Consider the following 115343-nt stretch of genomic DNA (forward strand, 5'->3'; position numbering starts at 1 on the left):
TCGGAAACGTTCCTGAGACGGCATACCGACGTAGCACGGCCGATGGCACGGCCTGTGCGCCTCAAGTGGGACGACCACGACTGGTCAGAGTCACCACGCTCAGTTCCCAACGAGGAGCGCACGAACCCGCAAGTTGCCTCCGTGGGCCGGTAAGCAATACCCCAGCGCGAGGAAACCCCGGCGTTCACGCCGGGGAGGATGTCATTGGTAGTATTCTTCGCGTTCGACGACGGTGGCGAACCCGACGTTCTCGGTCACTTTCTCGATTTCGACGGTAACCCGCTCGTTCACCTCGGTGTCGGGGACGATGACGACGTATCCGCGTTCGACGCGGGCGATGCCGTCGCCTTGTTCGCCCAACCCCTCGATGTCGACGGTTCGCCGCTCGCCGACTTCGACCGGCGGGGACTGTGAGCCTCGCGTTGACGTCGAATCGGCCGGGCGCACCGAGCGTCCCGACGTCGACGCTCTCGCCCCGTCTGACGCGCTCGACTCGCGGCCCGCCTCAGGAGAGAGAACCGCCAGACTGTACACGTCTCCGGGCTCGATATCGCCGAGTTCGATCTCCCGTTCGGGGAGTTCAACGACGTACGACCCGTCTTGTTCTTCGATCGTTGCAGTGCACAGACACAACAGATTTCCAGATACGTCCATTTTCTGCTCGTTGCTGTACGTACGCATAGCACCATTGTTAAAATACTGATTATACAGTTTGGCACCATTCGTCGCGAATCGTCGCTTGTCGAATCGAGGAACGATACCTCGTCGACGTTCCCGTCGTCGCGCGTGTCGTCGGTCGTCGATCGGAGCGGTCTCCGCTTTCGTCCTTCGTTGTTTTCCGACGCAGGCGCGGCCGCCCCGTCTCCGAGCGAGGGCATTTATACTCGCCATTTCTTAACGGTAGACGTGGTATCCCCGTTCGACGTTTTAGAAGTCGATTCTGACGCGGACGACGCGGAAATCGAGCGCGCGTACCGCCAGCGGGTAAAGGAATCTCACCCCGACCACGGTGGCTCCGCGAGGGAGTTCCAGTTGGTGTACACGGCGTACCGACAGATTATCGCGGGCAACACCGACGCGGAACTCGAAGTCGCCTCGGAGGACGCCGGCGGGCGTCCAGCGGAGGCGTCCCAGCCGCGACCGGAGTCCGAGCGGCCCGACGCGGAGTCCGAAGCGGAGGACCCCGAAGAGACGGGGTCACAGGTTGAGTTTCTCAACTACGAGACGCTCGCCGACCACGGCTGGCAGATAGACGACGAAGACCTCTTCGAGAAAGCCTCTGAGGCCGACCTCGACCCCGCCGACCACGGGCGGTTCCTCGTTAAGCCGCGCGAGAATCTGCTCGAAGCGGCCGAGAGCCGCGGCTTCGCGTGGCCGTACTCCTGTCGAGGCGGTGCGTGCGCTAACTGTGCAATCGCCGTCGTCGACGGAGCAGTGCAGATGCCGTCAAATCACATCCTCCCGTCGTCGATGACCGACAACGGTATCCAACTGTCCTGTATCAGCGCGCCCGTCACCGACGAGATGAAAGTCGTCTACAACGTGAAGAACCTCCCCGGTCTCGACGAACTCCGGTTGCCCTCAGACCCGTTCGACAAGGCGCAATTGAACGACTGACTTACGGCTACATCGGGTTCTGTTCCAGTGTTTTACGTGTTTCTGAAAGCGGATATCCGGCTGATACTACTTCGATGCGCACTCGTCAGAACGCGCTGTCACTGCTGGCAGTGAGAACGAGAACGTGGCTCCCTCGCCAGGTGTCGACTCGACCCAGATATCACCACTGTGACGTTCAACGATTCGTTCACAGAGCGCAAGGCCAATCCCGGTACCAGCGTGCTTCCTCTCCCCGTGTGCCCGCTGAAAGATCTCGAAGATACGCTCTTGGTCACCCGCGGAGATCCCAATCCCTTCGTCAGCAACCGATACGATCCATTTTGATCCGTCCCGCTCGGCAGAGACGTTAACTCTCGGGGGTTCGTCACCGCTGTATTCGATCGCGTTCGAGAGCAAGTTCTGGAATACTTGACGTAACTGACTCTCGTCCCCCTCGACGCAAGGAAGCGATTCGCCGCGGATTTCGGCGTCGTGTTCCTCGAGTTTTACTTGGAGGATCTCGCGAACGTCCTCGAGAACGGCTTCTAATTCGATCGGCTCGAACTCGTTACCTTGGGTCTCGACCCTCGAATAGTGCAGGAGGCCCTCGATCATCGAGCGCATCCGATCAGCACCGTTAATCGCGAACTCGAGGAACTCCTCACCGTCCTCGTCGAGGAGGTCACGATAGCGGTGTTCGATGAGTTGGAGGTAGCTCGACACCATCCGTAACGGTTCCTGGAGGTCGTGGGAGGCAGCGTACGCAAACTGCTCTAAGCGCTCGTTCGACTCCTCCAGTTTGCGTTCGTACTCCCGACGCTCGGTAATATCCTGAGACATTCCTAACGCGGCGAAAACGTCGCCGTTATCGTCTCGTACCGGTACAAACTGGAACTGGTAGGTCTGACCGCCGAGGTCCATCTCTAACGTATCGGACTCACCATCGAGTGCGGCTTCGTAGCGTGGCACGAGTTCGTCGGCGATCTCTGGAGGCAAGATTTCCCTTACGGGGGCTCCGCTCAACTCCTCGATCGAAGCGTTCACCGCCTCGAGTGGTCTGCCACCGAGGGTCCGATACTCGAGGTTCCTGTCGACGAGAGCGACGGCTCCGTTCGGGAAGTGATTGACGAGAGTGCGGTAACGCTGTTCGGACTCCTCGAGTTTTCGTTCGCGCTCGATCCGTTCTGTGATGTCGTGGAAGTATATCGAGAGCCCTGACTCGGATGGATACACAGAGAACTCCAGCCACTCTCCGCGTTTTTCGGCGTACAGCTCGAAGCTGACGGACTCTTGGGTTTCCATTGCCGTGTGCAACTGCTCCCAGTAGATACTATCCTCCGCCTCGGGGAACAGTTCCCAGATGTTGCGATTTAACAGCTCATCCTTGGGTCGACCCATAACCGCAGCGGCTCGCTCGTTGAGGTGCGTAAATCGCCACTCCTCGTCGAGGGCGTAGAACGCATTGGAGATTCGACCGAGAATCTCGCTCAACTCCGTTTCGAGTTCGGCCTTTCGCTTTTTGAGCTGTCGTTCGTGCTCTTTCAGCTCCGTGATGTCTTCACCCGCCATTATCATGCGCTCGATTGTTCCATCGGCCCCGAACAGCGGGGCGGCGTTAACGTTCACGTGTAGCTGTCTGCCGCTCGGCGATTCGATGACGAGTTCTTCGTCGAGCACCGGTTCACCGGTCCGTAACACGCACGCCGACGGCATCTCGGGTGGTTCGAGGGGTTTGCCGCTTGGATCAAAAACGTGCCATTCTTCGATGTCTTCGGGTTCTTCGATGAACTCCTGTTCGGAGAGTCCAAGGAGCTCTTGGGCCCTCTCGTTGGCCATCACTGTATTACCTTCTGCGTCTTGGACGATGATTGCAATCGGTACAATCCGCAACAGTTTCTCGGTGAGGGTACACTCGCGACGAAGCTGACGTTCGTGCATCTTCTGGTCGGTGATATCGTCGATGGAGAACACGATCCGGTCATCGTCGTACTGACTGTGTTCGATCGGAGCGGCGTTGAGAGAAAGCCACCGACGACCGATATTCGGGAGGTGAATCTGACACTGGTAATCGTACACTGGTTCTCCCGTTTCGGTGACCTGCTTCCACGGCCACTCGTCGACCGGTATCGGTTCGTCCTCTTCGTCGAGAAGTATCCACGATTCGGCGCTGTACCCCTCGAGTTCCGACTGGTCCATACCCAACCGGTCGAGCAGTCGCTGGTTGACGCGAACGAACTCGCCGTCGGACGTGCTCACGAAGATACTGACCGGGACAGTCTGGAGAATCTGCTCGGTGAGATCACGCTCCTGATACAGTCGCTGCTCGTACTCTCGCCGTTCGGTCATGTCGCGAGTGACCTTCGTGAATCCCTGTAGCGAGCCGGTGTCGTCACGGATGGCGGTGATGGTGACGTTCGCCCAGAATCGCGAGCCGTCGTTGCGTACCCGCCAACCCTCGTCCTCGACGGCGCCCTCCGTCGCTGCGGTTTCGAGGTTCTGTTCGGGCACCCCTTCATCGACGTCTGTGTCGGTGTAGAACCGGGAGAAGTGTTCGCCGACGATTTCGCCTTCTTCGTAACCCTTGATCCGTTCGGCCCCCCTGTTCCAGTTGAGCACGACACCGTCGGCGTCGAGCATGAAGATGGCGTAGTCTTCGACCGCTTCGACGAAGGCGGTGAACTCCTCTCGAGTGGGCTGCTGGTCGACTGACGGGCTTTTCTCTGAGCGCCACCAAACTCGCGTTGATTCGTCTATTTGCTTGGTTTCCAGGTCGCCGTGTTCGGCCAGTTCTGTGAGGTTCTCCTGTATGAGTTCCCGAGGGTACTGTAGGTCCTCAGCAACCTCTGTGGCAGTTATTGGCGTATACAGGTGCTCTTGCCGCGTGAAAACTCCCCAGATGTCTTCCGAAGTAACAGTCGGGGGAGACCCAGGTGAGTCCATGGCTGATAGGGTAGGGACGAGTCGATAAACGTATGGCGTTCAGAAGAAGACAAATATCTGATATCAAGTGATCTGTTTACTCATGCCAAGGGGACGGATTTCTCGCTGATGTGCGGTGTCGCTCGCGCAGTGCGACTGCCTCCGCAGTCACCTCAACAGCTTTGGACGGACTAGTTTTAAAACAGGAGTTCACACCGAGTGTCGCTCGACGATTCGCCGACGCCGAGCGCATCCGAATTCGCATTTTCGACCGCGAGCAGGTCGTCGTCGATGATTTCGTCGGCGTCGAAACCGAGTCCGTCACCGATGTGGCGACCGACCGTCGGGTCGGTCTTGTAGAGGTGCCAAATCTGGTGCTTCTTGATCTCGTACGGCCACCGATCCGGCGGCTCTCGACTCAGATCACTCGAGGTCGAAACGGTCGAGGCTCATCACTTTGTCCCACGCGTCCACGAAGTCACGCACGAATTTCTCCTCCGCATCGTCGGAGGCGTAGACATCCGCGACGGCTCGAAGCCGGGCGTTCGACCCGAAGACGAGATCCACGCGGGTACCCGTCCACTCGACATCGCCTGTTTCACGGTCGCGCAACTCGTAAACGTCGTAGGCCTCCGAGGACGCTTCCTGCTCCATGATGTCTTTCGATTCCGAGGGCGCGTCCCACTCGTAGTCCATGTCGAGCAGGTTCACGAAGAAATCGTTGGTCAGCGTCTCGGGTCGGTCGGTGAAGACACCGAGGTCGGACTGCTTGTAGTTCGCGTTCAGCGCGCGCATGCCGCCGACTAGAACCGTCATCTCGGGAGGCGTTAGCGTCAGGAGGTCCGCTTTGTCGACCAGCAACTCCTCCGCCGAGCGGTCGTGCTCGCCACCGAGGTAGTTACGGAACCCGTCGGCTTCCGGTTCGAGCGCTTCGAAGGACTCGACGTCGGTCTGTTCCTGCGAGGCGTCTGTGCGTCCCGGTTCGAACGGAACCTCTACGTCGTATCCGGCGTCCGCCGCCGCCTGCTCGACTGCGGCGCAGCCGCCCAGAACGATCAGGTCAGCCAGCGAGACTCTCGTACCGTCGGACCGCGAGCTGTTGAACTCCTCCTGAATCTCTTCGAGGGTCCCCAGCACCGTCTCCAGCTGCTCTGGCTCGTTCACGTCCCAGCTCTTCTGTGGTTCGAGGCGAATGCGGGCCCCGTTCGCGCCGCCGCGCTTGTCGCTGTCGCGGTACGTCGACGCCGACGCCCAGGCGGTCTTGACCAGCTGGGAGACGGACAGGTCCGAAGCGAGAATCTCCTCTTTGAGTTCGGCGATCTCTTCGTCCCCGATCAGTTCGTAGTCGGCTTCGGGGATGGGATCCTGCCACAGCATCTCCTCGTCCGGAACCTCCGGGCCGAGGAACCGGATCGGCGGGCCCATGTCACGGTGGATCAGCTTGTACCACGCTTTCGCGAAGGCCTCCTGGAACTCGCGCGGGTTCTCCTGGAAGCGCTCGATGATCTCCCGGTAGTTCGGATCCCGCTTCAGGGCGACGTCCGTCGTCAACATCATTACGTCTTCCTTCTCTGACGGGTCCTCGGTGCCCGGTGCGACGCCGTCGAGCGCGTTGTCCTTCGTGGTCCACTGCCACGCACCGCCGGGACCCTGATCGGGCTCCCACTCGTGGTCGAGCAGGTTGTCGATGTAGCCCATATCCCACTGAGTCGGCGTGGCATTCCACGGACCCTCTATCCCGCTGGTGATCGTGTCGGCCCCTTTGCCGGAGCCGTGGCTGCTCTCCCAGCCGAGGCCCTGCTGATCGATGGGGGCCGCCTCGGGCTCGGGACCGACGTGCTCGTCGGGGTCGTCGGCGCCGTGGACTTTCCCGAACGAGTGTCCGCCGGCGATGAGCGCGGCCGTCTCCTCATCGTTCATCGCCATGCGGCCGAACGACTCTCGGATGTTCTCCGCCGACGCGAGCGGATCCGGCTGACCGTCCGGTCCCTCCGGATTCACGTAGATGAGCCCCATCACGGTGGCGGCGAGCGGCTCCTCAAGTTCGCCGTCGTCGTCGAAGCGCTCTGACGCTTCCCACTCGGTTTCGGGCCCCCAGTCGACGGCTTCGTCGGGCTCGAAAGCGTCCTCGCGCCCGCCGGCGAAGCCGAACGTCTCGAATCCCATCGACTCCAGAGCGACGTTCCCGGCCAGGACTATCAGGTCCGCCCACGAGAGTCTGCGGCCGTACTTCTGTTTGACCGGCCAGAGCAGCCGGCGCGCCTTGTCGAGGTTCGCGTTGTCGGGCCAGCTGTTGAGGGGCGCAAAGCGTTGTGTGCCGCCGGACGCGCCGCCGCGGCCGTCGCTGGTTCGGTACGTACCGGCGCTGTGCCACGCCATCCGGATGAAGAGCGGCCCGTAGTGGCCGTAGTCAGCCGGCCACCACTCCTGCGACGTCGTCATCACCGCTTCGATGTCCGCTTTCACGGCGTCGAGATCGAGCTTCTCGAACTCCTCGGCGTAGTCGAACTCCTCGCCCATCGGATCGGCCTGGCGAGCGTTCTGGTCGAGGATCTTCAAGTTTAACTGATTCGGCCACCAGTCCCGGTTGGACCTACTCATAGTCTGACACCTCCTCGTCAAAGTTAGTCGTTAGAGCGTCTCGGTCGGAGTCGTCGCCGAAGTCGGCGTGGTCGAGACCGTGTTTGGAGTTGTCTTCAGACATTGATTACCTTCTCGCAGTGGGAATAATGTTGAGGCTGTAAAAAATCTATTTATTGATACCGGAGCTGTGGTTCATCTTCCGGCAATTTCCGTCGCGGACACGCGGTCAGAAACGTCCGTAACCGTCGCACGTTTCGGGGCCCGTTTTCGCTATCAGTCGGCGTATCTCCACCCCGAACCGAGTTGCGGATCGACCGCTGTGCCGTCACTGGAACGTCGCGTTTCGGGAATTGAGGGACTCCCACGGGCGTTCGAATCGCCTCGAAGGACGGATCGGGGGACCGGGCTGAAGGTAAGGAACACAACTATTGAACACATCTACTGAACACAAACGGTGAACATCTACGCGGCGCAGCTGTTGGCTCTGCGCTCCAATCGTCGTTCACGACAGCACAAAGCCACCGCACGTACGCGACCGCGGTATTTTCTCACTCCGCGTGGTATCCGAACGTATGTCAGGAGAGCTTCTCGTGTACGGTTCGTACGGTTACATCGGCGCGTTAGTCGCTCGAACCGCCGTCGACGAGGGACTGTCGCCGGTGATAGCTGGACGCCGCGCCGATCGAGTCGAGGAACAGGCGCTGGAACTCGGCGTCGACCACCGCGTCTTCACGCTCGACCACCCGGACGTCGTCCGTCAACACGTCGCCGACTTCGACGCGGTGTTGAACTGTGCAGGACCGTTCTCGCGGACCGCAGCGCAGTTGCGAACGGCGTGCCTTCGCGAGGGGACTGATTATCTGGACCTCGCCGGCGAAATCGACGTGCTCGAAGCCGCCGCCGAGTTGGACCGGGAGGCCGAACAGGCCGACGTCGTTATCCTTCCAGGCGTCGGGTTCGACGTCGTTCCGACCGACTGTCTGGCTGCACACCTCGAATCGCGGCTTCCGTCGGCGACGTCGCTGACGCTGGCGATGGACGGTCTCGGTACGTTCTCGCCGGGGACGCTGAAGTCGATACTCGAGGAATTGCCGCAGTCGGGCGTCGTCCGCGAGAACGGCGAACTGCGGACGGTACCCGCGGCGTGGCGAACGCGGCGGTTCGACTTCGGGCGCGGCGAAAAGACGGGCGTGACGGTTCCGTGGGGGGACGTGTCGGCGGCGTACTACACGACCGGTATCAAGAACATCGAAGTGTACGCGACTGTCCCGGAGTTCGCAGTCAACGTGATGCGTCGCACGCGGCCGCTCGTCCCCGTACTAGCGACGAGACCAGGACAGCGACTGCTGACAGGAGCGGTCGACGCTCTCGTCTCCGGACCGACCGCACAGGAGCGCGCACAGAGCGCGAACCACATTTTGGGCGAGGTCGAAGACGACGAGGGCAATCGGGTCGCGACGCGACTCAAGACGCCCGATACGTACGACTTCGCAGCGCAGGCCTCCGTCGAGTCGACGCGACGGGTGCTCGACGGCGAGGTCTCCGCGGGGTTCCAGACGCCCGCGTCGGCGTTCGGCTCCGAGTTCGTCACGGAGTTCGACGGCATCGAGCGCGAAGACCTCGACACTGCATTACCCCTCGGGTCCAGTGTCGGCGCGACCGAAAGGGAGTGAGGAATCGACCGACCCGAGCGTACGGCGAGAAATTCCGGGTTTGAGAGAGGTGCTGACACTCTCTCGTCTTGGTGCTGGTCGGAGCGCCGAATTCGTCTGTCGTCGGTTCTCTCTTCGGACAGAGATAGTCAATGTCGGGGACAATATCCGGGTGTTTAGAAGGCTAAAACGACGTTCTAACACTGTTCTCGAATACCGTAGTAATAAAGGGATCCACCGGAGAGTGCCTCTCTGTAGTTTGGTTCGGAATAGGGCAAGATGGGACATTGCATCGTCGATATTCCAGCGCTACTAGACCGTATTCTGACACTATCTACAGATGATCCTCCCTAAAGAACATGATTGTAATCCATAACAATACACCCACTGTTCATTCGATGGCTCGTGGTGAACGGTTCCACCAACCAGAAATCGATGAAATCCGCCCTACTCGTGGTCGGTCTTGCAGTGGTGGTCGTCCTCTCGACGGCCGTCGCGTTCGTAGGACTACCGCTTGGCCAAGCGGCAACCGACGACGCGGCGTCGTCGGCGAATAACGACACGGTCGACGAGACCGGAACCACCTCGGACGCCGAGACCGACAGCAGCGAGACGAATACGGAATCGTCGAGCGATACGTCCGCAGACGACGCGGACGATACAGACGATAGAGAAGACGATTCGGACGACTCCGACGACTCGGACAGCGACGAATCGTCGAACACGAACAAGCAGTCGAACTCCAACGACGACGAGTCGTCGAACACGGGAGACACGCCCGCGGGCGACTCCGACGACTCGGACGACGGAGAACACTCTGACTCCGAGGACACCGACGAGCGCGAGTCCATCGAGTCCGTCACGCTCACCTCCGAGAACCCCCAGGAAGTCACGGTGACGAACCCCAACTCGTTCGCCGTGCGCCTGACTCTCGAGTTGGACGGTGAAGAGCGCGTCTACGTGCCCGCCGGGGAAACACACACCGTTCTCATCGCCGACGAGCACTTCGACGGTGAGTCGCTCGACCTCTACGCGAAGACACGACTCGCGGACGGCGACCGGACGGCCATCCCGCTGAACAACGTCACCGGTGAGGAACCGCGAGACGTCGACGTGCCTGTCGAGCGGAAAGGTACGAGCGTCGAATCTGTCGAACTCAGCTCCGACCGCCCGAACCAGTTCAGTGTCACCAACCCGAACGAGTTCGACGTCACGTTCAAATACGTCGTCAACGGCGACACCAGAGACGTCAACGTCTCCGCCGACGACACGACCGTCGTAGAGTTGTCTGAGAGAGATTACGAAGAGAATGCATCGGCCACGTCCATCGCCGCCGAGACGCGACGCACGGACGATATGGCCGTCGTCCCGCTGAACGACTACCTCGCGTCGACGCCGGAGGCGACCGACATGCTGGTGTACCGCGACGAGATGCCGACTGAGTCGTATGACGCAGTCGAGTTCTGGTCGGACGCGCCCGAGCAGGTCACCATCTACAACCCGAACGACGCGACGGTCAACGTCACGTACTTCGAGACCGCCAGAACAGTCGAAGTCGGTCCGAACGAGACGAAGACGATTGATATCGAACACCGTCACTTCGACGACGGGAATGCCGAAGAGCGGGGTCTCTACGAAGCCTCCGCAGCCGACGTATACACCGGCGTCGAGGTGCCGGCCGACGCGAACGACGTGACCATCTACCGCGACCACGTGACGGTCGACACGGACACACCCGGTCAGTTCACGGTCAACAACCCGACTGACAGTGCTGTCGACTTCAGCGCGTACTACATCCTCGACGGCGAGGGACGTGATCACGGGGATGTGCACGGTGGAAACTTCACGCTCGCACCGGGCGAGTCGCACACTGTCGACTTCACCGAACAACTCGGCAACGAGTCCCAGAGCTTCAAGGCGTACGCCTACCGCGACGGACACTCAGACGAAGACAACCAAATCGCCGTGAACGGTGATCTCCACGGCTACGACTCGTTCTACGTCGAAGGCGATAACTCGAACGACTCGGACAACTCCGAGGAGACGCCCGAGAACACGCTCATCGCGGAGTCGAACGAGTGTGGCCAGATCACGGTGACGAACTACTATGGCGAGAACGTGATGGTAGAGATTCAGTGGGCCGACACCCACGAGTTCTCGCTCGCCCCCGGCGAGACCAAGACGTACACGGTGCCAAACCCCGACGGCAGAGAGAACATGTCGTTGGCGGTCGCTGGTGTATATCCGGCCGACTCAGAGGACATGTACCGGTACACCAACAACCAGCACGGACCAGCAGACATCACGGTTGGGTTCTGTACTGACGACAACAACGACTCGCGCGAGTCTATCTACGCCTCTTCCGAGGAAGCAGGCAACGTCACGCTCAAAAACCCGACTGCCAAAGTCATCGAAGTCGAATTCGATTCGCTCGACGAATCCGTTGGAGAAGTCGGTACTGTTGAATTGGAGCCGTTCGAGCGGAAAACCGTCGCTGTCCCGGAGACGGACCACGAGGAAGACATCTTCCTCGGAGCGACCGCAGTTGAGACGGGGATGGTTCTCGACGTGAACGGAGAGCCCGGAGACACGCACGTTCCAGTCGTCACTGACGAGTACGAAACCGTCGAGTTCGAGTCGAACGCACCCGAACAGTTCACCGTCTACAATCCGAACAACGAGACGGTCGAGGTCTCGTACTTCGGCGAACTCGGTCTGACCGGCGTCGGTCCGGTCAAAGTCGGCCCCGACGAGACGAAGACGGTCGATATCGAACACCATCACTTCGACGACGGGAACGCAAACGAACGAGTGCTCTGGAAGACGGCCGCATACTCCACCGATACCGGTGCAAAGGTACCGACCAATGGAGACGATGTGACCGTCTACCGTGACCACGTGACTGTCGACACAGACACGCCTGGACAGTTCACGGTCGACAACCCAACCGATGGTGAGATCGACTTCAGCGCGTATTACGTCCGCGACGGCGTGGGTAACGGTTACGGCTCCGTAGATGGAGGAGAGTTCACGCTCGCACCGGGCGAGTCGCGTACCGTCGACTTCTCCGAACAGCTCGGAACCGGTCCGCAGAGTTTCAAGGCGTACGCCTACCGAACTGGCGACACTGACCAACTCAACCCGCTCGAAGTGAACAACGACCTCGACGGCTACAGTTCGTTCTACGTCGACGGAGCTGACGACTCTGACTCCGACGAGACAACCACGACGACAACGCCAACCAACGAAACAACCACGACGACCACTGACTCGAACAGTTTCTCCATCGTCGCGTAAAAAGAGACGCGAACCGGAATCGCCCGGTCCGGCCCCACCGCCGGACCGAACCGACTGACAGCGACAGTCGTCGCTCGACCGTTTTCTTGATCGAAACGGATGACCTGAGCACAAACACTGTCACTCACCGAGAGTCCTTTCCGCTGACCCCACACGAGAGACCGCGCCGATAACCAACTCAGTGTACTGTCGGAGACAGTACAATTATTGTCAATAGTTATACTTTATGGACGATGTCAGGTGCTCCGGCGTTGAGGCGATCGAACGCGACATAGGACCGCGTATGCGTCGCCGACGACGGCAGTTACCGAGACGAGGGGTGCCAGCGTTCGGCGTCGACGAGGTGGTCGACGCTCCCCGGTCCGCGTCCGACGTCGGCGGGTCGAGCGATTGCGGCGTGAGTGAACTCGATGCCTCGTTCGACCGCCTCGACCAGTTCGTCTCCGTGCGCGAGTCGGGATGCGATGGCGCTCGACAGCGTACATCCCGACCCGTGGGTTCGGTCGGTGCGGACGCGCGGGTTGGAGAACGTCACCGACCGATCGGGCGTGACGAGCGTATCCCGGACGGTATCGGCGTCGGTATCGACGTGGCCGCCTTTGAACAGGACGGCGTCGGCGCCCCAGTCGAAAAATGCCGTCGCGGCCTCGCCTCTCGATCGCTCGTCGCTCGGGTAGACGCCGGTGAGAGCCTCCGTCTCGTCGGCGTTGGGCGTCAGGAGCGTCGCGCGCGCGAAGAGGTCAACGTATGCGTCGACGGCGTCGTCGTCGAGCAGTCTGTCGCCCGAGGTAGCGACCATCACCGGATCGAGAACGACCGGACCGTCGGAGTCACGCAGACAGTCGTCGATGGTTTCGACGGCCGATGCGGCCGCGAGCATCCCCAGTTTGACGGCAGCGACATCGAAATCGCCGGTCACCGCCTCGAACTGCGCCCGAATCTCTTCGTCGGGCAGCACGTGGGTGGAGTCGACGCCGCGAGTGTGCTGCGCCGTCGCCGCCACAACGACGGAACCGCCGTAGACGCCCAGACGAGTCATCGTCTTCAGGTCGGCCTGGATCCCCGCGCCGCCGCCGGAGTCGCTGGAGGCGACGGTCAGCGCGTACGGCCGCGTCGTCGCTTGCTCCGGGACGGTCATCGGAACTGCATCCCTCCGTTGACGTTGAGAATCTCGCCGTGCGCGAAGGAACTGTCGAGAAGGTAGCGAACGGCCTTCGCAATCTCCGCCGGCGAGCACGCGTAGTCGGGCAGATGGGTGTCGAGGGTCTCGTGGCCCAGAAAGTCGGTTGACTCCAGATAGTCTACGATGACATCATTCATCGAGGTGTCGACCGGACCGGGGGCGATAGCGTTCACCCGTACGTCGTCCGGGCCGAGTTCCCTCGCCAACGCGCGAACCAGACCGTGCAACCCTGACTTGCTGGCAGCGTAACTCGTATCGACGGTCCCGGCGGTGCCGCCGATGCTGGAGAGGAAAACGAGCGACCCGGCGGACTCGCGTAGATGCGGAACAGCCGCCCGCGCAACTCGGAATGAGCCGACGAGGTTCGCCTCGACGACGCGGGACCACTGCGCGTCCGTCGACTCGTCTATCGTCGCCGGGTCGACGACGCCGACAGTGTGGACGACGGCGTCGACGCCGTCGAGTCGGTCGGCCGCGGCGTCGAAGAAACTCGCGACGGACGCCGAATCGGTGACATCCATGTGGAAGGCGCTTCGCTCGAAGCCGGCGGGAGCGCCGTCGACGAGCGCGTCGGCCGTCTCGCCTTCCGTCAGATATGAGAACGCGATGTCCGTCTCTGAGAGCGATTCGACGACGACGCTGCCGATGCCGCCGGTGCCGCCGGTGACGACGACCCCCGTCACGCCGACACCTCCCGAATCCGTTCCGAGAGGTCGGCGTCGAGGTCGTCTCCGGCGTCCATCCCGGCGACCGCGTCCAGAAACGCGACCTTGTAGCTCGCCGGTCCCTCGTAATCGCCGTACTCGCCCGCGGCGGCCCGTTCTCCGGCGAGACCGTACGCCGCGGTTCCGGCGAGAGCGGCGGAGAGTGAGTCCTCCAGCGCGGCCGCGAAGACGGCGAGCGTTGCGCCGAGCATGCAACCGGTTCCGACGACGGTGCCCATCATCGGATGCCCGACGTCGACTTCGTACGCCGCCTCCGCGTCGGCGACGACGTCCGTCTCGCCGGAGGCGACGACGACGGCCCCCGTCCGTCGGGCGCACGAGACGGCGGTCTCGGCGATGCCGGCGTACTCGCCGACCGACTCGACGCCGCGAACTTCGGCGTCCTCGCCCGCGAGCGCCGAGATCTCGGCGTGGTTACCGTTGACGACGGCGGCGTCGAGTTCGGTGACGAGGCGCGCGGCGACCGCGGAGCGCGTCGGCGTCGCGCCGACGCCGACCGGGTCGACGACGACCGGAACGTCCCGTTCGTTCGCGGCACGTCCGGCGGTCAGCATCGCCGTCTCGCCGCGCTCGCTCACGGTTCCCATGTTCAACAGGCAGCCGTCGGCGCTCTCGACCATGTCGGCGACCTCCCGAGTGTCGTCGGACATGACCGGCAGGCCGCCCCAGTGGAGCGTGACGTTCGCCACGTCGTTGACGGTAACCTCGTTCGTGAGCGCGTTGACGAGCGGAGTGTTCGCTTCGACGGCCGAGAGCGCTTCGGAGACGTCGAAGTCGGACGCGTCGGTCATCGTGCCCGCCTCCCGGTCTCGACGGCCGACGCGAGTCGACGCGTCGTCGCTGCAGGGTCAGACGCGCCCGCGATTTCGGAGACGACCGCGACTCCGTCGGCCCCGGCTTCGACGACGCGCCCGGCGTTCTCTGCCGTGATGCCGCCGATCGCGACGACAGGGATGTCGACGGCGTCCGCAATCGCCGCGACCGCCTCGACGCCGACGTTCGACTGGGCGTCGGACACGTCCTTCGAGGTGGTATCGAAGACCGCCCCGACGCCAAGGTAGTCCGCACCCGCGTCGACCGCCCGCCGAGCGCCCTCGACCGTCGAGACCGAACGACCGACGACCGCGCCGTCCGGGAGTTGCGCGCGTGCGACCGGAACCGGCAGGTCGTCGTCGCCGAGGTGGACGCCGTCGGCGTCGACCGCGACGGCGATGTCCACGCGGTCGTTGACGACGAGCGGGATTCCCGCCTCGGTTGTCAGTCGTCGGAGTGTGCGCGCGAGTCGATAGCGCTCCCGCGCAGTCGCGTGTTTCTCCCGCAGTTGTACGACGTCGACACCGCCGTCGATAGCCTCGCGCACTATGGTCTCGCTCGACCGGCCCTCAGAGAGGTCGGCCTGCGTGACTAGATACGTGTCCATCGGTGCATTCATCGGTGGTATTCATCAGTGATGGCCTTATCGACAAAACGCTTGCTATCGGTTACCGAGGGGAGGAGACGATCGTCGTATCACCGGCTTTCGGCGGATACAGAGCACTGCGACCGGAGGTTTACTGCACCCGGCAGTACGGTGCGGATTCAGACGAATCCGCTCAACAGCGTCACGACCGCGTACGCAACTGTCGCGGCTGCCCTCCCGACGAGAACATCTCGGACCTGTCGACGTCCCATCAGCGGTCGTCACGAAACGTCGACTTGCGCCGACGGCGAAGAACATGAGACCGGCGAGGGCGACTACTCGTCGAACAGTTCGTCGTGTCTGTCGACCAAGTTGCCGTACTCACCCGACGAGTACTTCGAGAAGATTTCCTCAGCGCTGACTCGTTCGTCCGACAGCGGCGTGACGCGGGCGGGGACGCCGCGGACGTACGATTCGGCGGGAATGTCGTACTGTTCGGGGACGACAGCACCCGGGGCGACGACGCTTCCCGCGCCGACTCGAACGCCGGTGTTCACCGTCGAGTTGAACCCGATGAGCGACCCCTCTTCGACCGTCGCCTCGTTGATGACCGCGCCGTGGCCCACCATCACTCGGTCGCCAACCGTCGCAGCGTGGACGACGGCGTTGTCGCCAACGTGGGACTGGCGGCCGATTCGGACCGGCCCGATGTCGCCGCGCAGGACAACGCCGGGCCAGACGCTGGCGTCCGCATCGACGACGACGTTGCCGACGAGCGTCGACTCGCGGCTTACGTTGGCGTCCGCGTGAATCTCCGGTTCGACTCCCTCGAAGCGGTAGTGGCGCTTGTCGGTCATAGGTGAGAGTAGGAAACCGACGAGCAAAATCGTTCACCCGCGAGCGGTCCACACTCGTGGAGAACCGACCGTCGTATCCGACCGCTTTGCTTTGACCGATTCAGTTCGCTTTGCCCACTTACTTCGCCTTGAGGTTGTGGACGACGTCCAACCGGTCGACGATCTCGGCGGTAGGTTCGAGGGCGTCGGCGATGGCCTCGGCGGGTTTGTACGCCATCGGCGCTTCGTCGAGCACCGACTCGACGACGGACTCCGAGTAGATGCCGTCCATCGCCTCGTCGAACGCGTTGAGCGAGAGCGACTCGAACGCGGCGGTCCGACTCATCACGCGACCCGCGCCGTGGGGGGCCGTCGAGTGGTACGCCTCGTTCCCCTTCCCGCGGGCGAGTATCGACCCGTCGGCCATGTTGAACGGGACGACCAGTCGCTGCCCCTCCCGCGCCGGCGTCGCACCCTTCCGAATCGTCAGGTCGCGAAAGTCGATGAAATTGTGCGTCGACTGGAACCGGTCGACCGGGTCGACGCCGAGCGCGTCGCAGACGGCGTCGCTCATCAGCTCTCGGTTCCAGCGGGCGTACTGCTGGGCGAACAGCATGTCGACGAAGTAGCCGTGAGCTTCCCTGCCTTCGAGCCAGTCGAGTTCGGACTGCTGTCGGTCTTCGTTGGTCGGCGGTCGGATGGCGGAGAGCCTGTCGAAGGCGTCTTCGATGTTGCTCCCGTCGAACGCTTCGCGGACGCGCTCTCTGCGGATGTGGGACTCGCCCTTACCGCCGGTGACCCACTCGAAGAGGTCCGCGTCGCCGACCGTCTCGGGATCGAACTTCAGGAACCGTTCGTCGCCCTCCCGAATCGACTCGCGAATCGCGTCGGCGGCGCGGTAGTCCGACGCTCGCCCCTGCCAGTACTGCGCGACTGCGAGTCCGAGGTACCGGGAGCCGCTGTGGATGACCAACCAGTAGTCGCCGGACTCGCGCGCGCGGGCGAACTCGACGAAGTGGTTGCCGCCGCCAAGCGTTCCAGCGCTCTGGATGATGTGTCCCATCGACGGACGACGGTCCGCGAGGACGCGCTGACAGAGCGACTCGAAGTACGCCCCGTCGTAGCCGTCGAACTCGAATTCGACAGGGTCGACGGGTTCGCCGAACTGGTCGCGGTAGGCGGCGTCGAACCGCTCGAACTGCTTGTTCGTCCGGTCGAACGGGAACTCGTCGACGAGATGCGGCGCGTCGTCGTAGTCGTGGACCTCCCGGCCCATCGGGACGGCGTCGCGGACGCGCCTCTCGCGCTCCGGGTCCGAAAGCGGAAGTTCATCGCCGAGGTTCGTCACGCACATCCCGCAACCGATGTCGACGCCGACGATGTTCGGGACCACTCGCTCGGCCAGCGGCATCGTGAATCCGATAGGCGCGCCGGACCCCCAGTGGGTGTCAGGCATGACGCGCACGGGTTCGGTGAACGCCGGGTGATCGACGAGCGTCCGTATCTGCTCCAAGCAGCCGTCTTCGACCAGGCTCTCGTCGTCAACCATCACGCGGGCGGTCGTGTACTCCCCGTTCACCTCTATCGGCATGGTATCTACCGATTCGTTGCACCGGTTGGTTATCAAACTGGCCTGTGAGTGTCACGCTGACACAGACCCGTCTGCGGACCGAACCGCTCCTGAAAGATTCGAATGGAGAATAGTAATCGCTGGAGAGATAATGTAAATACTGAAAGACACGGTATTCGACCGATAACGTGCGACCTATAACCCCGACCGCTCGTACCAACTTCATATGTCCAGAGTCGAACTGACGCTGCCCGACGACCTCTCGGACCGAATCGACATGCTCGTCGAACAGGGCGAGTTCCTGACCCGCCAGAAAGCCATGGAAGAACTGCTCTCGATGGGTATCTCGACGTACGACACTGTCGACGACGAGGACCCAAAGATGGAGGAAGGGCTGTTCAACCAGGCCGTTACCGACCAGCAGGACCCCGCAATACGCGACGAGGGCAGCGACGACTACGCGTTGTAAACTACCCCACCCTACTCCCTCGGCGCTACGCGCCTCGGTCCTTGAGGGTGGGGCTTTGATGTGGACTCCCGGCGATTAGTCTCCAGTAACAGGCTGGTGACTCTCGCCGTTCAACGTCCCACCATTCACACGCAGGTCTACTTCTGCGTCTCCGTCCCCCGGCTTGGGCGAGGAACGGAGTCTGTGTATCCGTTTTCGGGCGTAACGTAGCCCGATGTTCTTCGCGGCGTTGTAGTCCGCGTTCACTGTGTACCCGCACTTCACACAACAGAACTGTTCGCCGTGGCGATTATCGTCGTGCGTGAACCCACAGTCCGTCCGAGAACAGCGTTGGGACGTGTGGTTCGGCGCGACTTGCTCTACGGAAATACCCTGTTCGGGGGCCTTGTAGGAGACGTACTCGAACAGGCGTCGGAACGCCCATATGTGATGCCACTGCGCATGCGGAAGCCGTTCTCGAATATCGGTCAAGTCCTCGAACGCGATAACGTTGCAGTCGTGTTCGGCGGCTTCCGTGACGATTTCGTTGGCGACCGTGTGGATGTACTGTTTCCGCCACGCTTCATCGCGCTTGCCGAGTCGGAGCAGGGCGTTGTGAGCAGCTTGCGTGCCACGCTGTTGTATCTCGCCACGTCGCTTCTCGAACTCACGGCACCAGTGGTCGTAGTCGTCTCCCTGCCAGAAGCGCCCGGTGGAAGTGACGGCGAGACTGTTGACGCCGAGGTCGATACCGAGGACCGTTTGGTCGGGGTGCCAGGTATCTGCTGGAACCTCCGCGTTGTCACCGTTAATCCGCCGTGTCGAGATGTTGAGGTAGAACTCGTCTGTTGCCGTGTCGTACCGGAGCGTACTCTCGCGGAACTCGTAGTCCTCGGAGAGTACGTACCGCTCGTAGGGAGTCGGACTGTCTGCGGGGAGAACGAACGGACATTCGACTCGGCCCTCAACTGTCGCCAATGACGCTTTGCGTCGGTAGAAGGTCGCGCTTCGCGTGTCGTAGTCCATCGTTTCGGCGGTGAACGTCGGACAGGAGACGCGCCGTCCCTTCTTCCATCGTTCGACAACACCTTTGATAGCTTCGACGGCACGACGTATCGATGCTTGGACAAGTTGCGCCTGCAACTCCGTCTCGGCTCGAAGTTCGGCGTAGAGTGTGTCTCGAACCTGCCGTTTGTTGGTCTTACACTCAGCGTATGAGGTGTCGGACCAACAGTAGTTAGCGGTTCGGTTCGCACAGTACAGATATTGATCGGCAGTTCGGTGGAGTGCGTCGCGTTGCTCGTCAGAAACAGAGAGTTTCATGACGGCGGTTCGACGCACATCCATACTTCAGAGGAGTTCCGACGGTACTTGAACATTCGGGAGTCGGTCGGTCGCAGTATGCCGGTTAGCTCGTACCATGTCGGTTTCCTCTCCGGCCTACTCGCTCGCTACGCTCGTTCCTTGAGGCCGGAGGCTCCACCTTGAATCATGCTGAACCGCTTCAGTTTTCGCCTCGCGCGCTCGCTTCGGCGGCGGGCGGGGACGCCGTAACGATCGCCGACAACGCCTCGACGAACGTCGCACGGCCGCGGCTCACAACTCAGCCAGCGGGTCGTGCATCCGCCTCCGCGAACGAGTCGCAGCGTCAGTACGATGCACGGGGTCGAACTCCCACCGACGGTCACGGTGGTCAGTCGCAATTGGTTCCCCGAAGCGCTGCACACCGGCTGTTAGTCGATTCCTATGCTACGTGTTAGCAAGACTTAGATAGTACCGATGCTAACCAGTAACCGCAACCGAACGAAACGATGCCCTCGATTACCAACGACGCCCCGACGGTCGAACTGGAACTGAGCCTCGAAGAGCAGTGGGTACTCCACCACGTGCTCACCGACTACATCGACGTCGCCAGCGGAGAAGGCGCCGACCTCCCGAAACCGGTTGTCGAGATCGCCCTCGCCGAGAAAATCGAAGCGGGGACGTTCGCGTTCACCGCCTTCGAGCTCGACAAACTCCTGTTCAGATGCCGGTTCCACGCGCGAAACGACGCCGTGCCGGACGCGGACCGGACGGTGGCGCAAGCGTTGGCCGATCGAATAGACAGCGTCAACGGACAGCCGATTCTTCGCTAGCGCTCTTCGGCGGAAAAGCGACAGGTCGGGAGGCAGGTACAGCAAGCTTTCGGTGGTAAGCCTACGAACAGAGGTCTTCTCGTGTGTACAACGTGAGCCACCGAAGTTAGTATCGGTTGAGGGACTCACCGACAACTACCAAAAAATCAGTCACACGAGGTATTTGGCGAGATTACGACTCTTCGACGACGAGCGCGCCCTTCATTCCCAGTCCGCGGTGCGGCGTACAGAAGTACAAGTACGTCCCCGGTTCGTCGGCGGTGTACTCGAACGTCGCGTTGCCTCGCGAGTAGAGTTCACTCTCGAACGCTCCGCCTTCGTCGACGACGTTGTGCGCGCCGCTCGCGGCGACCCACTTCCAGACGACGGTCGTCCCCCGCGAGACGCGGACTGCCGCGGGGTCGTACGCGTACGGGCCGCTGGCGGCGTCCGCACCGACCGTGACGGTGACCTCGTCGGTTCCCGTCTCGTCGACGACGCCGTCGTAGTTGAGCGCGTCCGCCATCCACTCGTCGACGTCGGCGGCGGTCTCCAAGTCGCCGCCGTCCGAGGCGTTCGAACCAATCGAACCGGATGAGTCGTTCGAGCTGTCCGAACCGCCGGAACCGTTCGACGACTCCGTCGTCATCCCGAGACAACCCGAGAGCGTCACACCCGCCGTAGCCGTCGTGGTGAGTGCGAGAAATCTGCGGCGCGTCGACCGCGTCGCCGCGTCGTCAGGACGGGACCGCGGTGACTTCGGGTCCATACCTGCTTTAGGACGAAGCGCAGTGATAATGCTTCCTAAGCGACGACACGGCGGGACAGCTGACGAAACGGACGGGGCGACGTGGGAATTATAGCCAACTCAGTTTAGCGTTCAGCCAGAGGCGGTCAATCGTGACCGAAAGAGAACACCGATACATGAATTGTAGCGGGTCCAATTGACTTAATAGATATTCTGGTAGTTGCGTCTAAATTTACAGTATAGTGAATTGATTATTCCGTCGAACGACTGCGCGGTGGACACGCTGGAACCGAAATGCGAGCACGGAACACCATTTTTACGTCGGGGGTCGAACAAGGAACGTGAACGAGAACGGCCACCGGTCGGCACGCAGCCAGAACGGCGAGCCACCGCGGCTCATCGGGGAGGAAGGTCACCGGAGACTCGTGATGAATCCGACGAGCGGCGGCGGTGCCCACCGAGAGCGACTGCTGGAGTTGGCTGACGAGTACGGCTACGAGGTCGTCGAGACGGCCGAGACGGGACACGCGACCGAACTGGCGAAGACGGCCGTAGCCGACGATATCCGGCGACTCGCCGTCGCGGGCGGCGACGGAACGCTCCACGAAGTCGTCAAGGGACTCGTCGAGGCGGACGCGCTCGACGACGTGACGCTCGGAATCGTCCCCGTGGGAACGGCGAACATCTTCGCGAGAAACGTCGGCGTCGACGACGCCGAATCCGGGTTCAACCTGCTCGAGAACGGCGAGAGACGGCGAATCGACCTCGGAATGGCCGACGGCGAACCGTTCGTCGTCTCCGCTATTGCCGGATTGACCGCCGAGACCAGCGCGGCGACGGGCGCAGAGTTGAAGGAGCGCCTCGGGTCGCTTGCGTTTTTCTACACCGGCATCAAGAAGACGATGGAGTTCGAGAGCCTCCAGCTGGAAGTCAAGACGATCTCACAGGGCGAGGAGACGACGTGGAACGGAGAAGCGCTGTGCGTGCTCGTCGGCAACGTCCGACAGTTCGCCAAGAAAGGTGGACAGGCCAACGCCGAGGACGGACTGTTCGACATCGTCATCGTCGAGGAGATGCCGCCGCAGAGCGCCGTCACCGAGGCCGCCGCCCATCGGATGCTCGGTAAGGATACCGAACACGTCGTCCACCTTCAGGCGAGTCAGTTGACCGTCGAGGGGTTAAATAGCGAGACCATTGCGTTCAGTCTCGACGGCGAGGTGAGTAGCCACGACCGACTCGTTCTTCACACGGTGCCCCGGAGGCTGTCGGTCGCCGTCGGTCCGACCTACGAGGCAGACCCCGCCTGAGGGACCGTGGTAGAAGGGTGACGAAGCGGCGACGAGGCGATGAACTGACGGCGACAGAACGGCGATAAGACGCCTTAGTACCGGCACTTCGACGGGTCGTCCCTCCAAGGAGGCGCACGATACGACGCTGCGGACCGACGGGAGCCGGTCGCTGTCAATCGAGCGAGACGTACTGACCTTCCCACTCACGTCGCTCGCGGAGGCTCTCTCGTCCCTTCTCGGTGATAGCGTAGTAGTTCGTCCGGCGGTCTATCGGCCCTTTCTCCACGTAGGACTTGTTGACGAGCGTGTCGAGGTTCGGGTAGAGACGACCGTGGTTGATCTCGCCTTCGACGTACTCTTCCAACTCGTTTTTGACTTCCTGGCCGGACGGCTGTTCCTGACCAGCGATTACCCACAGCAGGTCGCGTTGAAAGCCGCTGAGGTCGTTCATACGCTACCGAACCAGATTCCTACGTAAAGTTGCTCGTAAAGTCATATTCAGTTATATGTCGTATGTTCTTATATGAAGGCGGCAGCGCCGGCGTCAACCGCCTGGAAGGAGCCGCTGACGAACGACGAGAACAGTCACCCGGTATTGACAAGCAGCACAGTCATTAGTTTCGTACAGTTCTCTCCGTGTGACTGTTGGAGAGTACCCGGTCTCGCCCGGTCCGGGTTCGGTGAGAAGCGAATTCGCGTCCACCATCTTCAGCAGTCACCCGACAGGAGTGGTGCTCAGTTCGGAACGCCGTAATGGGGGTACGGCGTCTCCGATCTCCGGTCACGCTCGGTGCACGGCATTCTCCCGAAACACCACGGAGAGACGCATCGAACGGCTCAGTCGCCCGAGACCGTCACCTCTCCGATGCCGTACTCGTCGCCCCACCGTGCGACGATAGCGACGATGAGACCGACGACGCCGAGGGCGACGACGGCGATAGAGGCGAACGCGACTCGGAAGTCGAACGTCTCGATGAGCACGCCGAAAAGCGGCGGCGCGACGGTGCTACCGACCATGATACCAATGGTGACGACGGCGAAGTTTCGTCCGAGGTCGGCGCGGGCCGAGAGGACGTCAGCCAGTTTGTCGCGGGCGGGTGTGCTCAGACTCCCGACGCTCCCGGCGACGACGGCGGTGACGATAGCCGCTGACGGCGGCAGAACGAACGACGCGAGCAGGAGGACGAACACGGCGACGAGCGCGTAACTGCCGACGATGAGCGGCGCTGGCGCGAACCGGTCCGAGAGGTCGCCGCCGACGAGCATGAACACCGCGCCGACGCCGAACATCACCGAGAGCGTGAGGCTCGCCGTCGACGACTCGACGCCGTACCCCTGTTCGAGGAGCGTGACGACGAACGAGGTAATGCCCCACATCGCCGTCGAGGCGACCAGCGCCAGCAGACCGAGCGCGAGAATCGTCGGCGAGTCGAGCAACGCCCGCGTGCCGGCGCGGAGTCGGCTCGAGAGCGACGGAGTCTGCGACCTCTCGTCGGGGCGCTCCGGCCCGTTCGGTCGACGAACCGACGCGGGGACGTATCGAAGCGAGACGACCACCGCGAGGACGGCGTACAGGAGACCGACTGCCCCGATGAGAGCGAACGCGTGGCGCCAGTTTAGCCCGTCGAGCGAGGAGACGGCGACGATGACGACGGGCGGCGCGGCGAACCCGATGTTTCCCGCGAAGCCGTGGACGCTGAACACCCGCCCGCGGTTCGCCTCGGTCGTCGCGTCCGAGAGAAGCGGGTAATGTGCCGGGTGGTGACCGGCGACGCCAACGCCGAGGAGTATCTGGCCGACGAGAAGCCACTCGAACGTCGGCGCGGCCGCGAGGACGAGTGCGCCGATGCCTCCGAGAACGAGGCAGAGACCGAGCGTGAGTGTCCGGTCGTACGTGTCGGAGAGATAGCCGAACGGGAGTTGGAACGCCGTGTTGATGAACGCCTGCGCTCCCATCGCGAAGCCGAGCGTCGCGATCGTCACGTCGAACTCCGTCGCCAACACGCCGAGAATCGGCGGGAAGAGAACAAGATGCATGTGGTTGACGACGTGCGACCCGCTCACGAGGCTCAGCACGACGAGTGCCTCTCGGGGGAGCGTCCGCAGCGAACTGAACGACACGCGGGAGTGATGACCGTCTCGGTAGTTAGTACTGCGTGAACCGGAAGGGACTGACTCGGTTAAATCGACTGCCGAGGCGGCGAAGCAGGTCGTGGACGCGGTCGAAAACGCGAGCACTAACGAGGGGATTCGCCTCCGCGTCACCCGAGAAAACGCGACGGTGAGATGCAGACGACGTCGAAGAGATCAGTTAGGGAGAAACCGTCGCCGCATTCGCTCGGAGAACCGCCGCGGAGGGCGGTACGGATTTCACGACCGGCGACGAGTGTCGGGACGGAACGTGAACGAGAGCCACCGAATCGACGTGAGCAGGGGAAGCCTCGAAGGGACGAACAGCGCGTACGTGCTCCCGAAACGCGGCGTCGTCGTCGACCCGGGACCGCCAGGCGACGACGCGTGGGACCGCCTCGTCTCCGGTATCGAAGAGACCGGACTCGAACTCCGCGACGTATCGTCGGTGCTCGTCACCCACTGGCACGTCGACCACGCGGGACTCGCGCCGCGACTCTGCGAGACGAGCGACGCGACGCTGTACCTGCACGAGAGCGACGCGGCGTTCGTCGCTGACTACGCGGCCGCGAGACGAGAGCGCGTTGACCGGGACGCCCGAAAACTGGCGGCGTGGGGCGTCCCCAATGAAACCGTCGAGTCGGTGGTCGCGGGCGATAGGCCGTCGCCGATGCCGGACGAGTATCCGGTCGAGTCGCTCGTGGACGGCGACACTGTCGTGGGCGTCGAGACGATTCACACACCCGGACACACGCTCGGTCACGCCGCGTTCGTCGCGCACGGTGACGAACGCAACGACGCTACGCTGTTCGTCGGCGACGCGGTGTTGCCCACCTACACCCCGAACGTCGGTGGCAGCGACACCCGCGTCGCCGACGCGTTAGAAACGTATCAGGGGACCCTGTCGAACCTCAGAGAACGCGCAGCGGCGTCGAGGCAAACGGAAACGGCACATCCGGGACACGGGGCAGAGCTGTCGCTCGGACCCCGCATCGACGAGATTCTGACGCACCACGAGATACGAACGGAGCGAGTGTACGACTGCGTCGAGAAGCGCGGCCCGCTCACCCCGTGGCAAGTCGCGACGCATCTGTTCGGCGAGATGTGCGGGATCCACGTCAAGATGGGCGCCGGCGAGGCGGCCGCGCATCTCTCGGCGCTGGCGGCGGCGGGACGCGTCGAACGGGTCGGTGACGAATCCGGCGACGACGAACCCGTCGTCTACGCGACCGATCCGTAGTGGGTCCAGTAAGCGGTAGCCGACGCTTCGCGCGCGAATCGTTCGAGCAGTCCCCGCGGACCACTCCTCTGAGTAGTGCGTCTGTACTCGGTCTTCGAGCCAATCGAGCTTGTCAAAGAGTACGTACAGATGGTGTTTGTCCTCGAGCGGCGTCGGTTCTACGGCCGAGTCAGCGTTCGGCGGCGGGTGGAGATGTCCAGCGGGAGCGTCCGGCTTTGGGTGTCGGTCCCAACGACACTCCCACCTCTCATCGCGTGCAACCTCCAGGTAGTGTACCGAGTACGCACCGCCTTCGAACCAGCGAACGTCGATGCGGACCTCGGTGACCGGGTCGAGTACTGCGCCTCGTCGATTCGCAGTTCGAGGACGCGCGGTGCGAGGGAGTCAGGTCTGAACCCCCAATCGACGACGAGGGGGTGGGTCGCGGCCCGCCGGGCGAGCAGTTCGAGCGTCGAGATATCGAGCGAGCCGGTCGGTCCTTCGGGGCGGTCGCTCACGTTACGCTCGCGCTCGGTCGTCGCGCATCGACTCGGCTCGCCGAACGGCCCGTTCGAGAACCGAGATGTCACGGCGGACGGTTCGCCACTCCGCGAGTTCGTCCCACCGTTCGTGCACGGATTCGGAGTCAGTGTCGGGGGTCTCGGACTCGATGACCGCGTCAGGACCGGGAACGCCGTACCGCTCTTGAAAACCGCGATCCTCGTCGATCAGTTCGTCGACCCGAGTTCGCAGTTCCGCAGGAGTGTGCTCGTGAGCCAACTGTTCGACCCACTTCCCCCGGAAGTACGGCGGATTTCGCCGGTAAGTCGCGGGCCCTGCGTCGCTTCGGTCTGCGATTCCCATCTCGGCGAGTTGCGAGAGCGCCTGGGGGGCACCGTTCTCGGAACAGTCCGCCCAGTCGGCGAACTGTCGGACGGAGGCGGGGGCGTGCGTCCCGACGAGGACGTCGTAGACGCGCTGGAATATCGTTCTCTCCTGTTTCCACCGCTCCCGCGCGTTTCCCTCCGGGGTCGGCGCTCGGTCATAACTGTGTCTCGGTTAACTAAATTCACATATATTTCTAGTAGCTCAGATATCTTCGCTACCGTCGGTCATCCACCGGGGCGAACTTCACGCCGTACCGCGGAACTCCTTCCTGTTCGTACAGTCTCCGAACGACCGCACGAACCTCGTCGTCGAGTTCGACGGTTCCAGCGTTGGCGTCGGTCAGTTGCACCGGGATCGTCACGGATTCCCCCTTGTGTTCCAGTTCCACGATGGCGACGTCGTACGCGCCGTCGCGTCGCTGCTGCTCGGCGAACTCCGGCGGCGCGCCGCCGTGACCGATGGAGGTGGCCGCGCGGACGGTTCCAGTTCGAGGGAGTTCGACGCGCTCGAACTCGATGCGACGGTGGCAGTTCCGACACGCGCCCTCCGGCGGGAACGTGAGCGCCTCGCACTCAGGGCACCGCCCGGCCGCGAGTCGGTAGCGTTGGTCGAGCGACCGCTGCCACGCCGGGAGGCTGACGTGCGCGCCGCCGCCGGCGACGTCGACGGTGCCGATATAGCCGCGTTCGCGGAGATATTCGGGGTAGGTGACCGAGATGCCGCCGTCGAGTTCGGCGTCAAACCCGCTGTCGACGCGGCCCTCGAACAGCATCGCCGTCGCCCCGCCGCCGCTGCCGAAGAAGACGGCGAGCGTTCGGTCGTCATCCTCGGCGGCATCGAGCGCGGCAGCCAGTCCGAGCGGGACGCCCGCCGCCCCCGCGTCGCCGATTCGGTCGACGACCGTCCCGCGAGCGAGCGTTTCGCGGGGTATCGAGAGGTCACCGGTCGCGCGCGAGGGCATCCGGGCGTCTGGTTGGAACACAGCCGCGCCGTCGACGTCTGTGATATCGACGTCGAGTCTATCGGCGGCGTCCGGGTCCGCACCGAGGCCCTCGACGGCGCTCGTCACGCTCTCTCGAATCGCGCGTCGCTCGTAGCTGGTGATGTCGAGTCCGGTCAGTTCGTCGCTGCCGCGTTCGCGGTAACTGATGCCCGCGAGTTCGTCGACGTGACTGGTCGAACCCAAACGTTCGACGGACCCACTCTCCGCGAGGAGAAACGCCGCGGCCCCGGCACCAAACGGGTGGTCGGCGCTCGCCGGGTCGCCGCGCGGGAGGTCGGCGGCGACGACGAGGGCGGGACCCTCGGCGTCGAACCCCGAGTCGAGGGCCTGTGCTCCCGCGAGCGTGCTTTGCGTGAATGTCCGTATCGAAGTCGACGTCGGAAGTCCGAGCGCGCGGACGAGACGCGGCGCGATCTCCTCGGCGTCGAGCGGCGGCGTCGTCGTCGCGAGACAGACCGTCGAAACGTCGTCAGGGTCGAGGCTGCTACGAGAGAGCGCGGACTCCGCCGCCGCGACCGCAAGCGTCAGCGCGTCCTCGTCGACCGTCGGGACGGTCTTCGACTCGATTCCAGCGCCCGAATAGCGACCCCACACGTCGGCGACCTCGTCTGCCGAGATTCGGAGTCGCGGGAGCGCGACGCCGACGGCGTCGATGGCGTTCATCGCTCCCCTCCGCTCGACCGCTCGAACAGATGGACCGTCGCGCCGCCGCCGCTCCCGCCGACGTTGTGTGCGAGACCGTATCTCGGACTCTCGACCTGCGTGTGCGCCTCGCCCCGGAGTTGCTCGAATAGTTCGACTATCTGGCCGGTCCCGGTCGCGCCGATGGGGTGGCCCTTCGATTTCAGCCCACCGGAGGTGTTGACTGGGAGTCGACCGTCGGGATCGGTGACGCCCTCGCGGAGCAACCGTCCGCTCTCGCCGGGGTCACAGAAGCCGAGATCCTCGTAGGCGACGAGTTCGGCGATGGCGAAGCAGTCGTGGACCTCCGCGATGTCGACGTCGGTCGGACCGATGCCGGCCTCGCCGTAAGCGCGTTCAGCGGCGCGGCGACTCGCGGGGATGCTCGTGAGCGTGTCGCGCTGGAAGAGACCGACGTGTCCGCTCGACGCGCCCATCCCAGCGACGCGAACCGGGTCGTCGCTGAGTTCGAAGGCCGCCTCCTCGCCGGCGACGATGACGGCGCTCGCGCCGTCGGTCGTCGGACAGCAGTGGTAGAGATTGAGCGGGTCGGCGACCGTCGGAGCGGCCATCGCGTCTTCGAGCGAGCACTCGAAGCCGAGGTGGGCGTTCGGGTTTCGCGCGCCGTTGGCGTGGTTCTTCACGGCCACACGCGAGAGATCCTCCGTCGTCGTCCCGTACTCGTTCGTGTGGGCGCTCGCCATCTGCGCGTAGACGCCCGAAAACGTCGTCCCCGAAAGTCGCTCCCACTCGGTTTCACCGCTCACGCCGAGCCACCACTTCGTGTGGTCCGAACTCGTGTCGGTCATCACCTCGTAGCCGCCGGCCAGCGCGATGTCGGCCAGTCCCGCTCGAACCGCCGCGACGGCGCTCCGAAACGCGTACCCGCTGGCGGCGCAGGCGTTCTCGATGCGAGTCGTCGGAACGCCATGGAGACCGACGTGTTCGGTCACCGCCGGGCCGCTCAATCCGAGTTGTCGGCCACCGACGCCGAGGGTGCCGACGAACGCCTCGTCGATTCGCTGCGGGTCGAGTTCCGCGTCGACGCTCGCCGTCGCGCGGTCGAACGCCGTCTCGAACAGGGACCGATAGCTCTCGTCCGGGAACGACCCGAACGGCGACTGCCCCGCCCCGACGACGTACACGTCTGTCATGCCCCGAGAAGGGAGCGAGAGCGAGAAAAAACCATAGGACGAGGCGCCGGTCGCTGGCGCCGGAATCTCCGACCGATGTTCCGGCAGCCACGTTTAACACCGACCGCTCGGTGCACTCTGCATGGTACGCACCGAAGTCGACGGTCGGACTTGGACGCTCACGTTCGACCGACCTGAGGCACGCAACGCGTTCACCGAGTCAACGGCACGGGAGTTGGTCGCCGCGCTCGGAGAGGCGGCGGACGACGACGCGCGGGCGGTCGTCCTCACCGGCGAGGGCAAGGCCTTCAGCGCGGGCGGCGACCTCGAAGCGATGCGCGACCGCGAGGAGACGCCCGCCGAGGCGTACGAACGGGTACAGGAGACACTCAACGCGGTCGTCGAGGCGATTTTAACGGCTCCGTTTCCAGTCGTCTCGAAGGTCAACGGCGACGCCGTCGGCGCGGGGACGAACGTCGCCGCAGCCTGTGACTTCGTCGTCGCCGACGAGGGGGCGCGGTTCGGAGAAGTGTTCGTCAACGTGGGGCTCATCCCCGACAGCGGTGGCACCGTGCTTTTGCCACAGTTGGTCGGCCTCCGGCGGGCGAAGGAGTTGACGATGACGGGGCGACTGTTCAATGCCAAGGAGGCGCGGGAGATGGGCCTCATCAACGAGGCCGTCGAGAGTGGAGAACTCGACGCGGCCGTTTCCGAGCTCCTGGAGACGCTCGCGTCGAAGCCGACCGAGACGCTCGCGCTGATAAAACAGGGACTGCACGAGAACGTCGGCCGACCGTTCCGCGACGGGTTGGAGCGGGAAGCACATCTGCAGGTACAAGCGTACGCGACTAACTCGCACGCGGAGGGAGTCGACGCGTTCTTGGAGGGTCGGTCGCCGGATTTCGAGTGAGGAGCGTACGAAGGGGCTAGTGGCCCGTATCCGTTCAGACGAACGACTCGAACTTCTTGTCGTTCCCCGTATCGGGGAGGTACTCGACGATACTGCGGTGCGCGCCGACCTCCTCGATGAGCGTCTGGAGCGCGTCGACGACGGTGGCGATATCCCGGTTCAGTTCGTGTTCGCGGTACGTTCCGCCGCTCTGTCCGCGGTGCTGCTTGTGCGAGACCGTGAGGTTGAGAATCTCGAAGTCGGAGAGGAATCCACGGATACGGCGCGCAGTTCGGGGTTCGCGCCGGGAGTGGTGACAGAACTCCTTGTAGCGCTGGTAGACGATGCGCGAACGCGCCGGCGACTCGCCTTTCGCGCTGAGCGTCGTCAGCGCGTACAGCGTCAACTGCTCGTGTTCGGTGAGATCGCGCATGATGTCCATGCTCTGCTGGGCCTCGAGTTTCTCCTGGGCGCGCCGGACGTGGTCTGTCGTCACCTTGGTCGCCTTCTCCGTTCGCGCCAAGTCCCCCGCTTTCCTGAGCAGCGTGATGGCGCGGCGCGCGTCGCCGCCGTCCTGTCGGCCGTGAGCGGCGCATAGTGAGAGCACGCCGTCGTCGAGCGCACCCTCGTAGAAGGCGATATCGGCGCGCTGTTCGAGCACTTTCCGGAGTTCGCCCGCGTCGTACGGCGGGAACGAGATTTCGGTCTCGCAGAGCGACGACTGCACCTTCGCGTCAAGGCGCTCGCGAAACGTCGAGTCGTTGGAGATGCCGATGAGACCGAGTTGGATGTTGTCGATGTACCCGTTGTTGTCCGCCCGCGTGATCTGATAGAGGAACGTGTCGTCGCGGATGTGATCTATCTCGTCGAGGACGAGGAGCACCGTCCCCGTGAGGTCGTTGAGTTCGTTCCACAGCAGGCGGTACACCTTCGACTGCGGATGACCGGTTTCGGCGATGTGGTGTTCGGGTTCGCGGAGCTCGTTGATGAGCCGAATCGCGGCCTGATAGCTGGTGCTTAACCCGTCGCAGTTCATGTCGACGACGGTGAGTTCGACGTCGTAGAACTCGGCTGACTCCGCGAGGTCGTTCAAAAGAAAGTTCGTGACGGCAGTCTTTCCAACACCCGTTTTCCCGTAGATGAAGATGTTGTCGGGGTACTCGCCGTTTATCACAGGTTGTAGCGCCGCCTCGTACGCCTCGGTTTCGTCGTCGCGGCCGACGATGTCGTCCGGAACGTACTCCACCTTCAGCGTGTTCCGCTGTTTGTACAGCGTGTCGTCCGGTTGGAATCGCGGGGTCATCTGAGTCGGCCTCCGGTGAGAGAAGCCGTGGTTCGAGACTTAGTTGTTTCGACCATCGTTTCCACTGTTTCCAGTATAGCTCCCCCTCGGCTCTCTTTCCGCTAATCGGTTTACACCCCTCCGTTTCCAGTAAACCCGGACAGAACGTTCGAAGAGCCGGTGAGAGCAGCGATATCAGTTCTCACGAGTAGGGTAGCTGCGCAGTTCGAATCGATTGGACGAACGCGGACAATCGGCGTTAGACGTAGATCGGCAAATACAGACAGTCGGCGATGAGGCGAACGCGATTGCCGTTGAGAAACAGCAAACGAATAGAAATTGTATTGAGACTGAATACTGTGGCTGAAAATCAGTCTGGCGGGTTTTAACTCCCACGCTGACCGTAAGACCCCGGTATTTCCAGTAAATCTGTCGCGTCACATTCTTTCGAGATGACCGCTCGAACACAACTGCCCGCTTCCAGTATTTCCAATAAAGTAACATTAATATAGTATGGCACCCCCAGAATTTCCAGTAAATGCGCAGGAAATTTCGAACCGCGAGACTAAAGCGAGGTCGATCTCGTAAGACGGACCTGACACCCTCCCCCCATCGTTTCCAGTAAAGGAGGTTCCGAGAGTGGGGGAGGGGTAAGACGGGTATCTATTCCTAGCGAAACATTGATTATCTTGTCTACTTAATTGGTCCGTAGGCTCGAAATCGAGTCGAAAGAAAAAGACAGTCGTTTTTCTTTGAGTTCACGAATTGCGTGAGAGTATCGTCCTTGCTTCCTCCCCCACCTTTTCAGCTCCGTTTTACTGGAAACGGTGGGGAGGGTGTGTCCGTCCACATCCACCGTCCAACAACTTGTTAGCGTATTAGTGGAAACGATGGGGGTCCCGTCTGTCAGAAGCACATCTCGACGGCAGAGCCAGCGCCGTACTGTCCGTGTGACAGCATACTCTCTGCAAAGAATAGCTTCGTGAACGTTGATTGGGCTATCTACTGTACCTTCTTTGATGAGTTCAACCGATCCGCAAGGACTGCAAGCGTTCCCCGACGAACTCTCCAGTCGTGAATCGTGGCTCGAACCGTTCGGGTGGTACCAAAAGATGCGAGACGAGGCGCCCGTTCGATACGATGCGTCCCGCGGGTCGTGGGACGTGTTTCGTTACGACGACGTGAAACGAATTCTCGACGACGACGAGACATTCTCGGCCGACCCCGAGCGGGCGAACGATTACATCGAACCCGAAACCGAGGGCGAGGGGCTGATTCTTCAGACGATGCTGTTCGAGGATCCGCCGAGACACGACGTTCTCCGGAGCGTCGTCGAAGAACCGTTTCGATCGCGCGCAATTCGACAACTCGAACCGCGAATACGGGAGTTGACCGCGAATCTGCTGGACGATGCACTCAGCAATTCCGACGGATCCAGCAATTCCAGCGGCCCCGACAAGGAGATGGACGTCGTCGGCGACATCGCTTACCCGCTCCCGGTGATGGTCATCGCCGAGCTGCTCGGCGTTCCGGTCGAGAAACGCGACCAGTTCAAAACGTGGTCGGACACGTTGGTCGAGGCCGCGAGCGACGACGTGGACACCAAAGCGTACATGGATGATCAGCGACAGGTCCAGATGGAGATGGCGTGGTACTTCCTCGAACTCATCGAGGAACGTCGCGAGAACCCGCGTGACGACCTTGTCTCGCGAATCGCCACCGCCGAACTTGACGACGGGTCCCAGCTCGCTCGCGAGGAAGTTCTCGGCACGTGTATCCTCCTACTCGTCGCGGGGAACATCACGACGACAAATCTCATCACGAACGCCGTCCGCTGCTTCGACGAGACGGACTCCTTCGAGACCGTCCGCGGCGACGACCGGGCGCTCGCGACGACCATCGAGGAGGTGCTCCGCTACCGTTCGCCCGTTCAGGCAATGACGCGCGTCGCCAAGTCGGACGTGACAGTTCACGACGCGACCATCGAGGAGGGCGACCGCATCGTCGTCTGGCTCGGATCGGGAAACCGCGACGAGCGCAAGTTCGACGACGCCGAAACGTTCCTCGCCGACCGAGCGCCGAACCAACATCTCGGCTTCGGCCACGGCACACACTACTGTCTCGGCGCGCCGTTGGCTCGTCTCGAAGCCAAAGTCGTCCTCTCGGAACTCCTCGACCGAGCGATGGACCTCCGAGTGACCGAAACGGAACTCTCGCCGACGCGGAGTTCGTTCATCTACGGCGTCGAGTCTCTCCCTGTCGCGTTCGAGACGCGCTAAAGCGCACGTAAAGGGGACGATGACCACACCGGTGGCGGTGAACGAGACGGCGAGTTCACTCCAGCGACAGCGAGAACCCCCACGTCGCCTGTTGCTGGGACTCCATCGACTCCGAGAGGACGTTGTACGTCGCCTCGAAGCGGAACTCGCCGACCGGAAGGCAGGCGTCCTCGCCAGGCGTCGCGTAGAGGTTGACCAGTTTTGCGGTCGACTCTCCGGGTTCGAGGGCGACCGTCCGGTACTCTTCGGTGACCGCAATCGATTCGGCGAGACGCCAACATCCCGCTTCGGCGTCGTACTCGCCGTCGGCGGGGAGGAGTATCAACTCGCCGTCCGTATCCGAGACGTACTGGAAGAACACGTCGCGACCTTCCCCGATTCCGACCGTGCGGTCGCTCTTGTTGGTCACCGTCACGCGGAGTTGCGGGGGGTGGTCGTCAGTCGCGACGGCCTCGGTCAGTTCGACGCTCGGGACGACGGGTAACTCCGGGGACTCGTCGGTGTTCGAGAGGACGGCTCCCGGACCGCCGGTTCCTTCGGGGCGCGTGCCGCCCGCGCCTCCAGAGTCGTTGCCGTCGGTCGGGAGACCAGAACCGTCACCGTCGCCTCCGGAATCCGAACCGTCACCGCCGTCCGGGGTGCCCGAGTCGTCGCCCCCCGGGTTCGCTGCGTTCGACGTACAACCGGCGATCGTCGAAATCGAGAGCACGCCGGCAGCCTTCAGCATCGTTCGTCGCGTCGGGGACATACAGACAGATTGTCTGACGAGGTGATAACAGCGTGGTAAGCACAAACGCTCGTTTGAGTGTTCGACTCTCCGGTAGGACGAATCTCCGTCGATCGCCGCCAGGGACATTTCGGGCACTAAAATTAGGAAAATTATAGTGTACATTTATTTTAACTATCCTATTCACCAACTTATTATCGAAATCATTGGGAGAAAAGAAACTATTTATATCGTGCTTTCAGATGAACGAACAGAATGAATTTCCAGCGCGACTTCGCCTCTCCCGCAGTGACGGTCGCGCTCGTTTTCGCCCTCCTCACCGTGGCGGGTGCGCCGGTCGCCGCGAGCGCAGTCCAGGACCGAGACGAGCGCGCCGTCCACACAGATGACCGCGGCGTCACCTCTCAGCAATCGACCGCACAGAACGCAACAACCACCGCCGACGCGAACGATGACGCCGACGAGTCGAGCAAATCGAACGAATCGAACACCACACAGACCGTCTCGTCGCCGACTACTACTCCTGCTCCGACGCCGACTACAACCCTCACTCCGAATCCGACCCCCGACGGAGGGATCGCAGGCGAGACGAGTTTCGAGATTTCGTCGCTCTCTGCGCCGACGACGGTTCGGCGCGGCGATCGAATCAGCGTAGGTGCTACAGTGACTAACGGTGGCGCGTCGAGCGGTGCGGAACGCGTCAACTACTCCTTCGGCGGGGCGGTCGTCGCTACCCAGCGAGTGACGCTCGACGCGGGCGAATCCACCCGCGTCACGTTCCGGTCCTCGCTCTCGGAAATCGAACAGCGCCGCGGGTCGGCCGTCCCCGGAAGCTACGTCCACGGCGTCCGGAACGAGACGGGCGACGGCGCCGCCGCGCGCGTTCGAGTGACCCCGAACGTCGACTTCACGGTCCAGACGTTCGACGCCCCCACGGAGCTCTCGCATGACGAACCGTATATCGTCCTCGCCACGGTCGAAAACCCCGGCGACACGACGATTACGAGGACCGTGGCCTACGAGTTCGACGGTTCCGAAATCGGCGAGAAGACCGTCACCGTTGACGGCGGGAAGCAGCGACAGGTCGCGTTCAAGATTGCGCTCGCCGACGTCGAGGCGGCGGTCGGTCCGGTCGCCGACGGGACGACGCACAACCACGGCGTCGTCACCGGCGAGTCGAGACGAGGCGGGGAGGTTCGCATCGTCGAAGGGCCGAGCGCCGACGCGTCGACGCTCGCAGTCGAGGACCTCCAGGCGGAAAATGACATCCGACCGGGCGAGATGGTGTCGGTAAACATGACCGTCCGCAACGTCGGGTTGAGCGACTTCGAGGGACAGCTTTCGTACCGACTCGACGACGCTATCGTTGCCACCGAGTGGGTCCACGTCCCCATCGGTCAGCAGCGGACGGTCCAGTTTCGGCTGAGTTACGCCGACGTCGAACGTGCCGCGGTCCCGCTGTCGTCGCGCGACACGACTCACGGCGTCTGGGTCGGCGACGAGTCGCTACGGACCCGTCCGGTCACGGTCCACGCATCCGTGGAGACGCCGACGGAGACGCCGCCGGCGGCGACGTTCACACCTGCCGGGAGTTCGACACCCGACTCGTCGGGTTCCGCGTCGTCGGGTGACGGCGAGTGCCGGCGCGGGTTCTTCAGCGAGTGCGGCGGGACGGCGATGGACGAGACGACGCTCACGCTCGTCGGTATCGCCACGTCGGTGCTCGGAATCGTCTACGAGATGCTCAAGAGTCGATAACCATGTCACGAGGACTTCCAGCCGCCTGGAGCGCACTGTTCGGTCTCCCGTTGGTCGTCGTCGGCGGCTACATCTACGGGTTTCAGTCACAGTACCCGCTCGTCGAGGGGCAGGCGACGGCACCGCCGATAGCCGGCGTTTTACTCGCGGCGTTCGGCCTGTTCGTCTGTGGACTCGGAACCTACGTCCAGTTCGTCGGCGCGCCGCCCGCGCCCACGATGCGGGCGAGCGAGACGTTCGTCGACGACAGAGACCCCGCCCAGCGAAACGCGCTGGCGCAGGCGTTCGCCTCCGTCCCCTTCCTCGCCAGCGGCATCGCCCTACTCTACTTCACCGCGTATCCGCTCGTCTATCCGACTCTCACGCTTGCGCTCGGTCTCTACCTCTTTTCGACCGGTATCCTCCGTTACTGGCGGAACACGCTTACAACGTATCTCGTCACTAACCAGCGCGTGATAGAGGAGTATCGTTTCCTCTCGCTCGTCAGAAACGAGCTGTCGTTGGAGAAAGTTCGCGCCGTCGAAGAACGTCGTTCGATGCGGGAGTCGATAGCCGGTCTCGGGAGCGTCCACGTTAGGGCGGGGGCTTCCGGCGGTCTCACCGTCACCATCAACGACGTTTACGACTCCACGAAGTTCGCGGACGTGATTCGCGCCCAACTCGGCACCGAGGAATCGTCGGAGAACGGCGATGTCCTCGTTACGAACGACAATGCGGAACACCCTAACACGGAACTCCACGATGGCACCCCCGAAACGATTCGATTCGACGGTACCGAGACGAACGATACTCGGGGGATGAACGACGAGTACGGCGCTATCGCTGACGCAAAGACGAACACGTCGGAAACCGAATCCGAAGACGTCCACGACTCACCTCCTGCCGATCGACGTTTCGATTTCGACGGTGACGTTCGAGAGACCCGACGCGAAGACCACGTCGTCGCCGAGCGTGCGAACCGAGTCGACACTACCGATGTTGGCGACGAGGTCGATAGCGTCGACGCCGACGACACGACGAAGCAGCCTCGAAATCAGTAGACAGTTTCGACTCGGAACGATTCGTTTCTCGCTCCTCGTTTGTGTTCGTGGTCGTCACGCTTCGATCGTCAATATCGCCAAATATGCGTTTAAAAGTGGGCGGGGAGTGTCAGTACAAGAATCTAACCAAAAACAATAACTAACGCCTAGCAAAATTTTAGTCGCACGATAGTCATCAACTTGTCGGCGCTTGTTCTTCGACGCTTTCCGTAGTTACGCCGTTCGGGGTCGAGTACGAGGTACGTCGGTATTCTTTGAGAAGCGATAATACGGTGCACTATTCACTCCCATCACTCTCAACGATTTATAAGTTTATAATTGAATAAACTTAACTTTCGTTGCTTCCGTTCTGGTTTACTTGCAGTGCAGCATCCTCGTCTGCTTCGTGTGTCTGTCGTACCGTCTGGTCTACGAACGGAGAACCGAGATCATTGTTAACATGTATCGTATACGCCTGCTCGAGATGCTCTCCGACTGGAACAGCAGTCCACGAATTTCGACGGCTTTTACCTACCGTTAACTCGACGCAACACTCCTGTGAAAAACGGCTATCTCCGAGTCGTGCTTCTCCCGGAGAAAGGCGGCGACATCGTCTCTCTACGCGACAAGCGGACCGACGTCGATGTTCTCTGGCACGCACCCCACAACTGGAGTGCGCCGATCGCGCGCTACGTCCCCTCGGAGCAAAACTCGACGTGGAAGGACCACTATCCAGACGGCTGGAAAACAAACCTACCGAACGCCGGAGACAGACACGAGATCGCCGGCAGTGCGTACGGACTTCACGGCGAGAGCGCGTTGCTTCCCCGGGACGCGTCAGTCATCCGCGCGGACGACGAAGCGGTAACGGTCCGACTCGAAGTCGAACTCGTTCGCTACCCGTTCACCGTCGAACGCGAACTCACGCTTCGCGCCAATGAGTCGCGGCTGCGTATCTCGGAAAGCGTAACAAACTACAATAGAGTTGAACTCAATTGCGATTGTCAGCAGTATATCGAGCTTTGTCCCCGCTTCTCACTCCCGGCGAGCGGTTGGACGTGCCCGCTCGTCGCGGCGTCGTCGAGGAGTACAACGACGAGTTCCCGAATCGTCGGCTGCAGAGCGGAGCTGAGTTCGAATGGCCGAACGCACCCAGTCACGACGGAGGCGACATCGACCTCGCGACCGATATTCCTTGCCAGAACGCCGAGATTCACGACCTCGCGTACGCCATCGACCTGACCGAGGGGTGGTACGCGCTCACCACTCCGGTACTCGACCTCGGGTTCGCGCTTCGGTTCCCGATCGACCCGTTCGAGTCTCTCTGGTACTGGCAACCGTTCGGCGGCTATACGCCGAGTCACCGTTTTGGAATCGAACCTACAACGTCGGCCTCGAACCGACGACGGCGTACCCGGGCGACACCGACGGTCGGCGTGCGACCGGCACGATGAAGACGCTCGTCCCCGGTGAAACCGTCGAAGCCGAATTCGTCGCCGCGACGTACGGGGGACTCTCCGCGGTCGATTCAGTCTCTTCCAACGCCATCGTAGAGGGAACCGAACGCTGATACCGCTCTCACTGTGTCGTTGTTCGCCTCCGAACCACTCGAGGCCGAGCGACTGCTCGTCTTCCAGCAGCACCTTTCATTACCGATGCCAATAGAGATGCTGGCGAAAGCCGAGCCATGGAGTACGAATCCACAATCTACGACGAGTTGGGCGTCCCGAACGTGGTCAACGCGGCGGGCACGAAGACACGTATCGGCGGAAGTCGAATCCGACCGGAAGCGGTCGAAGCGATGAGTCGGGCGGCGGAGGCGTTCGTCCGTCTCTCAGACCTCCAGGTTCGAGCGGGTGAACTCATCTCCGAGGTCACCGGAGCGGAGGCCGGCTACGTCGGCAGCGGCGCGGCCGCCTGCATGACGCTCGCCGCGGCGGCGGCTATCGCCGGCGACGACTTGGGCACGATGGCCAGACTCCCCGAAACTGAGGGAATCCCGAACGAAATAGTGATGCCGCGCACCCACCGAAACGGCTACGACCACGCGTTCCGTGCGGCGGGCGCACGAATTGTCGACGTCGGCAACAACGACAACTACCTCGGAACGGGGTCGAACAGCACCGAACCGTGGGAGATAGCTGACGCCATCACCGACCAGACGGTCGCCGTTGGCTACATGCAGAAGGTGTTCAGTACGCCGCCGCTGGAGGACGTCGTGGAGGTCGCCCACGCCCACGACATCCCGGTCATCGTCGACGCTGCCGCTGAAGTTCCGCCGCGGGAGAACCTCTCGGCGTTCATCGAGGCGGGCGCGGACATGGTCGTCTTCAGCGGCGGAAAGGCCATCCGCGGGCCGCAGACGACGGGTATCCTCGCGGGCAAGCGCGAGTACATCCGCTCGGCGGCGCTCCAGCATCTCGACATGCACGTTGCCGAGTCGGTCTGGGAACCGCCGACGGAGCTGTTCGACAAGGACGCGCTCGACGGGGTTCCTCGACAGGGAATCGGGCGACCTCTGAAGGTCGGCAAGGAGGAACTCGTCGGTCTCATCGCGGCACTGGAAGCGTTCATCGACGAAGACCAGGACGCGCTCTCCGCCGAGTGGAACAATCGACTTGACATCATCGACGCGGGACTTGCGGACCTCCCCGGCGTGACGACGACCAGAGCGCCCGGCGGAAAACTGATGGTCGCCCCCGAAGTGTACGTCGAAATCGACCCCGAGACGGCCGCGCTCGACGCGGTGGAACTCGTCGGTGCGCTCAGGAAAGAGAACCCCCGAATCTTCGTCGGCTCCGACGACCTCCTCGACGGCGGGTTCACTATCAACCCGATGTGTCTTTCCGACGACGGGGCGGATTATGTCGTCGAGCGGATTCGAGAGTACCTCGCGTAGTCGTTCGCTTGTCGGGACGTTCGACCGACGAGACGCTCTACTGCCGAATCACTCGACCGTCGCGACGACCTCGATTTCGACGCCGATGTCGATGGGGAGGTCGGCGACTTCGACGGCGCTTCGAGCGGGGTACGGGTCGCTCATGTACTCGCCGTACACCTCGTTGATGGCGTCGTAGTTCGCCATGTCCGTGACGAACACCGTCGCCTTCACAACGCTGTTGAGCGAACTCCCTCCGGCTTCGAGGACGGCGGCGACGTTGTCGAGCGTCTGTGCGGTCTGTTCGCAGATATCGTCGCTGACGACGTCTCCGGATGCTGGGTCGACGGGTCCCTGTCCCGAGACGAAGATGCGGTCGCCGTCTCTGATCGCCTGCGAGAACGGGCCGATGCTGGCGGGTGCTGCGTCCGTGCGTATCTCTTCCATGCGTCGTTCGTGAGGAACACCGCCGCACTCTTAGTGGTTTCTCCGGTGTCGCCCGTCGCGTGGGTTCCTCACGTCGCGTCCGCCGCGACAGTTAACACCCGTCCACCCGAACCGGTTTTCGAACCCACAGATGAACCTCATGCGTCTACTGGACGAATTACGCGTGCTGAGCCAGAACGGGCTGAAGTACGCCGACGACCCCTACGACGAGGAGCGGTACGAGCGGATACTCGAACTCACGTGTCAATACTACGGTGACGCGCTCGAACTGCCGGCTACGGACGTCCGCGAGCGCTTCGATGCCGAACTCGGCCACGTAACGCCGAAAGTCGGCGCGGAAGCGGCGGTGTTCGACTCCACAGGACGCATTCTGCTAATGCGCCGTACCGACGACAGCACGTGGTGTCTCCCCTGCGGATGGGTCGACCCGAACGAATCGCCCGCCGAGACGGCAGTCCGCGAGACGCGCGAGGAGACCGGACTCGACGTTTCGGTGACCGAACTAGTCGACGTGTACCACCACCCGCCCGACGACCGATTCGGTCCACACGGTCGTATCGACGTCCTCTATCGGTGTGTGGTCGACGACGGAGCGCTCGAACTCTCGCACGAAGGGGAGGCGCTCGATTACTGGGAGATAGACGACGTTCCAGTCTGGCACAAAGCGCACGAGACGTACGCTCGCGACGCCGCCTGTGCGTCTCCCGAGACGGCAACCGAGTCAACCGACCCGTAGCGAACTCTCCGAACCGAACGAGCAGCGCGGAGTGTATCGGGCAGAACGGCTATGTGGGTAGCTCTCAACCTCAATGGTAAGATGGTTCGACCGGCGATTCAGCTGTACACGCTCCGCGAGTTTGAGGAACCGCTGACCGAAACGCTCCACCGGCTCACCGACACAGTCTACGAGGGTGTCGAGTTCACCGGATTCGGCAATGAGTCGCCCGAAGCGATCGCCGACGCGCTCGACGATACGGGGCTCGAACCCGTCGGCGCGCACGTCGGTTTCGACGTGCTCGAAACCGACTACGAGGCGACTGTCGAGGCGTACCGAACGCTGGGATGCGACCAGATCGTCGTCCCCACCTACGGCGAGGAGGGGTTCACCTCCGCCGACGCAATCTCTGACACCGCCGAGGAACTGTCCGCGCTGGCCGACCGCCTCGCGGCTGACGGGTTCGAGGCGCACTACCACAACCACGCCTACGAGTTCGCGGCGCTCGAAGAGACGTTCGACACCGCCTACGACGCGTTTGCCGCGCGGACGGACGACCGGCTTGGATTGGAGTTTGATGTCGGACTCGCGCGTCACGGCGGTGTCGATCCGGTGCGGTACCTCGACCGCTACGCCGACCGAATCTCGCTCGTCCACCTGACGGACACGATTCCCGGCGGCGACGACACGCTCCACGTCGACCTCGACGGGGGCGTCGTGGACCTCGACGCCTGCGTCCGGGCTGCTGCCGCCGGAGAGGCCGATTGGCTCATCCACGAGAACGGGTTGACGACCGACCCCGCGGCGACACTCGAATCGAGTTCTCCCCGTCTCCGAGAACTCCTCGACGCGGCCTGAGCGCCCGCGCAGTCTTTCGGTCACAATACTTATCATCAGCGCAGCGGGACCTACGCGTATGCAACGCATCGTCGTGGTCGGCGCCGGGGCGGCGGTGCAAGCGCACGCCGAACGGTACGAGCGCTTCGACGACGCAGCCGTCTACGGCGTCGTTGGAGGCGCCGCCGAGTCGGGCGACGGCGGTTCTGATTTCGAGAGCGTCGACGCGCCGAGCTACGACTCGCTCTCGGGCGCGCTTCGAGACGACGACGTTGACGGCGTCGACATCTGCGGCCCGGGTTCGACTTTCGGCGACGCGCTCGAAACAGCGCTCAACGTGGGGATACCGACCCGCTGCGACCCACCGTTCGCCCTCGACGATGCGACGTACGACCGCGTCGTCTCGCTGGCAGCAGAGAGCAACGGCTGGATACTGTCGCACTCTCCGCACCGCTTCTCGCGGCTGTACGACCGCCTCCACTCGGCGATCGAGTCGGGCGGTATCGGTTCGATAGGCGTCGCGAGAATCGAACGAACCGCGCCGTTCTGCGGTCCCGGATGGAACGTCTCCTACGATGGCGTCTCCGCCATCGAGAGTCACGTGGACGCGCTCTGTGCCGTCCTCGCCCACGACGTGGACGTCCTCGAGTGGACGTTCGGGCCGATAGAGCGGGTGTTCGTCCGGATGCGGACGAGCGCGCGGTGCGATCATGCCCATGCCGTGTTCGCGTTTCGAGAGGGTGGGCGGGCGACCGTCGAGACGCGGTGGCATCGAAATGAGCCGCCCGACCCGCGCGTCAACGTTGAGTACAGCGGCAATCACGGGCGTCTCGACTTCGACGAGAGCGACGCATCGACAGCGCTTCGGGAAGACGGAGCGTCGCTCGCTGTCGACCCACCGGAGGACGACTGTCGCGGCCGCGCGCTCCGGTCGTTTCTCGACCATCTGCGGGACGCCGACCTGCCCCCGTCGGACGTCGCGCCGACGACTCCCTCTCGGGTCGTCGCCGCGGTCCGTCGGTCGGCCGACGAGGACATCCCGGTCACACTCGCGGAGGGGTCGCCGTGACCGTCCGCGTCGGCATCTGTTCGACCGCCCACGTCAACGCCGAGGTGTACGCGGCGCTGCTGTCGAAACTCCCGGCAGTCGACCTCGTCGGTATCTCGGGCCAGAACCCCGAGCGCGCGCAGCAACGGGCGAACGCCGTCGGAACGTCAGCGATGCCACACAGCGAATTGATGCGAACGGCCGACGGCGTCGTCGTCTGCTCACCGACGGCCGCCCACGAGGAATTGATAGAACTCGCGCTGCAACACGACGTCGCCGTGCTCTGCGAGAAACCCCTCGCGACGTCGTTGGCGGCGGCGAAGTCGATTCAGGACCGCTGCGAGGAGCGCGACGTCGTCACCGGAATGGCGATGCCCCTGCGCTACAGTCGCCCGATGCGGCGACTCAAGGAGCGTTACGAAGCGGGCGCCGTCGGCGAACTCCTCGCCGTCTCGGGCGTCAACCGCGGCCGGATGCCCGGCGGTTGGTTCGTCGACCCTGAACTGGCCGGTGGCGGTGCTATCGCCGACCACACCGATCACATCGTCGACGTGGTCCGGTGGATCACCGGCGAGGAGGTTCGCGAGGTGTACGCCGAGACTGACACGCGGTTCTACGATATCCCCGTCGAGGACGTGAACTTGCTGTCGATGACGCTTTCGAACGGCGCATCATTCTCTCTCGACGGGTCGTGGAGTACGCCGCAGAAGAACCCCTTCTGGGGCGACGCTAGCGTCGAACTCGTGGGGTCGGAGACGACGCTGTCGGCGGACTGCTTCGGCTACCGCTACAGCCACGTCCGAGACACCGGTCACGGCGGACACAACGAGTCGATTTACTGGGGCGCAGACCCGAACAACGCGCTCCTCCGCGATTTCGTCGCGTCGATACGCGGCGAGTCGACGGTCGCAACGTCGCTCGACGACGCCGTCCAGACGGCGGCCGTGATAGCCGCGGCATACGAATCGGTCGAGCGAGGGGAACCGGTCGAAGTCACGTACTGAGTCGTCTCCTCCGTCCTGTGATCGTCTTTCGTTGCTCCTCGCTTCGACCTCCGATTCGGCGCTCTCAGCTCGTCGGAGATGTGAGTTCGACGAGCTCGACGTCGACGGGTTTGGTCCGACGTGCGGACTCGTAGGCGGCCTCCACGACGGCCACGTCGTTGACCGCGTCCGCACCCGTCTTCAACGGGGGGCGGTCCTCGGCGACGGCCTCGACGAAGTCGGCGACGAGTCCCTCGTCGGGGTTCGACCCCCAGTACACCGACCGGATTCCGGGGTCGTCGGTGTCGCGCGTCTGCTTTATCTTCTGGTCGAAGCAGTCGATGGCGACCACGCCTTCCGTGCCGACGAGCCGCAGCGTCGCATCGCCCCAGAAGTCCCACTCGTCGGGCTTGCTCCACGAGCCGTCGAGGACGAACTCGGTCCCGTCGGTGAGCGTCATCGACAGCAGATTCACGTCCTCGACAGGGATGTCGTGGAAGCGCGTATCGGTCTCCGCGTACACCTCGCGGACGTCCTCGCCGGTGATCCATCGGACGATATCGACGATGTGCACCGAGTGGTCCATCACGGCCCCACCGCCGGACTCGTCGGCGTCAACGAACCAGCTACCAGGCATCTGCCCCCGGTTCGTCCCACTGAGGAACTGGACGTCCCCGAGTGCGCCGTTCTCGACGGCCGTCTTCGCGTTTCGAACCGGCTGATTGAACCGAAGCGGCATAGCAACACCGAGGTGGACGTCCGCGCGGTCACAGATTTCGACTATCTGTTGCGCCTCGTCGACGCTCGGCGCGAGTGGTTTCTCGCAGAGAACATCGACGCCGGCGGCGGCGGCGTGCCGAACCCACGCGAGGTGGTCCGCGTTCGTCGAGCAGACGACGACGCCATCTACCTCGGCGAGTAGCGCCTCAGTGTCGAGGTAGTCGACGCCGTACTCGTCGGCTTTTTTGCGGCCCTCCTCTTCCCGTCCGTCGGCTTCTGTCAGCCCGACGAACTCGGCGTCCGGCAGGTCGTTCAGACAGGCGGCGTAAGAGTCGGCGTGCAGGTGAGCGACCGAACAGAGACCGATGCAGACCGTCACGCTCCCACCTCCGTAGGCGACACCGGTTCGCCGTGCTCGCTGGACTCGATGGCCGCGAGCGCGATCCTGACCGCCTTTCGGGCATCGTCCGGCGAGATATCCGGGTCGTGGCCGTGTTCAACGCACTCAATGAAATGCTCGAGCTCGGCCGTGTACGGACTCTTCGCTAGCGGACTCTCGGGTGCGTTCGCGCCTTCTGCTCCGCCGGAGATACGGACGGCGTTCTCGTCGCGAGCGTCGAACTCCAACATCCCTTCGTCCCCAGCGAGTTCGTAGCTGGTAACGAACGGCGACCCCTCCGGGTATCCCCACGAGGCTTCGACGTGACCGACCGTCCCGTCCTCGAAGCGCAGCACGACCGACGAGTGTTGGTTGAGGTGGCCGTCATCCCACTCGGCCGTCCGAGCGAACACCCGTTCGACGTCGCCGACGACCCAGCGCAGGTAGTCGAAGTCATGGATGGCCATGTCGAGAAGGACGCCCCCGCTCTGCGCTTTGTCGCCGAACCACGAATTGCTGCCGTACCGTGGCGGTGACGACATCCGCTCGGTGCGGAACGTGCCCGGCGTTCCGATCTCGCCCGCGTCGATGCGCCGTTTCGCTTCGACGTACTCGGGGAAGTACCGCAACACGTGGCCGGTCATGAAGGTGATACCGGCTTTTTCTACCGCCTCGACGATGGCGTCTGCGTCCTCGACGGTGCGAGCGAGCGGTTTCTCGCAGAACGCGTCGAGTTCGCGTTCGGCGGCGGCCTCGACGAGCGGTCTGTGCGTCGGCGTCGGCGTACAGATATCGACGACGGTGACGTCGGCGTCGTCCATCATCTCTTCGGCGTCGGCGTACACGTCGGCCCCCGGGGCGTGCTCCGCCGCGAATTCCTCTCGGTTGTCGCCGAGCGACGCGACGGCGACGACTTCCGCGTCAGCCACCTCCTGGTAACTGTTAGCGTGAGTCGTGGCCATGAAGCCACTTCCCACTAAGCCAATTCGTTGCATCACCTCCAACGTGCGGAACTATCGATATTAAAACTTCTGTAGCGGCAACTAGCACTCAGATGTTCGACCAGGTAGTGTTCGTCTCGGAGGTGAAGCCCGCTCCGGCGAAGCGGTCGCTCTCGTCGAACACCGACCGGATGACCGAGGGGTCCTCCAGCAGTCGGTGGCGGAGATAGCTCCCGCGGGCGCGCCCGCCGCCGGTTCGCGTGATCTCGAGCACTTCGAGGTACTCCCACTCGCGCAACAGGTCGTGGACGCGCCGTTTCGAGAGCGCGTCTAAACTGACCTCTGCGCAGATGTCCTCGTAGGCGGCGTACACCTCCGAGGTCTCGAACGTCCGCGTCTTCTCGACGAGCGCCAGCGAGACGACCGCCAGCAGCGTCGCCTTCTGCTGGGTGGTCGCCCCCGCGAGTAACGCCTCGACTCGGTCGCGTTCGGCCAAGTTGTCGGCGCGCTGCACGTGGTCGACGGTGATGGCGTCGGCGTTGTCGCACGCGGCGAGTTCTCCGGCGTGACGGAGCAGATTGATCGCCTTCCGCGCGTCGCCGTGCTCCTCCGCGGCGAGGGAGGCGCACTCCGACACCGCGTCGTCGGAGAGCGTTCCGCTCTCGAAAGCGTCCGACCGACTCCGGATTATCTCGCGGAGCGCCCGGCGGTCGTACGGCGTGAAGACGATTTCGCGCTCCTGGAGGCTGCTTTTGACCCGCTCTTCGAGCCGATTTCGGTACTTTATCTTGTTGCTGATGCCGACGACACCCACCGAACACCGGTCGAGCTTCCCCGTCTCCGCCGCGCGCGACAGCTGCATGAGCAAGTCGTCTCCCTCCAGACGGTCGATCTCGTCGAGGATCACGAGCGCGACGTCGAAGCGAGCGTCGAGTACCCGCCAGAGCAAGCGATAGTACCGCGACCGGCCGAGGCCGGTCTCAGGGACGACCAACTCGGTCTTCTCGGGGTCGTTCAGCGCACGCACCGTCGCCCTGACCGCGCGCGTTTCGGTGTTCTCCTGCGAGCAGTCGACGATAGCGCGACCGACGGTGACGCCGTTCTCCGCCGCGGCTTCGACGATTCGCTCCGTCGCGTACCGTGCGCAAAGCGACTTTCCGGTGCCGGTCTTGCCGTACAGGAAGACGTTGCTCGGCGCTTCGCCCGTGACGGCGGGGTTGAGGGCGGTCGCCAGGCGGCGGATCTCCTCGTTTCGGGCGACGATGTTCGCGGGGTCGGGGACGTACCCGACCTCGAGCCATCCTTTCTTCGAGAAGATTCGGTCCCGAGGGCTAAACGCGTCCCCGAGGGCGCCCGCGTTCTCGACCGGTTCGTCGTACCGTGTCATACAGTCCCATTACTGGCACGTGGCTGATAAACGCATCGGGCGTCCACCTTCACTGCGAATCCGCTCCCCAGCGGTCCGAGTGCGAGTCCTCGACGCTCTCCGGTCGCGCTCGGCGTCCACCCCCTCCCCCCTCGTTTCACCTGTAAGACATTACAACCCTAAATCCGTAATGGGATGCAAGTCATTTACACCCGTGCACGTTTACTCGGCCCTCGGTGAATCTGTCGAGTCCGACGGCTCGCCGTGCGCAGCAGGCACCGTCGGAAAACGCTGCGGAAAAAGTCGGGCCGCGTCAGCCGAGATACGCGTCGGCGCTCTTGTGGAGCGCGACGAACCCTTCGGCGAACTCCGCACCTCTGGTCCGCCCGAGCACCCGCGCCTCGGCGCGAACGCCCTCGACGAGTCCGTCGAACTCCGCGTCGATGCCGCCGTGTTCCTCCAGCCACTCGACCTGCGACTCGTGCTGGAGTATCGCCTCCTCCTTCGTCGACTGGTAGTCGGCGATGTCGATGTACGTCTCCGGTTCGAACGAGGAGGTCGGCTTGCCGAAGTAGTAGACGTTCTGCGGCTCCCACGGTTCGTACTCCGTCTCCAACAGCGGAAGCGAACACATGTAGTAGGCGTCCGTCACCAGCCTCGACGTGGCCCGATGGTCGGGATGCATGTCGTCGCGGTAGTGGGTGAGCACGACGTCGGGGCGGTGTTCGCGCAGTACGTCGACGAGTTGGAGGCGGTTCTCCATCGAGTATCGCACGCGGCCGTCCTCGAAGTCGAGGAACGCCGCCTCCGCTCCGAGCGTCTCGGCGGCGGCCTCGGCCTCGCGTTCGCGCGTGGCCGCCACCTCGGCCTCAGTGGTGTCGAAACCGCCGTACTCGCCGCGGGTCATGTAGACGACGGTGACGTCGTCGCCGCGGTCAGCGTGCTTTGCGAGCGTGCCGCCGCAGAAAATGTCTGCGTCGTCTGGATGTGCGACTATCGCTGTGAGATGCATACACACATCAGTCATACAAGTCGATATTAAGCGTTGTGCTGCGGCCGGTTTCGAACGCAACCGTTGCCGGCCGGCACGCCGGAGTCCGCCGTCGCGCCGGAATCCGCCGTCGAGGAAGACGACCGAACCGGGCGTTCGCCTACGAGAAGAGGTGTTCGAGGTCGGCGCGGACGCGCGGCGGCATCCGCTCGGGTGCGGTTCGGTACGGCGGTACCTCCGCGGTTACCCACCCGTCGTAGCCGACCGCCGCGAGCGCGTCGTCGACGGCGTTCCAGTCGACGTCGCCCTCCAGCGGGTAAGTGAAGCCGTCGATGGTGTCGACGTCGGTCCGATAATCCTTCACGTGGACGCGCTCGATGCGCTCGCCGAGGATTCGGATCCACTGCTCGGGACGGCCGAACCGCCTGACGTTCCCGACGTCGAAGTACGCGCCGACCGGTCCGGCCGTCGACGCTTCGTCGACGAACTCGGCGAACTCTAGCGGCGAGAGCAGAAAGTCGTTCCAGACGTTTTCGACGCAGACCGTCACGCCGCGGTCTGCCCCGACCGAAGCGAGGGTTCGGACGGACTCCAGCGCCCTGTCGTACGCGTCGTCGTACGGCGTCTCGTCGTCGACCACGGCCGGAACGATCAGCACGGCACCGGCGTCGAACGCGTCCGCGAGCGCTATCATCCGCTCGCCCGCCTCGATACCGGCCGCTTGAGTCTCCTCGTCTGGACTCGACAACTGCCGCTCCCAGTGCAGCGTCGTCGAGACGGCGGGTACGTCGAGTCCAGCCTCCGCGATTCGGTCGACGAGTTCGTCGACCGCCCCGTCGTCCCACAACGGTCCGTCGGCGGTCAGGTTCGGTTCGATTCCGTCGTACCCGGCCTCCGCGAGTGGGTCGACGTTCGCTTCGAGGCGCTCTTCGGGAAACCCCATCTGGTTGAGTGCGAACCTCATGCACACCAGTTCCTGGTCGCGCCAATTTATAGGTTCGCGTGGCGGATCGGTGGCCGGCCGACGGTAGACCGATGTCGAATCAACGGCGAACTGGCGGCGAACTGGCGGTGAATCGACGGTAGACCGGCGACTGACCGCCGCCGACGAACCGGCGGGTAGCTTTAACTCCGAGTGTGCAATATGTGAATCCGTGACACTTTCAGCCGGATTCGTCGGTGCGGGAGGTATCGCCTCGGTTCACCTGGAGACGCTCGACGCTGCGAGAGACGGTAACCTGACCGGCTACGACGGAAACATTCTTGACGTGGAACTGGCCGCCGTCGCCGATGTCGACGAGGCGCAGGCGCGGGACGCCGCTGCCCCGCGCGACGCCGCAGTATACACCGACGGCGTCGAACTCGTCGAGTCGGAGTCGCTGGACGCGCTCGTCGTCGCCGTCCCGCCGTTCGCCCACGGGGAGTACGAGCGGGCGGCGACGGAGTACGGCGTCGATCTATTCGTCGAGAAACCGGTTGGTCTCGACGCCGACGCCGCACGCGAGACGGCGCGGCGCATCGCCGACTCCGGAATTCTCGCACAGGCTGGTTACGTCTGCCGGTACGGCGGGATAACTGAGCGCGCGTTAGAACTGCTCGACGGCCGCCGCATCGGCCACGTCGACAGCACCTACTGGGTTCCGCTTCCGGACACGTCGTGGTGGCGTCAGCGGGCGCAGTCAGGCGGCCAGATCGTCGAGCAGTCGACGCACGTCTACGACCTCCACCGCTATCTCGTCGGAGAGGTGACGGCCGTGACGGGGAGCGGAACCGACGGTCTGCTCGTCGACAGCGTCGACTTTCAGGACGCGACGTCGGTGACGCTCGACCACGAGTCGGGAGCCGTCTCGCACGTCTCGTCGACGTGCGGTTCGGTCGACTCCCGCTTCGAGGTGCACATCGCCGCCGAGGACGCGTTTCTCGAACTCGACTACTTCGGTCACACGCTGTCGGGCACCGTCGACGGCGAGGCCGTCCGGTTCGAAGCCGACGGCGACTGGTACCGCCGCGAGTTCGAGGCGTTCCTGCGCGCGGCGGCCGAATCCAGCGGTTCCCGAAGGGATTCCTCGGAGCGCGCCGACGTTCGGTCGACGTTCGACGACGCCGTGGAGACGCTCGAATTGACGCTCGCAGCCCGCGAAGCCGCCGAGTCCGGCGAGCGAGTTCCGCTCAGCTAACTGGGGTGACCGCCTCTGCAGCCAGTGAAGTTACCCTGCAGATTTATTACGGTCTGTTGCAATTCGCCATGTAGTGAGTTCCCATGGGTAAGCTAGACATCCGTAACCTCCGGAAAGAGTTCGCGGACGGAGACGGGTCGATCGTCGCGGTCGACGACCTGAATATCGACGTCAACGACGGCGAGTTCCTCATCTTCGTCGGTCCGTCCGGGTGCGGCAAATCGACGACGCTCCGCTGTATCGCCGGCCTGGAGACGACGACGGAGGGGAAGATACTCCTCAACGACGACGACATTACGCACCAACCGCCGACCGAGCGCGACATCGCGATGGTGTTTCAGAACTACGCGCTCTATCCGCACATGTCTGCCCGGAAGAACATCGGGTTCGGACTGAAGATGTCGACGGACATGTCGAAAGACGAGATAGACAAACGCGTCGAGCAGACGGCGGAGATGATGGGTATCGAGGAGCTACTCGAGAAGAAACCCGGCGAACTCTCCGGCGGGCAGCAGCAGCGCGTCGCGCTCGGCCGCGCCATCGTCCGCGAACCCGAGGTGTTCCTGATGGACGAACCGCTGTCGAATCTCGACGCCAAACTCCGGACGACGATGCGGACGGAGCTTCAGAATCTCCAACAGAATCTCGGCATCACTACCATCTACGTCACGCACGACCAGACAGAGGCGATGACGATGGGCGACCGAATCGCCATCCTCGACGGCGGCGAGCTCCAGCAGCTCGGCACGCCGCTGGAGTGTTACTACGAGCCGAACAACCAGTTCGTCGCGGGCTTCATCGGCTCGCCCTCGATGAACTTCTTCGACGTGGAGTACGCCGACGGCGCGCTAATTCACGACGCATTCCGGTACGAACTCTCGCAAGCGGCGCGCGAGGAACTCGCCGGCCACGAGGGACCGCTGACGCTCGGCGTCCGGCCCGAGAGCTTCGAGATCACCGACGAGAGCGACCCGAACTCGATTCCGGCCCCGGTTTCAGTGACGGAGCCGATGGGCGAGACGACGTACGTCTACGTCGACATCGGCGACAAGCGCTGCACGGTGACGCTCGACGGGGAGCGGGTGATCGAACCGGGAGCGACGCTCCACGTCGTCATCCCCGAGGAGAAGATGCACCTGTTCGACGCCGAAACGGGCGAGACGGTCAAAACCCGGAACGTCTCCGCCGCGACCAACGTCGACGTCAACGCTCGCGCCTGAGTTCGTCGCGCAAACACCGCCGCGACGCCGCGTTCGCTCTGCTTCGACCACTGGAGAGACTATTCTGTGACATGGTACAACACACCAAAGATTTATTGTATGCGGTCTGTTTGTTCCTCTGAGGCTAGTATGAGCAACAGAAATCTCAGTCGACGTAAGATCCTCGCACTGACCGGTTCGGTCGGTGCGGCGAGTTTAGCGGGCTGTTCGAGCGGCGGAACCGGCGGTGGAAATGACAGCGGCGGCTCCGGCGGCGGTAACGGCTCCGGATCCGACGGCGGTGGCGGTAACGGCGAGAGTTCGGCGACGTTCTGGGCGTGGAACGATCCCGGTCTCGCGCCGATCCGTGAGGAACAGGCCACCGAAATCGCAGAGCAGAGCGACAAGATTTCAGATGCCAGCTGGGAGTACTACCCCTTCGAGAACTACCTGGCGAAGGCGACGACGGCCATCCCGGCCGGGAACGCGCCGGACAGCCTGGCGCTGTCGGTGCTGTGGGTGCCGCGTTTCGCGGACCAGGGCGTCGCGTTGAACCTCGAAGAGAACGGGTTCAACCCCGACGACTACGTCTCGGCGGCGCGCCGCAACGCGAGCTACGACGGGACGCTGTGGGCGGTGCCGTGGTACGCGGACTGCCGTCTCCTCGCCATCAACACGGCGATGTTCGAGGAGGCGGGGTTGGAAGTTCCTGACCCCACGCACCGCCCCAGTTGGGAGGAGTTCGCGTCGTGGATCGACGCGCTCGGCAATTCGGGGACTGCCGCGTTCTCGATGTCTGCGGGCGAGGGGTTCGATTGTTTCGTACTCTCGAACGGAGGCGGTTACCTCAACGAGGACGGGACGGAAGCGATAATCAACAACGACGCCGCCCTCGAAGCGGCGAACTACCTGCAACCGAAAATCGTCGACGACAAGACGGTCCTCGCGCGCAACCCCGGCGGAACGGACGCCATCGAGGACCTCCTCGCTGGAGAGGCGGCGATGTGTTTCGCCGGGTCGTGGATGTATCCGCGCCTGCGCGACAGCGGTCTCGACTGGCAGTACCTCCCGTACCCGAGCGGTCCGCAGATAGACACGAGCCACACGTGGAGCGCGGGCGTCTTCTACACCATCCCAAGTCGCGGCGGCGCGAACCAGGAGATCGGGCTGGAGTGGCTGAACTACATCAACTCGATCGAGGTCCAGCGGAGCGTGACGAAATCGATGGGCGGCTTCCCCGGCCGCAAGGACGCCTACGAGACCGAAGAGTTCAAACAGTTCCTCGAGGACAACCCGAAACTGGAACCGGTCGCCCAGGAGATGGAGAACACGGTTCCGTTCCCGAGTCACCCAGAAGTGTCGAAGATGTGGGATAGCGTTCACACGCAGGCACAGTCGATGTGGCAGGGGGCGGACCCGAAACAGGCGCTCGACAAGGCAGCCCAAGATATCAACGCGCTGCTCTAACCATGGCGCAGTCACAAGGGCTACAGCGCATTCGTCGTCGCTTCGGCGGATACGTCTCCGACCTCGACGTCAGCAACTCCGACACGGACCTCTCGTGGTACGCCCTCGTCTTACCGAAGGCTATCCTCTTCGCGGCGATACTCCTGATTCCCTTCATCGGCGCGTTTTACATCAGCCTCCACGAGTGGGCGCCGTTGGCCCAGTCGCACCCGTTCGTCGGACTCGACAACTACGTGCGGCTGTTCAACGACCCCATCTTCTGGAACGCGATCATCAACACCGCCGGATACAGTTTCGCGCTGCTCGTCTTCGACGTCCCCATCGCGCTGGGGTTGGCGCTGCTGCTGAATATGAACCTCCGAGGGACGAAGTTCTACTCGGGGGCGATATTCCTCCCCGTCGTGACCTCCTGGGTCGTCGTCTCGCTCATCTGGACGTGGCTCTACAACCCCGAGTACGGGCTGTTGAACGCCATACTGGGTGGTATCGGACTGCCCCAGCTATCGTGGCTCCAGAGTTCGAGCACGGCATTGGCATCCATCGCGCTCATGAGCGTCTGGAAGCATATCGGATTCAACATGGTCATCTTCCTGGCCGGACTGAAAGGGATCCCGGACGACTACTATGAGGCGGCCATCGTCGACGGCGCGAACCGCTGGGAACGGTTCCGTTACATCACGCTGCCGCTGTTGAAGCCGACGACGTTCTTCGTGTTCGTCGTGACGCTCATCTTCTCGTTCCGCGTCTACACGCAGGTGTACGTGATGACGCAGGGCGGACCGGTGCGGTCGACGTACACTATCGTCTACTACTTCTGGCAGACTGGGTTCCAACAGTTCGAGATGGGGTACGCCAGCGCCATCGCCGTCGTGTTGTTCCTCATCGTCTTCGGACTGAGCATCATCCAACAGCGCACGTGGGGTGGTGACGTTGAGTACTGACGAACTCGAATTCGACGACGGACGGCCGAGCGTCGAACACGAAGGGTCGTGGTACGACACGCTCGCGAAGGGCGTCGCCCACCTCATCTTGCTCACCGCGAGCGCGGTCATGACGATTCCGTTCGTCTGGGCGTTCTTCACGTCGCTCAAGCCCGAGAACGAGATATTCACCACTATCAAGCGGATAATCCCGGCAGATCCGACGTTCGCCAACTACGTCAACGTCTGGATGCAGAATCCGCTCGACCGGTGGATATTCAACAGCCTCATACTGGCTGTTGGCGTCGTGTTCTTCACGCTCCTTCTGGACACGCTCGCGGGCTACGCTCTCGCGAAGGGTGACTTCAAGGGGAAGTCGCTCGTCTACACGCTCGTCATCGGGACGCTCGTCATCCCGCCGCAGGTGGTTCTGGTGCCGCTCTACCTGGAGATGAACGCGATCAACTGGTCGAACACGTACTGGGCCATCATGGTGCTGTACATCGCCAACCCGTTCGGGACGTTCATGATGCGACAGTTCTTCCTCGGCGTCCCCGACTCGCTCATCGAGGCGGCGCGGATGGACGGCTGTAGCACGTTCCAGATCTACACGCGCATCATGCTGCCGCTGGCGAAACCGGCACTGTCGTCGCTCGGCGTGTTCACGTTCATCTTCGTCTGGGGGGCGTTCCTCTGGCCGCTGGTCATCCTCAACGACTCGGCGATGTACCCCCTCCAGGTCGGCATCGGCCTGCTCACCGGGCGGTACGGTTCGCAGTGGGGGCAACTGCTTGCGGCGGTCATCCTGGCCGCCCTGCCCGTCCTCGCGGCGTACCTGCTCGCCCAGCGGACGTTCATGGAGGGCATCGCGCTCACGGGAGGGAAAGGGTAGATGTTACCTGACGTTCCCTCCGTCGTGTTGCGCCTCGGCTACTCCGGACAGAACGAGCCGATCGTCGGGGGTGCGCTCGTCTTCCTCGTCGCCGCAATCGGCGTTCTCTATCTGTCGTTCGTCCGCGACGAGATGGAGGCAGGTCCGGTGATGAAGATCGGCGGCATCCTCCTCCTGGGGATGGCGCTGCTCGCGTACTTCTGGCCGATGCGGCCGTGGCCGCACTGAGCGGGCCAGGATCCGCGTTTTCGCCTTCTTCTCGCGTTCTTCTCGCCTCCGTCGAGCGTTACGAGGGAATGACTCATAACGGCCCATCACACAGTACCACCCATGCGAATCGCAGTCGCCGCTGTGAGCCACGAAACCAACACGTTCGCCGAGGGGTCGACCGGCATCGAGACGTTCTCGACTGCCACCGGCACCGAACTCCTCGAGACCGACGCGGTCGGGCGCTCGCTCGGCGGTATCGTCGAGGCGCTCGAAGGAGCGGACGAAGACGTCGAGATACTGCCGACGGTCGGTGCGAGCGCGCTCCCGGCACCCACCGTCGAACGGGAGGCGTTCGAGTGGATGAGACGGGAGCTAACCGACCGGCTCGACGGTGAACCCGTCGACGGGGTCTGTCTCGACCTCCACGGCTCGATGTTCGTCGAGGGGGAGCCCGACCCCGAGGGCGCGCTCCTCGCGGCGGTCCGCGAGCGCGTCGGTCCCGAGGTGCCGATAACCGCGGCGCTCGACATGCACGCAACGATAACCGAGCGGATGGTCGATCTGCTCGACGGCGTCGCGGGCTATCGAACCGCCCCGCACACCGACGTGGCGGAGACAGGCGTCCGGGCGGCGAATCTGCTGCTCGACGCCGTTCGCGGCGAGAAGTCGCTCGTGCTCGGCTGGGAGCGACTCCCGATGCTGTTGGCCGGGGAACAGTCGGAGTCTGAGGCAGAACCGATGCGCACCCTCGTCGGCCTGCTCCGCGAGGCCGACCGAACCGACGGCGTCTACGACGCCAACTACTTTCTGGGCTTCCCGTGGGCCGACAACCCCCACGCGGGCTGTCACGCGCTGGTAACCGGTGACGCGTCGGCGGCGTCCGTCGTCGACGAGAGGGCGACCGAACTCGCGAGAGAGTTCTGGCGGCGGCGCGACGAGTTCGACTTCACGACGGAGGCGTACACACCGACGGCGGCGCTGAACGAGGCCGCCGAGACGAATAGGCGACCGGTTGTCGTCGCCGATACGGGCGACATCCCCGGCGCGGGCGCAGGTGAGAACGTGACGAACCTCCTCACGGCGATTATCGACCGGGACGACCTCGGGAGACCGCTTTTCGCCGTCGTCGCCGACGCCGACAGCTACGAAACCTGCCGCGCGGCGGGGGAGGGAGCGACCGTCTCGTTGGAACTCGGCCGCAACTATCCGGACGGAGCGCCGCTGGAACTCTCCGAGGGAGCCGTCGAGCGCCTCGCCGTCGAGAACGTCGACGACACCGGCGACACCGACGTCGGAACCGCGCTCGTGTCGCTCGACGGCGCGGACGTCGTCGTCGCCGACCGTCGAACGAACGTCCACCGCGACCCGGTGTTTCTGCGGCGACTCGGCGTCGACCCGACCGCGCGCAAACTGATCGTCCTGAAGAGCGGCTACCTGAGTCCGGCGTGGAAAACGGTCGCTGCGCGGCGGTTGTTCGCGCTGACGCCCGGCGAGACGAACCAGCGACTCGCCGAACTGCCGTACGAGCGGATTCCGCGCCCCATCTACCCGCTCGACGCGGACGCGACGTGGTCGGGCTGACGCTACGACGGGCGGCGTAACAGTCGAAAACCGTCGTTGTCGCCGGTGACTTTATTCGACGGGTAGTCGATACGTGGGCATGGAGATAGTCGGACTGAAAGCGTTCGCCGTAGACATCCCGCTTGTTCCGTTCGAGGAGGGCGGCGTCGCGCCGTACGTGACGAATCACAACTCGCTGGAGCGCATGACGCGCGTCCTCGTCCGCGTCGACACCGACGAGGGCGTCTCCGGGTGGGGCGAGATGCGCGTCTTCCTCACGCCGGAGGCGACAGTTTCGATGCTCGAAGATGGAATCGAACCGTTCGTCGTCGGTCGTTCGCCGTTCGAGGTCGAGACGTTCCGCCGGCAGGTGTTCATCGAGTACGCCAACGCCGACCTGTTCTTCGCGCCCGTCGAGGTCGCCTGCTGGGACATCGTCGGGAAGACGCTCGACAGACCCGTTTACGAACTGCTCGGGGGGTGGACCGCCCCCGGGCAGACGGAGACACGCCACCGGCAGCATCAGGACGAGTACACCGCCACCCGCGCCGAGCGCGCCGTCGACGTGGCGTACTGCCTCGGTATCCTCCCGCCCGAGGCGTCCGCCGAGCGCGCCGTCGAGGTCCTGAACGACGGATACTCGGTGCTGAAGACGAAGGCCGGGCGGGACTGGCGTTCCGACGTCGAGCGCGTTCGAGCGATGCACGACGCCGTTGACGGTGAACTCGATTTCCGTCTCGACCCGAATCAGGGATGGACCGTCGACGAAGCCGTCCGCGTCGCAGCGACGCTCGCCGACGCCGGAGTCTACCTCCAGTACCTCGAACAGCCGATTCGCGTCGACAACCACCGGTCGCTGGCGTCGTTGCGGGCGCGTACCCAGCAACCTATTGCACCGAACGAGGACACCTACGCACCGCACAACCTCCGTCGCCTCGTCGAAGCCGGGGCGATAGACGTCGCCGTCCTCGATCTGACGCCCGCCGGGGGACTCTCCGGACTCAGACAGCAGGTCGCCGTCGTCGAGGATGCCGGTCTCCCGGCGACGCACCACTGCGCGTTCGACCTCGGCGTCCGGACGGCCGCTATTCTCCACGCGGTGTACGGCCTGCCGGGACTCACGCTCCCGCCGGATTCGGTGTACTACGGCTGGGAGACCGACGTGATTCGAGAGCCGTTCGAGATAGCCGATGGCGCGCTGACCGTGCCGCAGTCGCCGGGACTGGGCGTCGACGTGGACGAAAGCCTCGTCGAGGAGTACCGCATCGCATGACGTTCGGACTGGGATCGTTCGACGGCGACGGCGACGCCGATGTCGACTGGACCGCAGAGGTCGCGTTCGCAGCGCGCACCGCCCCTGAGATTCGCGCTGTCGGTGAGAGTGGCGGGTCGGTGCTCGTCCTCCCGATCGGGAGCGTCGAACAGCACGGCGACCACCTCCCGGTCGCGACGGACTCGATTCTCGCCTCGGCGGTCGCCGCCGCGGGGGCGACGGCGGTGGTCGACGACGTGCCGGTGCTGGTCGCGCCAACGTTCTGGACCGGGTACTCGCCGCACCACCGCGCGTTCGGTGGGACGCTCACCGGCGAGTTCGACACGCTGCTTGACCTGCTCGGCACCGTCGCCGACGCCGCGCTGGACAACGGATTCGACGCGCTGTTGCTGCTCAACGGTCACGGCGGCAACCGAGCGCTCGTCGACGCCGCGGTTACCGTCGTCGGCCGCGCCCACCCCGCAGTGGAGTCACTCGGTCTCACGTACTTCGACCTCGCCGCACCGTTTGCCGACGAGATTCGCGAGAGCGACGCCGGCGGGATGGCCCACGGCGGCGAGTTCGAGACGTCATTGATGCAGTATCTCCGCCCCGAACTCGTCCGCGAGGACGCGCCCGCGACGTATTGGGTGGAGCCGTACGACCTCGCCGGTAACGATTTGCTCGACGGCGGCCCGCTGTCGGTGTACCGGCCGTTCGGGGCGTACTCGGACAGCGGCGCTATCGGCGATCCGTCGCTGGCCAGCGCCGACAAGGGCGAACGCTTCTTCGACGGCATACGGGCCGAACTCGCGGCGTTGCTCCTCGACGTTCACGAACAAAACGCGGACTGACGCCCCGTTCGGTCTTCGGGTGTCGAGTACCGTCGAACTCGACCAGTTTCACACTCACTCGTCGGACGGTAGCAGTCCGTCAGCGCCGAGCGAGCCGTCGAGGAGTCCGCTCGCGGTGATGACGAGGAGGCCGACGGCGGCCACGTACGCGTACATCGACTGGACTCCGACGAGGTCGAGGAGGTGTCCGGACGCGAGTTCGCCGACGCCCGACCCGGCGGCGAAGCCGAACCCGGTGAGAAATGTCTGCGCCGTCGACCCGATGGAGATGGGCGCGAGTTCGTGGGCGAGGTTCACCGCCGCAAGCATGAACGCGGCGTAGCCGACGCCGAGCAGTAGCTGTAGCGCGACGACGAGAGACGGCGCGGGTGCCGACGCGTAGAACGCGAACGTGACAACGTGACAACCCGCGCCCGCTATCAGGAGCCGACGGTACGACGCGGTGAAGCGCGCCGCACAGAGGAACACCGCCGCCTCGCCGAGCGTCTTAGCGGCGACGGAGAGACCGGTGAGCGCGTCGCTCGCGCCGAGACTCCTGACATACACCGACAGATACGCGCTCCCGGCGGGGAACATCGTTCCCATCAGAAACGCGGCGACCAACAGCACGGCGAAGTTGCGGTCCGTCACGAGCGACGCCGCGCGGAGGCCGACGCTCTCCGTTGGCGGTTTGCTCTCGACCGGAATCCGGAGGAGTACGAGCACGAGCATCGCCATGCCGAGGCCGAACACGTAGAAGACGACGACCGACCCAAGACGGGCGCTGACCACGCCGGCCCCCAGCGCGGCGACACCGAAGGCGATGCTCCCGTACGCGCGGACGTTCCCGTACGACAGCCCCGCCGAGAGCAGCATCGAGTTCGCGACCGGCCGTATCGGCGCTCGAAACGCCGCGAACGCGACGGTGACGAGCGCGACGAGCGGGAACACCGCGGCGGCACTCGGATACAGCAGTCCCAACGCTCCCGCGCCGGTGACGCTGACGAACAGAATCCGCTTCTGCGCGCCGAAACGGTCGCTCAACAACCCCCACGCGGGGAGTGCGGCGATACCGGCCGTCCGGAGCAGAAAGCCGATCGTCCCCATCTCGACGCCGGTCAGTCCGATCTCCTCGAAGTAGGCGTTACGGAACACGACGAAGCCGCTCCACGCCGCGAAGTAGAGGAAGTAGAACGACTTGAAGTAACTCCGCTCGTCCATCTCGGTAGCACTCTTCGACCGACCGGCTTAGTCGCTCGCCTCTCGGCGAGTCTCTCGGGGAATTCATGAAGCGATTTTCGAGGCGTCGACGACAGTCGGTCAGCGCGTGTCGAACTCGACGACGGTCTTGATGACGTCGTCACCCGTCTCGAAGGCCGCTTCGGCCTCCTCCGGTGAGTAAACGCCGGTGACGAAGGCGTCGGCGAACCAGTCGGGGAACTCCGCGAGTCGGTTCCTTGCGGTCTCGAACTGTCTCACGTTGGAGTTGACGCTGCCGAACAACGCCTTGTTCTCCAACACGAGTTCGCGGTGGAGACGGCCGCCGTCGACCTCGAACTCCCAGTCGTTCGGGATGCCGAGCAGCGCGCCGACACCGTTTGGCGCTAAGGCGTCGACGGTCTCGAAGGCGTGCTTCGCGTAACCGGTCGCTTCGTAGACGAAGTCGACCGCCTCGTGCGCGTCGGCCATCGCGTCGACCGGCGTCTCGCGGGAGTCGACGTACGTACCGCCGAGACGTTCGATGATGTCGATAGTCGGGTCAGGGCGGTCGCGTCGGCCGAGACAGTAGCTTCGCTCGAACGGCGACGAGGGCGTTTCCACGGTGGCGAGCGTGAGCAGACCGAGCGGCCCGTTACCCAAGACGAGCGCGCTTACGGGGTCCCACTCGAACGCCGACCGGGAGGCGAACGCGTGTTCGAGCGCTTTCTCCGTGTTCGATATCGGTTCGACGAGGAATCCGTGCTCGGCAAATTCATCGGGCACGGGGACGAGAAACTCCGGCGGACTCGTGAAGAACTCGGACATGTAGCCGTGCGCGCCGACGATGCCGCGTTCGACGTAAAAGCCATCCGGAGCCATGTCGGGTTCGCCCCGCTCGAAGTACTCGTTCGTCCCGTTCGGCGGGCGGCGAACCGTCGGCACGACGAGCCTCCCCTCCTCAAGTTCGGTATCGTTCGCGTCTTCGACGACGGCGACGGCCTCGTGGCCGAGAATCTGGTAGTCGTCGTTCTCGGGATAGCCACCGTGGTTGCCCCGTATCACCTCGTAGTCGGTGCCGTCGATGCCGACCCGAAGCGTTCGGAGGAGCGCCTCGCCCGAATCCGGGACCGGGTCGGGAACCTCGGTCAGTTTCGGCTGTGAGTCCCCGTGTTCGACGACGACAGCTCTCATTCAGCGGTCCCTCCGACCGACCTCGCCCCTCTATCCGTCGCTACCGGCCGGTTTCGGTCGTTGACACTGTCTAACATAGCTCGAGATTGCTCGTCACGGATGATAAACGCTCCGACGGGGAGTCTGCGAGTCCGGTCGAAGGGGTGACGTGCGCGACTCGTCATCGCCTCGAAGACGGAACTTTTTACCGGTGAACGGACTTACGTTTTCGTCATGACAGAGGAAGCGGGCGACACCGAGGGATGGCCGGACCGACGTCGGTCGTCTCGCCGGAGCAAAGTCGGTCGGGTGATCGAGACGTACGAACTCGATGGGTTGGGCGAGAAACTCGAAGCCCAGTGGACCGCCGACGGCGACGACCGGTCGAGTCTCCGCGAACTCGCGACCGAGTTCAACCAGCGCCTGCTCGAAACCGCGCTCGAAGAGGGCGGAGTTACCCTCCTCGACGGTGAGGTCGAAAACTACTACCGACTCCTGACCGACGACGCCGTCACAAGCGGGACGAGAGTGCAAACCGAACGAACGCTCGAACGGAACGACGTCGATGTCGAGAGACTGAAAAAGGACTTCGTCTCCCATCAGGCGATACACACCTACTTGGTGAAGTATCGTGGCGTCTCACGCGACGATTCGACAAACGAGAACCGCACCGAGAAAGTCGACACGAGCATCCGCCGCCTTCGGAGTCGGACGCAGACCGTGACGACGAACTCTTTACAGTCGCTGGTGGACGCAGGAGAACTCGAAGTCGGCGATATCGACGTTCTTGTCGATATCAACGTCCACTGTGACGTGTGCGGACAGACGCTGACTGTTGACCAGTTACTTGCAGACGGTGGCTGTGACTGTCGTAGCGAGTAGGCCATCTCCGGGAGGCCGCGGCGGCCGTAACCGACGACCGATCGATTAGTTTATAAATTCTGACGGAGTTTCGTAATGATGTACTCTGCCTTCAGAAGGATGATTGGAGAAACAGCTAAAATGCTTTTTTTTTCAGTCAGGAGGCTGTATAAGGGGTTTCGGATATCATCTAGGCGGCCGCCAGCTGTTTAGAAGTACTATTTTCACAATCGGCTACTAAACCGCCAGATAAGATCCGAGAAATCATCAATTCCCGATATATTAGTAGTTCATAGGTAATAGGCGGATTCACTTGATCGTATTTTGGCTTTCCCCAATGGATAATTTACAACTCTATAACTGTTTATCGATTTGCGCTCATAACATGGTCGCGACACATGGGTTTCGCTGCAGCGTGTCTCAACGTCGACCGTCGGCACCAGGCGAACGACGGTTTGTTCCGGCTCTCTCGCAGAATAAATATATGAACGCGTGAGCGTGCGTATCGAAAACTGTGTCGAAACCCCGTCGTTTGGGATGAGTGGAATCAGTGGAAGCTGTGCGGGCCGTGACCCCCGCACGCCCCGTGATTCTGTCTGACGAGTTGTCACCATCGCCACGTGACCAGTCGTGGTGGTGCTCGTGCAACGCCGCGTGACGCTGCGGCCTATCCATCTCACGCCTGTGTGTTAGGTATTCTCATTAGAACAAATGTAGTCGAAGGGGTGGGAACGATATCGCCGTCTTCGTCTTTTGGTACGAGACTCTTTCGGCGACTATCGCGAGAGCATCGTCGAACGCCGTTGACACGGTATCGTCGCTCTCGACAGCGTACTCTTTTCGCGGAGAGAGACGTTCCGAACTTGGTCGGACGAGTTCGAGTTCGGCGGAGTGTGGAGACAGCTACTCCGCCGACTGGTGGATACCAAACCCAGATACAGGTGCGTCGTTGGGGACGGACGCGATTCGAACGGCGGGTGGGACCGTTATCAACTTGTTGGCGGGCTTAGCGACCGTCGGGCGCCGAGAACCCAATGAGATTTGGCGGAACAGTTATGTCAGCGTGAATGAAAGAGCCGCGTATGGACATACTCCGCCACTTACTCGACAGTTCGGACCCTCCAGGAGAACCGCATCGCACGGGTAAGCAAGAGCAGTTCTACGACGAGACGACCAACGCCTCCGCCGTCACCGTCTTCTGGGAGGACGTCTCGGCGCTGAAGACGCTGCTCGACTCCGAGGCGACGACGCCGATACCCGACGGCGAAACGCTCGCGGTCGGCACAGTACCGACGGACGTGCCGACCGACGAACTCTCCCTGCGGATGGCGCACGAGCAACTACTCTCTGAACTGAACCGCCTCGCGACCCGATGGGAGGACCAACTCGACGCCTCGCCGTCTTCCGTCTGGCTCCCCGACGACTACAGCGTCCGTATGGAGACCTACCTCCGCCACTGTGAGGAACGGATCGACAACGACGCCGACCCCTTCTCCCCTCCGCGTTCGTTCGGCCGGGTGCGTTCGCTCGTCGGTCGCTGCTCCGCGGCCGACAACGACGACGCCGCGTCGGCCTTCGTCGGGAGAGAACACGTTCCCCTCACCGACTCCGAACGTCGCTAACTCGTCGTCAACCTGCCGGTGGCGGCGGTTCGACGCGTCGGTTTCTGCTCTCAGCCAACAAGTTGACGACGCCGCGACGCCGGACTCCGGACGCGTTCCTCGCCGACGACGCAGACCGGTCGAGGTCGGTATCCGCGCGACGACGGAGGCCCTCGACCCCCCGACGGCTCTCGGCCCTCTCCTCATTCGACGTCGGTGATTCTTCTCGGACGACCTGCTTGGCCGTAGCGTCCCTTGACTGCCGAACCGTACCATCTTCCAGCTTTTCCACCCGTCGAGCGACGCGTTTCTTCGAAGTCGCTCCGCGCCCGTCCGCCGGTGATACATCTCCTCTCCGAAAAATACTAGATTCGAGATAAGTAGACGTCCGATATATCTCTAATCATGAATTACCAACACAGACGATACTGCGAGGAGCTTTATTCACCAATGAAGAATTATATCACGTGCACGACTTGAGCGGCTTTCAGCGCGACCTATTGTACGTTATCTCGGGGATGGACCGTCCGTCGGGACAGGAGGCGAAGGAACGACTCGAGCAGTACGTCGACGGCGAGATCAACCACGGACGCCTCTACCCGAATCTCGATACGTTGGTGACGAAGGAGTACGTGGAGAAAGGACCGATAGACCGGCGGACGAACTACTACGCGATAACCGAACGCGGCGAGAATCTGATTCGCGAGCGCCGAGCGTGGGAAGATGCGCAGGTCTCCTCCGAGTTGTAGTCACCCCGCCGCTGTCGCAGTCGCCGTATCGTCTCGATAGGACAACCCTCGCGTCGCGCTCTCGACCGGTGCTCCCATACTCTTCGGGCGTCGAGTGCAGACCGTGACCGACGACCACCGAAACGCGGGTTACGAGCGACTGTTCGGCACCGATGCGCTCACGTTCGGCGTCGGCTTCCCGCTCACGGCCGCTCGGGAGTCCAGACCGGCGGTCTCCGAGGAGATGGAGCTCGCCGCGCACGCCGAGCGCGTCGGCTTTGACGCGCTGTGGGCCCGCGACGTGCCGCTGTACTGGCCGCGGTTCGGCGACGCGGGCCAGACGTTCGACCCGTGGACGTGGCTGAGCTACGCGGCCGCCCACACCTCGGATATCGCGCTCGGAACCGCCAGCGTCGTGCTTACGCTCCGGCACCCGCTCCACGTCGCCAAGAGCGCGGCTTCAGTCGACCGACTCTCAGACGGCCGCCTCGTCCTCGGCGTCGCGACGGGCGACCGCGACCCCGAGTTCCCGGCGTTCGACGTCGACGCCGACGAACGCAGCGAACTGTTCCGCGAGAGCGTCGACCTGCTTCGGACCGTCTGGCGCGAGGAGTTTCCGGAAATCGACTCCGTCTGGGGGTCGCTCGACGGCTCGCTCGACCTCGTCCCGAAACCGACGGCGGGGACGATTCCCTTGTTGCCAACCGGACACGCCCGGCAGTCCGTCGAGTGGATCGGCGAACACGGCGACGGCTGGTTCTTCTACCATCTGCCGCAGAACACGCTCGAATCGTATCTCGACGACTGGCGGACGGTCGGCGGCGAGAAGCCGTACGCGATGGCCGTTCGAACCGAGCTCGCCGACGACCCCCGGGCCGGACCCGAACCGCTCCACCTCGGCTACCGCGCCGGAAGCGACTGGTTCGCCGACTACTTCCGCACGCTGGACGAGATGGGCGTCGACCACGTGCTGATGTCGACGCCCGGCGACGATCCCGAAGCCGAACTGACGCAGTTCGCCGAGGACGTTATCGAACGCGTGCGCTGACTCGATTCGCTGTCTCGCATCCGCCGGTCACCTCGGTCTCCGGGCCGCTGCGGTCGTCACGGCGAATCGTCGCGGCCGACGGTCGAACCGGTAGAGAATCCGAAAGTGGTTTTACCCTTTAGGCGAGCCTAAAAACATGGACGGCGTTCCCGAGGGACGGAAGGCACCGACGCGACGCGACTACATCAAATACGGCGGAGCAATCGTCGGGGCGGGACTGCTCGCAGGCTGCGCGGCCAACGAACGTCCCGACTCGGGGGCGACTCCGGGAAGCAGCACACACGGAACGGACGAGGCGAGCGGTGGTGCGGAGTCGACGACGGCCGAATCTGGCGGCACCTACTCGGTGACGATGGCCCCGGCGGGCGAAGTCGCGTTCGAGAAGGTCCCCCGGAACGTGATGGTGTACAGCCTCCTGTACGCCGACATGGCCGTCGCGTACGGCCACGGCGACTCGGTGAACTCGCTCGGGTTCGACGCCGACGCCGGCGGGAACACGTTGGACGCGTACTACGAACGCCTCGACGGCGTCTCCTTCGACCGAAGCGGACTGGAGCAACTCAACACCGGTTCCGGCGAGGTCAACATCGACAAGGAACTGTTCTACGAGCTGAACTCGGACCTCCACCTGGTCGACCCGTGTCTCGTCCTCTCGTTCGACGGGTGGGAGCAGTCCGACATCGACGAAATCCGCGAGAACATCGCGCCGTGGTTCGGCAACATCTACAGTCGCGCGCACGGCCAACCGCCCGAGGAGTGCCGAGACGAGTACGAGTACTACACGCTGTGGGAACTCTCGGAGAAGATCGGAGCGGTCTTCCGAGAACGGGAGCGCTTCGAGGCGCTCCGGTCGGTCCACGACGATCTAATCGACCGGATTCGGACTGACCTCCCGCCCGCCGACCGACGACCCTCGGTCGGCGTAGCTATCTTCATGCAGGAGACGTTCTACCCGTCGAAACTCAACGCCCCCGGGTTCGCGGCTGCACACACCCGCCCGCTCGAAGCGACCGACGCATTCGCCGCCGATGACGTAACGTACGAGACGACGTACGATTACGAGACGATGCTCGAAATCGACCCGGATGTCATCCTCCACCCGTTCGGCATCGCCTCCTACTACGACGTCGCGCAGGTTCGTCGGACGCTCGAAAATCACCCCGTCGGGAGTCAGCTAACCGCTGTCCAGAACGGTCGCGTCTATCCGTCCGGCAATCCGGTTCAAGGACCGCTGATGAACCTGTTCCAGTTGGAGATGACGGCCAAGCAGCTGTACCCCGAGCAGTTCGGCCAGTGGCCCGGGTACGAAAACGGCGACCCGTACCCGGAGATTCCCGAATCGGAGCGGCTGTTCGACCGGCAGCGGATCGCCGACATCGTCGCCGGCGAGTACTGATTGGAAGCGAGCGCTCTGCGACGACTTACCCTACGAACTGGAGCACGACGAGAATCGTCCCGACTGACGCGACAGTCGTCGCGAAGACGTTCGCGGAGGCGAGGTTCGCGTCGCCGCCGAGCTCGGTCGCGTAGATGAACGTCGAGACGGCCGTCGGCATCGCGAGCATCAGCACGCCCGCCCGCGTCGTCGACACGTCCGCCGAGAGCAGCGAGAACGTCGCCAGCGCGATAGCGGGCATCACCAACATCTTCAGCGCTACGACCGACCCGACCGTCGAGAGGTCGACCGACGTTTCGTCCAGCGACAGCGACGCGCCGACGACTACGAGCGCGACCGGAAGCGCGAGTTGTGCCACCGCGTCGAGTCCCGTCCAGACGGCGCCGGGGACCGAGACGCCCAACGCCGAAAAGAACAGTCCAACGCAGAGCGCCGCGAGCACCGGGTTGGTGAAGAGACCGCCGAGTTCGTCGCGCAGGTCCGCGTCGGTGTTGTTGACGAACACGAGCACTGCGATGGTCAACGGCACCTGCGTCAGCGCGCCGATGCCGAGGAGGAGACTCGCTTTCGCGGTGGCAACGTCGCCGAACGTCGCCGCGACTATCGGGAGACCGAGAAACCCGAGGTTACAGTGGTACGACTGAACGACGGCGACGCTGCGAACCGACGGGGACGACCTCCGGCGGTGGACAACCCACCCGACCGCCGCGGCGGCGAGAAGCACCGTCCAGAAGCCGAGTACGAGACGCGGTTCGAGAACGTCTCCGAGCGACTGTGAGGCCGTCGACGTGAAGACGAGTGCGGGGAGTGCGACGTAGAAGGCGAACTGGGTGAGCCGGTCCGCGCGAGTTTCGTTCAGGAGGCCGACGTACCGTGCGAGAAATCCGACGCAGAGCACGACGAGGAGGTAAACGAGATTGGAGACCACGTCCATGCGGTCAAATCGGCCGTCGACGCACTTGGGCTTACGGCCTGTGGCAACCGAGGTGCGATTTCGTCGCGCTCGCTTCGTGGGGACTCGGTTTCGATTCTCCGGTCAACGTCTTCTCTGTCGACCAATTATTCTCGTCGAATCGGCTCGTACGGCGTCCCGAGCGAGAGGTGATGCAGGTGTTCTGTCCTCTTACTCATTCGCTTTTGTCGCGGGCCTCGGACGAACGCTCAGCGTTCCACGCCGCCCGGCACTCGTCGCTACAGAGCGAGTATATCTGCAACTCTCCATTCGAGTCGCGCACTGTCGCGACGGGGTACCACTCGCTGGTTTCGATAGGCGACCCGCAGTACTCGCAGCGCTTCTTTGGGGCGGGCACGCTGCTCACTCCGCGGCGTCGCCGACTCCTTTCGTGGTTATCGGCGACTCACGCTCGCACTCGCGGTCGCTGGGTGACCGTCCGTGCAGCGCCGTACGGTGCGGGGACCCGCCACGTTGCGTCCGCCACGTGAACTGACCGACGGATGCGCGCCGCTCGCCCCGTCTGGGAGAGGCCATCTCAGTTTTCGAGTGAGCTGATGGCCGCCGTCGTCTCGCTCGACTTCGGCGGCGTCACGACGACTTCGCCGTCGCCGCGGACGACGACGTCGCAGCCCGCCATCGAAAACTGGAGTTCAAGCGAGTCTCGCGCCGACCCGACTGTCGGCTGAAACACTCTGTTCAGTGCGTCGGGGTCGATGACGGAGTAGATGGGCTCTAGCTCTAACGGGTCGACGCCTTTCGCGTCTGCAACCGCCATCACTACCGTCGTGCTGATTTCGTCGTCGTAGCAGAACCGTCTGACGCTACCGACCGGGGTCGCCTGTATCGTGTCCATATTACGACTGACGGAACGTTCGGGGAAAGCAACTTCTCCAACACTGGTAGGGCACCCGTTAGAAAGACACTACGTATGTTGGTCCCCTTCGTCGGAGGAGGACGGATCGTCGTCGAAGAGCAGCGCGCACAGTTTCCGTTCGGCCGCTCGGAGGTGGCCGTTGAACGTCGGTTGGGTAATTCCGAGCGTCGAGGCGACTTCCTCGCCGGTCCGGTCGCGCGGCCACTCGAAGTAGCCGCTGTGGTACGCCGTCTGGAGCGTCTCCAGTTGCCGACTCGTGAGTTCGGTTTCGAGCGCTGTTCCGAACGTTCGTTCCGTCCGGTCGGCGCGCTCCTTGTCGCGCCGCGCGCGGAGTTCCGTCCCGGGATATCGCTCTTCGAGTCGAGCGACGAACGACCTGACGTCGGTGGTGTCCGGGAGTTCGACGACGACCTGCGCTGCGGACTCCGTGACCCGAATCGAGCGAGTGATAGCGCCGCACTCGACGAGCGTGGACGGAATCGTCTGCCCGGACACCGTCGCCTCGAACCGGTACGTCTCCGGTCCGTCGGCTTCGCCGATGAGGTCCAGACGCCGGATGCTCGGCACGTCTTCGGCGGCGGCGACGATGGCGCTCGAGGGTGCACCGCTCGCGCTGAAGAAGATGCGCGTCGTCCCGTCGGACTGCGGTACGATCCCACCGTACTCGATTTGGCACTTCGCCTCACTGCTGAGTCGTCTGATCGGGCCGTCTGACCCGTAAACTGCTAGTTCGAGTTCGACGACCGTGTCAGTGAGAAGCGTCTGTCTCGTCTCCGCGGAGTTTATCGCGTACGCTATCGTCTCTCCGAGCTCCTCGAAGACGTTCTTCGACTGCTCGTCGAGCGCCCCCGGTTCGGCCGAGAACACCGTCAACACCCCGTAGGGCATCTCGTTGTACCGAAGCGGGATGCTGATGACCGACTGTAACTCCCGCGCGAGGGCCGCTTTCCGCCACGGCGCTCCGCGCAGGTCCGAGGCGACGTTCGGGACGACCACCGCCGCCTCTGTCGACACCGCCGTCACCGCGGGCGGCCCGTCGTCGGCGTCGATGGATAACGAAACCGCGTCAAGATACCCTCGGTCGTCTCCGGCCCACGCGCGCGGTCTGAGCGTCTCCTCTGCGACTTCACCGATCCACGCGAAGGCGAACCGTTCGGTCTGCGTCAAGAGTTCGCAGACGGCCTGTTCTATCGCGTCGCGCGTCGTCGCCTGGACGAGCACCTGGTCGATCTCCCGGATGAGCTCGTTTATTCGGTTCAGTTCCTCTAACTGCTGATTCCGCGTCGCCAGTTCGCGTTCCTGTTCGCGGAGCGACTCCTCACGTTCGACGCGGTCGAGCGCGGCCTCGGTCGTCGCCGCCAAGTGGTCGGCCAACTGCTGCGTCTGCTGGTCGATGCTGCCGACCCCCTCGGAGAGAATGAGCAACACGCCGTGTCCGCCGAGCGGAATCCAGAGTCCGCTTCGAAACAACGTGTTCTGCGGGCTGGCCCGCTCGGATTCGCCAAGATCCTCGATGACGACCGTCTCGTCGTCGACGAACGACTCCCACGTGACGGACGTCTCCCGCGGCCCGAACGACGGTACCTCGCCGAACGCGTCTTCGACGTACTCAGTATACGCCGTCGGCCGAAGCACGCTCGCCGATTCGTCGAAGAGGTAGATGACCACTCCCGGATGGTCGAGTACGTCGACGGCGGCGTCGACGGCGACTCGACTCGCCTCGGTCTTCGATTCGGTCTGCACGAGGTCGCGACTCGCCCGGTGTAGCGCGGTCTGGGTTCGCTCGAACTTCTTTCGTTCGATGGCGTGTCGAATCGCCCGGTAGAGTAAGGGCGGCGTGAGTTCGTCTTTGACGAGGTACTCCTGTGCGCCCTGCTGGACCGCCCGCACACCGACTGTCTCGTCGTGGAGACCGGTCAACACCACGATGGGCGTCTCCTGCGACCGGTCTCGGACGGTTTCGAGCGTCTCGATCCCGGTGCTGTCCGGCAGTCCGAGGTCAAGAAGCACTACGTCGACGCGCGAGTCGCCGTCGAGTCGCCGTAACCCGTCGCTCAGTCGGTCGGCGTGGCGGAGGTTCGGCGTCCCGACCGACTCGGGTTCGGGAACCGTCGCCGCGCGATCCGTCGCTTCGTTGAACATCTCCTCGATGAGTCGGACGTCGCCCGGATTGTCCTCGATTAGCAGAATCTCGACCGGTTCCGCGGGCGCGTCGCTCACGAGTATCCCCTCCTCTCGTTGTCCCGTCGAGAGGGTGCCCGCACTGACGGCGGCGTACGCTTCCGAAGACCGCAGAAAAGGCGTCGACGTCGGCGTTCCGTCTCCATCTTCTACCGATAGCGACTGCGCCTTCTTGAATGCTCGTGTCTCCGGTATGATTCATCATTTCTGACCGTACACACAAACAAAATTATTTAGACTTTCGAGCCGAAGTCCGAGCATGGGAAAATTAGACGAGGTGTCGGCGGAACGACTCCGGACGGCGTTGTCGGAGGCCGACGACGCCAAGGAGGCGAAGCGCCTCGTCGTCGCGCTCGAATACAAGGCCGGGCAGCGGGTAGACGATCTCAGCGAACGGTACGGTATCCCACGTTCAACGCTGTACTCCTGGTTGGAGCGGTTCGAAGGCGGTTCGGTCGAAGCAGCCGTCAGCGACGACGACCGTCCCGGCCGACCGCCGAAGTTGGATGCCGACGATCTCGCGGAACTTCGGGCGGATGCGTCGACTTCCCCGGCGAAACTGGGTTACGACGTTGGCGAGTGGACTGCGGCGCTCTTCCGACGCCACGTCGAGTCGAAATTCGGCGTCTCTTACTCTGAGGGACACGTCCGGCGGTTGCTCCGTCGGAGTCGGTGAGCCGAGAGAAAAAGTCTGAAATCTAATAACTAAAAGGGAAGGCAAACACGATGTCAACCTCCGCAGTCAGTCAAATGCACCGCCATATAATACAGTTATTTATGTTTGTATTTGACCGAACTCGGCAGTGCGAGTGTCAACTCGCTCCACTTTCGACTCACCGACCGATATCGACGGGCGCTCCGCTCTCGGCCGCGCGGTGAATCGCCTCGATGGTTCGCATATCGACGAGTCCGTGTTCGCCGTCCGGGTAGACCTCTCTCCCCGAGAGGAGTCGGTCGGCGAAGTAGTCGAACTCCTCTCGCATCTCCTCGACTGCCTCGAACGAAGCGTGAGAGATCTCGACAGTCACGTCCCCCCGCGACGCGTGGAGAGTACACTCGCCGTGGAATGCCGGTCGCAGTTCGAGCTGTCCCTCGGTGCCGGTAATCTTCAACTGGGTGTCGGCGTGCGCGCGCTGGCTCGCGGTACAGACCATCTGTACGTCGTCTTCGAGCATTGCGATGAACGACGACCGCTCGTCGGGAACGTCGGCGAACGCTTCGTGGTGAGACGCCATTCGAGACTCGACGGTCACGGGGTCGCGTCGGAGCAGGTATCGTGTGGTGTTTATCGAGTAGATGCCGAGGTCCATCACCGACGTGCCGTAGCCGGTGAGTTCGGAGTCGAGGCGCCACTGGTCGCGGTCGGGAATCATCTCCAACAGCGGCTGTGAGTTGTTTCCGTACACCTGCACCGGTTTTCCGATGAAGCCCTCCTCGACGAGTTCGTGCGCACGACGGACCGCGGGGTCGGTCTGCATCCGGTAGGCGACCATCAGCGGGGTGTCGGCGTCGTCGCAGGCGTCGACCATTCGCTCAGCGCGCTCGACGCTCGCTTCCATCGGCTTCTCGCAGAGGACGCCCTTGCCAAGTTCGGCCGCGGTTTCGGCGTACTCGAGGTGGAACGCGTTCGGCGTCGCCACGTACACCGCGTCGTACGCCTCGGCGGCGGTTCCGGCGTGATATTCGTCGTAACTGATTCCGTGGTTAACGCCGTGCTCGTCAGCGATTCGGGTCGCCTTCTCTTCGGAGCTACTGACGAGGACAGTCGCCTCACAGAACTCCGATTCCGCTATTGCCGGGAGCGCGACGTCTGTCGTCCACCAGCCAAGTCCGATCAACGCGTAGCGAACCGTTCCCCCCGTCGACTGCTGCCAATCGCGGTCAGTGTACTGGTCTATCCAGCCGGCGAGTGTCATGTCGTACAAAGAGGACGACGTGACCGAAAAGCTATCGCCGTCGGACGCGGACCGGCGACGGCGTCGACAACCGCCTCACTCCGTCCGCGCCCGGTCGACGGCCGCGCGGAACTGTTCTGCGCGCTCGGTCAACACCTCGTACTCCCCTGCGGCTATCGCGTCGGAGTCGACGAGGCTGCTGCCGACGCCGACGGCCGTCGCTCCCGCGGAGACGAACGCCTCGACGTTGTCGAGCGAGACGCCGCCGGTCGGTACGAGCGGCAACTGCGGGAGCGGCCCGCCGAGACTTCTGACGTAGTCGGGTCCGAGCGACGACGCGGGGAAAATCTTCAGCAGGTCCGCGCCCGCTTCGTACGCCCGGACGGCTTCTGTCGGCGTCTGCACGCCCGGGGCGACGACCGCCCCGTAGCGGTTGCACGTCTCGACGACGCCGGGGTCGAAACTCGGCGTGACGACGAACGACGCTCCAGCCATCAGTACCGCTCGGGCGGTCTCGCTGTCGAGTACCGTTCCGGCCCCGACGAGCGCCTCCGAGTCGTCGAATGTCGACGTGACCGCCTCGAGCGTGTCGAGGACGCCCGCCGTGTCGGCGGTTATCTCGACGGTGTCGACGCCGCCGGCGACGAGCGCGTCGACGACTTCGATGGTTCGGTCGGCGTCGACGCCGCGGACGATGCCGACGACGCCGTTTTCGGCGATTCGTGTGTACGCTGATTGTTTTGATATTTCGCTCATAATCGCCAGTATCGCTGGTCAGCCTGTTCGTGGCATCCAGTTCGGTCTCACTCTCGCGGCCACCTACTCAAACGTTCGGTTCGAGGGTATCCTCTCCGCCCACCGTTCGACGACGTGGTTCGCGAACGCGTAAGCGAAGATGTGTCTCAGAAACGCATAAGACGTGAAAAATGGATGCAGGATGGTTACTCAGCGAAGCGGCCGTCTGAGCTACTCCGGCCGAAGCTCTCTCATCCCGATGTCGACGTCGCCAGTCTTGGTTTTCACCGACTCGCCGGTCCGACTGTCGAAGAGGTACAGCGCCTCCTCGTCGAACGTGATACGGACTGTCTCGCCTGCTCTCGGCCGGACCGTACTGTCGACGCGGGCGGTCATGTCGGCGTCCTCAAACACGTGCTCGTCGAGTAGCTCGAGCACTTCGTCGAGCCACGCGAAGTCGAACTCGCCGCGCTCCGGCTCCAGACGAGACCACGCGAACTCGCCCATGCGAACGTACTCGACGCCGCCCTCGGCCATCTGTCCGACGTCGACGGCCCAGCGACTCGGATTCCAGTGCTCGGGAAAGTAGCAGACTCCGACTTCCATCGTACTTTTGATGTGGTAATCCGACACAAATAAGTCCGCCGTCGCGCTTGGCCGATGCTCTTCCGGCGCTCCGCCGACGATACGCTTATCACACTTCGTTCGCGAAACGGTTTCACATGCCTAGGATCACGTTCATCGGCGCCGGAAGTATGGTCTTTGCCCGGAAACTCATCGGCGACATTCTCTCCTTCGAGGAGCTCTCAGACAGCACCATCACGCTGATGGACATCGACGAGCACCGTCTCGAACAGACGACCCGCATCGCGGAGGCGATGGTCGAAAACAGTGGCGTCGATGCGGCCATCGAGTCGACGACCGACCGTCGCGCAGCGCTCGACGGCGCGGAGTACGTGCTCAACATGATCAACGTAGGCGGCACCGAACCGTTCGAGAACGAGATACGCATTCCCGAGAAGTACGGCGTAGAACAGGCCATCGGCGACACGCTCGGTCCCGGCGGCATCTTCCGTGCGCTCCGGACCATTCCCACGATGCTCGACATCGCGGCGGACATGGAGGAGCTCTGTCCTGATGCGCTCTTGATGAACTACACGAACCCGATGGCGATACTCTGCTGGGCGTTGTTCGAGGCGACCGAGGTCGAAACCGTGGGTCTCTGCCACAGTGTCCCGCACACCGCGGAAGCCATCGCCGACTACGTCGGCGTGCCGAAGGAGGAACTCGATTACTGGGTCGCCGGCATAAACCACATGGCGTGGTTCCTCGAGTGCAAACACGACGGCGAGGACCTCTATCCGCAACTGGAGGAGGCGATGGACGACCCCGAGACGTACCAGCGCGACACCGTCCGCTTCGAGATGATGCGTCATTTCGGCGCATTCCCCACCGAGTCGAGCCACCATCTCAGCGAGTACGTTCCCTATTTCCGGACTGACGCCGAAACCATCGAACGGATGGAGGGCACCGGCTACGCCGAGCGGATGGCGACAGCGACGTATCTGGAAGGCTGGAAGCGGCGTTCGGAGGAGCGCGACGGCGCGCTCGCGGACATCGACCCCGAGGAGGCCACCGTTGAACGGTCCGAGGAGTACGCCTCCCGCATCATCCACTCGCTGGAGACCGACACGCCGCGACGGTTCAGCCTCAACGTGAGCAACGAGACGAACGCCATCGGAAATCTTCCGGCGGAGGCCTGCGTCGAAGTGCCGTGCTTCGTCGACGGAACGGGCATCCACCCGTGTACGGTCGGCGATCTACCCCCCGAACTCGTCGGACTCGTCCGGACGAACGTCAGTGTCCAGCAACTTGCAGTGCAGGGTGCGCTTGACGGGGACCGCGAGGTGGTCCACCGCGCGGTAAAACTCGACCCGCTCACCGCCGCAGCCCTGAATCTCGACGAGATTCACGAGATGACCGAGGAACTCATCGCGGCGAACGAGGCGTACCTGCCAGTTCTAGAGTAAGCGACGTCGCACCCGCCGGAGTCGTCCCCGGCGAGGCGCTCGGAACGAACTACGGTGAGCCGAACTAGTCGCGGTAGTTCGGCAGCGTGTCGTCTTGCATGACCGCCGTCCGTCCGCCGTCGACGAGGAGATGCGTGCCGGTGACGAATCCGGCGTCGTCGCTGGCGAGGAAGGCAACGGCGCCGGCGACGTCTTCGGGCGCTCCGAGTCGGCCGACCGGGTGGATCGACTCGAGGTGTTCGCGCTCGGCGTCGTCCATCTCGTCGAGGGTTCGATCGACGGCGACCCAGCCGGGATTTACGGTGTTCACCCGGATATCGGGACCGAAATCCAGCGCCATCGCGCGAGTCATCCCATTGATACCCGCCTTCACCGCGTTGTACGGGAACATCTTCGGCATCGTCAGGAATGCGTGGTTCGACGAGACGTTGGTGACGGTGCCGCGCTCCATCCGCTCGGCGGCGTGCTTCGCGCAGAGCCAGTAGGCGCGGAAGTCGGTCTCGACGACGAAGTTCCAGTCGTCGAGCGTCGCCTCGCCGGCTCCGGTGTTCGTCTCGACGCCGGCGTTGTTCACGAGGTGATCGAGGCGGCCGAACTCGTCGACGGTCGCCTCGACTAGCGCCGCGATGTCGTCGGGGTCGCGCATATCCGCGCGGACGAACTCGGCGACGCCGCCAGTCTCGCGGATATCCGCGACGACGGCCTCGCCGGCTTCGGCGGTCCGTCCCGTAACGACGACCGAGGCACCCTCGTCGGCGAGCCGTCGAGCGATTCCGGCGCCGATACCGCGTGTCGATCCCGTGACGAGCGCGACCGATCCTTCGAATCGAGCGTCGGTCATCTCACCACTCTGCGATGCCGCCGTCCTCGTGTCGCCAGACGGGGTTGTGCCAGTTGACGTTCTGCTGGGCGCGCTCGCGGACGTACTCCTCGTCTATCTCGATGCCGAGACCGGGGTCCCGCGACAGCTCGATGTAGCCGTCGTTGTACTCGAAGGGGTCGGTGTCGACGAGATAGTCGAGCACGTCGCTCGTGGCGTTGTAATGGATGTCGAGGCTCTGTTCCTGGATGAGCGTGTTCGGGGTGCAGGCGTCCACCTGAACGCACGCGGCGAGCGCGATGGGTCCAAGCGGACAGTGCGGCGCGACCGCCACGTCGTAGGCCTCGGCCATCGTGGCGATCTTCCGCACCTCGGTGATGCCGCCGGCATGCGAGAGATCGGGTTGGATGACGTCGACGACCCCCTGCTTGAATATCTCCTTGAAGTCCCAGCGCGAGTACATCCGTTCGCCCGTCGCGATGGGCGTCGTTGTGTGCGCCGCGATTTCGGGGAGCGCGTCGTTGTGCTCCGGGAGCACCGGTTCCTCGATGAACATCGGGTTGTACGGCTCGATAGCCTTCGCTAGGCGCTTTGCCATTGGCTTCGACACCCGGCCGTGGAAGTCGACGCCGATGTCGGCGTCGTCGCCGATGGCGTTGCGGACCTCCGCGATGCGTTCTTCCGCTTCGGCGATGGCGGCGGGCGTGTCGATGCGCTTGAGCTCGGAGGTAGCGTTCATCTTCAGCGCCGTGAAGCCCGCGTCCATCTTCTCGCGGGCGGCCGCTCCGACGTCGGCGGGGCGGTCACCGCCGATCCACTGGTAGACGCGCACCCGGTCTCGCGCCCGTCCGCCGAGAAGTTCGTAGACGGGGGCATCGTAGTGTTTCCCCTTGATGTCCCACAGCGCCTGGTCGATGCCGGCGATGGCGCTCATGAGGACGGGTCCGCCGCGGTAGAAGCCGCCGCGGTACATCGTCTGCCAGTGGCGCTCTATCTCCATCGGGTCTGCGCCGAGGAGATAGTTGTCCAGCAGTTCCTCGACGGCGGCCTTGACGGTCTTGGCGCGGCCTTCGACGATGGGTTCGCCCCAGCCGACCGTACCGTTGCTCGTCGAAATCTTGAGGAACAGCCATCGCGGCGGCACCTCGAACAGTTTGTAGTCGGTGATTCGCATCTATTCTACCCCCACCGTCTCGACTAGGGTACTTAGGAGGTACGCTCCGACCGGTTGGTCGGCGTCACCGACGCGGAAGCAACAGCCGGCGACGACTCCGTTACCGTGCGGGCGACGGAGCAGGGCGGCGCCCTCGTTGGCGAGCCACCCTTCAACGTAGCCGACGTCGAGGCGGTCGTCGTCGTCCACGTCGGTTGCGATTTCATAGGGGTAGAGCCCTTCGAACGCCCAGTCGAGGCGCTCGCCGTCGACGAGGTCGCCGAGCAGCGAGCCGTCGTGGTAGAGCAGCGACGCGACGAGGTTCCAGCTCTCGGTCTCCGGGAGGGTTCGGTACTCGAAGACAGCGTCGTCCTGCAGGTGGCCGTCCACGTCCGGGACGACGACGACCGAGCCGCCGGATTCGGCGAACGCGGCCAAGTCATCGGAGACGGAACCCGAAGCGACCGCGATGTCGGCGTCCGAGAGGTTCGCGACCGTCTCGAACCCGAGTGCGTCGAACGACTGTGTGAGGCGGTCCTCAGCGCTGTATATTTGCGCGTCGGCGTCGGCGCGAACCGCGTCGCGGGAGACGACGGTGAGCGTCTCGGTGGTCGACGCTGACGTCTTGTCTGCACTGTCAGCGTCGCCGAGCGTCGCCGCCACGTCGACGGGACCAGACGCCTCTTCGGGGACGTCGAGTTCGACCGTCTCCGCGCGAGCGACGCCGTAGCCGTCGAGCGAGACAGGTACGTCGACCGTTTCGTCGAACGCGTCAAGCGTTACCGGGCCGTCGATTTCAACGGTGGTGTCGTTGACGAGCGTTACGTCGACAGCGACGGTGTCGCCCGCCCAGACGGCACGGGATTCGGGTTCGACGCGGACGTAGACGGGCGCGTTGACCGACGCGAACTCGTCGACAAACGACTTCTCGTCGCGGAAGTAGTCGAGGATGCCGTTGAACTCCCACTCGATGTCGCTGAACTCCGTGATGACGTAGCCCGCGAGCGACTCGCGGACGCGCATCTCGCCAATAACGTCGGCGACGGAGACCGACTCGCGACCTTGCCACGCCTCCGCGAGGTTGCCGAGGTCGTCGAAGACATCCGAGAGCGGCGACTCAGCGAAGCGCTCCTGCACGCCCTCGGGCCGCTTCAGCTCGTCGTCGAGGAATTCGTGGGAGAACCACGTCGGTTCGCCGTCGTAATGCTCCAGCAGCTTCGGCACGTCGCAGAGGCCCCAGGTGCCGAACTCGGAGACGATTGCGGGCGTCGACTCGGGGTCTGTCTCGGTCACGCCGTAGTTCGCACTGGGGTCAGACTCGATGCTGTCGAGGTCGTCGGCCCACGCCTCCGCGCGGTCGGGACTGACGAAGTAGCGGTGGTAGTCGTTGATGTCGGTCGCGACGTGCGCCCAGCCGGAGTTGTCGCAGGCGAGCCGCGTCGGGTCGCGCTCCTTTGTCTCCTCGTAGAGCGCCGCGAGGTACTCCTGCTTCTCCTCGTCGGTCCAGAGCGGCTCCTCGTCCTCGTGCCCGCCGATGCCCCACTCTTCGTTGTAGAGGCTCCACGCGATGACGCTTGGGCGGTTGAAGTCGCGCTCAATGAGGCCGAACAGCTGTTCTTTCACCTCGCGCTTCGAGCGCTCGGTGTAACGGTCAGGGTTCGCCGGTTCCTCCCAGACAAGGATGCCGAGTCGGTCGGCGAGTTCGACGAAGTCGGGGTGCGCGGGTTTGATGTGTTTTCGCAGGAGGTTGAAGCCGAGCTGTTTCGCGGTCCGAATCTCCTCCTCGAAGAGGTCCTCATCGAACGGCCGGTAGAGCGTGTCGGGGTAGTAGCCCTGGTCGAGCGCCCCGCGCATCGTGAACGGCTCGCCGTTGAGCAGCAGCGTCGTCCCGTCGTGGGAGACGCTCCGCATCCCGAAGTAGTCGGTCGCCTCGTCGACGACCTCGTCGTCCGTCTCCAGGCTGACGCGTACGTCGTACAGCGTCGGTGAATCGGGCGTCCAGTAGTCAGGGTCGTCGAGATCGACCGTCGCGGTGCCGACGCCCCTTTCGACATCGAATCGCGCGTCGGCGACCATGTCGCCGTCATGTTCGACGATGACTGTTCCTTCGAGGTCGGCCGGGATGGCCGCCTCGTCGCCGTTAGCGATGTCGACCGTGACGTGGGCGGCGTCCACGTCGAGGTCGGGCGTCACGCGTATGGTTTCCACGTGGACGGCGGGCCGCACCTCAACGCCGACGCGCTGCCAGATGCCGCTGACGCGCGTATACCACGGCTTCCCCTGTTTGCCGTGCGGAATCTCCTCGATGTCTTCGGGGTCGTGGACGCGGACAGCGACTGTGTTGGTGCCGGGCGTCGCCTGTTCGGAGACGTCGAACTCGAAGGGGAGGTAGCCGCCCTGGTGGTCGCCGACGCGCTCGCCGTTGACCCAGACGGTCGTCTCGTAGTCGACGGCGTCGAACGTCAGCGCGATGTACTCCTCGGGGTCGAACTCGGGGAGTTCGACGCTCCGGCGGTACCAGGCGGCGCCGGTGTACTCGCGGAGCGACTCGTCCTCCTGCCACGAGTGCGGCACCTCGACGGTGGCGGCGTCCTCGGGCGACCATCGGGCCCCGTTTCGGAACCACTCGGAGGTCTCACCCTCGTCGTCGGGGTCGAGGATGAACTCCCACGTCCCGTCGAGGTCGGTGCGGGTGCGGTACGATTCGTCTGCGCCCGTCGATGGACGGGCACGTTTAGTGATATCGTTCGTCATTCGTGATGGTAGAGTGCGGTTTCAGCGCGATACAGCGTTTGAGAACGGCGTTCCCCCGCGGTGTCGTCCGACAGGTCGTCGTAGAGAAACGCATGCAGCGAGAACGCGAGCGTCGGGAAGAGGAACGCGAACCCGACGGTGGTGAGCGCCGTCGCGACGAGGATGGCGGCGGTGAGAAGCGCCACCGCCAGCGAGAGTGTCGGCTGCCCCGACACACGGCGTCGGCCCTCGGCGAGCGCCGAGAGCGCCGACTCGCCGCGAGCGAGCGCGACGAAGGCGGGGAGCAACACCAGGACGGTGTAAAACGTCGCGTAGGCGCTCAGGACGGTCAGCACGAGCGCGAGCGTCGTTCCGACACGCACGAACTCGGCGGCGTAGAGGAGACTTACTCCGCCGAGCAGCAGCGGGAACACGCCGAGCAACGTCGCGTGCAGGAACTGCCTACGCACCGTGGCGAGCACGTCCCGCTTGTCGACGTGTCCGTCCGCGCGGAGCGACCGAATCGCGGCGTACGCGCCGACGGTTGCTGGTCCGAGGGTGACCACCGGGAGCGAGGCGAGCGTCCACAGGAGGCTCACCCCGACGAGTGCGAACGCGTTGTCGTAGGCGAATCGCCCCGTCTGGCGGATCGCCTTGCCCAGCCGTTCGGCGTCGTGTTTCTCCTCCGAGTCGGCCTCGCGCCCCGCCGCTCCGGCAGCGGGTCGGCGCGCCGATTTCGGGTCGTCTTCCCCCGTCATCCGGTCGTCCCCTGAATGCTGACCGCGCTGATGAGGTAGTCCTGCAGAAGCAGGAAGACGATGAACAGCGGAAGCGACGCGAGAAGCGTCGCCGCCATCATCAGCCCCGGTTGGAACACCTGGCTGCTCGAAAGCGTCACTAGTCCGATAGGGAGCGTGTACGACCCCTCCGACTGGAGGACGATGAGCGGCCAGAGGAACTGGTTCCAGCTGCTGACGAAGGTGAACAGCGCCAGTGCGGTCATCGGCGACTTCATCATCGGCAGCATCAGTCGCGAGTAGATCTGGAACGTTGAGAAGCCGTCGAGCCGCGCGGCCTCCTCTAGCTCGTCGGGGAAGTCCCGGAAGAACTGCACCAGCAGGAAGACGCCAAGCGGTCCGGCGGTCAGCGGCAAGATGACGCCCGCGTAGTTGCTGATGAGCCCGAGGTCGGAGATAAGGGTGTAGAGCGGGACGATGTTGACGTACGCAGGCACCATGAAGCTCGCGATGATGAGACTGAGCACGGCGTTGCGGCCCGGCCACTCCAGTCGCGTCAGCGAGAACGCGATGAGCGAGTCGAACAGCAGCACGATTATCGTCGTGATGCCCGCGATGAGCAGCGTGTTCACCGTCCACTGGACGATGAGCGACTCCGAGAGGACGAACTGGTACCACTGGAGCGTCGGTTCCGACGGAATCCAGTGGGGCACGTTCGAGAACATCTCCGCTCGCGGCTTCAGCGACAGCGATATCATCCACAGGTAGGGGATGAGAAACAGGAACGCCATCCCGTAGAGGGCGACGTACAGTCCCACCGTCCGTAGCGACAGCTTCTCGAGGCGCGCTCGCAGTCCGTCGTTCGTCTGTGTGCTCATGAGGAGTCACCTGCCAGTTTGTAGTTGGTCAACGAGACGGCGATGAGTACCACGAAGAGGAAGTAACCAACCGCGGCCGCGTAGCCGAACTCGTGTTGGTTGAACGCCGCCTTGTAGAGGTACATCACTAGGGTGTCTGTCGCGTTGCCGGGACCGCCGCCGGTCATGATGAACACCTGACCGAATATCTGAAACGAGCCGATGAACTGGACAACGGTGACGAACAGCAGCGCCGGTTTCATCTGCGGCAACGTGATGTCCTTGAACGCCCGCCATCCGTGCGCGCCGTCCAGCCTCGCGGCCTCGTAGAGGCGTTCGGGAACGCCCTGACGCGCCGACAGCAGGATGACGAAGTTGAAGCCCATCGTCCACCAGATGGTCGCGATGGCGACGGCGGGCATGCCGAACGTCGCCGAGTTCAGCCAGTTCGGCGGGTTGATTCCAAGCTGTGCGATGTAGTAGTTGAAGACGCCGTAGCTGGGCGCGTACAGCTCGATCCAGATGAGCGCGACGACGGCCACCGTCAGCACGTACGGGCTGAAGAACACCATCCGAAGGAACCGCCGGCCTTTCAGCTGGCGGTTGACACCCAGCGCTAGCCCCAGTGCCAGAATCACCAGCGGCGGCACCGTCAGCAGGACGAAGTAGACCGTATTCCAGAGCGCGTTCCAGAACAGCGGGTCGTTCATCATCCGGACGTAGTTCTCCAGGAAGATGAACTCCGACTGCGTGGGGTAGATGGCGTTCCAGTCGTAGAGGCTCATGTACAACCCCTTCAGCAGGGGGAACAGGAGGAAGACGGAGAACACCACCAGGTAGGGGAGCGCGAACAGGACGCCTTCGAGCGACTCCCGGTCTCGCATCGCGGCGGTGTTCTCCTTGACCGACTGGAGTCGGCCGGCGAGTCTGTTTGTGACGGACATCGTTCACTGATTCAGCGCATCGTTGACGCCCTGAGCCGCTTGCTGGATGCCCTTCTGGGGCGAAACCTGCTGGCTGTATATCTCCGCGAGGCTGTCCGAAAGCCGTTCCTGGTACGTGTCGATGTTCTCCGTCCGCGGGACGTACGCGAGTTGGTCGTTGTCGGCCATCTCGAAGAACGTCGAGAGGGTCTTGTTCCAGACGTCCGACTGCCGGAGTTCGTCGGATTCGAGGATGGACTGACTCGCCGGCAGGTGTCCCGCGTCGGTTCCCCAGACGTTGGTCTCCTGAGTGAGCCAGCGCGCGGCTTCGAGCGCCGCCTGCTGTTTTGCTTCGCTGCGGTCAGGATTCATCGGCAGCGCCAGCGAGTGGCTGTCGGCCCAAGTGTACTGCTGGTCGCCCTCGGGGTAGACGAACGGCTTGAACATGCCGAACTCGAAGTCCTGGTCGTTCGCGGGGCCGTAGAACCACGTCCCGTTGGCGACCATGGCGAGGTCGCCCGCGTAGAACGCCTTCTCCCAGCGGTTATCCGCCATCTCCGGGCGGTCCCACTCCCACTTTCCGGTAATGTTCGAGAAGTACTCCGCGACGGCGACGCCCGTCTCGTTGTTGAAGGCGGCCTGGCTCTTGTCGTCGGTGAGCAACTGACCGCCAGCCTGCCGGAGGAACGCGAGGTAGACGCGGAGCAGTTCGCCGGGACCGTACGGCGTCGGACTGAACGCCTGTTTGTCCGTCTCGCTGACGATGGCGTTGCAGGCGTCGGTGAACTCCTGTGCCGACGATGGCGGGCTCTCGGGGTCAAGTCCGGCCTCCTCGAAGATGGATTTGTTGTAGTAGATGCCGATTGGGTGGGTGTCCAGCGGCAGCGCCAGTCGGTCCCCGCCCAGCTGAACCTGCTGCCAGATCGAGTCGACGTACGCGCTCGACGTGTCGTCGCTGACGAGGTCGCCGAGCGGCTGGAGCACGTCCTGATAGACGGCCAGCTGCGACGCGTGGATAACCGCCAGGTCGGGTGCGTTGCCGCCTGTGAGGGCGGTGTACAGTTTGTCGTAGTACTGGTCCCAGGGGAGCCGTTGCCTGTTTATTGTGATGTTGTCGTGGCTCTCGTTGAACTGGTCGACCATCTTCTCCATCGCGTCACCGTCGCCGCCGCCGAACAGCGTCCAGTACTCGATGGTCGTCTCTCCGCCGTTGCCGCCGCCTCCACTTCCGTTCCCGCTTCCGTTCCCGCCACCGCCGCCGAGGCTGTCCGTACAACCGGCGAGACCGACGGTGCCGGCGATACCGGCCGTTTTCAGGAAGTTACGTCTGTGAACGAGGCTAGGTGCTCTGCTTTCGCGTGGCATACCACTTGAACCATATTATCGATTATGTATAAGTGTTTCTCCGGTGCGAACGGGTCGTCTATCGAATTCGAAGAACGCCTGAGAGCGCCGTTTTGTTGGCACCTCACAACTCACTACGGTTCACTCATCGAACACCGGGCCAGAGCGCTCGGTGCTCGGGACCCGGCTTTCGACGCGCGGCCATCCGTCTTCCCACTGCAACGGGTCGAGCATGAGCGCACGCCTCGGTGTCGAATCGATCCACTCGTTCCCCTCGACGTACGCGTGATAGACCAGCCACTCCGTGTCGCGGTCGTCGACCACCATCGAGTTGTGGCCGGGACCGACGAACCCCGCCCCGTCGTCTACGACGACCTCGCCGCCGAAGGTCATGAGGTTCCGCCCTTGGGCGTTCACGTAGGGGCCGCGCAGCGAGTCGGCGCGGCCGACTTCGACGCGGTAGGTGCTCAACGGTCCCTCGCAGCAGCTACCCGTGGAGCCGAAGAAGTAGTACCGCCCGTCGCGCTCGTAGAGATAGGTCGCCTCGAAGCGGTCGCCGGCTATCTGGAACGGCTCCCCAGCGAGGGTCGTCCCGTCGGATTCGAGTTCGACGCCGTAGATGCCGTGGAAACTCCCCCAGAAGAGGTACGGCGTCCCGTCGTCCTCGTAGAAGAACGGGTCGATGGAGTTCTCGACGCCTATCTCTTCGCTCGTGAAGAGTTCCCCGCGGTCTTCGAACCGGCCGCCGGGGTCGTCGCTCGTCGCGATGCCGATGCCGGGGTTCTCGTCGCCCCACGTCGACAGCGAGTAGTACATTAGGTACCGACCGTCGCGGCGAACGACCATCGGCGCCCACACGTTCCCGTACTCCTTCCAGTCGGGGGTCGATTCGAACGCCTCGCCGACGTACTCCCAGTCGACGAGATTAGACGACCGAACGATGGGTACGACGCGTGTCCCCTCGCCGTCTCTCCAGTCGTCGGCGGTTCCGTACGCGTAGAACTCGCCGTCGGCCGCGCGGTGGACCGACGGGTCCGCCAGTATCGGTTCGAACACCGGATTCTCGTAGGTCGGTCCGCCGCGGTCCCGGTCGAGACAGCCGGCGACGCTCGTGCCGGCGGCGAGACAGACTCCTCGGAGCAGCGTTCTCCGTCGCATGCTCCTCCGGTATTGTTTCGCCTACATAACGTTAGGGGTCTGACTAAACGCACCAAAAAATGCGTCCACCGGGGCACCCGGGGAAAACTATATGAATATCTGCGAAGAACCACCCAACCATACAAAAACTATGAGTGGCGTGAGCTTTACACATGTCAGGAAGACGTACGACGACGGCGACATCGTCGCGATAGAAGATTTCAGCCTCGAGATGGTAGACGGCGACTTTGTGTCTGTCGTCGGGCCGTCAGGGTCGGGGAAGTCGACGTTGCTACGCATGGTCGCCGGACTGGAGGACATCTCCGGCGGGGAGATACGCATCGGTGACCGCGTCGTCAACGATGTCGCACCGCAGAACAGAGGCGTGGCGATGGTGTTCCAGAACTACGCGCTCTACCCGCACATGTCCGTCAGGGACAACATGTCCTACGGACTGCGGCTGACGACCGACCTCTCCGACGACGAGATCGACCGACGAGTCGAGGACGCCGCCGAGATGATGGGGATCGGCGACCTCTTAGATAAACGACCGGGACACCTCTCCGGGGGTCAGCAGCAGCGCGTTGCGACCGGCCGCGCCATCGTCCGCGAACCCGACGTGTTCCTGATGGACGAACCGCTCTCTAATCTGGACGCCAAACTCCGGATGCACATGCGGACGGAACTGCAGCGGATCCAGGAGGATCTCGATACGACGACCATCTACGTTACGCACGACCAGGAGGAGGCGATGACGATGTCCGACCAGGTAGTCGTCCTCGCCGAGGGCGAACTCCAGCAGGTGGCACCACCGGAGGAACTGTACTACCAACCGGCCAATATGTTCGTCGCGGATTTCGTCGGGTCGCCATCGATGAACTTCTTCGACGTCGAGGTTCACGACGGCGTCGCCGTCGGCGACGGCTTCGACTACCGCCTCCCGGAGTACCACCGCGAACAAGTGGCCGACCGCAACGGGGATGCTTTCACGCTTGGAGTCCGCCCGGAGAGCGTCTCCGTCAGCGACACCGCCAGCGCGGAGACGGTCACCGCCGTCGTCGACGTCGTCGAACCCATCGGCAGCGACACCTACCTCTACCTGCACGTCGGCGACGTCGAGTGCACCGCTCGCGTCGAAGCGAAAACTCCCATTCAGGAGGGCGACCACATCGAACTCCAGTTCGACGAGGAGTCGCTGCACCTGTTCGACGCAGAGACCGGCGAGAACGTCGTGTACTCGTTCGAGAAACCCGAAGCACCCGTCTCCTCGGCCTGAACCCGCTCGCGGAGCGCCCTTTTTTCCGACGACCGCCTCCGTCCGGACCTCCCTGTTTTCGCCGCGAATCGTCGAGAGCGCGGCGTCAGCGGATCGTCACCGCTCCCGCACCTCGTTTCTTCTCGTCCTTCTCACCCTTCGTTTCTCTTTAGGAAACGGTAGTATTGCGTACCGATGGAGATGCGTCGTCACCGGATTCGGAGGCGTACGCTCCGCGCGAGAGGTGACGGTCTTGCGCCGTCGACGATGGTGTTAGTTGGTCGCTAGAGGGCCTAAGACCGTTGTCGCGGTATTTCACCGCCGACGGCCGTTTCGGGCACGAACACGGGTCGGGGGGTCGGGAATCCGTTTCCTAACAGGAAATACTATGGTCTAGAGCGCGAAGGTCCGTGTATGACCACGAACGAAGCATACCCCGTCAGTTCGGTTCGGACGACGTTCCGAATCGTCGAAGCGCTCGCTGAGCGGGGTCCGTCGGGCGTCACGGAGCTCGCCCGCGAGGTAGAGCTCTCGAAGAGTTCGGTTCACAAACACCTGACGACGCTCGAATCGCTCAATTACGTGGTGAAAGAGGAGAGCACCTATCGCCTCGGTCTCCGGTTTCTGGGCGTCGGAAACCGCGTTCGCGAACGGTCGGAGCTGTACCACGCTGCGAAGCCGGCCATCGACAACCTCGCGAAGACGGCGGGAGCGGTGACGAATCTCATGGTCGTCGAACACGGATTCGGGGTTTACGCCTACCGCGCCGGAGAGACGTTCGACTCCGACGACCGACTTCCGGTGGTCGGGGGGCAGGTTCACCTCCACGCGACTGCGGGTGGCAAGGCGATACTCTCACAACTCTCCGACGAGGAGATCGAGCGGATTATCGACCTGCATGGTCTCCCCTCGTCCACGGAAAAAACGATCACAGAGAAGCGAGCGCTACAGCGTGAGTTGCGCTCTATCCAAGACCGCGGCCTCGCTTTCGAGCGTGGCGAACACATGCCGTCCGTTCAATGCGTCGCGGCCCCGGTGACCGCCCCCGGTCATCCCGTCGGCGCTATCACCGTCTCGGGGTCGATCGAGCAAATGAGCGGGAAAAAACTCGAAGAGGACTTGGCCGGCCTCGTAGTCAGCACCAGTAACGCTATCGAAGTTGCACTGTTACAACGGTAACGCGTGTTTCTCATCGGTGAACAGAGTGCGTTTGATGAGCGCTGTTCGGCGTTTCAATCTGTGCTTCGAGCCAGTGACTGTTTCGAGAACGCCACGGCGAGTTCGACGCTACTCTCCTCCCTTGGGACTCCTACTAGCGACTTTTCGAATTCACAAGGCCGAGACTGCTGCCGGTGACAGCGTCCACTCGACCTGTGTTTCTTTCTCGGAAACGGTTAGAGGGAGAACCGTTCGGTTCGCCGTCATTGTCTTCGATAGTGTCGGTGACGAATGCCATAACAATACTAGTCTTGTTATCCCATAAGAAGTACAGTTAACTGCCTCGCCTTCATACGGGCGGTAAATGGACACAGACGACACGGGCGACAGTCCCGAGCGACCGAACAGCAAAGTTGCTCGCGTCATCGACGAATACGACCTCGGACCCGAGTTCGGGCGACGGCTCGAGCGACTCTGGACCGGCGACGGCGAAGAGCGGCACAGTCTCCGCGACTTGGCCGACCGATTCAACCGGCGCGTGCTTGAAGCGGCGATGACGGCCGCCGGCGCGTCGACGCTCGACGGCGAAGTCGAGAACGTCTACCGGTTGTTGACCGACGACGAGGTGAGCAGCGGGATGCGGACGGAGGCGCGGGTCCGGCTCGAACGCGAAGGCGTCGACGTCGACAGACTCGAACGGGATTTCGTCACGTATCAGGCGATACGCTCGTACCTCAAGGAGTACCGCGGCGCGGAGTACGAACGCTCCGACACCGACCGCGTGGAGAACGCGGCTCGGAGCATCCGACGCCTCCGTTCGCGCGCGACGACTGTTACCGAAGGAAACCTCGATCAGTTGCGGTCGAACGACCACATCACGCTCGGCGAGTTCAGACTGTTCGTCGACATGAACGTCCTCTGCGAGGAGTGCGGTGCGCAGTACGGCGTCGACGAACTGCTCGAACGCGGCGGCTGTGACTGTCGAGCGGACGATATCGAAGTGGACGCATCCGACTCGAACTGAACTGCTAGCTGGAGGGCAAGACCCGTCAGAGCGAACGCCAGAAAGAAGAACCGTGTCGTTGCCGTTAGATTTTGGAGATACGGGTGTACTCCTCATCGAGCGCCTGCGCGTCCTCGGGCAGGAGCGCGACGACGAGGAACTCGGCGTACTCCGAGAGGTAGTCGACGAGTCGGGCGATGCGGTCGGAGTCGATGGCCTCCAGCGAGTCGAGTAACATGAACGGCACCGTCTCGTAGAGATCGTGAACCAGGTAGCCCGCGAGCGCGAAGACGAGACCGGTTACCTCCTGTTCGGACTCGCTGAGGTGGTCGACGGTGTCCTCGTACGTCGTCCCCGACTCGGTGCTGCGGACGATGTGGAGTTCGAACACCGTCTTGTCCACTTTCCGCCGCCCCTCGCGGACCTGACGTTCGACGCGCTCGATCCAGATCCGCTCGATGTTAGCGTACTCCAAGATACCGAGAACGGCGTCCATGTGGTCGTTGAACTCCGAGATGGCCTGCGTCTCTATCTGCTCGATTCGCGTCCGGAGGTCGGTGAGCTCGTCGGCGACGCGTTCGCGCTCGTCGCGCAGGTCGCTCTCGCTCGCGAGTTCGTCCTCGATGTCGGCGATGTCGGCCTCGATATCCTCGAGCGACGATTCCAACCGGCCGAGCTGGAACTCGATCTCGTTCGCCTCTTTGTGGAGGCTGAGCACCTCGCTGAAATCCTCCGATTCGAGGTCGTCGACCGTCTCTTCGAGCGCCGCTACCTCCTCGCCGAGTCGGTCGCGCTCGTCACGCTTGTCGGCGAGCGTCTCCTCGCGGCGCTCGATTTCGTCTTCGACGCGTTCGAGCTTTCGTTCGACCGTTTCGAGCCGTCGCTGTCGGTTCTCCCGTTCTTTCTTCTGACTTCGAAGCTCGCTGAGGTCGTCTTCGATGTCACGCACTGTCGCGAGTTTCTCCTTCCGGAGCTTCCTCAGTTGGTCGAGCGTTCCCTCGATGTTCTCGCGGTCAACGTTCGACCCGCAGGTCCAACAGACGACCGAGTTGTCGTCGACGAGGCGGTCGGTGACCGCTTTCGACTCGCCGTTTTCGGACGGCAGCGCCCCGGTGACGGGACCGTCTTCCAGCATCTCCTCGTTGAACTTCAGGACGTTCTGGAGCTCGCTGACCTCAGAACTGAGACGCTGCTTTCGGTCGCGGAGCTGTTCGATGCGACGGTCGAGTTCGCCGTCGGTCTCCTCGCTTCCGTCGGCGAGGTTGTCGAGTTCGGTTTCGAGTTCGCGCAGTTCTCTCTGCAGGGACTCAATGCTCTCTTGTTCGAGGTCGATGTCGGAGCGCACCGTCTCGAGGTCGCTGCGCCGGTCGCGGAGGTCGTCGAGTTTCTTCTCCAGCTCGCGCTTCTCCTCGCGCGACTCGTCGACGTCGGCGCTGTGTTCGTCTATTTCGGCTTCCTTTTCGGCTAGCGCCGCTCGCTTGGCTTCGAGTTCGTCGCGCAGGCGCGTGCGTTCCTTCTCTAGTTCGGGGAGGTCGCGCTTCAGGCTCTGGAGTTCGTCGAGGCGGTCGTCGAGTCGCGACTTCTCGTCTTCGAGTTCCGATATCTCGCGACGAATCGCGTCGGTGTCGACCGGTCGCATGATGAGCTCGCGGAGATCCGCGTCGCGCGTGACCGCCCGGCGCGCTTCGTTGTCGCCGAGGAGGAACGCGAATAGATCGGCGACCTCGGCGTCGTCGAGGTACGGGTCACCGCTCGTACTCACACCGCCGCCTATTCGCTTCAGCGTGCTAACGTACTGGTCGTCGCCGAGTTCGAGTTCGACGCGCCCCTCGTCGGCATCACCTTTCAACGAACTTCGTTCGCTTCCCATCGCTGCCATTACTGCCTGGAGAAACGACGTCCTGTTCGTCGCGTTTCGCCCCGCGAGTACCGTGATGCCCGGCGGAATCTCGACCGACGTTTCGTCGATACCGCCGACGTTCTTGACCGAGAACCGAGCGGTTTCCCCTGTAGTAAGCGTCGATGACATAGCTACTCCTTGAGGTGGTACCTATATAAAAATTTTCAGGCTCGACCGGTCGACGGGTCTCATGCGCCCTTCTCCGTGACGATACCCTATTCCGCACCCTCCTACAGTCGGGTTCTACGGGTGGGACCGTTACGATACTCGCGACAAAGTATCCACTCGGTAGATACTATCAGTTTGTCTGACTAGTGATATAAATGTTTCGCCGGTACGGCTGAGACCACCGTCTGCCGGTGAATCACCGTAGCCACGAGTAGACGACGGCACCGACGGCGGAGGGTGACAACAGTCGAGAGAGACGCGTTCGGAGCCGGGGAGGCGGGACAGGCTTTATCCTCGTTCGACGGGAGGTTGAGGTAATGTCACACAGAATCGCGGTCTCACAATCGGACTTCCCCGACGCCCGGATAGAGGAGCGCGTGTTCGCCGAAGCCGACGTCGACGACGTCGTCGTCGGGTCGGCCGACTCCGAGGAAGAACTGATCACGCTCGCCGAGGGCGCAGACGGACTGCTCGTCCAGTACGCCGAGGTGACCGAGTCAGTTCTCGACGCGCTCCCAGAGCTGTCGGTAGTCTCGCGGTACGGTATCGGCGTGGACAACGTCGACGTCGCGGCAGCTTCCGAACGGGACGTTGCCGTCGCGAACGTCCCCTCCTACTGCGAGGAGGAGGTGGCGACGCACGCCCTCTCGCTCCTGTTCGCGCTCGCTCGGAAGACGACGGTGTACGACCGGACGGTCAAATCCGGCACGTGGGACTGGAAGGTCGGTCGCCCCATCGAGGCGCTCCCGGGCAAGACCGTCGGCTTCGTCGCGTTCGGGAAGATTCCCCGGACGTTCGTCGAGTTGACCGCCGGGTTCGATTTCGAGTACCTCACCTACGACCCGTACATCGACGACGAGGACGTCGCGGACTCCCCCGTCGACAGGGTCGATTTCGAGACGTTGCTCTCGGAGTCGGAGATCGTCTCGGTTCACGCGCCGCTGGTCGATGAGACCCACCACCTGTTCGACGCCGACGCCTTCGGACGGATGGACTCCTCGGCGTTCCTCCTAAACACCGCTCGCGGACCGATAGTCGACGAGGCGGCGCTGTACGACGCGCTGGAGGCGGGCGAACTCGCCGGCGCCGGACTCGACGTCATGGAGGAGGAACCGACCCACGACTCGCCGCTGTTCGACCGCGACGACGTCGTCGTGACGCCCCACGTCGCGTGGTACTCCGAATCGTCGATCGACGAACTGCGGCGCAAAGCCGCGGAGAACGTCGTTCGGTATCTGCGGGGCGACTCCCCGCACGGGTTCGTCAACGAGAGCTCTATCGGAGAACGGTAAACGGAAGTCGTGCCTCAGTGAACCGTTCGCTCGTCGCTCGTGTCGATGTCCTCCTTCGGCTCGGCGTTGCCGTATGTGGGCGTCGGCTGGTCCTCACCGGGCGCGGCCCACTCGCAGGCGTTCGCGAGCACCTGCTGGATGGTCTCGTCGTGGTAGACGGGGTACGTCTCGTGTCCGGGTCGGAAGTAGAACACTTTCCCCGCGCCGCGCCGGTAACAACAGCCCGAGCGGAACACTTCGCCGCCCTCGAACCAACTGTTGAACACGAGCGTCTCGGGAGCCGGAACGTCGAAGCGCTCGCCGTACATCTCCGCCTCCTCCAACTCGATGTAGTCGTCGTCGAGACCGGCGACGATGGGGTGGCTCGGCTCGACGACCCACAGTCGCTCTCGCTCGGCGGCTTCGCGCCACTTCAGCGAGCAGGTCGTGCCCATCAAGGATTTGAAAATTTTCGAATAGTGCGCCGAGTGCATCACGAGCAGCCCCATCCCGTCGAGGACGCGCTCCTTGACCCGCTCGACGATTTCGTCGTCGACTTCGTCGTGGGCGGCGTGCCCCCACCACGTCAGCACGTCGGTGTCGTCGAGCACCTCCTCGGTCAAGCCGTGTTCGGGTTCGTCGAGCGTCGCGGTCCGGGTCTCGAAGCCTCGTTCCTCGAGCGCGTCGGCGATGACCGTGTGGATACCGTCCGGATAGATCTCCGCGACGACGTCGCTCTCGCGCTCGTGGACGAACTCGTTCCAGACCGTGACCGTTGGACGTGTCATGTTCCAACCGTCTCGGTCACGGAGTAAGGATGTGTCGATGCGGGGAGGCCGTCTCAGACGACGAGTCGGCGGACGAGATTCGGTTCGACAGACGGTCTCTTCTATCGACGTCTCGACTCGGGCGAGCGGACGCCCGCGCCCTTCCAGTACGTCTCGACCACGTCGGCCGCGTGGTCGAGTGTCCCGTACGAGTCTGGCCGTTCCTCCGCTTCGTAGATAAGCCAGTCGACGTCGTGACCTCGAACTGATTCGACTGCCGCTTCGATGTCCAAGTCGCCGTGGCCCACTTCGACGACGTCGCCCGTCTCCGCGTCGTAGTCTTTGAGGTGAACCAGACGCACTCGGTCGCTGTGTTCTTCGAGATACGAAAGCGGATCGTATCCAGCCGCCCCAGCCCATCCGAGGTCGAGTTCGAAGCCGACGTTCTCGGTCGCCTCCATCAGTTTCGAGAGCGCCGGTTCGTCGTCGAATTCGACGAACTCCTGATCGTGATTGTGATAGTGCAGCGAAAGGTCGTGTTCTGCCAGCGCTGTCGCGACCACCTCCAGTCGTTCGGCCGCCGCCTCTACCGCTTCTCCGGACTCGAAGTGTTCCGGGTCTAGCCACGGTACGATTATGTTCTCGCACCCGAGTTCGCGATACGTCTCTGCAGTCGCATCTTCGTTCTCCTCTAACTCCTCCAAACCGACGTGTGCTCCAGCGAGTTCGAGTTCTGCCGACTCCAACGCATCGGTGATAGCACTTGGCTCTTGGTCGCCGAGACCGGCGAGTTCGACGCCTTCGAATTCGGTCTCGCCGACGCGTTTGATGAGGGTCGGCAGTGGATCGTCGACTCCGTGGAGGCTGTACAGTTGGAAGCCGATCGATGTCATATCTGTAGTATCGCCGTCCACGGCATAAACATCAGTGAACGACCAGTTGTTGCCGATACTGTTCGTACGGCTGGCTCGTCGAATGGACGAGTTCATCGGCGGTCGACGGTACGAGGTTCTCGGCCGTCGACGGCTGTCGACAGTTATCTGCCGTGGAGGGATTCGACCCACTGCCGCCAACTCCTCGGCAGTCCACGCCACGGGGCTCGTCCGTCTCAGTATGTGTTGACCCGGTGCAGAATGTCGGCGTCGTCGTCGTTCCAGTCACCGAGGCACGCCGCTTTGGCGACGAGAGTTCTGCGAACAGTTCTCGCACCCTCTCGATCTGTAACGCTCGGACTTACAGGTCGACGAGAATCACTCGAAGCGCGTGGTCGAAGTCTTCGATTGCTGCGTACGTCCACTCGGCGGCTGCTCGGAAGACGGGTACGATTGGATAATCGATCCCATCGACGGAACGCAGAACATCGTCCTCGACATTCCAGAGTGGGTGACAAGCGTCGCAGTCGTTCACGATTCTGAGTCAGTGAGCTGCGTCAACGTCGCTCCCGCCTTAGGTGATTGTCCTTCATTAGAAATGGTGGGATATAGCCGAATCATGCATTGGTCGACGAGAAGCGTTTTCAGCCTTTAAATCTAAAGAGCCAATACCGACGTTAAAAGTGTGAAATATACACTACAAGTATCGAAATATAATTCTGAGAAATCTATATTACGAATGTGATTATCTAAATTATTCATACTAATCGTTGATATTATGGGTAACGAGAATATTGATGATGTTTTAAGATACTTACAGCATAATTTCTCCACAATACCTGTATAATACCCGGTTGAGAAGATATTACGTAAATATAAGATTATAGTGGGGGTGTGGGTTCATGTCACAACTGTAGTGTTCCTATCCATCGAAATAGCCGCCACTGCGCTCTATCACCTTTTGCAACGTTCCACAGTTTCGATGCACTCCATCCGTGTGGGGTCGAGCATCTGCCCCACTTGTGAGTGGTTGTGGATTTTCGCCTGATCCAGCCGTGTCACTGAACGGCGAGCTCTGTGAATGACATCCTCCCCGGCGTTCACGCCGGGGTTTCCTCGCGCTGGGGGTATCGCTTACCGACCCACGGAGGCAACTTGCGGGTTCGTATGCTCCTCGTTGGGAACTGAGCGTGGTGACTCTGACCATTCGTGGTCGTCCCACTTGAGGCATACAGGCCGTGCCATCGACCGTGATACCGTTGTCTGCCGCTGAAGGAACGTCTCTGACGCTGTGAGGTCTGCGTGCCCCTCGAATCCACACGGACACATCAGCGTGTCTCTGTGGCGCGTCGTATCCTCTGTCGAACCACAATTCGGACACTCTTGACTTGTCCACGCCTCAGACCGCACTTCCACCGAGATACCGTATTCCTCGGCGGTACACGCTAGTCTGTTCACGAACGCTCGGAACGCCCAGAAGTTGTGCGTCTTCGCGTTCGTCTCCACCGACCAGTGCGTGTCAAGTACGTCTGTTAACGCACCGACGTACACAGTCTTGACGCCCTCATCGTACAGGCGTTCGATGAGGTTACGGACAAGTGCGTCTTGAGCGTGGTCACGTCTCTTGGTGCGCCGGTCGTACAGGCGTCGGATACGGTGACTGCTGTATCGACCTTCCTCCAACAGAGATTGTAGCCGCGCGATTTCGCGTGTGGTTTCGCGGAATCGCTTGAACAGGGTGCGTCCTTCGTACAGGAGTTGCTGTCCTGTCGTGGTTGTGCAGGCGACGAGGTTGTTCGCACCGATGTCCAGAGCGGCTTCTTCCGAAGCCAGTGGTTGTGCCAGTCGAGAAGTGTCGATAGTGACTGGCTGAAAGGCCCTGAACGTCTGTGCTTGCTCGTCGTAGAACAACTCCAACCTACCCTGCTTCTCATACTCCTTCCAGTTGGGGTCGCCCCGAACTTCGAGCCGGGGGCGTTCGCGGTGTCCAAGCCCGTACTCGTCTTTCAGGTCTTTCCCGACGAGGATTTCGAGGCGAGAGTATTCACCCCACTCGACCGAGTACGACGTGTTTCGGATGTACGTGCGTAGTTCTCGGCCCTCGTCTGCGTTACCCCAGAATCCGGGCTTGCCGTTGGCTTCGCCTTTCTTCTTGAGGCTGAAGAACGATTTCCACGCTTCGCGGTTCTTGCGTTCGATTTGTTGAACTGTTGAAGCGCCAAGCGTTCCGCCGTAGCGACCGCGACACTCGCTGATTTCCCACACGTCTCCGTTTGGGTCAGCGTAGTGTTCGCGGCGCTCGTAGTTGATTTCGTTCCAGAGAGCGGCAGAAGCGTCCAACAGCCGTCGAAGCAACTCCTCGCCCTCGTCGGACTGAGGAACCACCTCGAACGTGTTGGCTCGCTTCATCAACTACTGGTTACATTGGAACACACATAAAGATGTGGTTTGTGTGTTACTGTATATGGTCGAAGTCCGCATCGAGTTCGATGACGAAGAACAGTACGAGCGGTTGAAGGAACTGAAGAAGCACCGTGGGTTAACGTGGAAGGGGTTGCTCCTCGAAGGCGAGAAGAAAGTCAGGGAGGATACCCCAGACTAACCGTCGAACGTGGATTGTGAAGTGGAGTGTCGGATTCACGCCCGCCCTAAAGGGCGGGACTCTCTCCTTGATTCAGGTAGTGTCGGACTCATCCTGCACCTATAGGTTCAGGTATTCTCCTTGGTTCCTATAACTAACGCCATGAAATTGAGAACAAACGGCTGTCCCGGGACAGCCGTCTTAGTGCCCGTGGTTCAGTTGGTAACTGACTCCAAGCGCCGCGTAGTGCTCCTGTGTTTAAGAGCTACGTTGAGACACTGACAAGGTAGTGACAGTGTTAACAGACAAGCTATCTCACTGCAGTAATCGATTCTGAGACTAGTTTGATGCAGTCTCCAGTTTGGGTTTGGGCACTCATGTTCGTACTGCAGGCAACTCATCGTCCTCGTTATTGAGGCATTCTATGCCTATCGATATACCCATATAACTCTTTGGTATGTTCAATCTTAGCAATGTCGGGGAGTCTCTGTTCTGTAATGATTGCAGTTGGTGACAAAGAACAAGTACTCCAAGAAATTTCCCATACCTTCTATCGCGCCATCTACGTGTTCATCGCGGAATGATTCCCTACTGATCACGCCGTTCGATTGTCTCAGTCGGTTTAAGGATCGACGACCCCGACTGCAGCGAGGCTGACGATATCATTTACGATGCATAAGCACAAGCGGCTTTGGTTGCCCTCACGCCGTCAACGAATGTCCAGTTGAGTTACTCCTCTATGACAGGATTAGAGAGAGTTCCGATACCTTCGATCTCCGCCTCACACATTTGTCCCGGCTTGAGTAGATCGACTGGTTCACGGAAGATTCCGACTCCACCAGGGGTACCGGTCGAAATCACGTCACCTGGCCGTAGCGTCATATTCTGGCTAATGTAGGAGACGAGTTCGTTGACATCGAAGATGAATTGCTCCGTATTCGATTCTTGTTTTGTTTCTCCATCAACCCGTAGGAACACGTCGACTGAGTTCGGATTGAAGTTATCACCGACAACAAGTGTAGGTCCCATCGGAGAGAACGTGTCGTAGCTTTTTCCTCTGAAAAACTGGCCGTCGGAGAATTGAGCCTTCCGACCGCTCACGTCGTTGAGAACGGTGTAGCCGGCGACGAAGTCGGAAACCTCATCTTCAGAGACGTTTTTCGCGGTGCGACCGACGACCACTCCAAGTTCAACTTCGTAGTCAACTTGTTCACCCTCAGGATGAACAATCGGACTATCTGGATTCGTCACAGTCGTTGGAGCCTTCGCGAAGAGAAGTGGCTCGTCGGGAATTTCCTCGTCTTGTTCTTCGGCGTGGTCTTGATAATTGAGACCGGCACAGACTATTTTCCCCGGTTGAGGTACGGGTGCAAGAAGATCTACCTCATCTATATCTCGCTGTGAGAGCCCTCCGTTCAGAACGAGTGACTCCACCGTATCGAGGTATCGTTGATTTGTAAAGTCGTCGTACGTAGGAAGACCTTCTGGCAAATCGGCGAGTGAATGTATCTTCGAGCCTTTTTTTACACCCAACACTGGACCGGAACCACCGTTATATCGGACTATCTGCATCAGATAAACCCCGTCTCCACGAAGATTTAACTGTTGAGGTCGTGGCAACGGGTATTGTTAACTTTCTAAACATCAAGCCAGTGGACCCTACGGGAGGCAAATTTATAGAGGAACCCAAATAGCGTACTGTATGGATAGAAATGAGTCAAGACGTTCACTCATAGTCCCAGAAGAACCGATACGTGAGGCCTGTGGCGAAACTCAGCTCCCAGAACTCGGAATTATCGAACAGGTTTGGGAAACTGATTCGATTCCACACAACAAAATTGCAGAGCATGCCGCAGAAGCATTTGGGTCACTTCCGTTAGACGACGTTCCTGAGGGAGGAGAAATTGCACTCGGTGTCGGTAGTCGTGGTATCGCAAATCTCAAAACAATCGTTGCTGGCGTTGTGGCAGAAGCGAAAGACCGCGGCTACGAGCCATTTGTCTTTCCAGCCATGGGTAGCCACGGTGGTGCCACGGACGAAGGGCAACGAGAGATGTTGGCCAGTCTAGACGTCATCGAGTCGACGATCGGTTGCGAGATTCGGTCGAGCATGGAAGTCGTAGAAGTCGGTCGAACTGCCGAGCGCGATGTCCCGGTTGTCGCCGATTCGAACGCCGTCGCCGCCGATGCGATTGTTCCGATAAACCGGATCAAACCACATACGGACTTCGACGGAACCGTCGAGAGCGGTCTCTCGAAGATGCTGGTCATCGGGATGGGAAAGCAGCGTGGAGCGAAGATCGCCCACGACTGGGCTGTCGATTGGTCCCTCCGAAACATGATACCCGAGATTACCCAGCAGTTGCTATCCGAACTTCCTGTCGTCGGTGGCATCGCAATCCTCGAAGATCAGCGTGATGACACAGCGCTCCTTGAGGGCGTCCCACCGGAGGGCTTTCTGGACCGCGAGGCAGAACTACTTGAGACAGCCTATGACGTCATGCCGAAGCTCCCGTTCCAAGATATCGACGTATTGGTCATCGACGGTCAGGGAAAAGAAATCAGTGGTCAGGGGATGGATACGAACGTTATCGGTCGGCGGCCGTTCGCGATTCAGGAGCCAGAGCCAGAGTTGCCGGCCATCAAGCGTATCTACACACGGACGTTGACAGAGACGACTCATGGCAACGCGATGGGTATGGGTTCAGCCGACTTCGTCCATGCCGATCTCCTCAAAGAAATCGAGATGCCAACCACACTCATCAACGCCTTGACGGCGAGTACGACGCGAGGTGTCCGCATACCACCCGCCGTCGAAACCGATCGTGCAGGGATGATTGCTGCGCTTTCAACTATTGGAATCGTTAGCCCCGAGGAAGTCCGCGTTCTCCGGGTGTCCGATACGATGCATCTCCAGCGGCTGTACGCGTCGACAGCTTTGATTGAAGAAGCCCGCGAGCGTGACGATCTCCGTGTGGTCGAAGACCCCTCTCCAATCGATTTTGAGTCGGGTGACTTCGCAGCACCGTCACCGCACCAGACAGACGAACCGACTCGCTCAGATCGGAACTGTGGAGGGTGCAGTGGGTGATAACAGAGCAAAAAAGACAGCTGGTATCTGCTCGTAGTCGCCGGATTCTCAGACTTCTAATTCGTCGAGGGTGACGCGTCGTCCCTCCTCCGAGGAGCGATAGCTTGCCTCGGTGAGTTGTACGCCACGTGCTCCGTCGGTGAAATCCCAGGGGAATGGTTCGTCCGCGACGACGTGCCGGATGAATTTCTCCCACTGAAGTTTGAATGCGTTCTCGAACTCCCTGTTGTTCGGTACTCGCGTCCAGTCCTCATAGAAATCGTGCTCTTTCGGCGTGTCGGGATTCCACTCCGGTTTCGGCGTATTCGAGCGGTGTTGTGTCTTGCAGTCACGCAAGCCAGCCACGGCGCTTCCCTCCGTCCCGTCAACCTGCACTTCGAGCAGATCGTCGCGGTTAACGCGGACTGCCCAAGAGGAGTTAAGTTGTGCGACGGTGCCGTTCTCTAACTCCATGATTGCATATGCCGCGTCATCCGCTGTTGCCTCGTAGTGCTCACCGGCTTCGTCGATTCGCTCGGGTATGTGAGTTTTTTGCATACATTGCACCGACTTAACCTGGCCGAACAGGTTTTCCAGAACGTAGTTCCAGTGAGAAAACATATCGTCGATGATTCCTCCACCATCCTCTGCACGGTAGTTCCATGAGGGTCGCTGCGCCGCTTGGACGTGTCCGGAGAACACCCAGTACCCGAACTCGATGCGCACTGAGAGAATTTCACCGAAGAAGTCCTGGTCGATAAGGCGCTGAAGTTTCATCAATCCCGGCAGCCAGAGTTTATCTTGGACGATGCCGTGCTTAACTTCACTCCGTTTCGCCGTCCGTGCGACGTCGACAGCGGTCTCAAGATCTCCCGCGAGCGGTTTCTCACAGTAGACGTCCTTGCCGGCCTCAATTGCTTTGGTCACACTTGCTGGCCGGCGGGTCGTTATTTGTGAGTCAAAGTAGATCTCGTCGTCGCCGTCAAGACACGTATCCAAGTCTGGGTCGGCAATCCATCGTTCAACACCGTACTTTTCGCTCATTTCACGGAGTTTACGTTCGTTACGACCGACGAGCATGGGGTCGGGCATGACCCGTTCACCGTTGGGTAGTTCGACGCCGCCTTCTTCTCGAAGCGCGAGAATCGAACGAATGAGGTGCTGATTCGTTCCCATCCGGCCGGTCACGCCGTTCATGATAATGCCTATCTCTTTCATGGGCTACTACGTTGCTTGACCGTACCATTGGAACAATAATAATCTTTTGTTGATTCGATAACCATTCATCCCAGCATGGCACTCGATGCGGGTAGAAGACACTCGGTTCATCTCTCATTCAATCCCGGCTAAAATTAGACGCCGGCGCACTGGGTAACTTGCCGGTAAAAAAACAATAATATGCTGTGTTGCTTGAATCCGATGTATGGGAGTCAATATTGGATACGTCGGTGTCGACCACCATCACCGTGACCCATACTTCGCCGTCGCGAGCGAACTCGATGCCACAGTCACTGCCGTGTGTGAACCCGGACGACAGGTCGACATCGAGAACATCGCCGCGATGGATGAACGACCCGACGAAATTACCACGGAAGGACAGAACGCTGCCGAACTCGTAGCGGGCGCAGCGGTATACGAGGACCCGCACCGACTCGTCGCCGACGAGTCAGTCGATGTCGTCTGGATCACGTATCGAAGCGACGAGACACCGGCAATCATCGAGAGTGCCGTCGAGAATGGTGTCCACGTCGTCAGCGAAAAGCCGATTGCACGGACAGCCGCCGACCTGGAGGATATCGCTGAGCGAGCTAAACAGGCTGGTGTCACGGTTTCCCCAACGATGTACTACCGACGCAACCCCGTCGCGATGGAATTGAAGAACCGTGTCGCAGACGGCTTCTTCGGCGACGTGTGGACTGTCGACGGCCGATTCAACGCCAGTCAACTCTCTTATCGCGACACCGACCATTACATCTACGACCGAGAGACGAGTCGTGGGGGAGCGCTCCAGTGGATCGGTCCACACTGGGTCGACATGATGCCGTGGATTCTCGACGATCCGATTGCACGGGTGAATGCTAGGTTCCACGAGGCCGACGAGGCAGACGTTGAGGCGGGAGCTGTCTTGCAGTTCGAAACTCATGAGGGCACGCTGGGAACATACCACAGTGGCTACTATCTGAGCGACCGTGGCAAAGACACACATTTCGGCCTCTATGGGACCGATGCACAGGCGTTGACACCGTTGCATCACGACGCCCTCCAGCACGAACCTACGGTTCCACTCAACATCACGTCAGAAGATCCTGAGTGGACGGCTGCACCGAAACGCACCGTCGAATTCGAGTTCACATACAATCGCTTCCCAGCCTGGGGAGACTTTGTTCAGGACTACTTCGAGGCGTTCTTTGACGGCTACGAGAGCGGTGATGTCCCAGCGACAGTCGACGACGCCGTCCAACTTCTTCGAGTCCTCGACGCCGCATACGAATCCGGCGAACGGGGTGGTTGGGTCGAAGTCGAAAACTAACTTCTACTCTTTTTGACGGTTATAGAGTGATAGAGATCTGAAGAGCACATCGCACTGCCGAATGTGTGATGAGGTAGTGGCAAACCCGGTGCGTCGGATTTAGACGTAAATAGTGGGGTAGCCGCTCAGTGAAGAACTGAAGGGAGACAGTTTTTATTGAACCTTTCAGTATCAATTCTTCGAATGCTTATACCGCTAGCTCATTGTTCGCGAAGCGGGAACAGAGAGGTGGCTGAAATCACGAAGTTGACGATTCAGTCTGTACCGTTAAGTGGACGAAATAACCGCCACAGAGCCCGAGTCGAGGTTACTGCTCTTCGAGTTGGTTGATGCTGTCGACTTCTCCCCACCGAACAGTCGCTCCTTCTTTTGGTGCGGCCCAGTCGACTGCGTTGCGGATAACCTTTCGAACCTCCTTCTGATAGAAAATCGGATACTCTTCGTGACCCGGCCGAAATGCGAAAATGCTCCCTCGTCCACGGCGATAACAGACACCCGAACGGAACACCTCACCCCCTTCGAACCACGAGATGAACACTGTACGGTCGGGCTCTGGGATATCGAAAGGTTCGCCATACATTTCGGTCGACGGTATCTCGAAGTACTCGTCCAGACCGTCGGCAATCTGGTGGCCTGGGTCGCTCACCCAAATCCGCTCGGTCTCCCCTCCGTGTCGATACTTGATTCGGCAAGTCGTTCCCATGAGCCGTTTGAACGGCTTCGAGTTCTTCCCCGAGTGGAGCGGAATGAACCCCATCCCATCGTGAACGCGCTTGACGACACGGTCTGCAACGTCATCGTCTACCTCGTCGTTCGCACAGTGAGACCACCAGACGAGGACGTCGGTCTGGTTGAGGACGGATTCGGGAAGGCCGTGGTCCGGTTGTTGTAGTGTGGCAGTTCGAACGTTGTACTTGTCTGCGTTGAGCGCGTCAGCGACTGCCCCGTGGATACCTTCAGGATATCGGTCTGCGACGTCTGGCTCCTTCCGTTCGTGGACGTTTTCGTTCCAGACAGTAACTCTAATCGTCATGGATAGTTGTCTCCTTGAACAAACAAATGTGTTTGGAAGGTATTACAGTTTTGTATCCATGTGCTTGTACACGATGACGCCGACCACGCTCTGGCTCGATCCTACCTATATTTTCAGTGTTGCGGTTCCTATCACGAGCTCCTTCTCCACTTTGTTGGGTAGCGCTCTACACGGGTTTTTTTCCACCGACAATGGATTTCTCCCTTCATTTTGTTGGTATACCGCATCTGTTCCCACTAGGCGAACCAAAACATTACAAGATTAGAAGTGTAATGGCTGTTGGTCTGTACTCTCTTCGCAAATCAGGTGATCATGTGACGAGTGAGACGAGAGCTGGGTATTTCGTCGTCTGGTGTCCATCTAGCGGTGATTCTTGCTGTTCGGGTGATACGTAGACATGGCAAATAATGTCAATATTTCCTCTCTTCTATGGTTCCCTACAGGGGAACAGATTTAAGTGAGAGTACGTATCTTGTTTTGATATGCCACCCCAAACGGGAAGCACGCCCGGTCGAAGGATTCGGTCTGTGAAGATAGCCTTCAACATAATCGAACTCCTCCAGAACGAGAACGATATCGGCGTAACCAAATTGGCGAATGAACTCGGCCACTCGAAGAGCACAATACACAGCCACCTGCGAACGCTCGAAGAGCTTGAAATCTTGGTTCGCGAAGGCAACAGCTACCGACTCAGCCTCCAGATCCTGGATATGGCGAATCACGTCCGTGATCAAGCAGGTAACTACGAAGTGATCCAAAAAGAGGTAGAGGCGCTAGTAGAAGAGACTGGTGAGATCGCTCATTTCGGAATTGAGGAGTACGGTCGAATATCGTACCTCTGCAAAGCAACGGGTGAGCAAGCAGTCGAGACCGCTTCGCGTGTTGGGACTAGCCAGCCGATCTATTCGACTTCGCTCGGCAAATCGATACTAGCGTATCTTCCAGACAGCCAACGAGATTCGATCATCGACACAATAGAGTTCGCCCCGAAAACGTCCAAGACGATCACGTCTCGAGAGGGGCTTTACGCAGAACTCGATCAGATCACCGACCAGGGCTACGCATTGGACAACGAGGAAAACATCAGAGGTCTGCGCTGTGTGGCCGCTCCAGTCAGAAATGGGTCGAAAGTGCTCGGCGCGATAAGCGTCTCTGGGCCCTCAAGTCGGTTCACTGACGAACGCTTACACGGAGAACTCTCCGATTATGTTCTCCGAGCAGCGAATGTGATTGAGCTCAATACAAAATTCTCGTAATAATCACTTCGTTGACTACTTCTCGTCATCTTATAGCCACTCGCAACGGGATCACTCTCCGAAACCAATGTGATTTATACGGCCGTGCTTGTACATACCTCTCATGGAGATTGCTGATATCCGCGGCTATGCACTTTCGTCACCAATAACACCGCCACAGAACCGCTCATTCTTTGGTGGCACTCGATCGCTCCACAAGCGAGACGTGGTTCTCGTCGTAATCGAAACACGAGATGGAGAACGAGGAGTTGCAACGGCTGGTGCGAGTAGCTCTGCGATGCGTGAGTACTTCGAAGGCGACTCCCAAGGAACGTTCGCCGACCTCGTCAATGGACCCGTAGCCGACGCTTTGGAGGGAGTAACGCTCACTCACATCACAGATGCACACGACTTGATTGCCGGTACTGGGCTCCCACATCACCTTCAGAACGAAGCGATCTCGGCAATTGACGTCGCATTGCACGATATCCGAGGGAAAGAGTTGGGTGCACCTATCTACGAACTACTCGGCGATTCCGACCAGACTGATCCGACAACCGAGATCCCGCTGTACGCGAGTGCTGGGATGTATATGAAGCCAAGCGGGTACGCAGAACAGGCGGCAATCATCGAAAAACTCGGATTTATGGGTTACAAATACCGCCCAGGCATCGGTCCTACGGGTGACCGTCGGACCGTCGATCTCTTGTCGGAAGTCCTTGACGAGACGGAGTTCATGCTTGATGTACATACGTGGTGGAAAGTACGCGATTCTTACGATCGAGAGACCGTCCGCGATTTAGTCTCGTACGCAGCAGAACGCGGTGCCTACTGGATCGAAGAGCCGGTCGAACCGGACGACCATCAGGGGTACAGGGAACTCGCAGAGACGAGGGCTCCGCTCGCTGGTGGCGAGAGCGAGGAGTCTGCAGCAGGGCTTGTCGAACTGGGTCGGACCGAAGCTGTCGCGTTTCTGCAGGGCGACGTTCGACACCACCAAGGGTACACGGGCTGTTGGGATGCGGTTGAGTACTGTCACGGACGAAATGTCGAGTTCGTTCCCCACAACTTCGGTACTTGGGTTGGACTCTTGGCGAACGCTCACCTTGTTGCTGCTGCACCAGACGTTGGCTTACTTGAGTACCCCGTGTTCGAGAGCGATCCACTTCTCGACGTGGAGCAGGACCCCGGGATGTACCCGTTCGATTTGGCCTTCGACATTATGAAGGGGCAACCATCGGTCTCCGACGGTGTACTGACAGTCCCCGACGGACCAGGACTGGGTCTTGAAGTCGATCTGGACATCGTAGAGGAGTACCCCTTCGTCGACGGCCCTTGGACCGAGTTTCGGTATGATGAAGAGAAGAACTCCACTGATTCCCATCTTTGAGTCGCTATCGGACACAGCAATCGAGTAAACGTAGAGAGAAATGACAGAAAATCGAAGGAGGTGTGATGGTCCCGTACAGAAGTACGTGAAATACTCGAGGGGCGGAGGTTTTATAAACCGTAGCGTTCATGATTTCTTTGATGCCGCTAGCAGTGAATGAGGTTAAGGAGTGTCTGCGGGGTGTCGCCGCCGGTCTCCTTACACCGTTTGACGAAAACGGAGAGATTGAATACTGGAAGATTGAAGAGAATGCGCAGTCGCTCTATGACAGCGGCTTACGTTCCTTTCTTGCCGCCGCCAATATCAGTGAGTACCACTCGCTCACACAGAACGAACGTGTCGAGGTGACTGAGGCGAGTCTCGATGGCCTTCCTTCGGACGCCTGCGTTCTTGCAGGCGTTGGAGGGAGTACGGAAGGAGCACAGGAACTGATCCGAGCGTACGACCGTCTCGGTGTCGACGGTCACATGATCATGCCGCCCGACCACACGTACGTACATGAACAGGGACTACTGGATTATTTCGATGATTTGGCGTCGATAACTGAGACCCCGTTTGTTCCCTACATTCGAGCATTTGAACCATCGGTCAGTTTCTTGGCCGACCTCACACAGATCGAGAACGTCGTCGGAATCAAATACGCGATCAAGGACCCTGTAAAACTCGGTGCCGCTGTATCTAGAGGTTCCGACGACGTCGTCTGGGTCAACGGACTCGCGGAACCGTACGCGGTTAGTTTCTGGGGAGAAGGCATCGAAGGGTTCTCGGCTGGTGTCAGTAACTTCCGGCCCGAGGTTGGACTCGAGTTGTTCGATGCACTTACCGAGGGAGACTGGGAGCGGGCTCGAGAACTTCGGAACATCTGCCTCCCGTATCAGAACTTCCGTGACCGGACCGGCCAAGATAACACCCTCAAAGGTGCGATCAGCGTCCCGGCCGTCAAGAAGGGACTCGAACTTGCCGGGTTTCACGGAGGAGACGTTCGAGAGCCAATACGCTCCCTCTCGCCCGAGGATGAGGCTGTGGCCGAAGAGATTTATTTCCAGTTGAGCGATGATATTGATCGTCTCATTAGCTGACACAGAACCCGAGGACACGGACGCAGCGCAAACGACCAGTGCAGCATCTACACCTTTATTCTGATTCACACTATCTGTTTTCGACTATCGCAAATACGAGTCTCTATGATAGCACGACGCAACACAACGTATAACTTGTCTCAATCGGTGGGTTTCGTATGAAAATAGACGACGTAGAAGTGATTCCGATCAGTTCGACGCGCCCCAAAGGAGAAGGAATCGGTGATGCACGCGGGTTCGGTCGAACGCGTGCGACGACACTGTTGCGGGTTGAAACCGATACAGAGGCAGTTGGATGGGGCGAAGCGTTCGCACCCGGTCGCATCGTCAAGGCGACGTTCGAGGAACTCTTTCGAGACGTAGTTATCGGGATGGACCCCTTTGACGTTGAGTCACTCGCCGATAACTCGTACACCGACCCGTATCACTTTGCGGGCAACGTGTTCAGTCAGAGCGTGGTCAGCGCAGTCGACGTCGCCTGCTGGGATATCATCGGCAAGACGGTTGGTCGACCCGTTCATCGGCTTCTTGGCGGCGAAGAGTGCCGGACGCTCACTCCCTACGCGTCAACGATGTACTTCACGGAGACCAATCAACCAATTGAAAATTCGATTCAAGCTGCCGTCGACGAGGGATTCACCGCGGCGAAAATCAAGATCGGAACTGGACTCGACGAGGATATCGAGCGCGTGAGAGTTGCACGAGAAGGTCTCGGCGACGATGCGACACTCATGGTCGATATGAACGGTAACTACCGTCCTCGACAGGCGATTAAGACGGCCAAGGCGATAGAACAGTACGATATTACGTGGATCGAAGAACCGGTCCCCCCAGAAAACGAATCCGGATACCGTGAAGTCAAACGTCACGTTGACACGCCAATCGCCGCGGGAGAGGCTCACTACGGCCGGTTCGCGTTCAAACGTCTCATCGACGACCGCACCGTCGATATCGTCCAACCAAATCTCGGTCGGTGCGGTGGGTTCTCCGAAGCACGGCTTATCGCCGACATGGCGACAACCGAGAATGTTGCTGTTCGACCCCATATCTGGAACAGTGCAGTCGGGTTGGCTGCCGCTGTACAGTTCGCTGCAAGCGTCTCTCGCTATCCACACGCTCGAAACGTCCCGGAGCCAATGATGGTCGAGTTCGACCGAAGCGAGAACCCACTTCGGACCGACATTCTCGAAACGCCGTTCGACCCGTCTGGTGGCGTTCTCGACGTTCCACAGAAGCCCGGGCTCGGAATCGAAGTCGACGAAGCGGCCGTCGAACGGTACCGCGTCGACTGAACGGGACGGACCACGGCCGCCGATAGCTATTTCTTAATGTCTTTCAATCGTCTACGCGACCATGCAGCGAGGGTTTGTCGTCGTAGACGATACGGAAACGCATAGAACGCTCCTCGAGGAAGCCGTCAGGTTTGCGAGTAGCGACAGTGATGACAGTGCCGAACTGGTGCTGTTTTCCTGGCTGACGCCCGAACGAGTCGACGAGAACTTCGATGCGTTGGAGTCCATCGAAAAGATGGAACACACGAGCTACGAAGCGCCGTCGCCGCTCGACTCGGTTCGGCAGTTCGTCCGTCAGTTCGCAGAGGAGACACTGACGAACCTTGATAGAAGCGTCGACTACGAGATCGTCACGGTCGTCGCCGACGAGGACGAACTCGGGACGAAAATCATTGACACGGCGGAGACTCACGGCTGTGACCACGTCTTCATCACCGGGCAAAAGCGCTCACCGACCGGAAAAGTTCTCTTCGGCGACGTCGCCCAACAGGTTATCCTCAACTTCGACGGACTGGTCACCACCGCGATGGACTGACCGACCGTCTGCCGAGACGCCGGTGTTGCCTCACCCCCACATTTTATTACCGAAACACTCCCGCTACTACCATGGATGTACTAGTGACAGGTGTCTACGGACGGTGTGGAACCGCGATAATCGACCATCTCCACGATCGATCGGAGTACAACTTCACGTACTACAACCGCTCTGACAGACCAGACGACCACCCGTACGGCGGGTACGACACCGTCGTCGGAGACATCTCCGAGTACGAGATGCTCCGGGATGCCTTCGAGGGGCACGATGCGGTCATCCACCTCGCAGCCTACCCGTACACGGACGGAGATTGGGGAGAGATTTTCCCGCCGAACATTATCGGGATGTACAACGCGTTGGAGGCCGCCCGTGACGCAGAGGTCGAGTCGTTCATCTTCGGGTCGACAAACCACGTGATGGGACTCTACGAGGAGGAGCACAAGCCGGAGATCTACTCGCTCGAACACGACCTGGTTATCGACCACGAGGATCCCGTCCGTCCCGACTCGTACTACGGCGCGTCGAAGAGTTTCGGCGAGGACCTCGGTCGGTACTACGTCGAAACGTACGACTATCCGATGCGATTTTACGCGCTACGCATCTGCAGCGTCCGAATGCCCGAGAACGACCACCCGTACGGCGACGCCGAGATAGGCGTCGACGACGGAATGTGGGAACGGGGAAGTCCGGAGTACGAAGAACAGGTCGCACGGATGAAGGCGACGTGGCAGTCCCGTCGGGATTTCGCCCACCAGATCGACTGCTGTTTGCAGGACGACTCCGTCGAGTTCGAAATCTTCAGCGGTGTGAGCGACAACCGACGTCGCTGGTACGATCTCGAACACGCGCGCGCGAAAATAGGATATAATCCGCAGGACGACGGCGAGGAATGGGACGAACCGCCCGAGTAAGCGAACTCTGACGGTCTCGCCGTATCAGACTCTCGATCGTTCGTTCGAAGCGACTCAGTAGTTCATGTAGACGGTCTTCGTTGAGGTGAAGAAGTCGAGACCCGCATCGCCCTGTTCGCGGTACGTGTTCGTCGAGGAGTTCTTGTAGCCGCCGAAGGGGACGTGCAGTTCCAGCCCCGTCGTCTTCTCGTTGACCTTCGCCACGCCCGCCTCGATATCTTCGATGAAGTGGTTTGCCTCCGAGAGGTCCTGTGTGACGATGCTCGCGGAGAGTCCGAACTCGACGTTGTTGGCGACTTCGACGCCTTCCTCGTAGCTCGACACAGGAATCACCGACAGCACCGGCCCGAAAATCTCCTCCTGAGCGATTCGCATCTCAGGGTCGACCTCGGAGAAGACGGCCGGAGAGACGAAGTAGCCGTCGTCGTAGTGGTCTCCGGTGAGGCGTTCGCCGCCGGTCTCGAGGGTGGCACCCTCGTCGGCGCCGACTGAGACGTATTCGAGCGTCTCGTCGAGTTCGCTCTGGGTGACGTGTGGACCCATATCGGCGTTCCCGCTCCCGTCACCGACTTCGAGCGTCTCCGCGTAATCGACGACGGCGTCGACGAACTCGTCGTACACGTCCTCGTGGACGATGGCGCGGGAGCAAGCGGTGCAGGCCTGCCCAGTGACGCCGAAGGCCCCGCTTCCGACGATATCGACGGCCGCGTCGAGATCGGCGCTCGGCATGACGACGGTCGGGTTCTTTCCACCCATCTCGCACTGGACGCGCTTGAGGTCGTTTGCGGCCTGCTGAGAGACCATCGTTCCGACTCCCGTGCTTCCGGTGAACGACACTCCGTCGATGTCCTCGTGCTGTGCCAGTGGTGAGCCGACTTTACTGCCGGAACCGGTCATGAAGTTCGCGACGCCGTCTGGGAGTCCCGCCTCGTCGAGCGCCTCGAACAACGCCCGCGAGACGCTCGGTGCGACCGAAGCGGGCTTGAAGACGACCGTATTACCCGTCGCGAGCGCCGGAGCGAGCTTCCACGCCGGAATCGCAATTGGGTAGTTCCACGGGGTGATGAGCGAGACGGTTCCGAGCGGCTCGAGCTTCGTGTACAGCTGTTTGTTCTCGCCGCTGGCGGACTTCACCGTTCCGCCGAGTTCGCGCGCTTTCTCCGCGTAGTAGTGGAAGATGTCGACCGCCCGCTGAACTTCACCACCAGCCTCGCCCAGCGTCTTCCCCTCTTCGGCGGTGAGCGTCTCCGTCAGTTCGTCTTTGCGTGCGTCGAGAATATCGGCCGCGCGCTTCAGTACCGCCCCCCGCTCTGGCGCTGGTGTCGACGCCCACGTCTCTTGGGCGTCTACGGCTGCCTGGATGGCTGTCTCCGCATCGTCGCTCGTCGACGACTGGTACTCCGCGAGAACCGTCTTGGTGTCTGCCGGATTGTACACCTCGAAGGTCTCGCCCGACTCCGATTCTGTCCACTCGCCGCCGATGTAATTACCGTACTCTGTCGGCATACTACGATAGCCTTCTCGATACCACTATACGAATGTTTTGGTGGCGACAACCGATTACGATGACGACTCTGACCGTGACAGTCGGCGCAGAGGCCGACCACCTACCCCCGTCGACTCCGATTTCTGACCCCCCGACGATACCCGAACTGCTATATAGTGTTATTCCGTACCATACCATAATGAGTTCAGTAGGACAACCTAGCGTGGCCGACGAACAGACTAACCGTTTGATGGGCGCTCTCGCCACGGTTCGAAACTCGGTGACGCTGTCCATCGCGGTGTTCGGCGTTTTCCTCTTCCTCTTGGGCTTCGCCATCAATCAGGGCGTCTGGGCCGCCATCTTCGCACTCTGGGGAACGGCACTCACCCTCTTCGGATTGACGGCCTTCACCATCATCTGGTGGCAGCGTCGCTAACGAGGCATCGACCGAACTGCGAAGAAATCGAATCAACCCGTCCCGAAGGGCTGGCGTGGAGCGGACGTGAAAATCGTCCAAGCAAGCGAACCTACCGACGAGTAACACCACTCGATGAACTACAACTACAGGTATCGACTCCGACCGCCCAACGCCTTCGCAGAGCAGTTAGCGTGGACAGTCGATACCTGTAGACAGGTCTACAACCACTTCCTCCACCGACTCAACCGAAACGACGACACTTCGGCGTACTCCGAACAGAAACTTCTGCCGACGTTATCGAAGCAGGAAGCCCCACCCTCACCGAGCGAACGGCGTCAGCTGTGAGCGAGTAGGGTGGGGGTAGTTCACCGATGGCGAAGTTGCGAGATACTGTGCTCTCCCGGACGACGGTGCAACGAGAGACCCTCCAGCTTGCGAATCGTGAACTCGCCGAGGACGTTCACTTCACAGCCCGCTTCGAGATGTCCGCCGACCGTCCGGTCGCCATCGAACGCCGTCACGTGGAGATGTGGTTCGCCGTCGGCGACGACGCCACCGATGTTCGTCACCTCCCACGAACCGTCGAGCTGGAGGTCGACGTTCCGGTCGGCTTTCTCCTCGGGGAGGTCGGTACGGTCGACGTAGTGGATGTTCAGGTTGCTGAACGTCCCGATGCCGGAGACGACGACGCCCGTATCGACGTCGTGTTCGCTGCATGCCTCAGTGAGCGATTCGAGTGCGAGGTCGCCGCGGTCGAGACGGACGATGACGTGACCGTCGTCGGATTCGAAGGTTTCCATGGTGATGATTCAGTTCTCCGTGTGAGGGCGAGGTGGATAAAGTTTCATCTACCGGCCGTCTCACGGCTGTACATCCACCGCAGGAGAGCTCCCGCCGCGATGACCGGAGTAGTTAACCCCGACACGGTCGAGGCATCTCCATGTCTAACCGACTGTCTGATACGGTCGCCGTCGTCACTGGCGGCGGCAGCGGAATCGGGAACGCAACGTGTCTCCGACTCGCCGAGGAAGGCGCGTCCATCGTCGTGGTCGACCGAGACGAAACGGCCGCCGAGGCGACTGCGGCCGAGGTCGAAGCCCAGACCGACCAAGAAGCGCTCGCCGTCCCGACCAACGTCGCTGACGAATCACAGGTCGCACCGATGGCGGAGCGGGTCACAGACCGGTTCGGTCGCGTCGACGCGCTCGTCAACAACGCTGCCATACGCGTCGAACCGCGACCGGTGACCGAAGCCGACGAGGAGAGTTGGGATCGCATCCTCGCAGTCAATTTGAAGGGCGTCGCATTCTGTTCGAAGCATCTCATTCCCTCGATGACGGCGGGCGGCTCAGTTGTCAACGTCGCCTCGAACGGCGCCGCAGTCGCGCGGCCCAGATGGTCACAGTACGACGCGACGAAGGGCGCGGTTGTCTCCATGACGAAGGATATGGCGTGCGATCACGCTGCCGACGAAATCCGCGTAAACGCCGTCTCTCCGGGGTGGGTCATCACCGAGTACCATCTTCCGGACGACGATGACGAAGCTCGTCGGTTCTTCGAGGAGAAGACGGCACCGCACCCCGACGGCCCCGGCGTGCTCAAGCGCGCTGCCGCTCCCGACGAAGTCGCCGACGCCATTCTCTTTCTCGTTTCCGAGGAGTCGTCGTTCGTCACCGCGACGAACCTCCCAGTCGACGGCGGGGTAGCGGCGGTCGGCAAGGGGTTCGATTGGGACTCGTTCGCTGCTACTGAGAGAAGCAGTAACTGAGTGCGTCCGCGTCGGCGTCACTCGACTCGGTGCTGTTCGATGTACTCCCAATCGAACGAGTAACCGAGTCCGGGCGACTGCGGAACGCGGACGTAGCCGTCGTCGTCGAGGGGGTCGACCACCTCGGTCAGCCACGGCGTCGCCGCGTCGTAGTCGTACTTCGGGTGGAGGAGCCCTCGCTCGTAGTACTCGCCGGGCGTCGCCATCGCGCCCAGCAGATGCAGATTCGGCGCGTTTCCACCGTGTACCTCGCATGGAACGTTGAACGACTGGCAGAGGTGGACGGTTTTGAGTGCCGGCGTGAGACCCCCGACGTCGGTGACGCCGACGCGACTGATGTCCGAAGCGCCGTTTTTGAGCCACTCCGCGCGCGTGTACATCTGTCCCTCTGCCGTCTCGGGTCCGACGACCGGGACGTCGACTTCGTTCGTCAGCCACTCGTAGGAGGACATCGAGTGCTCGTCCATCGGCTCCTCGAACCACTTGAAGTCGAGTTCCGAGAGCGCCCGCCCGATTCGCTTCGCCTCGGTGCGGGTGTAGTAGTGGTGCGAATCGAGCATGAGCTCGATGTCCGGGCCGACCGCCTCGCGGACGGCGCGGCACGCCTCGACGACGCGGTCAGGGTCGGCATCGTACGGCGGCATCCACGTGTGCAGTTTGATTGCTTGGTATCCCTTTTCGAGTAGGTCGCACGCGAAGTCGGCGTACGCCTCAGGCGTTCCCAACCCTTCAGGGTCGTCGTCGCCGACCATCGTGCTTCCGTAGGCCGGAATTTTCGCTCTGTGTCCACCCAGCAGGCGGTAAACGGGGACGTTGAAATGTTTGCCAGCCGCGTCCCACAACGCACAGTCGATACGAGACACGTTCGAGTCGCTGAAGGTTCCCTTGTGCAGGCGCTGCGAGCGATTGAGTTGCTGCCAGATCTGTTCGCGTTCGAGCGGGTCCTTCCCCGTGAGGTACTTCGCTGCGAGGTCGTTCGCGCGGGAGTCGCCGCCGGTACAGTACCCGTCGGGACCGCCATCGACGACGACGTGCGTGATGCTGGCTGTTTTCTCTTGGGGGTCACCGGGGTGGGAGTGGCCTTTCTCGTCGCGGACTTTCGTCGACTGATACGTGAACCGAATCGTCTCGATATCTCTTATCTCCATTGCGGATTATCACCCTCCACGACGGAAATGGGCTTAACAGTTGGGTCGGCGGTGAGAGAAAACCGAATCAGAAATCAGTCGGAGAACCGCGGAGATATCCGGAGAGATACGAAAAATTCGGAGAAACGTGAAGAAGTCGTACCGATGGCGTCTGTCCGCCGGTTTGTTGGTCAGTCGCTCTCGTCGACGATGGGTTCGCTCTGCCAGTACTCGTGGTCGTCGAGCGTGCGGAAACACGCCGCGTGGTGCGTCTCCGCCTTGGAGGCCTCGTACGCTTCGGGAGCGGTCGTGCGGCAGACCTCACGCGCCTCGGGACAGCGCGTGTGGTAGTTACAACCGCTCGGCGGGTTCGTCGGGTCCGGAATGTCGATCTTCCGGATGGGGGAGTCTTCGACGCTGTCTTCGCTCTCGTCGACAGTGAGTTCGGGCGTTGCCCACCGCAGTGCCTGCGTGTAGGGGTGCTGCGGGTCGTTGATTATTTGCTCGGGCGGCCCGACTTCGACAAGTTCGCCGAGATAGACGACGCCGATTCGACCGCCCGTCTTCTCAGCGATGTACCGCGCGTTCGCGAGGTCGTGCGAGATGAACAGGTACGAGGTGTCGAACACGTCCTGTAGCTGGATCATGAGGTCCATCATCTCGACGCGCAGTGAGACGTCCAGCGCGCTCACCGGTTCGTCGGCGAGGATGAGGTCTGGATTCATCAACATCGCGCGGATGATGGCGACGCGCTGCTGCTCGCCGCCGCTGAGCTGGTGGGGATATCGCTCGTAGTAGTCTTCGGGAGGCGACATTCCGACGTGGTCGAGGAGGCCCAAGATGCGCTGCTTGCGGTCGTTCCCGTCGATGTCCTTGTTCCACCGCTTCAGCGGTTCCTCCAGCGACGCCTTCACTCGCCGGTTGGGATTCAGTG

Annotated in this window: 102 protein-coding genes and 2 pseudogenes (2 of these 104 only partly in view); 51 read left to right on the forward strand and 53 right to left on the reverse strand. The window is 62.0% G+C overall.

Annotation, left to right across the window (positions count from 1 at the left end; translation table 11 throughout):
• Positions 1-153, forward strand: partial view of an RNA-guided endonuclease InsQ/TnpB family protein gene (locus LAQ58_RS18025; RefSeq protein ID WP_224450254.1) — the end only. Its footprint begins 1122 nt before the window's first position; 153 of the gene's 1275 nt are visible here — the last part of the coding sequence; the start codon falls outside the window, past its left edge; the stop codon is at positions 151-153.
• A gap of 48 nt (positions 154-201) precedes the next feature.
• Here LAQ58_RS18025 and LAQ58_RS18030 read toward each other — a convergent pair whose 3' ends face one another.
• Positions 202-681 carry a TRAM domain-containing protein gene (locus tag LAQ58_RS18030; RefSeq protein WP_425490731.1) on the reverse strand — a complete coding sequence of 160 codons (480 nt, stop codon included), beginning with the start codon at positions 679-681 and terminating at the stop codon, positions 202-204.
• A 225-nt stretch (positions 682-906) separates the two neighbouring features.
• Here LAQ58_RS18030 and fer point away from each other — a divergent pair, with 225 nt between their 5' ends.
• A complete protein-coding gene (gene fer, locus LAQ58_RS18035) occupies positions 907-1617 on the forward strand; it encodes a ferredoxin Fer (RefSeq protein ID WP_224450255.1) in 711 nt (236 codons plus the stop codon).
• Between the two features lie 66 nt (positions 1618-1683).
• On the opposite strand, the gene LAQ58_RS19205 is transcribed toward fer, so the two are convergent.
• Positions 1684-4536: a PAS domain-containing sensor histidine kinase gene (locus tag LAQ58_RS19205; RefSeq protein ID WP_224450256.1), complete on the reverse strand. Its 2853-nt coding sequence runs from the start codon at positions 4534-4536 to the stop codon at positions 1684-1686.
• Positions 4537-4938: 402 nt separating this feature from the next.
• On the reverse strand, positions 4939-7116 hold the full coding sequence (gene katG / locus LAQ58_RS18045) for a catalase/peroxidase HPI (RefSeq protein ID WP_224450257.1): 2178 nt from the start codon (positions 7114-7116) through the stop codon (positions 4939-4941).
• Between the two features lie 554 nt (positions 7117-7670).
• On the opposite strand from katG, the gene LAQ58_RS18050 reads away from it, so the two are divergent.
• Entirely contained in the window at positions 7671-8771 is a 1101-nt protein-coding gene (locus tag LAQ58_RS18050; protein ID WP_224450258.1) for a saccharopine dehydrogenase family protein, read from the forward strand.
• A 414-nt stretch (positions 8772-9185) separates the two neighbouring features.
• On the forward strand, positions 9186-12047 hold the full coding sequence (locus tag LAQ58_RS18055) for a hypothetical protein (protein WP_224450259.1): 2862 nt from the start codon (positions 9186-9188) through the stop codon (positions 12045-12047).
• A gap of 304 nt (positions 12048-12351) precedes the next feature.
• On the opposite strand, the gene thiD is transcribed toward LAQ58_RS18055, so the two are convergent.
• From thiD to LAQ58_RS18085, 6 genes are all read right to left on the reverse strand, one after another.
• Complete coding sequence (thiD, locus tag LAQ58_RS18060; protein WP_224450260.1) at positions 12352-13185, reverse strand: bifunctional hydroxymethylpyrimidine kinase/phosphomethylpyrimidine kinase; 834 nt, start codon at positions 13183-13185, stop codon at positions 12352-12354.
• A complete protein-coding gene (locus LAQ58_RS18065) occupies positions 13182-13913 on the reverse strand; it encodes an SDR family NAD(P)-dependent oxidoreductase (protein WP_224450261.1) in 732 nt (243 codons plus the stop codon). The genes thiD and LAQ58_RS18065 overlap by 4 nt, the downstream gene beginning before the upstream one ends.
• Positions 13910-14746, reverse strand: coding sequence for a hydroxyethylthiazole kinase (gene thiM / locus LAQ58_RS18070; RefSeq protein WP_224450262.1), 837 nt, complete (start codon positions 14744-14746; stop codon positions 13910-13912). The genes LAQ58_RS18065 and thiM overlap by 4 nt, the downstream gene beginning before the upstream one ends.
• Positions 14743-15375: a thiamine phosphate synthase gene (gene thiE / locus LAQ58_RS18075; RefSeq protein ID WP_224450263.1), complete on the reverse strand. Its 633-nt coding sequence runs from the start codon at positions 15373-15375 to the stop codon at positions 14743-14745. Before thiE ends, thiM begins: the two co-directional genes overlap by 4 nt.
• A 314-nt stretch (positions 15376-15689) precedes the next feature.
• Positions 15690-16211, reverse strand: a complete 522-nt coding sequence (locus LAQ58_RS18080) for a gamma carbonic anhydrase family protein (protein WP_224450264.1) — start codon at positions 16209-16211, stop codon at positions 15690-15692.
• 118 nt (positions 16212-16329) lie between these two features.
• A complete protein-coding gene (locus LAQ58_RS18085; protein ID WP_224450265.1) occupies positions 16330-17781 on the reverse strand; it encodes an RtcB family protein in 1452 nt (483 codons plus the stop codon).
• Positions 17782-17986: 205 nt separating this feature from the next.
• Here LAQ58_RS18085 and LAQ58_RS18090 point away from each other — a divergent pair, with 205 nt between their 5' ends.
• Positions 17987-18229: a ribbon-helix-helix domain-containing protein gene (locus LAQ58_RS18090; protein ID WP_224450266.1), complete on the forward strand. Its 243-nt coding sequence runs from the start codon at positions 17987-17989 to the stop codon at positions 18227-18229.
• A 75-nt stretch (positions 18230-18304) separates the two neighbouring features.
• Here the strand turns inward: LAQ58_RS18090 and LAQ58_RS18095 are convergent, their stop codons facing one another.
• On the reverse strand, positions 18305-19555 hold the full coding sequence (locus tag LAQ58_RS18095) for an RNA-guided endonuclease InsQ/TnpB family protein (RefSeq protein ID WP_224450267.1): 1251 nt from the start codon (positions 19553-19555) through the stop codon (positions 18305-18307).
• 464 nt (positions 19556-20019) lie between these two features.
• Here LAQ58_RS18095 and LAQ58_RS18100 point away from each other — a divergent pair, with 464 nt between their 5' ends.
• Complete coding sequence (locus LAQ58_RS18100) at positions 20020-20343, forward strand: DUF7853 family protein (RefSeq protein WP_224450268.1); 324 nt, start codon at positions 20020-20022, stop codon at positions 20341-20343.
• A gap of 172 nt (positions 20344-20515) precedes the next feature.
• Here the strand turns inward: LAQ58_RS18100 and LAQ58_RS18105 are convergent, their stop codons facing one another.
• Positions 20516-21091 (reverse strand): halocyanin domain-containing protein, encoded by a 576-nt coding sequence (locus LAQ58_RS18105; protein ID WP_224450269.1) that lies wholly within the window; start codon positions 21089-21091, stop codon positions 20516-20518.
• A 320-nt stretch (positions 21092-21411) separates the two neighbouring features.
• Here LAQ58_RS18105 and LAQ58_RS18110 point away from each other — a divergent pair, with 320 nt between their 5' ends.
• The gene (locus LAQ58_RS18110) at positions 21412-22377 is read left to right on the forward strand and encodes a diacylglycerol/lipid kinase family protein (RefSeq protein WP_224450270.1); all 966 of its coding nucleotides are present in this window, start codon (positions 21412-21414) and stop codon (positions 22375-22377) included.
• A gap of 154 nt (positions 22378-22531) precedes the next feature.
• On the opposite strand, the gene LAQ58_RS18115 is transcribed toward LAQ58_RS18110, so the two are convergent.
• Both LAQ58_RS18115 and LAQ58_RS18120 read right to left on the reverse strand, forming a co-directional pair.
• The gene (locus LAQ58_RS18115) at positions 22532-22810 is read right to left on the reverse strand and encodes a PadR family transcriptional regulator (RefSeq protein ID WP_224450271.1); all 279 of its coding nucleotides are present in this window, start codon (positions 22808-22810) and stop codon (positions 22532-22534) included.
• 386 nt (positions 22811-23196) lie between these two features.
• Complete coding sequence (locus tag LAQ58_RS18120) at positions 23197-24480, reverse strand: MFS transporter (RefSeq protein WP_224450272.1); 1284 nt, start codon at positions 24478-24480, stop codon at positions 23197-23199.
• A 280-nt stretch (positions 24481-24760) separates the two neighbouring features.
• On the opposite strand from LAQ58_RS18120, the gene LAQ58_RS18125 reads away from it, so the two are divergent.
• Positions 24761-25729 (forward strand): MBL fold metallo-hydrolase, encoded by a 969-nt coding sequence (locus LAQ58_RS18125; RefSeq protein WP_224450273.1) that lies wholly within the window; start codon positions 24761-24763, stop codon positions 25727-25729.
• A 210-nt stretch (positions 25730-25939) separates the two neighbouring features.
• Here the strand turns inward: LAQ58_RS18125 and LAQ58_RS19265 are convergent.
• From LAQ58_RS19265 to LAQ58_RS18145, 4 genes and pseudogenes are all read right to left on the reverse strand, one after another.
• A pseudogene (locus LAQ58_RS19265) lies at positions 25940-26041 on the reverse strand (toxin-antitoxin system TumE family protein); the annotation flags it as partial.
• Between the two features lie 186 nt (positions 26042-26227).
• Positions 26228-26695: a DUF7342 family protein gene (locus LAQ58_RS18135; RefSeq protein ID WP_425490748.1), complete on the reverse strand. Its 468-nt coding sequence runs from the start codon at positions 26693-26695 to the stop codon at positions 26228-26230.
• A 115-nt stretch (positions 26696-26810) separates the two neighbouring features.
• Positions 26811-28262: a zinc ribbon domain-containing protein gene (locus LAQ58_RS18140; RefSeq protein ID WP_224450276.1), complete on the reverse strand. Its 1452-nt coding sequence runs from the start codon at positions 28260-28262 to the stop codon at positions 26811-26813.
• Positions 28259-29434, reverse strand: coding sequence for a thiolase domain-containing protein (locus LAQ58_RS18145; protein WP_224450277.1), 1176 nt, complete (start codon positions 29432-29434; stop codon positions 28259-28261). Before LAQ58_RS18145 ends, LAQ58_RS18140 begins: the two co-directional genes overlap by 4 nt.
• Positions 29435-29555: 121 nt before the next feature.
• On the opposite strand from LAQ58_RS18145, the gene LAQ58_RS18150 reads away from it, so the two are divergent.
• Positions 29556-30323 (forward strand): enoyl-CoA hydratase/isomerase family protein, encoded by a 768-nt coding sequence (locus LAQ58_RS18150; protein ID WP_224450278.1) that lies wholly within the window; start codon positions 29556-29558, stop codon positions 30321-30323.
• A 34-nt stretch (positions 30324-30357) separates the two neighbouring features.
• On the opposite strand, the gene LAQ58_RS18155 is transcribed toward LAQ58_RS18150, so the two are convergent.
• Positions 30358-31605: an orc1/cdc6 family replication initiation protein gene (locus LAQ58_RS18155; RefSeq protein ID WP_224450279.1), complete on the reverse strand. Its 1248-nt coding sequence runs from the start codon at positions 31603-31605 to the stop codon at positions 30358-30360.
• Positions 31606-32603: 998 nt separating this feature from the next.
• On the opposite strand from LAQ58_RS18155, the gene LAQ58_RS18160 reads away from it, so the two are divergent.
• Entirely contained in the window at positions 32604-33863 is a 1260-nt protein-coding gene (locus tag LAQ58_RS18160; RefSeq protein WP_224450280.1) for a cytochrome P450, read from the forward strand.
• 55 nt (positions 33864-33918) lie between these two features.
• Here the strand turns inward: LAQ58_RS18160 and LAQ58_RS18165 are convergent, their stop codons facing one another.
• Complete coding sequence (locus LAQ58_RS18165; protein WP_224450281.1) at positions 33919-34611, reverse strand: hypothetical protein; 693 nt, start codon at positions 34609-34611, stop codon at positions 33919-33921.
• Positions 34612-34845: 234 nt separating this feature from the next.
• On the opposite strand from LAQ58_RS18165, the gene LAQ58_RS18170 reads away from it, so the two are divergent.
• The 4 genes from LAQ58_RS18170 to LAQ58_RS18185 all read left to right on the forward strand — a co-directional run bounded on the left by LAQ58_RS18170 (position 34846) and on the right by LAQ58_RS18185 (position 40266).
• Positions 34846-36348, forward strand: a complete 1503-nt coding sequence (locus tag LAQ58_RS18170; protein ID WP_224450282.1) for a PH domain-containing protein — start codon at positions 34846-34848, stop codon at positions 36346-36348.
• Between the two features lie 2 nt (positions 36349-36350).
• Positions 36351-37388 (forward strand): PH domain-containing protein, encoded by a 1038-nt coding sequence (locus tag LAQ58_RS18175; protein ID WP_224450283.1) that lies wholly within the window; start codon positions 36351-36353, stop codon positions 37386-37388.
• Positions 37389-38389: 1001 nt separating this feature from the next.
• Positions 38390-38821 carry a hypothetical protein gene (locus LAQ58_RS18180; RefSeq protein ID WP_224450284.1) on the forward strand — a complete coding sequence of 144 codons (432 nt, stop codon included), beginning with the start codon at positions 38390-38392 and terminating at the stop codon, positions 38819-38821.
• A gap of 233 nt (positions 38822-39054) precedes the next feature.
• Positions 39055-40266, forward strand: a complete 1212-nt coding sequence (locus LAQ58_RS18185; RefSeq protein ID WP_224450285.1) for an aminotransferase class V-fold PLP-dependent enzyme — start codon at positions 39055-39057, stop codon at positions 40264-40266.
• 48 nt (positions 40267-40314) lie between these two features.
• Here LAQ58_RS18185 and LAQ58_RS18190 read toward each other — a convergent pair whose 3' ends face one another.
• A complete protein-coding gene (locus tag LAQ58_RS18190) occupies positions 40315-40692 on the reverse strand; it encodes a Rid family detoxifying hydrolase (protein ID WP_224450286.1) in 378 nt (125 codons plus the stop codon).
• Positions 40693-40831: 139 nt separating this feature from the next.
• Here LAQ58_RS18190 and LAQ58_RS18195 point away from each other — a divergent pair, with 139 nt between their 5' ends.
• The 4 genes from LAQ58_RS18195 to LAQ58_RS18210 all read left to right on the forward strand — a co-directional run bounded on the left by LAQ58_RS18195 (position 40832) and on the right by LAQ58_RS18210 (position 44296).
• A complete protein-coding gene (locus LAQ58_RS18195) occupies positions 40832-41428 on the forward strand; it encodes an NUDIX hydrolase N-terminal domain-containing protein (RefSeq protein ID WP_224450623.1) in 597 nt (198 codons plus the stop codon).
• A gap of 81 nt (positions 41429-41509) precedes the next feature.
• Positions 41510-42265, forward strand: coding sequence for a sugar phosphate isomerase/epimerase family protein (locus tag LAQ58_RS18200; RefSeq protein ID WP_224450287.1), 756 nt, complete (start codon positions 41510-41512; stop codon positions 42263-42265).
• 58 nt (positions 42266-42323) lie between these two features.
• Complete coding sequence (locus tag LAQ58_RS18205; RefSeq protein ID WP_224450288.1) at positions 42324-43313, forward strand: Gfo/Idh/MocA family protein; 990 nt, start codon at positions 42324-42326, stop codon at positions 43311-43313.
• On the forward strand, positions 43310-44296 hold the full coding sequence (locus LAQ58_RS18210) for a Gfo/Idh/MocA family protein (RefSeq protein WP_224450289.1): 987 nt from the start codon (positions 43310-43312) through the stop codon (positions 44294-44296). Before LAQ58_RS18205 ends, LAQ58_RS18210 begins: the two co-directional genes overlap by 4 nt.
• A 64-nt stretch (positions 44297-44360) precedes the next feature.
• Here LAQ58_RS18210 and LAQ58_RS18215 read toward each other — a convergent pair whose 3' ends face one another.
• The 5 genes from LAQ58_RS18215 to LAQ58_RS18235 form a co-directional block, all read right to left on the reverse strand.
• Positions 44361-45374 (reverse strand): Gfo/Idh/MocA family protein, encoded by a 1014-nt coding sequence (locus LAQ58_RS18215; RefSeq protein ID WP_224450290.1) that lies wholly within the window; start codon positions 45372-45374, stop codon positions 44361-44363.
• Positions 45371-46369 (reverse strand): Gfo/Idh/MocA family protein, encoded by a 999-nt coding sequence (locus LAQ58_RS18220; protein WP_224450291.1) that lies wholly within the window; start codon positions 46367-46369, stop codon positions 45371-45373. Before LAQ58_RS18220 ends, LAQ58_RS18215 begins: the two co-directional genes overlap by 4 nt.
• Before the next feature lie 55 nt (positions 46370-46424).
• Complete coding sequence (locus LAQ58_RS18225; protein ID WP_224450292.1) at positions 46425-47702, reverse strand: Cdc6/Cdc18 family protein; 1278 nt, start codon at positions 47700-47702, stop codon at positions 46425-46427.
• A 292-nt stretch (positions 47703-47994) separates the two neighbouring features.
• Positions 47995-48693, reverse strand: coding sequence for a PIG-L deacetylase family protein (locus LAQ58_RS18230; RefSeq protein ID WP_224450293.1), 699 nt, complete (start codon positions 48691-48693; stop codon positions 47995-47997).
• Positions 48694-48832: 139 nt separating this feature from the next.
• Entirely contained in the window at positions 48833-49636 is an 804-nt protein-coding gene (locus LAQ58_RS18235; protein ID WP_224450294.1) for a sugar phosphate isomerase/epimerase family protein, read from the reverse strand.
• 190 nt (positions 49637-49826) lie between these two features.
• Here LAQ58_RS18235 and LAQ58_RS18240 point away from each other — a divergent pair, with 190 nt between their 5' ends.
• The 9 genes from LAQ58_RS18240 (at position 49827) to LAQ58_RS18280 (ending at position 59203) form a co-directional block, all read left to right on the forward strand.
• Positions 49827-50849: a Gfo/Idh/MocA family protein gene (locus tag LAQ58_RS18240; protein ID WP_224450295.1), complete on the forward strand. Its 1023-nt coding sequence runs from the start codon at positions 49827-49829 to the stop codon at positions 50847-50849.
• Positions 50850-50932: 83 nt separating this feature from the next.
• Complete coding sequence (locus LAQ58_RS18245) at positions 50933-52069, forward strand: ABC transporter ATP-binding protein (RefSeq protein ID WP_224450296.1); 1137 nt, start codon at positions 50933-50935, stop codon at positions 52067-52069.
• Positions 52070-52198: 129 nt separating this feature from the next.
• Positions 52199-53515 carry an extracellular solute-binding protein gene (locus LAQ58_RS18250; protein WP_224450297.1) on the forward strand — a complete coding sequence of 439 codons (1317 nt, stop codon included), beginning with the start codon at positions 52199-52201 and terminating at the stop codon, positions 53513-53515.
• Between the two features lie 2 nt (positions 53516-53517).
• The gene (locus LAQ58_RS18255) at positions 53518-54456 is read left to right on the forward strand and encodes a carbohydrate ABC transporter permease (protein ID WP_224450298.1); all 939 of its coding nucleotides are present in this window, start codon (positions 53518-53520) and stop codon (positions 54454-54456) included.
• Positions 54440-55327: a carbohydrate ABC transporter permease gene (locus tag LAQ58_RS18260; protein WP_224450299.1), complete on the forward strand. Its 888-nt coding sequence runs from the start codon at positions 54440-54442 to the stop codon at positions 55325-55327. The genes LAQ58_RS18255 and LAQ58_RS18260 overlap by 17 nt, the downstream gene beginning before the upstream one ends.
• Positions 55328-55555: a hypothetical protein gene (locus LAQ58_RS18265; RefSeq protein ID WP_224450300.1), complete on the forward strand. Its 228-nt coding sequence runs from the start codon at positions 55328-55330 to the stop codon at positions 55553-55555.
• Positions 55556-55657: 102 nt separating this feature from the next.
• On the forward strand, positions 55658-57118 hold the full coding sequence (locus LAQ58_RS18270; protein ID WP_224450301.1) for a M81 family metallopeptidase: 1461 nt from the start codon (positions 55658-55660) through the stop codon (positions 57116-57118).
• 79 nt (positions 57119-57197) lie between these two features.
• The gene (locus tag LAQ58_RS18275) at positions 57198-58370 is read left to right on the forward strand and encodes a mandelate racemase/muconate lactonizing enzyme family protein (RefSeq protein WP_224450302.1); all 1173 of its coding nucleotides are present in this window, start codon (positions 57198-57200) and stop codon (positions 58368-58370) included.
• Complete coding sequence (locus LAQ58_RS18280) at positions 58367-59203, forward strand: creatininase family protein (RefSeq protein ID WP_224450303.1); 837 nt, start codon at positions 58367-58369, stop codon at positions 59201-59203. The genes LAQ58_RS18275 and LAQ58_RS18280 overlap by 4 nt, the downstream gene beginning before the upstream one ends.
• A 54-nt stretch (positions 59204-59257) precedes the next feature.
• On the opposite strand, the gene LAQ58_RS18285 is transcribed toward LAQ58_RS18280, so the two are convergent.
• Both LAQ58_RS18285 and LAQ58_RS18290 read right to left on the reverse strand, forming a co-directional pair.
• Entirely contained in the window at positions 59258-60403 is a 1146-nt protein-coding gene (locus LAQ58_RS18285; RefSeq protein ID WP_224450304.1) for an MFS transporter, read from the reverse strand.
• A 99-nt stretch (positions 60404-60502) separates the two neighbouring features.
• The gene (locus LAQ58_RS18290) at positions 60503-61573 is read right to left on the reverse strand and encodes a glucose 1-dehydrogenase (RefSeq protein WP_224450305.1); all 1071 of its coding nucleotides are present in this window, start codon (positions 61571-61573) and stop codon (positions 60503-60505) included.
• 213 nt (positions 61574-61786) lie between these two features.
• On the opposite strand from LAQ58_RS18290, the gene rdfA (LAQ58_RS18295) reads away from it, so the two are divergent.
• The 5 genes from rdfA (LAQ58_RS18295) to LAQ58_RS18315 all read left to right on the forward strand — a co-directional run bounded on the left by rdfA (LAQ58_RS18295) (position 61787) and on the right by LAQ58_RS18315 (position 67186).
• Positions 61787-62434, forward strand: a complete 648-nt coding sequence (gene rdfA, locus LAQ58_RS18295; RefSeq protein ID WP_224450306.1) for a rod-determining factor RdfA — start codon at positions 61787-61789, stop codon at positions 62432-62434.
• 1061 nt (positions 62435-63495) lie between these two features.
• The gene (locus tag LAQ58_RS18300) at positions 63496-64035 is read left to right on the forward strand and encodes a hypothetical protein (RefSeq protein WP_224450307.1); all 540 of its coding nucleotides are present in this window, start codon (positions 63496-63498) and stop codon (positions 64033-64035) included.
• Between the two features lie 446 nt (positions 64036-64481).
• Complete coding sequence (locus LAQ58_RS18305; RefSeq protein ID WP_224450308.1) at positions 64482-64763, forward strand: PadR family transcriptional regulator; 282 nt, start codon at positions 64482-64484, stop codon at positions 64761-64763.
• Between the two features lie 103 nt (positions 64764-64866).
• Positions 64867-65790 (forward strand): LLM class oxidoreductase, encoded by a 924-nt coding sequence (locus LAQ58_RS18310; protein WP_224450309.1) that lies wholly within the window; start codon positions 64867-64869, stop codon positions 65788-65790.
• Positions 65791-65926: 136 nt separating this feature from the next.
• Positions 65927-67186 carry an ABC transporter substrate-binding protein gene (locus tag LAQ58_RS18315; RefSeq protein WP_224450310.1) on the forward strand — a complete coding sequence of 420 codons (1260 nt, stop codon included), beginning with the start codon at positions 65927-65929 and terminating at the stop codon, positions 67184-67186.
• Between the two features lie 25 nt (positions 67187-67211).
• Here the strand turns inward: LAQ58_RS18315 and LAQ58_RS18320 are convergent, their stop codons facing one another.
• The 4 genes from LAQ58_RS18320 to LAQ58_RS18335 all read right to left on the reverse strand — a co-directional run bounded on the left by LAQ58_RS18320 (position 67212) and on the right by LAQ58_RS18335 (position 71235).
• Positions 67212-68120: an AEC family transporter gene (locus LAQ58_RS18320; protein WP_224450311.1), complete on the reverse strand. Its 909-nt coding sequence runs from the start codon at positions 68118-68120 to the stop codon at positions 67212-67214.
• Between the two features lie 193 nt (positions 68121-68313).
• A complete protein-coding gene (locus LAQ58_RS18325) occupies positions 68314-68496 on the reverse strand; it encodes a DUF7576 family protein (protein WP_224450312.1) in 183 nt (60 codons plus the stop codon).
• Between the two features lie 180 nt (positions 68497-68676).
• Entirely contained in the window at positions 68677-68994 is a 318-nt protein-coding gene (gene ddfA, locus LAQ58_RS18330) for a DdfA family disk-determining factor (RefSeq protein ID WP_224450313.1), read from the reverse strand.
• A 69-nt stretch (positions 68995-69063) separates the two neighbouring features.
• Positions 69064-71235 carry a bacterio-opsin activator domain-containing protein gene (locus LAQ58_RS18335; protein WP_224450314.1) on the reverse strand — a complete coding sequence of 724 codons (2172 nt, stop codon included), beginning with the start codon at positions 71233-71235 and terminating at the stop codon, positions 69064-69066.
• Positions 71236-71455: 220 nt separating this feature from the next.
• Here LAQ58_RS18335 and LAQ58_RS18340 point away from each other — a divergent pair, with 220 nt between their 5' ends.
• The gene (locus tag LAQ58_RS18340; protein ID WP_224450315.1) at positions 71456-71872 is read left to right on the forward strand and encodes a helix-turn-helix domain-containing protein; all 417 of its coding nucleotides are present in this window, start codon (positions 71456-71458) and stop codon (positions 71870-71872) included.
• Positions 71873-72029: 157 nt separating this feature from the next.
• Here the strand turns inward: LAQ58_RS18340 and gfo6 are convergent, their stop codons facing one another.
• The 3 genes from gfo6 to LAQ58_RS19020 all read right to left on the reverse strand — a co-directional run bounded on the left by gfo6 (position 72030) and on the right by LAQ58_RS19020 (position 74432).
• Positions 72030-73112 carry a D-xylose 1-dehydrogenase Gfo6 gene (gene gfo6 / locus LAQ58_RS18345; protein ID WP_224450316.1) on the reverse strand — a complete coding sequence of 361 codons (1083 nt, stop codon included), beginning with the start codon at positions 73110-73112 and terminating at the stop codon, positions 72030-72032.
• 75 nt (positions 73113-73187) lie between these two features.
• Positions 73188-73847, reverse strand: a complete 660-nt coding sequence (locus LAQ58_RS18350; protein ID WP_224450317.1) for a bifunctional 4-hydroxy-2-oxoglutarate aldolase/2-dehydro-3-deoxy-phosphogluconate aldolase — start codon at positions 73845-73847, stop codon at positions 73188-73190.
• Positions 73848-74057: 210 nt separating this feature from the next.
• A complete protein-coding gene (locus tag LAQ58_RS19020; protein WP_343217952.1) occupies positions 74058-74432 on the reverse strand; it encodes a beta-galactosidase in 375 nt (124 codons plus the stop codon).
• Positions 74433-74548: 116 nt separating this feature from the next.
• On the opposite strand from LAQ58_RS19020, the gene melA reads away from it, so the two are divergent.
• Positions 74549-75856 (forward strand): alpha-glucosidase/alpha-galactosidase, encoded by a 1308-nt coding sequence (gene melA / locus LAQ58_RS18360; RefSeq protein WP_224450318.1) that lies wholly within the window; start codon positions 74549-74551, stop codon positions 75854-75856.
• A gap of 64 nt (positions 75857-75920) precedes the next feature.
• Here the strand turns inward: melA and LAQ58_RS18365 are convergent, their stop codons facing one another.
• From LAQ58_RS18365 to LAQ58_RS18400, 8 genes are all read right to left on the reverse strand, one after another.
• A complete protein-coding gene (locus tag LAQ58_RS18365) occupies positions 75921-76697 on the reverse strand; it encodes an SDR family NAD(P)-dependent oxidoreductase (protein ID WP_224450319.1) in 777 nt (258 codons plus the stop codon).
• A gap of 1 nt (position 76698) precedes the next feature.
• Complete coding sequence (dgoD, locus tag LAQ58_RS18370; protein ID WP_224450320.1) at positions 76699-77850, reverse strand: galactonate dehydratase; 1152 nt, start codon at positions 77848-77850, stop codon at positions 76699-76701.
• Positions 77851-80583 carry a glycoside hydrolase family 2 protein gene (locus LAQ58_RS18375; protein WP_224450321.1) on the reverse strand — a complete coding sequence of 911 codons (2733 nt, stop codon included), beginning with the start codon at positions 80581-80583 and terminating at the stop codon, positions 77851-77853. It lies immediately after the preceding gene.
• The gene (locus LAQ58_RS18380) at positions 80580-81320 is read right to left on the reverse strand and encodes a DUF624 domain-containing protein (RefSeq protein WP_224450322.1); all 741 of its coding nucleotides are present in this window, start codon (positions 81318-81320) and stop codon (positions 80580-80582) included. Before LAQ58_RS18380 ends, LAQ58_RS18375 begins: the two co-directional genes overlap by 4 nt.
• Positions 81317-82177, reverse strand: coding sequence for a carbohydrate ABC transporter permease (locus LAQ58_RS18385; protein WP_224450323.1), 861 nt, complete (start codon positions 82175-82177; stop codon positions 81317-81319). Before LAQ58_RS18385 ends, LAQ58_RS18380 begins: the two co-directional genes overlap by 4 nt.
• Positions 82174-83040 carry a carbohydrate ABC transporter permease gene (locus LAQ58_RS18390; protein WP_425490749.1) on the reverse strand — a complete coding sequence of 289 codons (867 nt, stop codon included), beginning with the start codon at positions 83038-83040 and terminating at the stop codon, positions 82174-82176. Before LAQ58_RS18390 ends, LAQ58_RS18385 begins: the two co-directional genes overlap by 4 nt.
• A 63-nt stretch (positions 83041-83103) precedes the next feature.
• On the reverse strand, positions 83104-84444 hold the full coding sequence (locus LAQ58_RS18395) for an ABC transporter substrate-binding protein (protein WP_224450325.1): 1341 nt from the start codon (positions 84442-84444) through the stop codon (positions 83104-83106).
• Positions 84445-84564: 120 nt separating this feature from the next.
• A complete protein-coding gene (locus tag LAQ58_RS18400) occupies positions 84565-85581 on the reverse strand; it encodes a family 43 glycosylhydrolase (RefSeq protein WP_224450326.1) in 1017 nt (338 codons plus the stop codon).
• A gap of 130 nt (positions 85582-85711) precedes the next feature.
• Between LAQ58_RS18400 and LAQ58_RS18405 the strand changes: the two genes are divergently transcribed.
• From LAQ58_RS18405 to rdfA (LAQ58_RS18415), 3 genes are all read left to right on the forward strand, one after another.
• The gene (locus LAQ58_RS18405; protein WP_224450327.1) at positions 85712-86836 is read left to right on the forward strand and encodes an ABC transporter ATP-binding protein; all 1125 of its coding nucleotides are present in this window, start codon (positions 85712-85714) and stop codon (positions 86834-86836) included.
• Between the two features lie 393 nt (positions 86837-87229).
• Complete coding sequence (locus LAQ58_RS18410) at positions 87230-87994, forward strand: IclR family transcriptional regulator (RefSeq protein WP_224450328.1); 765 nt, start codon at positions 87230-87232, stop codon at positions 87992-87994.
• A 343-nt stretch (positions 87995-88337) separates the two neighbouring features.
• Positions 88338-88997, forward strand: coding sequence for a rod-determining factor RdfA (rdfA, locus tag LAQ58_RS18415; protein WP_224450329.1), 660 nt, complete (start codon positions 88338-88340; stop codon positions 88995-88997).
• A 64-nt stretch (positions 88998-89061) separates the two neighbouring features.
• Here the strand turns inward: rdfA (LAQ58_RS18415) and LAQ58_RS18420 are convergent, their stop codons facing one another.
• Entirely contained in the window at positions 89062-91005 is a 1944-nt protein-coding gene (locus tag LAQ58_RS18420) for an archaea-specific SMC-related protein (protein WP_224450330.1), read from the reverse strand.
• Between the two features lie 356 nt (positions 91006-91361).
• Between LAQ58_RS18420 and LAQ58_RS18425 the strand changes: the two genes are divergently transcribed.
• A complete protein-coding gene (locus LAQ58_RS18425) occupies positions 91362-92336 on the forward strand; it encodes a C-terminal binding protein (RefSeq protein ID WP_224450331.1) in 975 nt (324 codons plus the stop codon).
• Positions 92337-92350: 14 nt separating this feature from the next.
• Here LAQ58_RS18425 and LAQ58_RS18430 read toward each other — a convergent pair whose 3' ends face one another.
• Positions 92351-93103 (reverse strand): ThuA domain-containing protein, encoded by a 753-nt coding sequence (locus tag LAQ58_RS18430; protein ID WP_224450332.1) that lies wholly within the window; start codon positions 93101-93103, stop codon positions 92351-92353.
• A 101-nt stretch (positions 93104-93204) separates the two neighbouring features.
• A complete protein-coding gene (locus LAQ58_RS18435) occupies positions 93205-93975 on the reverse strand; it encodes a sugar phosphate isomerase/epimerase family protein (RefSeq protein WP_224450333.1) in 771 nt (256 codons plus the stop codon).
• A gap of 370 nt (positions 93976-94345) precedes the next feature.
• Between LAQ58_RS18435 and LAQ58_RS18440 the strand changes: the two genes are divergently transcribed.
• Positions 94346-94609, forward strand: a complete 264-nt coding sequence (locus LAQ58_RS18440; RefSeq protein ID WP_224450334.1) for an inositol monophosphatase family protein — start codon at positions 94346-94348, stop codon at positions 94607-94609.
• Between the two features lie 479 nt (positions 94610-95088).
• Here the strand turns inward: LAQ58_RS18440 and LAQ58_RS18445 are convergent, their stop codons facing one another.
• Positions 95089-96363, reverse strand: coding sequence for an RNA-guided endonuclease InsQ/TnpB family protein (locus LAQ58_RS18445; protein ID WP_224450335.1), 1275 nt, complete (start codon positions 96361-96363; stop codon positions 95089-95091).
• Positions 96364-96418: 55 nt separating this feature from the next.
• Here LAQ58_RS18445 and LAQ58_RS18450 point away from each other — a divergent pair, with 55 nt between their 5' ends.
• Complete coding sequence (locus LAQ58_RS18450; RefSeq protein ID WP_224450336.1) at positions 96419-96556, forward strand: hypothetical protein; 138 nt, start codon at positions 96419-96421, stop codon at positions 96554-96556.
• Between the two features lie 708 nt (positions 96557-97264).
• Here the strand turns inward: LAQ58_RS18450 and LAQ58_RS18455 are convergent.
• Positions 97265-98107, reverse strand: coding sequence for a fumarylacetoacetate hydrolase family protein (locus LAQ58_RS18455; protein ID WP_224450337.1), 843 nt, complete (start codon positions 98105-98107; stop codon positions 97265-97267).
• A 130-nt stretch (positions 98108-98237) separates the two neighbouring features.
• Between LAQ58_RS18455 and LAQ58_RS18460 the strand changes: the two genes are divergently transcribed.
• Entirely contained in the window at positions 98238-99626 is a 1389-nt protein-coding gene (locus tag LAQ58_RS18460; protein ID WP_224450338.1) for a nickel pincer cofactor-dependent isomerase, group 22, read from the forward strand.
• A gap of 48 nt (positions 99627-99674) precedes the next feature.
• Here LAQ58_RS18460 and LAQ58_RS18465 read toward each other — a convergent pair whose 3' ends face one another.
• Positions 99675-100823: a Gfo/Idh/MocA family protein gene (locus tag LAQ58_RS18465; protein WP_317988549.1), complete on the reverse strand. Its 1149-nt coding sequence runs from the start codon at positions 100821-100823 to the stop codon at positions 99675-99677.
• A 205-nt stretch (positions 100824-101028) separates the two neighbouring features.
• Between LAQ58_RS18465 and LAQ58_RS18470 the strand changes: the two genes are divergently transcribed.
• The gene (locus tag LAQ58_RS18470; RefSeq protein WP_224450340.1) at positions 101029-102135 is read left to right on the forward strand and encodes a Gfo/Idh/MocA family protein; all 1107 of its coding nucleotides are present in this window, start codon (positions 101029-101031) and stop codon (positions 102133-102135) included.
• A 307-nt stretch (positions 102136-102442) separates the two neighbouring features.
• On the opposite strand, the gene LAQ58_RS18475 is transcribed toward LAQ58_RS18470, so the two are convergent.
• On the reverse strand, positions 102443-103168 hold the full coding sequence (locus LAQ58_RS18475) for a ThuA domain-containing protein (RefSeq protein WP_224450341.1): 726 nt from the start codon (positions 103166-103168) through the stop codon (positions 102443-102445).
• Between the two features lie 482 nt (positions 103169-103650).
• On the opposite strand from LAQ58_RS18475, the gene LAQ58_RS18480 reads away from it, so the two are divergent.
• From LAQ58_RS18480 to LAQ58_RS18505, 6 genes are all read left to right on the forward strand, one after another.
• Entirely contained in the window at positions 103651-104424 is a 774-nt protein-coding gene (locus tag LAQ58_RS18480; protein WP_224450342.1) for an IclR family transcriptional regulator, read from the forward strand.
• 103 nt (positions 104425-104527) lie between these two features.
• A complete protein-coding gene (locus LAQ58_RS18485) occupies positions 104528-105793 on the forward strand; it encodes a mandelate racemase/muconate lactonizing enzyme family protein (RefSeq protein ID WP_224450343.1) in 1266 nt (421 codons plus the stop codon).
• A 140-nt stretch (positions 105794-105933) separates the two neighbouring features.
• Entirely contained in the window at positions 105934-106872 is a 939-nt protein-coding gene (locus tag LAQ58_RS18490) for a dihydrodipicolinate synthase family protein (protein ID WP_224450344.1), read from the forward strand.
• Between the two features lie 158 nt (positions 106873-107030).
• A complete protein-coding gene (locus LAQ58_RS18495) occupies positions 107031-108164 on the forward strand; it encodes a mandelate racemase/muconate lactonizing enzyme family protein (protein WP_224450345.1) in 1134 nt (377 codons plus the stop codon).
• A 61-nt stretch (positions 108165-108225) separates the two neighbouring features.
• Positions 108226-108699 (forward strand): universal stress protein, encoded by a 474-nt coding sequence (locus tag LAQ58_RS18500; RefSeq protein ID WP_224450346.1) that lies wholly within the window; start codon positions 108226-108228, stop codon positions 108697-108699.
• A 71-nt stretch (positions 108700-108770) separates the two neighbouring features.
• Positions 108771-109610 (forward strand): NAD-dependent epimerase/dehydratase family protein, encoded by an 840-nt coding sequence (locus LAQ58_RS18505; RefSeq protein ID WP_224450347.1) that lies wholly within the window; start codon positions 108771-108773, stop codon positions 109608-109610.
• Between the two features lie 54 nt (positions 109611-109664).
• Here LAQ58_RS18505 and xacF read toward each other — a convergent pair whose 3' ends face one another.
• On the reverse strand, positions 109665-111116 hold the full coding sequence (gene xacF, locus LAQ58_RS18510; protein WP_224450348.1) for a 2,5-dioxovalerate dehydrogenase: 1452 nt from the start codon (positions 111114-111116) through the stop codon (positions 109665-109667).
• 179 nt (positions 111117-111295) lie between these two features.
• Between xacF and LAQ58_RS18515 the strand changes: the two genes are divergently transcribed.
• Positions 111296-111532 carry a hypothetical protein gene (locus tag LAQ58_RS18515; RefSeq protein ID WP_224450349.1) on the forward strand — a complete coding sequence of 79 codons (237 nt, stop codon included), beginning with the start codon at positions 111296-111298 and terminating at the stop codon, positions 111530-111532.
• 114 nt (positions 111533-111646) lie between these two features.
• Positions 111647-111817: pseudogene (locus LAQ58_RS18520) on the forward strand (helix-turn-helix domain-containing protein); the annotation flags it as partial.
• 62 nt (positions 111818-111879) lie between these two features.
• On the opposite strand, the gene LAQ58_RS18525 reads toward LAQ58_RS18520, so the two are convergent.
• Entirely contained in the window at positions 111880-112314 is a 435-nt protein-coding gene (locus LAQ58_RS18525; RefSeq protein ID WP_224450350.1) for a PPC domain-containing DNA-binding protein, read from the reverse strand.
• A gap of 140 nt (positions 112315-112454) precedes the next feature.
• On the opposite strand from LAQ58_RS18525, the gene LAQ58_RS18530 reads away from it, so the two are divergent.
• Complete coding sequence (locus tag LAQ58_RS18530; protein ID WP_224450351.1) at positions 112455-113282, forward strand: SDR family NAD(P)-dependent oxidoreductase; 828 nt, start codon at positions 112455-112457, stop codon at positions 113280-113282.
• Positions 113283-113299: 17 nt separating this feature from the next.
• On the opposite strand, the gene LAQ58_RS18535 is transcribed toward LAQ58_RS18530, so the two are convergent.
• Entirely contained in the window at positions 113300-114430 is a 1131-nt protein-coding gene (locus tag LAQ58_RS18535) for an enolase C-terminal domain-like protein (protein ID WP_224450352.1), read from the reverse strand.
• 170 nt (positions 114431-114600) lie between these two features.
• Positions 114601-115343 carry the end of an ABC transporter ATP-binding protein gene (locus LAQ58_RS19210; protein ID WP_255595096.1) on the reverse strand. 1438 nt of this gene lie beyond the right edge of the window, so only the last 743 of its 2181 coding nucleotides appear in the window; the start codon falls outside the window, past its right edge; its stop codon occupies positions 114601-114603.

The organism is Haloprofundus salilacus, from assembly GCF_020150815.1.
GTDB classification, from domain to species: domain Archaea; phylum Halobacteriota; class Halobacteria; order Halobacteriales; family Haloferacaceae; genus Haloprofundus; species Haloprofundus salilacus.

Excerpts from the sequence above, each read along its gene's own strand:
- LAQ58_RS18030 (WP_425490731.1), bottom strand. The coding sequence starts at position 681 with ATGCGTACGTACAGCAACGAGCAGAAAATGGACGTATCTGGAAATCTG.
- LAQ58_RS19205 (WP_224450256.1), bottom strand. The coding sequence starts at position 4,536 with ATGGACTCACCTGGGTCTCCCCCGACTGTTACTTCGGAAGACATCTGG.
- katG (WP_224450257.1), bottom strand. The coding sequence starts at position 7,116 with ATGAGTAGGTCCAACCGGGACTGGTGGCCGAATCAGTTAAACTTGAAG.
- LAQ58_RS18050 (WP_224450258.1), top strand. The coding sequence starts at position 7,671 with ATGTCAGGAGAGCTTCTCGTGTACGGTTCGTACGGTTACATCGGCGCG.
- LAQ58_RS18055 (WP_224450259.1), top strand. The coding sequence starts at position 9,186 with ATGAAATCCGCCCTACTCGTGGTCGGTCTTGCAGTGGTGGTCGTCCTC.
- thiD (WP_224450260.1), bottom strand. The coding sequence starts at position 13,185 with ATGACCGTCCCGGAGCAAGCGACGACGCGGCCGTACGCGCTGACCGTC.
- thiM (WP_224450262.1), bottom strand. The coding sequence starts at position 14,746 with ATGACCGACGCGTCCGACTTCGACGTCTCCGAAGCGCTCTCGGCCGTC.
- thiE (WP_224450263.1), bottom strand. The coding sequence starts at position 15,375 with ATGGACACGTATCTAGTCACGCAGGCCGACCTCTCTGAGGGCCGGTCG.
- LAQ58_RS18080 (WP_224450264.1), bottom strand. The coding sequence starts at position 16,211 with ATGACCGACAAGCGCCACTACCGCTTCGAGGGAGTCGAACCGGAGATT.
- LAQ58_RS18085 (WP_224450265.1), bottom strand. The coding sequence starts at position 17,781 with ATGCCGATAGAGGTGAACGGGGAGTACACGACCGCCCGCGTGATGGTT.
- LAQ58_RS18090 (WP_224450266.1), top strand. The coding sequence starts at position 17,987 with ATGTCCAGAGTCGAACTGACGCTGCCCGACGACCTCTCGGACCGAATC.
- LAQ58_RS18095 (WP_224450267.1), bottom strand. The coding sequence starts at position 19,555 with ATGGATGTGCGTCGAACCGCCGTCATGAAACTCTCTGTTTCTGACGAG.
- LAQ58_RS18100 (WP_224450268.1), top strand. The coding sequence starts at position 20,020 with ATGCCCTCGATTACCAACGACGCCCCGACGGTCGAACTGGAACTGAGC.
- LAQ58_RS18105 (WP_224450269.1), bottom strand. The coding sequence starts at position 21,091 with ATGGACCCGAAGTCACCGCGGTCCCGTCCTGACGACGCGGCGACGCGG.
- LAQ58_RS18115 (WP_224450271.1), bottom strand. The coding sequence starts at position 22,810 with ATGAACGACCTCAGCGGCTTTCAACGCGACCTGCTGTGGGTAATCGCT.
- LAQ58_RS18140 (WP_224450276.1), bottom strand. The coding sequence starts at position 28,262 with ATGAACGCCATCGACGCCGTCGGCGTCGCGCTCCCGCGACTCCGAATC.
- LAQ58_RS18145 (WP_224450277.1), bottom strand. The coding sequence starts at position 29,434 with ATGACAGACGTGTACGTCGTCGGGGCGGGGCAGTCGCCGTTCGGGTCG.
- LAQ58_RS18150 (WP_224450278.1), top strand. The coding sequence starts at position 29,556 with ATGGTACGCACCGAAGTCGACGGTCGGACTTGGACGCTCACGTTCGAC.
- LAQ58_RS18155 (WP_224450279.1), bottom strand. The coding sequence starts at position 31,605 with ATGACCCCGCGATTCCAACCGGACGACACGCTGTACAAACAGCGGAAC.
- LAQ58_RS18160 (WP_224450280.1), top strand. The coding sequence starts at position 32,604 with ATGAGTTCAACCGATCCGCAAGGACTGCAAGCGTTCCCCGACGAACTC.
- LAQ58_RS18165 (WP_224450281.1), bottom strand. The coding sequence starts at position 34,611 with ATGTCCCCGACGCGACGAACGATGCTGAAGGCTGCCGGCGTGCTCTCG.
- LAQ58_RS18170 (WP_224450282.1), top strand. The coding sequence starts at position 34,846 with ATGAATTTCCAGCGCGACTTCGCCTCTCCCGCAGTGACGGTCGCGCTC.
- LAQ58_RS18175 (WP_224450283.1), top strand. The coding sequence starts at position 36,351 with ATGTCACGAGGACTTCCAGCCGCCTGGAGCGCACTGTTCGGTCTCCCG.
- LAQ58_RS18185 (WP_224450285.1), top strand. The coding sequence starts at position 39,055 with ATGGAGTACGAATCCACAATCTACGACGAGTTGGGCGTCCCGAACGTG.
- LAQ58_RS18190 (WP_224450286.1), bottom strand. The coding sequence starts at position 40,692 with ATGGAAGAGATACGCACGGACGCAGCACCCGCCAGCATCGGCCCGTTC.
- LAQ58_RS18195 (WP_224450623.1), top strand. The coding sequence starts at position 40,832 with ATGCGTCTACTGGACGAATTACGCGTGCTGAGCCAGAACGGGCTGAAG.
- LAQ58_RS18200 (WP_224450287.1), top strand. The coding sequence starts at position 41,510 with ATGGTTCGACCGGCGATTCAGCTGTACACGCTCCGCGAGTTTGAGGAA.
- LAQ58_RS18205 (WP_224450288.1), top strand. The coding sequence starts at position 42,324 with ATGCAACGCATCGTCGTGGTCGGCGCCGGGGCGGCGGTGCAAGCGCAC.
- LAQ58_RS18220 (WP_224450291.1), bottom strand. The coding sequence starts at position 46,369 with ATGCAACGAATTGGCTTAGTGGGAAGTGGCTTCATGGCCACGACTCAC.
- LAQ58_RS18225 (WP_224450292.1), bottom strand. The coding sequence starts at position 47,702 with ATGACACGGTACGACGAACCGGTCGAGAACGCGGGCGCCCTCGGGGAC.
- LAQ58_RS18230 (WP_224450293.1), bottom strand. The coding sequence starts at position 48,693 with ATGCATCTCACAGCGATAGTCGCACATCCAGACGACGCAGACATTTTC.
- LAQ58_RS18235 (WP_224450294.1), bottom strand. The coding sequence starts at position 49,636 with ATGAGGTTCGCACTCAACCAGATGGGGTTTCCCGAAGAGCGCCTCGAA.
- LAQ58_RS18245 (WP_224450296.1), top strand. The coding sequence starts at position 50,933 with ATGGGTAAGCTAGACATCCGTAACCTCCGGAAAGAGTTCGCGGACGGA.
- LAQ58_RS18250 (WP_224450297.1), top strand. The coding sequence starts at position 52,199 with ATGAGCAACAGAAATCTCAGTCGACGTAAGATCCTCGCACTGACCGGT.
- LAQ58_RS18255 (WP_224450298.1), top strand. The coding sequence starts at position 53,518 with ATGGCGCAGTCACAAGGGCTACAGCGCATTCGTCGTCGCTTCGGCGGA.
- LAQ58_RS18265 (WP_224450300.1), top strand. The coding sequence starts at position 55,328 with ATGTTACCTGACGTTCCCTCCGTCGTGTTGCGCCTCGGCTACTCCGGA.
- LAQ58_RS18270 (WP_224450301.1), top strand. The coding sequence starts at position 55,658 with ATGCGAATCGCAGTCGCCGCTGTGAGCCACGAAACCAACACGTTCGCC.
- LAQ58_RS18275 (WP_224450302.1), top strand. The coding sequence starts at position 57,198 with ATGGAGATAGTCGGACTGAAAGCGTTCGCCGTAGACATCCCGCTTGTT.
- LAQ58_RS18280 (WP_224450303.1), top strand. The coding sequence starts at position 58,367 with ATGACGTTCGGACTGGGATCGTTCGACGGCGACGGCGACGCCGATGTC.
- LAQ58_RS18285 (WP_224450304.1), bottom strand. The coding sequence starts at position 60,403 with ATGGACGAGCGGAGTTACTTCAAGTCGTTCTACTTCCTCTACTTCGCG.
- LAQ58_RS18290 (WP_224450305.1), bottom strand. The coding sequence starts at position 61,573 with ATGAGAGCTGTCGTCGTCGAACACGGGGACTCACAGCCGAAACTGACC.
- rdfA (WP_224450306.1), top strand. The coding sequence starts at position 61,787 with ATGACAGAGGAAGCGGGCGACACCGAGGGATGGCCGGACCGACGTCGG.
- LAQ58_RS18300 (WP_224450307.1), top strand. The coding sequence starts at position 63,496 with ATGGACATACTCCGCCACTTACTCGACAGTTCGGACCCTCCAGGAGAA.
- LAQ58_RS18315 (WP_224450310.1), top strand. The coding sequence starts at position 65,927 with ATGGACGGCGTTCCCGAGGGACGGAAGGCACCGACGCGACGCGACTAC.
- LAQ58_RS18320 (WP_224450311.1), bottom strand. The coding sequence starts at position 68,120 with ATGGACGTGGTCTCCAATCTCGTTTACCTCCTCGTCGTGCTCTGCGTC.
- ddfA (WP_224450313.1), bottom strand. The coding sequence starts at position 68,994 with ATGGACACGATACAGGCGACCCCGGTCGGTAGCGTCAGACGGTTCTGC.
- LAQ58_RS18340 (WP_224450315.1), top strand. The coding sequence starts at position 71,456 with ATGGGAAAATTAGACGAGGTGTCGGCGGAACGACTCCGGACGGCGTTG.
- gfo6 (WP_224450316.1), bottom strand. The coding sequence starts at position 73,112 with ATGACACTCGCCGGCTGGATAGACCAGTACACTGACCGCGATTGGCAG.
- LAQ58_RS18350 (WP_224450317.1), bottom strand. The coding sequence starts at position 73,847 with ATGAGCGAAATATCAAAACAATCAGCGTACACACGAATCGCCGAAAAC.
- LAQ58_RS19020 (WP_343217952.1), bottom strand. The coding sequence starts at position 74,432 with ATGGAAGTCGGAGTCTGCTACTTTCCCGAGCACTGGAATCCGAGTCGC.
- melA (WP_224450318.1), top strand. The coding sequence starts at position 74,549 with ATGCCTAGGATCACGTTCATCGGCGCCGGAAGTATGGTCTTTGCCCGG.
- LAQ58_RS18365 (WP_224450319.1), bottom strand. The coding sequence starts at position 76,697 with ATGACCGACGCTCGATTCGAAGGATCGGTCGCGCTCGTCACGGGATCG.
- dgoD (WP_224450320.1), bottom strand. The coding sequence starts at position 77,850 with ATGCGAATCACCGACTACAAACTGTTCGAGGTGCCGCCGCGATGGCTG.
- LAQ58_RS18375 (WP_224450321.1), bottom strand. The coding sequence starts at position 80,583 with ATGACGAACGATATCACTAAACGTGCCCGTCCATCGACGGGCGCAGAC.
- LAQ58_RS18380 (WP_224450322.1), bottom strand. The coding sequence starts at position 81,320 with ATGACGGGGGAAGACGACCCGAAATCGGCGCGCCGACCCGCTGCCGGA.
- LAQ58_RS18385 (WP_224450323.1), bottom strand. The coding sequence starts at position 82,177 with ATGAGCACACAGACGAACGACGGACTGCGAGCGCGCCTCGAGAAGCTG.
- LAQ58_RS18390 (WP_425490749.1), bottom strand. The coding sequence starts at position 83,040 with ATGCGAGACCGGGAGTCGCTCGAAGGCGTCCTGTTCGCGCTCCCCTAC.
- LAQ58_RS18395 (WP_224450325.1), bottom strand. The coding sequence starts at position 84,444 with ATGCCACGCGAAAGCAGAGCACCTAGCCTCGTTCACAGACGTAACTTC.
- LAQ58_RS18400 (WP_224450326.1), bottom strand. The coding sequence starts at position 85,581 with ATGCGACGGAGAACGCTGCTCCGAGGAGTCTGTCTCGCCGCCGGCACG.
- LAQ58_RS18405 (WP_224450327.1), top strand. The coding sequence starts at position 85,712 with ATGAGTGGCGTGAGCTTTACACATGTCAGGAAGACGTACGACGACGGC.
- LAQ58_RS18410 (WP_224450328.1), top strand. The coding sequence starts at position 87,230 with ATGACCACGAACGAAGCATACCCCGTCAGTTCGGTTCGGACGACGTTC.
- rdfA (WP_224450329.1), top strand. The coding sequence starts at position 88,338 with ATGGACACAGACGACACGGGCGACAGTCCCGAGCGACCGAACAGCAAA.
- LAQ58_RS18420 (WP_224450330.1), bottom strand. The coding sequence starts at position 91,005 with ATGTCATCGACGCTTACTACAGGGGAAACCGCTCGGTTCTCGGTCAAG.
- LAQ58_RS18425 (WP_224450331.1), top strand. The coding sequence starts at position 91,362 with ATGTCACACAGAATCGCGGTCTCACAATCGGACTTCCCCGACGCCCGG.
- LAQ58_RS18430 (WP_224450332.1), bottom strand. The coding sequence starts at position 93,103 with ATGACACGTCCAACGGTCACGGTCTGGAACGAGTTCGTCCACGAGCGC.
- LAQ58_RS18435 (WP_224450333.1), bottom strand. The coding sequence starts at position 93,975 with ATGACATCGATCGGCTTCCAACTGTACAGCCTCCACGGAGTCGACGAT.
- LAQ58_RS18445 (WP_224450335.1), bottom strand. The coding sequence starts at position 96,363 with ATGAAGCGAGCCAACACGTTCGAGGTGGTTCCTCAGTCCGACGAGGGC.
- LAQ58_RS18450 (WP_224450336.1), top strand. The coding sequence starts at position 96,419 with ATGGTCGAAGTCCGCATCGAGTTCGATGACGAAGAACAGTACGAGCGG.
- LAQ58_RS18455 (WP_224450337.1), bottom strand. The coding sequence starts at position 98,107 with ATGCAGATAGTCCGATATAACGGTGGTTCCGGTCCAGTGTTGGGTGTA.
- LAQ58_RS18460 (WP_224450338.1), top strand. The coding sequence starts at position 98,238 with ATGGATAGAAATGAGTCAAGACGTTCACTCATAGTCCCAGAAGAACCG.
- LAQ58_RS18465 (WP_317988549.1), bottom strand. The coding sequence starts at position 100,823 with ATGAAAGAGATAGGCATTATCATGAACGGCGTGACCGGCCGGATGGGA.
- LAQ58_RS18470 (WP_224450340.1), top strand. The coding sequence starts at position 101,029 with ATGGGAGTCAATATTGGATACGTCGGTGTCGACCACCATCACCGTGAC.
- LAQ58_RS18475 (WP_224450341.1), bottom strand. The coding sequence starts at position 103,168 with ATGACGATTAGAGTTACTGTCTGGAACGAAAACGTCCACGAACGGAAG.
- LAQ58_RS18480 (WP_224450342.1), top strand. The coding sequence starts at position 103,651 with ATGCCACCCCAAACGGGAAGCACGCCCGGTCGAAGGATTCGGTCTGTG.
- LAQ58_RS18485 (WP_224450343.1), top strand. The coding sequence starts at position 104,528 with ATGGAGATTGCTGATATCCGCGGCTATGCACTTTCGTCACCAATAACA.
- LAQ58_RS18490 (WP_224450344.1), top strand. The coding sequence starts at position 105,934 with ATGCCGCTAGCAGTGAATGAGGTTAAGGAGTGTCTGCGGGGTGTCGCC.
- LAQ58_RS18495 (WP_224450345.1), top strand. The coding sequence starts at position 107,031 with ATGAAAATAGACGACGTAGAAGTGATTCCGATCAGTTCGACGCGCCCC.
- LAQ58_RS18500 (WP_224450346.1), top strand. The coding sequence starts at position 108,226 with ATGCAGCGAGGGTTTGTCGTCGTAGACGATACGGAAACGCATAGAACG.
- LAQ58_RS18505 (WP_224450347.1), top strand. The coding sequence starts at position 108,771 with ATGGATGTACTAGTGACAGGTGTCTACGGACGGTGTGGAACCGCGATA.
- xacF (WP_224450348.1), bottom strand. The coding sequence starts at position 111,116 with ATGCCGACAGAGTACGGTAATTACATCGGCGGCGAGTGGACAGAATCG.
- LAQ58_RS18515 (WP_224450349.1), top strand. The coding sequence starts at position 111,296 with ATGAGTTCAGTAGGACAACCTAGCGTGGCCGACGAACAGACTAACCGT.
- LAQ58_RS18525 (WP_224450350.1), bottom strand. The coding sequence starts at position 112,314 with ATGGAAACCTTCGAATCCGACGACGGTCACGTCATCGTCCGTCTCGAC.
- LAQ58_RS18530 (WP_224450351.1), top strand. The coding sequence starts at position 112,455 with ATGTCTAACCGACTGTCTGATACGGTCGCCGTCGTCACTGGCGGCGGC.
- LAQ58_RS18535 (WP_224450352.1), bottom strand. The coding sequence starts at position 114,430 with ATGGAGATAAGAGATATCGAGACGATTCGGTTCACGTATCAGTCGACG.